General features: G+C 74.5%; 89 protein-coding genes and 1 riboswitch (2 of these 90 cut by a window edge). Of the genes, 48 read left to right on the top strand and 41 right to left on the bottom strand.

Annotation, left to right across the window (positions count from 1 at the left end; all coding sequences use genetic code 11):
- The 3 genes from ACIO9K_RS02175 to ACIO9K_RS02165 form a co-directional block, all read right to left on the bottom strand.
- Positions 1-1512, bottom strand: partial view of a ricin-type beta-trefoil lectin domain protein gene (locus tag ACIO9K_RS02175; RefSeq protein ID WP_400326190.1) — the beginning only. Its footprint begins 6900 nt before the window's first position; 1512 of the gene's 8412 nt are visible here — the first part of the coding sequence; the start codon lies at positions 1510-1512; the stop codon falls past the left edge of the window.
- Between the two features lie 426 nt (positions 1513-1938).
- Positions 1939-2790, bottom strand: a complete 852-nt coding sequence (locus tag ACIO9K_RS02170; RefSeq protein ID WP_400326187.1) for a hypothetical protein — start codon at positions 2788-2790, stop codon at positions 1939-1941.
- A gap of 4 nt (positions 2791-2794) precedes the next feature.
- Entirely contained in the window at positions 2795-3412 is a 618-nt protein-coding gene (locus ACIO9K_RS02165; protein ID WP_363624418.1) for a papain-like cysteine protease family protein, read from the bottom strand.
- Between the two features lie 451 nt (positions 3413-3863).
- On the opposite strand from ACIO9K_RS02165, the gene ACIO9K_RS02160 reads away from it, so the two are divergent.
- On the top strand, positions 3864-4823 hold the full coding sequence (locus ACIO9K_RS02160) for a helix-turn-helix transcriptional regulator (RefSeq protein ID WP_363624420.1): 960 nt from the start codon (positions 3864-3866) through the stop codon (positions 4821-4823).
- Between the two features lie 48 nt (positions 4824-4871).
- Here the strand turns inward: ACIO9K_RS02160 and ACIO9K_RS02155 are convergent, their stop codons facing one another.
- Entirely contained in the window at positions 4872-8093 is a 3222-nt protein-coding gene (locus tag ACIO9K_RS02155) for an EAL domain-containing protein (protein ID WP_400326182.1), read from the bottom strand.
- Positions 8094-8253: 160 nt separating this feature from the next.
- Here ACIO9K_RS02155 and ACIO9K_RS02150 point away from each other — a divergent pair, with 160 nt between their 5' ends.
- The 5 genes from ACIO9K_RS02150 (at position 8254) to ACIO9K_RS02130 (ending at position 16706) form a co-directional block, all read left to right on the top strand.
- Positions 8254-11736 (top strand): amino acid adenylation domain-containing protein, encoded by a 3483-nt coding sequence (locus tag ACIO9K_RS02150; protein ID WP_400326180.1) that lies wholly within the window; start codon positions 8254-8256, stop codon positions 11734-11736.
- Positions 11733-12488: a leucyl/phenylalanyl-tRNA--protein transferase gene (locus tag ACIO9K_RS02145; protein ID WP_400326178.1), complete on the top strand. Its 756-nt coding sequence runs from the start codon at positions 11733-11735 to the stop codon at positions 12486-12488. The genes ACIO9K_RS02150 and ACIO9K_RS02145 overlap by 4 nt, the downstream gene beginning before the upstream one ends.
- A gap of 67 nt (positions 12489-12555) precedes the next feature.
- The gene (locus ACIO9K_RS02140; protein ID WP_400326175.1) at positions 12556-14088 is read left to right on the top strand and encodes a hypothetical protein; all 1533 of its coding nucleotides are present in this window, start codon (positions 12556-12558) and stop codon (positions 14086-14088) included.
- A 208-nt stretch (positions 14089-14296) separates the two neighbouring features.
- A complete protein-coding gene (locus ACIO9K_RS02135; RefSeq protein ID WP_400326168.1) occupies positions 14297-15871 on the top strand; it encodes an alpha/beta hydrolase in 1575 nt (524 codons plus the stop codon).
- Between the two features lie 73 nt (positions 15872-15944).
- Positions 15945-16706: a serine hydrolase gene (locus ACIO9K_RS02130; RefSeq protein WP_363627620.1), complete on the top strand. Its 762-nt coding sequence runs from the start codon at positions 15945-15947 to the stop codon at positions 16704-16706.
- Positions 16707-16787: 81 nt separating this feature from the next.
- Here the strand turns inward: ACIO9K_RS02130 and ACIO9K_RS02125 are convergent, their stop codons facing one another.
- The 6 genes from ACIO9K_RS02125 to ACIO9K_RS02100 all read right to left on the bottom strand — a co-directional run bounded on the left by ACIO9K_RS02125 (position 16788) and on the right by ACIO9K_RS02100 (position 23471).
- Positions 16788-17921, bottom strand: a complete 1134-nt coding sequence (locus ACIO9K_RS02125) for an FAD-dependent monooxygenase (RefSeq protein ID WP_400326165.1) — start codon at positions 17919-17921, stop codon at positions 16788-16790.
- Between the two features lie 39 nt (positions 17922-17960).
- Positions 17961-18563 (bottom strand): ATP/GTP-binding protein, encoded by a 603-nt coding sequence (locus tag ACIO9K_RS02120; protein WP_363579619.1) that lies wholly within the window; start codon positions 18561-18563, stop codon positions 17961-17963.
- A gap of 3 nt (positions 18564-18566) precedes the next feature.
- Positions 18567-19031: a DUF742 domain-containing protein gene (locus ACIO9K_RS02115; protein WP_400326161.1), complete on the bottom strand. Its 465-nt coding sequence runs from the start codon at positions 19029-19031 to the stop codon at positions 18567-18569.
- Positions 19032-19036: 5 nt separating this feature from the next.
- Positions 19037-19492, bottom strand: coding sequence for a roadblock/LC7 domain-containing protein (locus ACIO9K_RS02110; RefSeq protein WP_363579618.1), 456 nt, complete (start codon positions 19490-19492; stop codon positions 19037-19039).
- The gene (locus ACIO9K_RS02105; protein WP_400326157.1) at positions 19489-22509 is read right to left on the bottom strand and encodes a nitrate- and nitrite sensing domain-containing protein; all 3021 of its coding nucleotides are present in this window, start codon (positions 22507-22509) and stop codon (positions 19489-19491) included. Before ACIO9K_RS02105 ends, ACIO9K_RS02110 begins: the two co-directional genes overlap by 4 nt.
- A gap of 269 nt (positions 22510-22778) precedes the next feature.
- Positions 22779-23471 (bottom strand): FCD domain-containing protein, encoded by a 693-nt coding sequence (locus ACIO9K_RS02100; RefSeq protein ID WP_363624436.1) that lies wholly within the window; start codon positions 23469-23471, stop codon positions 22779-22781.
- Positions 23472-23652: 181 nt separating this feature from the next.
- On the opposite strand from ACIO9K_RS02100, the gene ACIO9K_RS02095 reads away from it, so the two are divergent.
- Positions 23653-25401 (top strand): 2-isopropylmalate synthase, encoded by a 1749-nt coding sequence (locus ACIO9K_RS02095; RefSeq protein ID WP_400326153.1) that lies wholly within the window; start codon positions 23653-23655, stop codon positions 25399-25401.
- A gap of 100 nt (positions 25402-25501) precedes the next feature.
- Here ACIO9K_RS02095 and ACIO9K_RS02090 read toward each other — a convergent pair whose 3' ends face one another.
- The 5 genes from ACIO9K_RS02090 to ACIO9K_RS02070 form a co-directional block, all read right to left on the bottom strand.
- Complete coding sequence (locus ACIO9K_RS02090; protein WP_400326150.1) at positions 25502-26281, bottom strand: VOC family protein; 780 nt, start codon at positions 26279-26281, stop codon at positions 25502-25504.
- 279 nt (positions 26282-26560) lie between these two features.
- On the bottom strand, positions 26561-27709 hold the full coding sequence (locus ACIO9K_RS02085) for an epoxide hydrolase family protein (RefSeq protein ID WP_363624441.1): 1149 nt from the start codon (positions 27707-27709) through the stop codon (positions 26561-26563).
- A gap of 29 nt (positions 27710-27738) precedes the next feature.
- A complete protein-coding gene (locus ACIO9K_RS02080) occupies positions 27739-28326 on the bottom strand; it encodes a TetR/AcrR family transcriptional regulator (RefSeq protein WP_400326147.1) in 588 nt (195 codons plus the stop codon).
- A 110-nt stretch (positions 28327-28436) separates the two neighbouring features.
- Positions 28437-28874 carry a GNAT family N-acetyltransferase gene (locus ACIO9K_RS02075; protein WP_363624444.1) on the bottom strand — a complete coding sequence of 146 codons (438 nt, stop codon included), beginning with the start codon at positions 28872-28874 and terminating at the stop codon, positions 28437-28439.
- A gap of 82 nt (positions 28875-28956) precedes the next feature.
- A complete protein-coding gene (locus ACIO9K_RS02070) occupies positions 28957-29343 on the bottom strand; it encodes a nuclear transport factor 2 family protein (protein WP_363624446.1) in 387 nt (128 codons plus the stop codon).
- Between the two features lie 321 nt (positions 29344-29664).
- Between ACIO9K_RS02070 and ACIO9K_RS02065 the strand changes: the two genes are divergently transcribed.
- The 4 genes from ACIO9K_RS02065 (at position 29665) to ACIO9K_RS02050 (ending at position 33101) form a co-directional block, all read left to right on the top strand.
- Entirely contained in the window at positions 29665-30183 is a 519-nt protein-coding gene (locus ACIO9K_RS02065) for a DUF3592 domain-containing protein (protein WP_400326143.1), read from the top strand.
- A 127-nt stretch (positions 30184-30310) separates the two neighbouring features.
- Complete coding sequence (locus ACIO9K_RS02060; protein ID WP_400326140.1) at positions 30311-30742, top strand: Rrf2 family transcriptional regulator; 432 nt, start codon at positions 30311-30313, stop codon at positions 30740-30742.
- An 84-nt stretch (positions 30743-30826) separates the two neighbouring features.
- The gene (locus tag ACIO9K_RS02055; RefSeq protein ID WP_363624450.1) at positions 30827-31564 is read left to right on the top strand and encodes an SDR family oxidoreductase; all 738 of its coding nucleotides are present in this window, start codon (positions 30827-30829) and stop codon (positions 31562-31564) included.
- Between the two features lie 121 nt (positions 31565-31685).
- Positions 31686-33101 carry an IS1380 family transposase gene (locus tag ACIO9K_RS02050; RefSeq protein ID WP_400326136.1) on the top strand — a complete coding sequence of 472 codons (1416 nt, stop codon included), beginning with the start codon at positions 31686-31688 and terminating at the stop codon, positions 33099-33101.
- Between the two features lie 251 nt (positions 33102-33352).
- Here the strand turns inward: ACIO9K_RS02050 and ACIO9K_RS02045 are convergent, their stop codons facing one another.
- The 3 genes from ACIO9K_RS02045 to ACIO9K_RS02035 all read right to left on the bottom strand — a co-directional run bounded on the left by ACIO9K_RS02045 (position 33353) and on the right by ACIO9K_RS02035 (position 36326).
- Positions 33353-34459 carry a serine hydrolase domain-containing protein gene (locus tag ACIO9K_RS02045; protein ID WP_400326643.1) on the bottom strand — a complete coding sequence of 369 codons (1107 nt, stop codon included), beginning with the start codon at positions 34457-34459 and terminating at the stop codon, positions 33353-33355.
- A 392-nt stretch (positions 34460-34851) separates the two neighbouring features.
- Entirely contained in the window at positions 34852-35796 is a 945-nt protein-coding gene (locus tag ACIO9K_RS02040) for a hypothetical protein (RefSeq protein WP_363616424.1), read from the bottom strand.
- Complete coding sequence (locus ACIO9K_RS02035) at positions 35793-36326, bottom strand: SigE family RNA polymerase sigma factor (RefSeq protein WP_363579599.1); 534 nt, start codon at positions 36324-36326, stop codon at positions 35793-35795. Before ACIO9K_RS02035 ends, ACIO9K_RS02040 begins: the two co-directional genes overlap by 4 nt.
- Before the next feature lie 105 nt (positions 36327-36431).
- Here ACIO9K_RS02035 and ACIO9K_RS02030 point away from each other — a divergent pair, with 105 nt between their 5' ends.
- Positions 36432-37193 carry an alpha/beta fold hydrolase gene (locus ACIO9K_RS02030; RefSeq protein WP_400326133.1) on the top strand — a complete coding sequence of 254 codons (762 nt, stop codon included), beginning with the start codon at positions 36432-36434 and terminating at the stop codon, positions 37191-37193.
- Positions 37194-37213: 20 nt separating this feature from the next.
- Here ACIO9K_RS02030 and ACIO9K_RS02025 read toward each other — a convergent pair whose 3' ends face one another.
- The gene (locus tag ACIO9K_RS02025; protein WP_400326130.1) at positions 37214-37870 is read right to left on the bottom strand and encodes a MarR family winged helix-turn-helix transcriptional regulator; all 657 of its coding nucleotides are present in this window, start codon (positions 37868-37870) and stop codon (positions 37214-37216) included.
- On the bottom strand, positions 37867-39615 hold the full coding sequence (locus ACIO9K_RS02020; RefSeq protein WP_363616430.1) for an MFS transporter: 1749 nt from the start codon (positions 39613-39615) through the stop codon (positions 37867-37869). The genes ACIO9K_RS02025 and ACIO9K_RS02020 overlap by 4 nt, the downstream gene beginning before the upstream one ends.
- A gap of 705 nt (positions 39616-40320) precedes the next feature.
- On the opposite strand from ACIO9K_RS02020, the gene ACIO9K_RS02015 reads away from it, so the two are divergent.
- The 10 genes from ACIO9K_RS02015 (at position 40321) to ACIO9K_RS01970 (ending at position 49052) form a co-directional block, all read left to right on the top strand.
- Positions 40321-41292 (top strand): urea transporter, encoded by a 972-nt coding sequence (locus ACIO9K_RS02015; protein WP_363616432.1) that lies wholly within the window; start codon positions 40321-40323, stop codon positions 41290-41292.
- 90 nt (positions 41293-41382) lie between these two features.
- Positions 41383-41688, top strand: a complete 306-nt coding sequence (locus ACIO9K_RS02010; protein ID WP_063349823.1) for an urease subunit gamma — start codon at positions 41383-41385, stop codon at positions 41686-41688.
- 3 nt (positions 41689-41691) lie between these two features.
- Entirely contained in the window at positions 41692-42558 is an 867-nt protein-coding gene (locus ACIO9K_RS02005; RefSeq protein WP_400326125.1) for a sirohydrochlorin chelatase, read from the top strand.
- A gap of 24 nt (positions 42559-42582) precedes the next feature.
- The gene (locus ACIO9K_RS02000) at positions 42583-42981 is read left to right on the top strand and encodes an urease subunit beta (protein WP_350887002.1); all 399 of its coding nucleotides are present in this window, start codon (positions 42583-42585) and stop codon (positions 42979-42981) included.
- Positions 42981-44705 (top strand): urease subunit alpha, encoded by a 1725-nt coding sequence (gene ureC, locus ACIO9K_RS01995; protein WP_400326122.1) that lies wholly within the window; start codon positions 42981-42983, stop codon positions 44703-44705. Before ACIO9K_RS02000 ends, ureC begins: the two co-directional genes overlap by 1 nt.
- Positions 44702-45442: an urease accessory protein UreF gene (locus ACIO9K_RS01990; protein WP_400326119.1), complete on the top strand. Its 741-nt coding sequence runs from the start codon at positions 44702-44704 to the stop codon at positions 45440-45442. Before ureC ends, ACIO9K_RS01990 begins: the two co-directional genes overlap by 4 nt.
- A gap of 97 nt (positions 45443-45539) precedes the next feature.
- The gene (gene ureG / locus ACIO9K_RS01985) at positions 45540-46160 is read left to right on the top strand and encodes an urease accessory protein UreG (protein ID WP_063349828.1); all 621 of its coding nucleotides are present in this window, start codon (positions 45540-45542) and stop codon (positions 46158-46160) included.
- Positions 46157-47131 (top strand): urease accessory protein UreD, encoded by a 975-nt coding sequence (locus ACIO9K_RS01980; RefSeq protein WP_400326116.1) that lies wholly within the window; start codon positions 46157-46159, stop codon positions 47129-47131. Before ureG ends, ACIO9K_RS01980 begins: the two co-directional genes overlap by 4 nt.
- A gap of 316 nt (positions 47132-47447) precedes the next feature.
- Positions 47448-47984: a hypothetical protein gene (locus tag ACIO9K_RS01975; protein ID WP_400326113.1), complete on the top strand. Its 537-nt coding sequence runs from the start codon at positions 47448-47450 to the stop codon at positions 47982-47984.
- A gap of 162 nt (positions 47985-48146) precedes the next feature.
- Complete coding sequence (locus tag ACIO9K_RS01970) at positions 48147-49052, top strand: class I SAM-dependent methyltransferase (RefSeq protein ID WP_363579591.1); 906 nt, start codon at positions 48147-48149, stop codon at positions 49050-49052.
- Between the two features lie 24 nt (positions 49053-49076).
- Here ACIO9K_RS01970 and ACIO9K_RS01965 read toward each other — a convergent pair whose 3' ends face one another.
- The 5 genes from ACIO9K_RS01965 to ACIO9K_RS01945 form a co-directional block, all read right to left on the bottom strand.
- Positions 49077-50234, bottom strand: coding sequence for an NAD(P)-dependent alcohol dehydrogenase (locus ACIO9K_RS01965; protein ID WP_363616440.1), 1158 nt, complete (start codon positions 50232-50234; stop codon positions 49077-49079).
- A gap of 21 nt (positions 50235-50255) precedes the next feature.
- Entirely contained in the window at positions 50256-51659 is a 1404-nt protein-coding gene (locus tag ACIO9K_RS01960) for an aldehyde dehydrogenase family protein (protein ID WP_400326109.1), read from the bottom strand.
- A gap of 8 nt (positions 51660-51667) precedes the next feature.
- Entirely contained in the window at positions 51668-52423 is a 756-nt protein-coding gene (locus tag ACIO9K_RS01955) for a (5-formylfuran-3-yl)methyl phosphate synthase (protein WP_363579672.1), read from the bottom strand.
- Between the two features lie 247 nt (positions 52424-52670).
- The gene (locus ACIO9K_RS01950; protein ID WP_400326106.1) at positions 52671-53126 is read right to left on the bottom strand and encodes a protein-tyrosine phosphatase family protein; all 456 of its coding nucleotides are present in this window, start codon (positions 53124-53126) and stop codon (positions 52671-52673) included.
- 13 nt (positions 53127-53139) lie between these two features.
- Entirely contained in the window at positions 53140-54570 is a 1431-nt protein-coding gene (locus ACIO9K_RS01945; protein WP_400326103.1) for a LuxR C-terminal-related transcriptional regulator, read from the bottom strand.
- A gap of 147 nt (positions 54571-54717) precedes the next feature.
- On the opposite strand from ACIO9K_RS01945, the gene ACIO9K_RS01940 reads away from it, so the two are divergent.
- Both ACIO9K_RS01940 and ACIO9K_RS01935 read left to right on the top strand, forming a co-directional pair.
- A complete protein-coding gene (locus ACIO9K_RS01940; RefSeq protein ID WP_363616448.1) occupies positions 54718-55647 on the top strand; it encodes an NADP-dependent oxidoreductase in 930 nt (309 codons plus the stop codon).
- Positions 55648-55753: 106 nt separating this feature from the next.
- Positions 55754-56542, top strand: a complete 789-nt coding sequence (locus ACIO9K_RS01935; RefSeq protein WP_363579585.1) for an SDR family NAD(P)-dependent oxidoreductase — start codon at positions 55754-55756, stop codon at positions 56540-56542.
- Positions 56543-56618: 76 nt separating this feature from the next.
- On the opposite strand, the gene ACIO9K_RS01930 is transcribed toward ACIO9K_RS01935, so the two are convergent.
- The 3 genes from ACIO9K_RS01930 to ACIO9K_RS01920 all read right to left on the bottom strand — a co-directional run bounded on the left by ACIO9K_RS01930 (position 56619) and on the right by ACIO9K_RS01920 (position 59580).
- On the bottom strand, positions 56619-57800 hold the full coding sequence (locus ACIO9K_RS01930) for a PP2C family protein-serine/threonine phosphatase (protein WP_363616450.1): 1182 nt from the start codon (positions 57798-57800) through the stop codon (positions 56619-56621).
- Positions 57801-57893: 93 nt separating this feature from the next.
- A complete protein-coding gene (locus ACIO9K_RS01925; protein WP_063349838.1) occupies positions 57894-58316 on the bottom strand; it encodes a MarR family winged helix-turn-helix transcriptional regulator in 423 nt (140 codons plus the stop codon).
- A 31-nt stretch (positions 58317-58347) separates the two neighbouring features.
- A complete protein-coding gene (locus ACIO9K_RS01920; RefSeq protein WP_363616452.1) occupies positions 58348-59580 on the bottom strand; it encodes a M48 family metalloprotease in 1233 nt (410 codons plus the stop codon).
- A gap of 310 nt (positions 59581-59890) precedes the next feature.
- Between ACIO9K_RS01920 and ACIO9K_RS01915 the strand changes: the two genes are divergently transcribed.
- The 7 genes from ACIO9K_RS01915 to ACIO9K_RS01885 all read left to right on the top strand — a co-directional run bounded on the left by ACIO9K_RS01915 (position 59891) and on the right by ACIO9K_RS01885 (position 66982).
- On the top strand, positions 59891-61111 hold the full coding sequence (locus ACIO9K_RS01915; RefSeq protein WP_363616454.1) for a CapA family protein: 1221 nt from the start codon (positions 59891-59893) through the stop codon (positions 61109-61111).
- A 286-nt stretch (positions 61112-61397) separates the two neighbouring features.
- The gene (locus tag ACIO9K_RS01910) at positions 61398-62183 is read left to right on the top strand and encodes a 2,3-dihydro-2,3-dihydroxybenzoate dehydrogenase (protein ID WP_363616456.1); all 786 of its coding nucleotides are present in this window, start codon (positions 61398-61400) and stop codon (positions 62181-62183) included.
- Between the two features lie 289 nt (positions 62184-62472).
- Positions 62473-63624, top strand: a complete 1152-nt coding sequence (gene dhbC / locus ACIO9K_RS01905) for an isochorismate synthase DhbC (protein WP_363616996.1) — start codon at positions 62473-62475, stop codon at positions 63622-63624.
- Between the two features lie 41 nt (positions 63625-63665).
- The gene (locus ACIO9K_RS01900) at positions 63666-65336 is read left to right on the top strand and encodes a (2,3-dihydroxybenzoyl)adenylate synthase (protein WP_400326639.1); all 1671 of its coding nucleotides are present in this window, start codon (positions 63666-63668) and stop codon (positions 65334-65336) included.
- A 13-nt stretch (positions 65337-65349) separates the two neighbouring features.
- Entirely contained in the window at positions 65350-65991 is a 642-nt protein-coding gene (locus ACIO9K_RS01895) for an isochorismatase family protein (protein WP_363616460.1), read from the top strand.
- 5 nt (positions 65992-65996) lie between these two features.
- Positions 65997-66221, top strand: coding sequence for a phosphopantetheine-binding protein (locus ACIO9K_RS01890; RefSeq protein WP_063349844.1), 225 nt, complete (start codon positions 65997-65999; stop codon positions 66219-66221).
- Positions 66221-66982 carry an AMP-binding protein gene (locus ACIO9K_RS01885; protein WP_400326095.1) on the top strand — a complete coding sequence of 254 codons (762 nt, stop codon included), beginning with the start codon at positions 66221-66223 and terminating at the stop codon, positions 66980-66982. Before ACIO9K_RS01890 ends, ACIO9K_RS01885 begins: the two co-directional genes overlap by 1 nt.
- 145 nt (positions 66983-67127) lie before the next feature.
- Here ACIO9K_RS01885 and ACIO9K_RS01880 read toward each other — a convergent pair whose 3' ends face one another.
- Positions 67128-68252 (bottom strand): amidohydrolase, encoded by a 1125-nt coding sequence (locus ACIO9K_RS01880; protein ID WP_363627599.1) that lies wholly within the window; start codon positions 68250-68252, stop codon positions 67128-67130.
- A 124-nt stretch (positions 68253-68376) separates the two neighbouring features.
- On the opposite strand from ACIO9K_RS01880, the gene ACIO9K_RS01875 reads away from it, so the two are divergent.
- The 3 genes from ACIO9K_RS01875 to ACIO9K_RS01865 are packed head-to-tail and all read left to right on the top strand — an operon-like array spanning position 68377 to position 77238.
- A complete protein-coding gene (locus tag ACIO9K_RS01875) occupies positions 68377-75663 on the top strand; it encodes an amino acid adenylation domain-containing protein (RefSeq protein WP_400326091.1) in 7287 nt (2428 codons plus the stop codon).
- Positions 75656-75841 (top strand): MbtH family protein, encoded by a 186-nt coding sequence (locus tag ACIO9K_RS01870; protein WP_063349847.1) that lies wholly within the window; start codon positions 75656-75658, stop codon positions 75839-75841. Before ACIO9K_RS01875 ends, ACIO9K_RS01870 begins: the two co-directional genes overlap by 8 nt.
- Positions 75838-77238 carry a DHA2 family efflux MFS transporter permease subunit gene (locus tag ACIO9K_RS01865; protein WP_400326088.1) on the top strand — a complete coding sequence of 467 codons (1401 nt, stop codon included), beginning with the start codon at positions 75838-75840 and terminating at the stop codon, positions 77236-77238. Before ACIO9K_RS01870 ends, ACIO9K_RS01865 begins: the two co-directional genes overlap by 4 nt.
- Before the next feature lie 65 nt (positions 77239-77303).
- Here the strand turns inward: ACIO9K_RS01865 and ACIO9K_RS01860 are convergent, their stop codons facing one another.
- The 3 genes from ACIO9K_RS01860 to fhuB all read right to left on the bottom strand — a co-directional run bounded on the left by ACIO9K_RS01860 (position 77304) and on the right by fhuB (position 81598).
- A complete protein-coding gene (locus ACIO9K_RS01860) occupies positions 77304-78158 on the bottom strand; it encodes an MBL fold metallo-hydrolase (RefSeq protein WP_400326085.1) in 855 nt (284 codons plus the stop codon).
- Between the two features lie 12 nt (positions 78159-78170).
- A riboswitch (guanidine-III (ykkC-III) riboswitch) is annotated at positions 78171-78231 on the bottom strand.
- A gap of 64 nt (positions 78232-78295) precedes the next feature.
- The gene (gene fes / locus ACIO9K_RS01855; protein WP_363616471.1) at positions 78296-79411 is read right to left on the bottom strand and encodes an enterochelin esterase; all 1116 of its coding nucleotides are present in this window, start codon (positions 79409-79411) and stop codon (positions 78296-78298) included.
- Positions 79412-79432: 21 nt separating this feature from the next.
- Positions 79433-81598 (bottom strand): Fe(3+)-hydroxamate ABC transporter permease FhuB, encoded by a 2166-nt coding sequence (gene fhuB / locus ACIO9K_RS01850; RefSeq protein WP_400326081.1) that lies wholly within the window; start codon positions 81596-81598, stop codon positions 79433-79435.
- A gap of 105 nt (positions 81599-81703) precedes the next feature.
- Between fhuB and ACIO9K_RS01845 the strand changes: the two genes are divergently transcribed.
- From ACIO9K_RS01845 to ACIO9K_RS01810, 8 genes are all read left to right on the top strand, one after another.
- Entirely contained in the window at positions 81704-82732 is a 1029-nt protein-coding gene (locus tag ACIO9K_RS01845; protein WP_363616475.1) for an iron-siderophore ABC transporter substrate-binding protein, read from the top strand.
- Positions 82733-82891: 159 nt separating this feature from the next.
- On the top strand, positions 82892-83677 hold the full coding sequence (locus ACIO9K_RS01840) for an ABC transporter ATP-binding protein (RefSeq protein ID WP_400326078.1): 786 nt from the start codon (positions 82892-82894) through the stop codon (positions 83675-83677).
- Positions 83678-83868: 191 nt separating this feature from the next.
- Positions 83869-84726, top strand: a complete 858-nt coding sequence (locus tag ACIO9K_RS01835; protein WP_400326075.1) for a DUF4132 domain-containing protein — start codon at positions 83869-83871, stop codon at positions 84724-84726.
- The gene (locus tag ACIO9K_RS01830; protein WP_400326072.1) at positions 84723-89897 is read left to right on the top strand and encodes a hypothetical protein; all 5175 of its coding nucleotides are present in this window, start codon (positions 84723-84725) and stop codon (positions 89895-89897) included. The genes ACIO9K_RS01835 and ACIO9K_RS01830 overlap by 4 nt, the downstream gene beginning before the upstream one ends.
- A complete protein-coding gene (locus ACIO9K_RS01825) occupies positions 89894-91093 on the top strand; it encodes an AAA family ATPase (protein ID WP_400326069.1) in 1200 nt (399 codons plus the stop codon). Before ACIO9K_RS01830 ends, ACIO9K_RS01825 begins: the two co-directional genes overlap by 4 nt.
- 4 nt (positions 91094-91097) lie before the next feature.
- Complete coding sequence (locus ACIO9K_RS01820) at positions 91098-94835, top strand: DUF5682 family protein (protein ID WP_400326066.1); 3738 nt, start codon at positions 91098-91100, stop codon at positions 94833-94835.
- The gene (locus ACIO9K_RS01815) at positions 94832-96769 is read left to right on the top strand and encodes a hypothetical protein (protein ID WP_400326063.1); all 1938 of its coding nucleotides are present in this window, start codon (positions 94832-94834) and stop codon (positions 96767-96769) included. Before ACIO9K_RS01820 ends, ACIO9K_RS01815 begins: the two co-directional genes overlap by 4 nt.
- Before the next feature lie 100 nt (positions 96770-96869).
- Entirely contained in the window at positions 96870-97349 is a 480-nt protein-coding gene (locus ACIO9K_RS01810; protein ID WP_363616485.1) for a MarR family transcriptional regulator, read from the top strand.
- A gap of 145 nt (positions 97350-97494) precedes the next feature.
- On the opposite strand, the gene ACIO9K_RS01805 is transcribed toward ACIO9K_RS01810, so the two are convergent.
- From ACIO9K_RS01805 to ACIO9K_RS01785, 5 genes are all read right to left on the bottom strand, one after another.
- Complete coding sequence (locus ACIO9K_RS01805) at positions 97495-98070, bottom strand: ATP/GTP-binding protein (RefSeq protein ID WP_363579559.1); 576 nt, start codon at positions 98068-98070, stop codon at positions 97495-97497.
- A gap of 53 nt (positions 98071-98123) precedes the next feature.
- The gene (locus ACIO9K_RS01800) at positions 98124-98504 is read right to left on the bottom strand and encodes a DUF742 domain-containing protein (protein WP_400326060.1); all 381 of its coding nucleotides are present in this window, start codon (positions 98502-98504) and stop codon (positions 98124-98126) included.
- Positions 98501-98932 (bottom strand): roadblock/LC7 domain-containing protein, encoded by a 432-nt coding sequence (locus tag ACIO9K_RS01795; protein WP_360205186.1) that lies wholly within the window; start codon positions 98930-98932, stop codon positions 98501-98503. Before ACIO9K_RS01795 ends, ACIO9K_RS01800 begins: the two co-directional genes overlap by 4 nt.
- Complete coding sequence (locus ACIO9K_RS01790; protein WP_400326056.1) at positions 98932-101070, bottom strand: ATP-binding protein; 2139 nt, start codon at positions 101068-101070, stop codon at positions 98932-98934. Before ACIO9K_RS01790 ends, ACIO9K_RS01795 begins: the two co-directional genes overlap by 1 nt.
- A 485-nt stretch (positions 101071-101555) precedes the next feature.
- A complete protein-coding gene (locus tag ACIO9K_RS01785) occupies positions 101556-102830 on the bottom strand; it encodes an acyl-CoA dehydrogenase family protein (protein WP_400326053.1) in 1275 nt (424 codons plus the stop codon).
- A gap of 420 nt (positions 102831-103250) precedes the next feature.
- Here ACIO9K_RS01785 and ACIO9K_RS01780 point away from each other — a divergent pair, with 420 nt between their 5' ends.
- From ACIO9K_RS01780 to ACIO9K_RS01770, 3 genes are all read left to right on the top strand, one after another.
- Positions 103251-104324 carry a GAF domain-containing protein gene (locus ACIO9K_RS01780; RefSeq protein ID WP_363579553.1) on the top strand — a complete coding sequence of 358 codons (1074 nt, stop codon included), beginning with the start codon at positions 103251-103253 and terminating at the stop codon, positions 104322-104324.
- A gap of 227 nt (positions 104325-104551) precedes the next feature.
- Positions 104552-106150, top strand: a complete 1599-nt coding sequence (locus tag ACIO9K_RS01775; RefSeq protein WP_400326636.1) for a lipase maturation factor family protein — start codon at positions 104552-104554, stop codon at positions 106148-106150.
- A gap of 205 nt (positions 106151-106355) precedes the next feature.
- Positions 106356-108509 carry a hypothetical protein gene (locus tag ACIO9K_RS01770; protein WP_400326050.1) on the top strand — a complete coding sequence of 718 codons (2154 nt, stop codon included), beginning with the start codon at positions 106356-106358 and terminating at the stop codon, positions 108507-108509.
- An 88-nt stretch (positions 108510-108597) separates the two neighbouring features.
- Here ACIO9K_RS01770 and ACIO9K_RS01765 read toward each other — a convergent pair whose 3' ends face one another.
- Together ACIO9K_RS01765 and ACIO9K_RS01760 are read right to left on the bottom strand one after the other, a co-directional pair.
- A complete protein-coding gene (locus tag ACIO9K_RS01765; RefSeq protein ID WP_363579549.1) occupies positions 108598-109626 on the bottom strand; it encodes a transglycosylase SLT domain-containing protein in 1029 nt (342 codons plus the stop codon).
- Positions 109627-109675: 49 nt separating this feature from the next.
- Positions 109676-110482, bottom strand: coding sequence for a helical backbone metal receptor (locus ACIO9K_RS01760; protein ID WP_400326046.1), 807 nt, complete (start codon positions 110480-110482; stop codon positions 109676-109678).
- A gap of 175 nt (positions 110483-110657) precedes the next feature.
- On the opposite strand from ACIO9K_RS01760, the gene ACIO9K_RS01755 reads away from it, so the two are divergent.
- From ACIO9K_RS01755 to ACIO9K_RS01745, 3 genes are read left to right on the top strand one after another with little or no spacing between them, the layout of a single operon-like run.
- On the top strand, positions 110658-111770 hold the full coding sequence (locus ACIO9K_RS01755; protein ID WP_363616495.1) for an ABC transporter substrate-binding protein: 1113 nt from the start codon (positions 110658-110660) through the stop codon (positions 111768-111770).
- A 3-nt stretch (positions 111771-111773) separates the two neighbouring features.
- Positions 111774-112862: an iron ABC transporter permease gene (locus ACIO9K_RS01750; RefSeq protein WP_363616497.1), complete on the top strand. Its 1089-nt coding sequence runs from the start codon at positions 111774-111776 to the stop codon at positions 112860-112862.
- A complete protein-coding gene (locus ACIO9K_RS01745; protein WP_363616499.1) occupies positions 112859-113746 on the top strand; it encodes an ABC transporter ATP-binding protein in 888 nt (295 codons plus the stop codon). Before ACIO9K_RS01750 ends, ACIO9K_RS01745 begins: the two co-directional genes overlap by 4 nt.
- Here the strand turns inward: ACIO9K_RS01745 and ACIO9K_RS01740 are convergent.
- The gene (locus ACIO9K_RS01740) at positions 113731-114753 is read right to left on the bottom strand and encodes an isocyanide synthase family protein (protein WP_363616501.1); all 1023 of its coding nucleotides are present in this window, start codon (positions 114751-114753) and stop codon (positions 113731-113733) included. The genes ACIO9K_RS01745 and ACIO9K_RS01740 overlap by 16 nt on opposite strands.
- A gap of 99 nt (positions 114754-114852) precedes the next feature.
- Positions 114853-115343, bottom strand: partial view of a cytochrome P450 gene (locus ACIO9K_RS01735; protein ID WP_400326041.1) — the final stretch only. It continues 880 nt past the right edge of the window; 491 of the gene's 1371 nt are visible here — the last part of the coding sequence; its start codon lies off the right edge, out of view; its stop codon occupies positions 114853-114855.

Raw genomic sequence — 115343 nt, 5'->3', positions numbered from 1 at the left:
GGCGTAGCAGTCGTGGGTGTCACCGTCGTTCGCCACGTCGTACGTGTCGTTCGAGGTGGCCCACTTGCGCTCCATCGCGGGCTGGTTGCCCCAGCGGGTCCACCAGGCCGCGCCGGGCGCGTTCCAGACCTCCCACTGCTTCGGGATGCAGGACGAGGAGTGATGGTTGGCGAGGTTGAGCGTGGCGCCCAGGATCTGCTTGCCGTTGAACGACCCGCCCGGGACGGTCAGGAACGACCGGGCCACGACCTTGCCGTCGTAGCTACCCAGCTTGAGGTCCGTCGACGAGGAGGCGTCGATGTTCTCGTTCGTCTGGACGTAGGTGTCGAAGGTCGTGCCGACGTCCACCACCGGGTCGACGGTGACCGGGAACTGGGTCTTCGGGTCGGCGAGGAAGGCGGCGTCCGGGGTGAACACCAGCTCGGTGTCCGCGCCCTGGCCGCGCACCTCCATCGTCACCGGGCCGCGGTTCAGGTGCTCCTGCGAGGCCGGGTCGACCGCGGCGTCCCACATGACGGGGGTCGGGATCTTGACCGTCGCCTTGCCGGTCGCCTTGTCGAGCAGCTGGATCGAACCGTCCTGCTGCGGCGAGATGGTGAGCCCGGTGGTGTCCAGCGGGAGCGTCACCGTGCCGGTCTGGGCGACGGCGGAGCGGTCCTTGACGATCAGGAACTGCTCGAAGCCGGTCCGGGTGGCTTCGAGGACCAGGTCGACACCGGGGCGGGCGTTGACGTAAGTCGCCTTGTTGCCCTCCAGCTTGGGCTTGGGCAGCTTGCCCAGCCAGCCGAACTTGACCTGCTGCTCGCCGGAGCCGATCCTGACCAGCTCGCGCTCGGCGGGGACCGGGGCCGGGGCGGACTGCGGGTCGGCGGCCGGGGCGGCGGCGCGGGCGCCGCTGCGGGAGGCCCGGTTCGCTTCGGCCGAAGCCGAGGCTGAGGCTGAGGCGGACGGAGACGACGACGGGGACGCGGAAGCGGGGGCCGTCGGTATCGCACTGGGCGACGTCGCCGGTGCCGTGGTCGGCGCAGTGGTGGCTGCGGCGCTCGGAGCCGTGGCCGGAGCAGTGGTCGGTGCGGTCGTCGATATCGCGGCGCCCGGCAGGCTGTCGCCGACCGTCACCCCGGCGTCGCCGCCCTCGAAGACCACCCCGCCCGGGTGCGCCTTCGGCGCCACCTTGCCGTCCGGGGTCTGCACCAGCGTGGTGTCGACGGGCACCCAGGCCTCGCCGACCTTCATCCGGATCGGGCCGGTGGAGCGGTCGGAGGTCAGCGTGCCGTCCGGGTTCGCCCACAGCGTGGTGAACTCCGTCCGGGCGTTGGTGACCTCGATTCGCCGCTTCTGCAGCCGGGCCGAGAGCAGCGCCGAAGCCTCGTCAGGTGCCTCGGTGGCGGGAGCGGCGGGCGGAGTGGCGGGTGTGGGCGCGGCGGCGGCCGGAGCGGCTGTCACCGCGTCCACCACCACGCCGGCCTGCACCAGCAGGCCGAGCGTCAGGAGCGCTGATACGGGGCGCATCCGACGCGTAGAGAAGGCCCCGCCCGCAAAAGCGGACGAGGCCCGAGACCGTCGTTTCATCAAAGACTCTCTCAAGAGATGTGCATTGTTTTGAATGGCTTGATCGAAGCCGAAGCACAATCTCTCACCCTCAGCTGACTCCCAGTGACCAATCAGGATGACGATTGCGTAACAGATCGCTTACGCTGAGGAGTCGTGAGAAATGGAGTCATTTCGATGACATAACCCCAGGTGGGGGAGGTGTCCGACATGCGAAGAGGGTCCCCAATCGCGTGCGCTAAAGGGCCCGAGGCGGTCGTGGAATTAATAAGTGACGTTCAGTCAATTGCTGTGCGGGCTTTCCACCACAACGCGCCGACGGCGGGACACCCGGAGGTGTCCCGCCGTCGGCGCCGTTCGCAGGATGGAAGCCGAGCGGCGGTGCCGTCAGGCGGTGCCGCGGCCCGCCCGGCGGCGGCGCAGCAGCGCCGTGCCGAGCCCGAGGGCGGCGAGGAGGGTGCCCGCGCCGGTGAGCAGGGCGGCGGTCGGGGTGGAGTCGCCGGCCGGCGCCGCGACGGGGGCCGTTCCCCGGTCGAAGCCGCCGAGCAGGTGCGCCTTGGCGTAGTCGGTGCCGGGCAGCTTGTCGGCGTACCGGTCGTGGACCACCTGCTGGTACTGGGCGAGGGTGATGCCCGCGTCGCCCACGGACCGGACCGCGTCCGGGTTGAGCGGCCGTACCTGGCCGTCGACCAGGGCGTACCAGGCCCGGATCTGCGGTTCCTCGAAGGCCACGGCGCCCCGGCCCAGTGCTGCCGCGGCGGCGGCGTGGTCGGTCTCGTCGCTGCCGGAGGCTATGTTGATCTCGGCCCAGGACCCGCTGGCGTGCGGGTCGGGGGCCGTCCACACCGAGGCCTTGCGGCCGTCGGCCGCGTCGGCCTCGGTCGCCATGAACGCGAACTTCGCGACCGGCGCCCCGACGGAGGCCGCCGCGACGAAGTCCGGGTTGAGGTAGTACACGGGGACGGTGTCGCCGACCACCCGGGCCGGGGCGGCGGCCTGCGCCTGGCGGGCGTCGGAGGAGCCCTGGCCGGAGCCGTGGGCGAAGAACCCACCGAGGGTCTGCACGACGGGGGCGGCCTTCGCCGCCGCGGCGGCCGCGGTGACGTCGGCCGCGGACGGGGCGGACGGGGCGCCGGCTGCCGTGGCCGGGGTGGCGGCGAGGGCGGGGGCGGCGGCGAGCAGTCCGCTGCCGGCCAGGGCGATGGCGGCGAGGGCGCGCGGGGCGCGGAAGTGCGTCATCGTGTCACGCCCCGATCCGGTACAGCGAGTCGTTCCAGTTGAACTGGCCGTTGTAGCCGGCGTAGTAGCTGTACGACGCCAGGTTGTAGCGGTTGCTGCTGGGCCACGGGTCGCCCCAGTAGATGGACTTGTTGCTCTGGTCGTAGCCGTAGATGACCTGGGCGTGCCCGCCGCCGGCCAGCCAGGAGATGCCGGTCTCGATCGGCCGGCCCGCGTTGATCTCGCTGACGATGGTGTTGAAGGACAGGGCGCCGGTTTCCTGGCCGGGGGACACCCCGAGGGCGGAGAGCGCGTTCTGCACCCAGGAGAGCTGGCCGGGCTGGTTGGGGCACTGGTACGAGGTGTCCTGGCCGTAGGCGAGGTCGCAGAACGAGTTCTGGTCGGTGCCGTGGCCGAGGAAGGTGGCGATGGTGTCGCCGGAGGCGGCCCAGCACCACTGGTCCTGCTCCTGCGTCTGCATGGAGATGTTGAGCCGGGAACTGGCGGCGAAGGTCTGGGAACTTCCGGCGGCGGCCTGGGGGGTGGCCGAGGCGGTGCCGGCGCCGGTGGTCACGACGGCGGCCAGCATGCACAGCGCGGCCAGTGCGGCGCGCAGGGACGACCCACGGATGGGTCCGCTCATGGGGGAACTCCTTCGTGCGGGGGCACGGGCGGCTCCGTGTGCACCCGGCGCCGCCCTGGGGTGTGCCTTGTGTGGGGGTGTGCTGTGTGGGGGTGTGCCGCGCGGCCGACGCGGCGGGCCCGGACCGGGGTTGCTAGGAAGAGTAGGCAGCCCGCCGGGCCTCTCCCAGACCCCCCGGAGGGGCGCGGGCGGTGCTGTGAACGGGGCTGTGAAGAGGGGCGGTGCGGCGGAGGTGCTGAGCCGCAGACGGGTGGCCGGGAGGGCGGCTCCCGGATATGGACGCGGCCGGGGTAAGCCGGTAATTTCACAGCGCGCCGCGTCCCCCGCACCGCGTCCCCGCGTACCGCGTCCCCCGCACCGTCGCCCTCCGTACCGCGTCCCCCGCACCGCCGCCGTGTCCCCTCGGCCCCACCGCCGCGTGCCGGCCGGGCCAGTAGCCCCGGGAGTCCCGATGGCCAGTCGTCAGGAACCGCCGCCCGGTGTTGCCCCGGAGAGCGCCGCCGTGCTGGCAGCGCTGCGGAGCGGGCCCTTCGGTCTCGCGCTGCGCACCGCGATCGAGGCCCGCGGGCTGCCGCTGGAGCGGCTGCGCAGCCGGCTGGCCGAGCGCGGACTGCGGATCGCCGTCACGACCCTGAGCTACTGGCAGCGCGGGCTGCGACGGCCGGAGCGCCCGGAGTCGTTACGGGTGGTGGCCGCGCTGGAGGAGATCCTCGGGCTGCCGACGCACGCGCTCACCGCCCTGCTGGGTGCGCCGCGGCCGCGCGGCGGGGCGGACCGCGACGGCGGCGGGCCGCGTCCGTACCCGCAGATGGTGCGCACCCCCGGTGATCTGGGCGGGCTGCTCGCGGATCTGGACAGCCCGGCGGCCGGGAAGCTCCAGGTGGTCACCGAGTGCGCGACGGTGACGGTCGGGCCGCATCGTGAACTGGCGGCGCTCAGTTCGATGGTGGCGGTCCGGGCCCGTCAGGACGGGGTCGACCGGGCGCTGCTGATCTACGACTGCGACGAGGGGGTGGACGAGGGGGCCGTCGAGATCGTGGCGGGGGACAGCTGCCGGCTGGGCCGGGTGCGCCGGGATCCGGTGGCCCGGGTGGTGCTCGCGGAGCTGCTGTTCGACCGCTCGCTGCACTGCTCCGAGACCCAGGTGTTCTCCTTCGAGGTGCGTCCTCACAGCGCGGCCGAGTGCTGCCGCTACCGCGCGGCCTTCCGCTTCCCGGCGGACCACTACGTCCTGCGGGTGCGCTTCGATCCGGGCGAACTCCCGGTGCAGTGCCAGTGGTTCACGGCGAGCGACTCGGAGGGTCCGGACGACAGCCTGGCCGACCTCACCCTGGACAGCCACCACCTGGCGCACGTGGTGGCGACCGCGCTGGGGCCCGGGGTCGCGGGCATCCGCTGGGCGTGGACCTGAGGCGCGGCCCTGAGGCGCGGCCCTGAGGTGCGGACCTGGGATCGGGGGTCAGGCCGGTTCGTGCGCGGTGTCGCTGACGAGGGCGCGGGCCTGCGGGGCGGTCATGGGGTGGGCGAAGAGGTAGCCCTGGCCGAGCGGGCAGCCCATGGCGGCGAGGAGGTCGCGCTGTTCGGGGTGTTCGATGCCTTCGGCGATGACCCGGACGCCGAGGGTGTCGGCGATGCGGGTGATGCCTTCGACGAGGGCGTACTGCTGCGGGGAGAGGCCGAGGCCGTCGATGAAGGACTTGTCGATCTTGAGGATGGAGATCGGGAACTCGCGCAGGTAGGAGAGCGAGGAGTAGCCGGTGCCGAAGTCGTCGATGGCGATGCCGACGCCGAGGTCGCCGAGGGTGGCCATGTCGGCGTGGACGCGGTCGTCGCGGCGCATCAGGACGGATTCGGTGAGTTCGAGGACGAGGGTGTGCGGGTCGATGCCGGAGCTGCGCAGGGCGCCGCGGACGACGTCGACGAAGCCGGCGTCGCGGAACTGGCGGGCGGAGACGTTGACGTTGACCCGCAGCGGGGGGAGGCCGGCGGCGGCGCGGTCGGCGGAGCTGGCGGCGTGCCAGGCGGCGGCCTCCTGGGCGGCGCGTTCCAGGACCCAGGCGCCGAGGGGGACGATCTGGCCGCTCTCCTCGGCGAGGGCGATGAACTCGTCGGGCAGCACCATGCCGCGCCGCTGGTGCGGCCAGCGGACGAGCGCCTCGAAGGCGACCAGGCCGCCGGTGCGCAGGTCGACGATCGGCTGGTAGTACAGCTGGAAGGAGGATTCGGCGATCGCCGCGTCCAGGTTCTCGTTCAGCTCGTGCCGCTCCACCAGCCCGGTCTGGAGGGCGGGTTGGTAGTGGCGCCACTGGCGGCGGCCGGCGGCCTTGGCGGAGTAGAGCGCGAGGTCGGCGTGGGTGAGCAGTTCGGCCGCGTCGACGCTGTCCTCGGTGGTGGCGACGCCGATGCTGGCCGTCACCCGGACGGCGCCCGCGCTCAGCTTGAACGGTTCTGCGAACGCCGCCAGTACGGTGTCCGCGATGGCGTCCACGTCGGCCGGGCGCAGCGCGTCCTCGACCAGGACGGCGAACTCGTCGCCGCCGAGCCGGGCGGCGGTGTCCGAGCTGCGCAGCGCGGTGGAGACCCGCAGCGAGACGGCGATCAGCAGTTCGTCGCCGACCGCGTGCCCCTGGGTGTCGTTGACCACCTTGAAGTCGTCGAGGTCGAGGAAGAGCACCCCGGTGACGGCGCCGCTGCGCTCGCCGCGGGACAGCGCGTGGCCGACCCGGTCCAGGAACAGCACCCGGTTGGCGAGGCCGGTGAGGGAGTCGTGGAAGGCCCGGTGGGTGAGTTCGCGCTCCATCTGGCGCTGCTCGGTCACGTCGCGCAGGGTGAGCACCAGGCCGCCGACCGTCGGGTCGGCGCGCAGGTCGTTGAAGCGGACCTCGGCCTCGATCGGGGTCCGGTCCTGCCGCAGCAGCCGCCAGTGCTCACGGGGCTGCTCGCGCAGCGGTTCGCGTGTCGGCGAGTGCGGAGGCGAGTGCGGCGGTTCGCGCGGCGGCGAGTGCTCCGGCGCGTGCGCCGGGGCGGCGTCCACCGGGCCGCGCATCCGGGCCAGCGCCCTGCCGACGGCCCGGCTGTCCTCGGGCGGGACGAGCTCGGTGAGCAGGGTGCCGTCCAGACTGGGGTAGCCGAGGACCCGTTCGGCGGAGGAGGAGGCGTAGCGGACGCCGTCGTCGGCGTCCAGGATCAGGATGACGTCGCTGGCGTTCTGCACCAGGGTGCGGAAGTACAGCTCGCTGTTGCGGCGGTTGACCTCCTGGCTCAGCATGACCCGTTCGACGGCCAGCGCGGCCTGCGCGGCCAGGATCTCCAGCGAGCCCCACAGGCTGGTGAGCTCCTGCGCGGTGCCGGTGACGATGAGCGCGCCGATCAGCGGGTCGCCGGAGGGGCGCTCGTCGAGGGTGAGCGGGCACAGCAGGGCGGAGGGCATGCCGTCGAGGCGGGCGGCGAGGTCGCTGCCGATGTCCTCGACGGGCAGCAGCCGGGTCTCCCGGTAGGCGGCGAGGGCGAGCGCCTCGTCGGAGTCGGTGACGGGGCCGAGGTGGTGCTGGGCGGCGCCGCGTTCGGCGTGCCGCACGTGCAGGACGCCGGCCTCGGTGACGGCGAGCAGGGCGACGTGCCCGGGCTCGGTGGGCATCAGGGTGGAGGCGGTGGCCTGGACGGCGTCCGCGACCTCCTCGACGGTGACGGCCGCGGTGAGTCTGGCGCCGGCCTCGCGCAGGGCCCGCTCGCGGGCGATCGCCTGCCGGCGGGCGACCACGACGACCGCCAGCCGGGCCAGCACCAGCAGGTACAGGAGGGCGGAGAAGGCGCCGATCACGCCCGCGTTGCTGGTGTTGCCGTTCAGCGACTCGATGATCAGGATCGCCGGGGCGATCAGCGAGGCCAGGGTGAGCAGGGCGAGGCGGCCGGCGCTCAGGTCGGGCTGCTGGGTGGGGACGGGTCTGGTCAGCTCGACCATGGACGGGTGCAGCGCGGCCGCGCCCCAGGCGGTGTAGAAGGCGGCCCAGCCGAAGTCGACGGGGGTGCCGATGTGCCAGTTGCCGTGCAACTGGATCAGCCCGTACAGGGTGTCCGAGACCAGCATGCCGACGGTGCCGACGGCGAGCAGTTGCAGCGCCCGGCTGTTGCCGCCGCGCGGGGTCAGCAGCCGCAGCAGCAGGGCGAGGACGACCACGTCGCCGAGCGGGTAGCCGATCGAGACGGCCTTCCGGAACCAGGAGAGGTCGGGGTTGCGGGCGTACGGGAGGATCAGGTAGATCCAGGCGAGCAGCGCCAGGCCCATGGTGAGGATCAGCGCGTCGAGCAGGCCGGCGCGGTCCTGACGGGCCGTGCGCCAGCGGATGAAGCCGAGCACGCCGGCCGCGTACAGCACGAACTCGGCCAGGTAGAAGCCGTCGGCGACGGACGGGAACGGGTTGTGCAGGTGCAGGAACTGGGTCTGGACGACCTGGACGACCTCGCCCGCGGTGAAGCTCAGGTTGGCGAGCGCCAGCACGTACCAGAACAGCGCGTGCGCGGGGCGGTTGAGACGGACGCCGGCCACGATGGCCGCGCTGCTGCCGAGTCCGACGCCCGTCCACCAGATGATCCGCTGCGAGGGGTTGAGGTAGTAGACGCCGGTGAACAGCACCATCCACAGCAGGTAACAGACCATCAGGCGTTGTCGCCGACGTGTCAACGGGGCTACCTCCTCCGCGACGCCACCCGGCCGGTGGGACGGGGGTGTTCGGGCGAGGACGGGTCTTGGCGGTCGCAGGGTCGTCTCGTCCCGGGCTGACGGGCACACGACGGCGTCGCGTCCGGTCGGGTTGCGGTCGGACGTTCGTCCTGTGCCCTGAGTGCGTATAGTCGGAAATGTCGCACCTCCCAGGAAACTGCCGCCACAGCACGAGGTCAAGCCGGTGGACGACGCAGCAGACAGCGCACAGGGCGTACGAACGGATGTGAACTCCGGGCGTCACGCCGTGGTTCGCAACGACAGCGGTCAGTACGCGATCTGGCCCGGAGACTTGACCGTGCCGGGTGGCTGGCACCTGGTGTACGGGCCGGCCGGCCGCGACGACTGCCGGGCCCACGTGGCCCGCGAATGGCGCCCGCCCCGGCTCGGCTTCCCCGGGCTCGGCTCCCCCGGGGAGCGCGGCCGCGGGCGGGCCGAGGGCGACGGCGGCACCGTGCCCGGACTGCTGCGCTCCCGCGCCGCGCAGCACCCGGACGCGGTCGCCGTCGTCGCCGACGACGCCACGCTGAGCTACCGCGAGCTGGACCGGCGCAGCGACCGCCTGGCCAGGGCGCTGCGGGCGCGCGGGGCCGGCCCCGAGCAGGTGGTGCCGGTCTGCCTCGAACGCGGCGCGGGCCTGGTCGTCGCCTGGCTCGGCGTGCTGAAGGCGGGCGCGGCGCTGCTGCCGCTGGATCCGGCGTACCCGGCGCGGCGGCTGGCCCGGCTGGTCGAGGACAGCGGGGCGCGGGTGGCGGTCACCGAGGGCGGGGCGCTGCCGGGCGTCGAGCCGGTGCCGGTGGACGCGGAGGACGGGCCGGACGGCGGCGGTGAGCCGGTCCTCGCCGGGTTAGGCGGCGCGGGCGGGCCCGACGGCGCGGGTGAGCCCGACGGCGCCGGGCCCGACGACCTCGCCTACCTGATCTACACCTCCGGCACCACCGGCACCCCCAAGGGCGTCCCCGTCACCCACCGCGCCCTGGTGTTCACCCTCGACCGGGTCGTCCACGCCTACGGCCTCGCCCCCGGCGAACGCGTCCTGCAACTCGCCGCGCTCGGCTTCGACACCGCACTGGAGCAGGTCTTCGCGACCCTGCTCGCCGGGGCCACCCTCGTCCTCGGCGGCGGCCGCACCTGGGCGCCCACCGAACTCGTCCACCGGATGCGCGGACTCGGCCTCGCCGTCGCCGACCTCACCCCCGCCTACTGGCACCACGTGCTCACGCTGCTCCCGCCCGGCGGGCCCGGCCCGGAGGGGCTGCGGCTGGTCGTCGTCGGCGGGGACGTCGTGCACGCCGACGACTGTCGCAGCTGCCTGGACCGGCTGCCCGGCGTCCGGCTGGTCAACGCCTACGGGGTCACCGAGGCCGCCGTCACCTCCACGCTCTGCGAGGTCACCCCCGCCCTGCTGGACGCCGCCGGCCCGGGCGGCCCGGCCGCGCCGGTGCCGATCGGCCGCCCGCTGCCCGGCGTGCGGGTGCACGTCCTGGACGCCCGGCTGTCCCCCGTACGGCCCGGCGAGAGGGGCGAGATCCACCTCGGCGGGCCCGGCCTCGCCCGGGGCTACTGGCGCGCCCCCGTGGCGACCGCCGAGGCCTTCGTCCCCGACCCGTACGCGCCGGTGCCCGGCGAGCGGATGTACCGCACCGGCGACGCCGGGCGCTGGCGGGCCGACGGGCAGCTGGAGATCCTCGGCCGCTTCGACGACCAGGTGAAGGTGCTCGGCCACCGCGTCGACCCCGCCGAGATCGAGGCCGCCCTCGCCGCCCACCCCGACGTCCGGCAGGCCCGCGTCGCCGCCGACGGCGACGACCCCGACGGGGGCCGCGCGCTCACCGCCTACTACACGCTCGCCGACCACGCCGACGCCGGTGCGGAAGCCGGGGTCCGCCGCGACCGGCTCCGCGCCTACCTGGCCGAACGACTGCCGGAGTACATGCTCCCGGCCGCCTTCGTGGCGCTGGACCGCATGCCGCTCACCCCGGCCGGAAAGGTCGACCGCCGCCGGCTGCCGCACGCCGAGCCGCGCACCCCGGGCCGGGCCGGCCCGGGCGGCACCGGGGCGGCGGGCGGCGGGGGAGCCGTCGAGGACGCCATCGGCCGGCTGTGGGCCGAACTGCTCGGCGTCGAGGAGGTCGGGCCCGCCGACGACTTCTTCGCCCTCGGCGGCAACTCCCTGCTGGCCATGGAGATGCTCGCCCGCGCCCGGATCGTGCTCGGCCTCGACGTCACCCGCGTCCGCGCCCTCACCCGCGCCCTGCTGCGCGACGCCACCCTGCGCGCCTTCGCGACCGCCGTCCAGGCCGCCCGCGCCGACGGAGCCGCGCGCACCGCCCGCGTCGACGGAACCGACCCCGGCTCCGGCTCCGGCTCCGGCTCCGGCTCCGGCTCCGGCGAGGCCGCCGTCGACTGGGCCGCCGAAGCCCGGCTCGCCCACCCCGTCCAGCAGTCCTGGAGCCCGGCGCCCAGCCGGGCCGAACCCGCCGAGATCCTGCTCACCGGCGCCACCGGCTTCTGCGGCGCCCACCTGCTGCATGCCCTGCTCGCCACCACCGGGGCCCGGATCCACTGCCTGGTCCGCGCCCCCGACGAGGAGCACGCGCTGGAACGCCTGCGCGCCGCCCAGCAGCGCTTCCTGCGCCACGACCTCACCGACAGCCGGGTGGTGCCCCTGGTCGGCGACCTCGCCGCACCCCGGCTAGGGCTGACGCAGCGTCAGTTCGACGGGCTGGCCGGGAGTCTGGACGCCGTCCACCACCTCGGCGGGCAGGTCAACTTCCTCTACCCGTACCACCAGCTGCGCGCGCCCAACGTCGGCGGCACCCGCGAGATCATCCGCCTCGCCGGGCACAGCCGGGGCGTACCCGTGCACTACCTGTCCACCCTCGCCGTGCTGGCCGGCTTCGGCGCGGCCGGCGTCCGCGAGGTCACCGAGCGGACCCCGCTCGCCCACCCCGACCGGCTCGGCGTCGGCTACGTCGAGAGCAAATGGGTCGCCGAACAGCTGCTGCACGAGGCGGCCGCCGCCGGTCTCCCGGTCACCGTGCTGCGCACCAACGACGTCACCGGGGACCTCGCCACCGGCGTGATGAACACCGGCACCGAGATCTGCGCGCTCATCGCGTACCTGGCGGACAGCGGCACCTGCCCGGACGTGCTGCTGCCGCTCGACTTCGTCCCGGCCGACCGCTTCGCGCGCGCCGTCGCCCACATCGCCGCCCACGCCCCCGCCGACGGCGAGGTCTACCACCTCACCTCGCCGCGCCCGGCCGATCTCGCCGATCTCGCCGAACGGCTCCGGGCCCGAGGCCACCCGATCGCCGAACTCCCTTACCGTGACTGGGTGCAGGGCCTGGTCCGGTTCGCTGCCGGGCACCCCGCCCACCCCATCACGCCGTTCGTCCCGCTGTTCGTCGACCGCGCTCCCGGGTCGGCGCTGTCGATCAGCGAGCTGTACTTCCGGCCCGTCTTCCCGCTGTTCGACCGCGCCAACACCGACGCCGCGCTCGCCGGCAGCGGCATCGACCTGCCCGCCGTGGACGCCGGCCTGCTCGACCACTACCTGGGGCGGCTGGCGGCGGAGGGCTTCCTCGGGCCGCCGGCGTGAGCCCCTTCGACGGGCTGGACGTCCAACGCGGGCCCGGGGACGGGCCGGTGGCGTTCGGCGCCGGCCTGGGCGCGTCGGACCTGCTGGCGGCGTACCGTCGCGGCCTGTTCCCGATGCCCGCGGCGGACGAGTACGCCGGCGCCTACAACGAGGCGCGCTACGAACAGGCCGTCGAGGCGGGCGAGGTGGCGCTGCTGCCCGGCGGGGACGACCCGTACGCGCTGGCCTGGTGGTCGCCCGACCCCCGGCCCGTCCTGCCGCCCGACGGTGTCCGGCTCGGCAGCCGCCTCGCCCGGCGGCTGCGCCACCGGCCGCAGTGGTGGACCAGCGCCGACCGGGCCTTCGGCGAGGTAGTGGCCCGCTGCGCCGAGGGCCGCCAACCGGCCTGGCTGACCGGCGAGTTGCGGTCCGCACTGGAGCGGCTGCATGCGCTCGGGGCCGCCCACAGCGGCGAGGTGTGGGAGGGCGAGGAGCTGATCGGCGGGGTGTTCGGCGTCGCCGCCGGGCCCGTCCTCAGCCTCGACTCGATGTTCCACCGCCGCCCCGACGCCGCCCGCGTCGCCGTCGCCGACCTCGGGGTGCGCTTCGGCGCGGCCGGCGGTCGGCTGCTCGACGTCCAGTGGGACGGTCCGCACATCCGCAGCCTCGGCGCCGAGCCGGTGCCCCGCTCCCGGTACCTGGCCGCGTTGGCGGCGGACGCCGCGGTCGGCCCGCTGCCGGGAGATCCGCTGCCCGTGGCCCGACTGGTCTGACCTGCGCCTTTTACCCTGCTTGGCCTGTCTTCGACAAACTTATTCCCCGTCAGTAACATGACGCCGCGTGTTCAAAAGCTCCATAGGCAGGGCCGTCGGCCCCGCCCTCCTCACCCTCGCCCTCGCCGGGGTCGCCGCCTGCGGGCCGACCACCTCCGGCACTCCGCAGGCCGCCGCCGGCACCACCGAAGCGGCCGTCACCACCGGCACGACCACGACCACGACCGCGTCCGCCGGCGGCGGCCAGGCCCCGACAGCCCCGGCCGCCGGCACCCCCCGCGCCCGGGCCGCCGCCGCCCCGACCACCGCCGCTGCCACCGCACGGCCGACCGGTGCCGCAGGTGCCGCCCCTGCGCCGGTCACCGCCGCACCGGTCGGCGACCGGCAGGCCGCCGTCGCCGCCCCCGCCAAGGACGGCGGCGCGGCCACCCCCGCCGGGCAGAACCTCCAGCTCACCGCGTACGACCCGGCGGGCGGCACGGCCGTCCTCTCGGCGCCGCCGGCCGCCGGGCCCACCGCGACCGCCGGCGCGACGCGGACCCCCGCCCCCGCCGTTCAGCCCGGGCAGCTCATCGCCAGCCCGCCCACCGCCGCCGCGCCCCAGGGCGCGCTGGTCGCCGTCACCGGCGTCCGCCCCGGCGCGGGTGCCAGCCTCAACCTGACCACCCGCCCCGCCACCCTCGCCGAACTCCTCGGCGGCACCGAGGCCGACGGCCAGGTGCCCGTCGACCCGCACGGCATCACCGTCACCCCGCTGGTCAAGGACCTTAAGGCCGTCGTCGGTGCGGACGGCGGCGGTGTGAAGGCCGACGCCTCCGGCACCCTGGAGGTCGACGTCAAGGCCCCCGTCCCGCTGCCCGACGGCGCGAGCGTGGACGCCTCCGGCTCCCTCCAACTGCACCCCGCCGTCCACTTCGCCTACCACGGCGCCGCCGCCGGCAGCCCGCGCACGGCCTCGATCGGCTTCGACCTCGGCGCCCACGCCCAGTGGAAGGTCACCGGCGACGTCGCGCGCAGCACCGGCGCCGCGCCCGTCCGGCTGCCCTTCGCCACGTTGCAGGCCAGCCCGGTGCTCACCGTCGCCGGACTGCCCGTCGTGGTCAACCTGAAGCTCACCTGCTACCTGGAGGTCGGCGCCGACGGCCAGGTCCACCTGGAGGCCGAACAGGAGGCCACCGGCACCTGGGCCGTCCGCGCCGACTACACCGGCGGCAAGGGCTGGACCCCGACCACCGACGCCGACACCAAGGTCTCCCCGGTCCGGGTGCGCCTCACCGGCAAGGCCGGGGTGCGGGCCGCGCTCGGCGCCGAGGTCTCCGTCGGCCTCTACGACACCGTCGGCGTCCAGACCACCGTCGCCCCCTACCTGTGGGCTCGGGCCGAGGGCTCGCTGACCGCCGACTCCTCCGGCAACCCGCCGCAGGCCCAAGGGAGTTGGTCGCTGTTCGGCGGCGTCGACCTGACCGGCTCGCTGCTCGCCCACCTCAAGGTCTTCGGCACCCCGGTCATCGAGGGCACGTACCCGCTGCCGCCGTTCCACCGCGAATGGCCCCTCGTGGCGGGCTCCGCGGCCCTGCCGTCCCCGCGCCCGAGCGGCTGACCCGGGCACGCTCCGGCCCCGGGGTCCGGTTACTGCCCGGGTGGTACGCCGGGCAGCGGGGCTACTGCTCCAGACGTACCGACAGTTCGTGTCCCAGGGCGATGATCCGGCGCCGGGTGCGCTGGAAGGCTGGCGCGCAGGAAGTCGGCCTGACCGACTTCCTGCGCATCCGCATCCGCACCCGCACCCGTCATCGTCAGGAGACCGCATGACCACCCCCAAGGCCCTGCGCCGCGTCGCGGCCGCGGGCCTCGCCCTCACCGCCTGCCTCGTCACGGCGCCCGCCGCCACGGCCGCCGCCGCCGAGCGTGACGGCGGCCCCGCGAGCGCCGGAGCCGGACTCGACCGCTACCACCACCAGCGCCTCGACTGGCGCAGCTGCGTCCTGGGCCCCGACGACGAGGTGGGCCGCGGCCTGGAGAGCGCGGGCGCGCGCTGCGCGGACGTGACCGTGCCGCTCGACTACAGCGACCCCAGGGGGCGGACGATCACCGTCGCGATCTCCCGGCTCAAGGCCACCGACACCCGGCACCGGATCGGCTCCCTCCTGCTCAACTTCGGCGGCCCCGGCGGGCCGGGCCTCGCCAACTCCGTACTCGTGCGCGGGGCGATGAAGGAGACCGGCGCCCGCTACGACGTGATCGGCATGGACCCGCGCTTCGTCGGCCGCAGCACCCCGCTGGACTGCGGCCTGTCCAACGGCCCCGTCCTGCCCTCGGCCGGCGCCGACCGGGCGGTCTTCGACCGCCAGACGGCGTGGGCCAGGAGCGTGGCCGACCGGTGCCGCGCCACCAACGGCTCGGTGCTGCCGCACGTCACGACCCGGAACACGGCCCGCGACCTGGACGTCGTCCGGGCCGCGCTCGGCGAACGGAAGATCTCCTACCTGGGCTACTCGTACGGCACCTACCTGGGCACGGCCTACACCCAGCTGTTCCCCGGCCGCTACGACCGGGTGGTCCTCGACGGGGCGATCGACCCGCGCGGCTACAACCCCCGGCTGATGCGGGGCACCGAGAACGAGCACGAGCGGGCGCTCGACGGCTGGGCCGACTGGGCGGCCGCGCACCACGCCGACTACGGCCTCGGCGACACCCGCGCGCAGGTGCGCGCCACGATCGACCGCGTCGTCGCGGCGGCCGAGCGGGAGCCGCTCACCGTCGGTACCGCCCCCGACGTCTTCCGGCTCGACGGCAGCCAGGTGCCCTCCCTGGTGTTCGCCGGGATCGCGAGCGACCTCGCCCCGGCGCGGGCGGGCCTCGCCGAGGAGCTGTCCGTGCTGGCCGGGGCCGCGGACGGGCGGCCCACCCGGGTGTCGCCCGGCTTCGCCGCCCTCCTGCGGGGGACGTTCACCAGCGCGGGTTCGGCCACCGGCAGCGTGCAGACCGCCATCCTGTGCGGGGACGTGGCCGCCCCGCGCGACCCGGAGCAGTACTGGCGCGACATCGAGCGCGGCCGGGCCGCCCACCCGCTGTTCAGCCCGATGACCGAGAACATCACCCCGTGCGCGTTCTGGGACGCGCCGCGCGAGGAGCCGACCCGGGTCCGGCGCGACACCGCGGCGCTGATCGTGGCCGCCAGCAACGACCCGCGCACCCCGTACCGGGGCAGTGTGGCCCTGCACGGCATGCTGCCCAGCTCCCGGCTGGTCACCCTCGAAGGCGCCTTCCAGCACACCAGCTTCGGCGTCTACGGCAACGCCTGCGTCGACGACTCGGTGAACACCTACCTGGCCACCGGCCGGCTGCCGGGCAAGGACCGCACCTGCGCCAAGCAGTCCTGAGCAGCCCTCAACAGTGCCGAGCAGCCGTGGGCAGCCCTTCCTGACCAGCCGAAGGCTGCCCTAGGCTGCGGCCATGCTCTCTGTGGTGGTGGCCCCCTGGGCGGGCGAGGCGGAGCCGGTGTTCGTGCGGGCGCCGGACGAACTGCACGATGCCGCGAGCACGATGAAGGTCGCGGTGTTGGCGGCGCTCGCCCGTGGCGGGGCGGATCTCGATGCCGAGGTGCCGGTGGTGAACCGGTTCGAGTCCGTGGTGGGCGGGGAGTTCGGCAACGATCCCGACTGGGACAGCGATCCGCTGCCGTGGGAGCTGCTGGGCACGCACGTGCCGCTGCGGCTGCTCGCCGAACGGATGATCACGCACTCCTCCAACCTGGCCACCAACCTGTGCCTGGCCCGGGTCGACCGGGCGGCGGTGGCCGAGGCGTGGCGGCGGGCCGGGGCGACGCGCAGCGCGAGCCCGCGCGGGATCGAGGACTACGCGGCGCGCGACGCCGGGGTGCACAACCTGGTGAGCGCGCGGGACCTGGTGCGGCTGCTGCACTCCCTGGGCGGGGAGCCGGAGTTGCTGGCGCTGCTGGAGCGCAACGCGTTCCGGGTGGACCTGGCGGCGGGCCTGCCGCCGGGCACCCGGATCGCCTTCAAGAACGGCTGGGTGCCCGGCGCCCGGCACAGCGTGGGCCTGGTCCACCCGCAGGACTGCCCGCCCTACCTGATCGCGGTCTGCTACACCGGCCCGCTGGCCTCGGGCGAGGACCGCACGGACCCGGCGGCCCGGCTGCTGGCCCGGGTCTCGGCGGCGGTGTGGCAGCGGCGGCACGAGCTCGCCGACGCGTGAGCTGCCGCGCGAGCCGACGCGAGACCTGGCCGGCCGCCCGCCCGCCTGCTGCGCGGCTTCGCGCAGCAGGCGGGACAGCGGTCAGTACGGCTGGACGAGCACGTGGGCGGCGCCGGGGATGCCGACCTTGAGGAGTTCGTCCTCCTCCGGGGTGGTGGGCGTGCCGGTCTCCTGCTTGAGGACGGCCCGGGAGAGCGACTGGACCCACATGGCGCGGGGCCGGCGGCGTTCCTCCCAGGCGGCGAGCGCGGCGGGGACGGCCTCGGCGGCGTCCAGGCTCTGGGCGAGGACGAGGGCGTCCTCGACGGCCATCGCGGCGCCCTGGGCGAGGTGCGGGGTGGAGGCGTGGGCGGCGTCGCCGGCGAGCGCGATCCGGCCGACGTGCCAGGGCTCCTCGACGCTGACCTGGGAGATCCGCGAGTAGACCACGGCGGACGGGTCGGTGACCTGGGCGAGGGCCTCGGCGATCGGGCCGCCGAAGCCGGCCAGGCGCTCGGCGAGCTGCTCGTGGGCGTGCCCGGGGTCGGGCCGGAAGTCCTCGGCCTCGGCGAACACCGAGCCCAGGTACATGAGGTCGTCGGTGATCGGGGTGAGCAGCGCCTTGGCCTTGAGGTTGCCGGTGGACATCACCACGCCCTGGACCTCGGGCGAACGCGGCAGGGTGACGCGCCAGTTGGCGAAGCCGGTGTACTCGGGCGCGTACTTCTCCCCGTAGAGGCGCTTGCGCAGCGGGGAGCCGATGCCGTCGAAGCCGACGACGAGGTCGTAGCGGCCGCGGTGCCCGTCGGTGAGGGTGGCGTCGACGCCGTCGGCGTCCTCGGCGAGGTCGGCGATGGTGGTGCCGAAGCGCAGGGTGGCGCCGGCCCGGGTGGCGGCGGTGGCGAGCACCTGGGCGAGGGCGGGGCGGGGGATGCCGTTGTTGGAGGGGGCGTCGCCCATCCGGGGCTGCGGGATCTTGGCGAGGGTGGCACCGGTCGGGTCGCAGATGGTCAGCACCTCCCACTCGAAGCCGGCGGCGAGGCAGTCGTCGAGGACGCCTATCTCGCGCATCACGTGGAGGGCGTTGGAGGGCTGGATGATGCCGACGCCGAGGGCTTCCAGCTGGTCGCGGAGTTCGGCGACGTCGACGTGGTGGCCGCGCTCGGCGAGGGCGGTGGCGAGGGTGAGCCCGCCGATGCCGCCGCCGTGGACGAGGACGCGCAGGGGTGAGGTCATGCGGTAGCTCCTGGGGAAGGGAGGTGGTTCAGCCGACGTTCAGCCGACGGGGGCGGCGGAGAGGTCCATCAGGTGGTCGACCAGGGCGAGCAGCAGGTCGCGTCCGAAGGCGCGTTCGCGGACGTCGCCGAGGAGCATCGGCACCTGCGGGTCCAGGTCGAGGGCGGCGCGGATCTCGTCGGGGGTGCGGGTGTTGTGGCTGTGGAAGCAGTTGATGGCGACGACGAAGGGGATGCCCCGGCTCTCGAAGAAGTCGATGGAGGCGAAGCTGGTGTCGAGCCGGCGGGTGTCGGCGATGACGATGCCGCCGAGGGCGCCGTTGACGAGGTCGTTCCACATGAACCAGAAGCGTTCCTGCCCGGGGGTGCCGAACAGGTAGACGACGAGGTCCGGGTTGACGGTGATCCGGCCGAAGTCGAGGGCGACGGTGGTGGTGTCCTTCTGGTCGACGCCGGACAGGTCGTCCACGCCGACGCTGGCCCGGGTCAGGTACTCCTCGGTGCGCAGCGGGGCGACCTCGCTGACGGAGCCGACGAGGGTGGTCTTGCCGACGCCGAAGCCGCCCGCGATGAGGATCTTGACGGCGGCCGGCGCGGTGGCGACGCCGGCGTCAGCGGCACTGCTGGGGTGGGGTGTTGCCATGGTTCAGAGTCTCCGGAGTCCTTCGCGAACGGCCGTGAGCAGGCCGAGGTCCACGCCTCCGGCGGCCCGGGCCACCGAGAGCGGTGCCCGGGCCCGCAGCAGGCCCTGGGCGACCAGGTCGCCCAGCAGGATCTTGGTGACCGAGACCGGGAGGTCCAGGCCGGCCGACACCTCGGCGACGGCGGCGGGCCGCCGGCAGTGGTCGAGGATCATCCGGTGCTCGGGCTGGAGGCCGCGGGCACCGGCGCGGCTGCCCCGCGCCAGGGCCCGGGCGGCCTCGTCCTCGACGGTGGTGAGCACGGTGATCAGGGTGAGGTCGTCGCGCTCGGGCGCGGTGCGGCCGCGGGTGATGGTGTACGGGCGCACCATGGCGCCCGACTCGTCCTCGGCGTCCTCGTCCGGCAGTTCGCTCCAGTGCGGGACCCCGCCGCGCTGCCCGCTCCCGTTTCCGCTCCCGTACGGGCCCACCGGTGTCAGCTCCGGTTCCGGGCGGCGAAGGCGTCGAAGCCGGCGGGGGAGGCGGCGCCGGCCTCGGCACGCACCGGGGTGGTCATCTTCTGGCCGACCTGCTGCACCAGGGTGTGCATGGCGACCGACATGACCTCGGCGTCGACCTCCTGGGAGGCGACGACGGCCAGGTGGGTGCCCCGGGCGGCGGCGATGATGAACAGCCAGCACTCGGCGAGTTCGACGATCACCTGGTGGACGGCCCCGCCGTCGAAGAGCTGGCCGACGCCGCGGGCCAGGCTCTGCTGGCCGGTGGCGACGGCGGCGAGGCGTTCGGCGTCGGCCCGTTCGATGGTGCGGGAGTGGCTGACGACCAGGCCGTCGTCGGAGAGCAGGACGGCGTTCCTGGTCCCGGGCACCGAGTCGACGAGTCCGTCCAGCAGCCAGTCCAGGTCCTGGTGGGTGGCGATCGTTCGGTTCATGACTGGTCATCCGTTCGTGTGGTTCGGGGGTCCGCGGCCGGCAGGGCCCAGGGGGAGGGGCCGGGCGCGGGCGTCGGGGAGCCGGCGGGGGCGGTGGGGGGAGCCGGTGGGGTCACGGCCCCGGGCAGCGGGTGCTCGCCGCTGTCCTGGGCGCGGGCGGCACGGGACTGGCGCTGGAAGGCGCCGATCGTCGCACCGGAACGCTTCGCCGGGCGCTGGAAGGGGCCGCCGGCGGGCTCGGTGGCCGGGGCGGCGGGTTCGGCGGCGGGCTCGGCCCACTGCGGGCGGGGCGCCGGCGGGACGCGCAGTTCGGCGGCCAGGCTGGCCTGCCGGACGCGCTGGGGCAGCGGGGGCTGCTCGGTCTCGCTGGGGCTGAGCGGCACCGCGGAGGCGTACTCGCGGCGCCGGCGCCGTTCGGCCAGCCGGTAGTGGTCGGCCGGGCGGTACTGCTCGTCGGCGTACGGGGCCTCGGCGTCGGTGACCCGGGCGTAGGCGATGTCCGGGTAGGCGGGCACGTCGTGCGAGGGCAGCTGGTCGACCGGGGCGTCGGCGGCCGGCGAGCTGTGCTCGATCGGCTGCTCGGCGTACGGGGCGGGGAACGGCGCGGGCTCGGCGGTGGGCGCGGCCTCGGGCTGGTGGACGTACTCGACGTGCCCGAAGGCCTGGACGGGGGCGGTCAGCGGGTCGTGCGGGAGCTGCTGGGTCTGCCCGGGCGGTTCCGCGTACCCGAGCGGTGCGACGTACCCGGGCTGCTCCACGTGCTGGACCTGCCCGAACGCCTCCACCGGGGGGAAGGATTCGGCCGCGGCGAAGGCCTCCACCGGTGGGAGGGGCTCCGCCGGCGCGAAGGACTCTCCCGGCGGGAAGGAGTCCACGGGCGCGACCGGCGGCCCCGCCGGCTCCGGCTCCGGGGCCTCGTTGGAGGCGGTGAGCAGCGCCTTGCGGGAGCGCCGCACGAGCGGGATCGGTTCGACGGGGGCGGCGTCGGGGAGTCCGGCGTCGCCGTCGATGACGAGCTCGTCGGGGACGAGCACGACGACCCGGGTGCCGCCGAAGGCGGACGGCCGGAACTCGATCTTGAGTCCGTTGTGCGCGGCCAGCCGGGCGATGACGTAGAAGCCGAGGCGGACGTCGTCCGCCCGGGCGAGCACGTCGGTGCGGGGCGGGCGGCTCATCAGTTCGTTGGCGGCGTCGTACTGCTCGGGGTCCATGCCGAGGCCGCGGTCCTCGATCTCGACGGCGAGTCCGCGGCCGACCATGGCGGCCCGGACCTCGACCGGGGTGGGTGGCTTGGAGAAGGTGGTGGCGTTCTCCATCAGCTCGGCGAGCACGTGCGCGACCGGGCCGACGGCCCGCTCGGACAGCCACGGGTGGCCCTCGACGTCGATCATGATCCGGCGGTAGTCCTGCACCTCGCCCTGCGCGGCGCGCAGCACGTCCAGCAGCGGGACGGGCTTGCGCCAGCGCCGCTGCGGCTGGCCGCCGGCCATGATGACGAGGTTCTCCTCGTAGCGGCGCAGGCGGGCGGTGAGGTGGTCGAGGTCGAACAGGCCCTCCAGGACCTCCGGGTCCTCGTGCTTGCGCTCCAGCTCGTCGAGCTTGCGCAGCTGGCGGCCGATCAGCAGCTGGGTGCGGCGGGCGATGCGCTGGAGCAGCCGCTCGAAGCCGCGGTGCTGCTCGGCCTGCTTGACGGCGGCCTCGACGGCGGAGGCGCGGGCCAGGTTGAGGGCCTGGCCGAGGCGGGCGAGTTCGTCGGTGCCGTTGCCGTGCGGGCCGGCGGTGATGGTGCGGCTGTCGGTCTCGACGTCGACCTGCTCGCCGCGGCCGAGGCGTTCGACGACCTCGGGGAGGGTGCGCTCCATCTCCTCGGCCTGGGTCTGGAGTTCCTTGATGCGCCGGCGCAGCGAGCGGCTGAGCCGCCAGGAGGCGATGATCACCGCGACGACGGTGATCAGGCCGATGACGGTGGTCAGGACGACCTTGGTGAGGAGGGAGAGGATGGTGCCCTTGCCGACGTCGACGATGGCGCTGGTGCGGGTCTCGATGGCCTTGACCAGCTGCGGGTTGAGCTGGTCGAGGGCCTGGCGCCACTGGTCCTGGGCGGCGGGGAGCTTGACGGTGCCGTTGGCCTCGGCGGCGGTGGGCTTGGTGAGCGACTGCTCGACGGCGGCCTTGGCCTGCCAGGCGGGGCTGTTCATCAGGTCGTGCCAGGCGGCGGCCTCGCCGTCCGGGATGTACGGGAGGACCTGGACGGTGAAGAGGTGTTCCTGCGCCCCGACGGCCTGCTGCACCTGCTGGTAGTCGGCGGCGGAGAGTCGCCCGGTGGGCCAGCCGCGGGCCAGGATGGCGTCCTCGCGGGCGAGCATCTCCTTGGCCCAGAAGGTGTTCACCAGGGTCTTGGAGACCCAGGTGACCTCGCCGGCGTCGACGCGGCTGAGTGCGGTGAACAGCCGCAGGTCGACGGCGATCAGGTCGGTGTAGTACGCGTAGAGGGCCTGCTGGTCGATCGAGCCGTGGTCGACGGCGGTGCGCTGCTCGGCGAGCTTGCCCATCGCCTGGCGGGCCTCGGTGACGGCGGTGCGGACCTCCTCGGGGGCGCTGTCGGCGGTCTCGCCGGAGAGGACCTGGAACTGGCGGACCGCGTCGTCGGTCTGCTGGCGCTGGCGGCGCAGCTGGTCGGTGTTGCCGCCGGGCCGGGCGAGCGCCTCGGCGCTGAGCCGGCGTTCTTCCTGGAGGCTGTAGTAGACGATGTTGGACGGCTGGCCGGCCTTCTGGGCGAGCAGGCCCTGGGCGGCCTGGCGCTGGAAGTCGAAGACGGTCTCGCCGCTGGTGACCGCCCACAGGGCGGCCAGGGCGATGCTGGGGACGACGGCGAGGACGAGCAGCGCCGTCCGCAGTGACAGGCGCGGACGCCTGCGGGGGGCCTTCGGCGTCGGGGGCCGCCGATTCGCACGCGCGCGCAGAGCAGTCTCCTTGGGGATGGCGGCCGGCCTGAGCGGGGCGGCCGTCCGGGGCACGGGCTTGACGAGGCGATACTAGTCATACCGTGTGATTGGAGTGAAAGTGCGTTCGCCGCCTGGGCCGTGGTCGCACACGCTCCGGACACAATGTCATCTGACGGTTGATCGTGCGTGCTCGAAGCATCCCAGTTCGGAGCGGGTTGACGAGGCGTCGGCCATCGGAGCGGCCGGCCGGGTGGCCGCCGTGTGAAAACTGTGTGTCCGCGCTCCGGATATTCGCCCGACCGGTCGGTCGGTGGCCCCGGTGCCCGCTCCGCCCGCTCCGCTCAGTCGGCCAGCAGGCGCGACCGGGTGGCCTCCAGCTCGGCCGCCAGCACCCGCCCGGCCTCCTCGGGATCGCCCCGGTGCAGTGCCCCGACGAGGTCCGCGTGCGACGCGTAGCCGTGGTTCGGGTCCCCGCTGCGCAGCCCCAGCACCCCCACCAGGTCCACCAGGTGCTCCCTCAGGACCGGCGCGAACTGGGCGAACAGGTCGTCCAGCACCGGATTGTGCGCGGCTGCCACCACGGCGGTGTGCAGTGCGATGTCGGCGTCCACGAAGGCCGCGTCGTCCGCGCCGCCCGCCGCCAGCCGGGTGGCCAGCGCCGTGTCCACGGCGGTGAGGTCCGTCTCCGTGCGGCGCGCGGCGGCCAGTCGGGCCGCCTGCACCTCGACCATGGTGCGCACCTCGTAGACGTGCGCCAGCTCCGCCCGGCGCAGCCGGGTCGGCCAGTCCAGGGCGGGCCGGTCCGCCGTCACGAACACGCCCGACCCCTGCCGGCTCTGCACCATCCCGGCGCCGGCCAGCGCGCGCAGCGCCTCCCGGACGGTCGAGCGGCCGACGCCCAGCTCCTTCGCCAGGGCGACCTCGCCCGGCAGCTTCCCGCCCACCGGCCAGTGTCCGGCGGTGATCTGCTCCTCCAGGCGTCGGGTGGCCTGGTCGACGAGGGGGGAGCGGTGGAGGGGGCCGAGCGGGGACATTCGCGTTCACCTGTCAGCTTGTCTGAGGACTTGGTTCGTGGTTAGTCTACCCGGCATGCAGCCGTGGAGTCTCCCTCTGGGTGGCCTTCTTCTTGGTGGCCGCAGCGGGGCGTGACCGGACCGGCACCCCGCTGCGGGGCGCCGTCCTGCCGGTCCACCGGTACCTCCGTAAGGACTCATCATGCGATTCCCGACCCTGCGTACCCCCGCCGGCCCCGTCCCGGTCACCGCGCCCGCCTGGAACCCGCAGCGCCCGGGTGCCATGCCCTCCCACCGCTACCGGCCCGCCCACGAGCGCGTGCACGTCCCCGCGCTGATGCGGCGCTGGCCCGGCCGACGGATCGACCACGCCCCGCTGTGGGTCCCCGTCGACCTGCGCGACGGCAACCAGGCACTGGCCGAACCCATGGACCCGGCACGCAAACAGCGGATGTTCGACCTGCTCCTGGCCATGGGCTTCAAGGAGATCGAGGTCGGCTACCCCTCCGCCAGCCGCACCGACTTCGACTTCGTCCGGCAACTGGCCACCGTGCCCGGCGCGGTGCCCGAGGACGTCACCGTCGTCGTCTTCACGGCGGCGCGCGCCGACCTGATCGACCGCACCTTCGAGGCCGTCGAAGGCCTGCCCCGCGTCGTCGTCCACCTCTACACCGCCACCGCCCCGCTCTGGCGCGAGGTCGTCCTCGGGCGCGACCGGCACGAACTGCGGGCGCTGATCACCGAGGCCGCCACCCACCTGGCACGGCGGGCCGACGGCCGGCCCGGGGTGCGCTTCCAGTTCTCGCCCGAGGTGTTCAACCTGACCGAACCGGACTACGTCCTGGAGGTCTGCAACGGACTCACCGAACTGTGGGACGCCGACCCCGACCGGCCCGTCGTCCACAACCTGCCCGCCACCGTCGAGATCGCCACCCCCAACGTCTACGCCGACCAGATCGAGTACCTGCACCGGCACCTGGAGCGCCGCGAGTCGGTGATCCTCTCCGTCCACCCGCACAACGACCGGGGGACGGGCGTCGCCTGCGCCGAACTGGCCGTGCTGGCCGGCGCGCAGCGGGTGGAGGGGTGCCTGTTCGGCAACGGCGAGCGGACGGGCAACGTCGACCTGGTGACGCTGGCGCTCAACCTGCACACCCAGGGCGTCGACCCGATGCTCGACTTCTCCGACCTCGACGAGATCCGCCGCACCGTCGAGCACTGCAACCGGCTGCCCGTGCACGAGCGCCACCCCTACGCGGGGGACCTGGTGCACACCGCCTTCTCCGGCACCCACCAGGACGCCATCAAGAAGGGCTTCGCCCACCACGCCAAGGTGGCGGCCGAGTCCGGCGTCCCGGCGCGCGAGGCGCCCTGGTCGGTGCCGTACCTGCCGATCGACCCGGCCGACCTCGGCCGCGACTACGAGGCGGTCATCCGGGTCAACAGCCAGTCCGGCAAGGGGGGCATCGCCTACCTGCTCCAGTCCGGGCACGGGCTGGAACTGCCGAGGCGGCTCCAGATCGAGTTCTCCCGGGTCGTGCAGGAGGCCACCGACGACAGCGGGCGGGAGGTGACGGCGGAGGGACTGTACGGGCTCTTCCGCGCGGAGTACCTGGACGCGGCGCCGGACTGGCCGTGGCAGGCCGGCGACGACTGGGCGGAGGTGGACGGCCGGCGCGGCGAGGGTGCCGGGCCGCTCGACGCGGTGGCCGACGCGCTGCGGGTCGACATCCTGCACTTCAGCGAGCACGCCGTCGGTGCGGGTGCGGGTGCGGGTGCGGGTGCGGGTGCGGGTGCGGGCGCTGGTGCCGGCTCCGGTACCGACGCGGTCGCCTACGTCGAGGCCCGGGTCGGGGGACAGGTGGTGTGGGGCGCCGGGCGGGACGGCTCGGTGCTCACGGCGGGCGTACGGGCGGTGCTCAGCGCCGTCGGCCGCGCGCAGCGGGGGTGACGGACGGGCCGCCGCCGGCCGTCGCGCCGGAGCGACCCGTACGGACGGGAGTTGTACGGAGACGGCCCACCGCGACACCGCGCGCGGTGGGCCGCGCCGCCTACATCGGTTTCGGTGCGATCACCGCGAACGGCGCGCCCTGCGGGTCGGTCACCACCGACATCCGGCCCGCCACCATGTCGAACGGCGGGGCGAGGACGGTGCCGCCGTGCTTGACCAGGGCGTCGACGGTGGAGTCGACGTCGTCCACCGCGAAGTACGTCAGCCAGTGCGCGGGCGTGCCGGGCGGGTCGTCGGCGAGCAGCGAGACCCCGCCGACGGCCCGGCCGCCGACCCGCAGCTCCCAGTACTGCTCGGCGCCCTGCGCCGGCTCGATCTCGATGCCGAACGCCTCGCCGTAGAAGGCGGTGGCGCCGGGCAGGTCGCTGGTGTGCAGCTCGTTCCAGATCAGCGCGCCACTCTCGTTGACGACCCGGGCGCCGAAGAACTCGCCCGGCTGCCAGACGCCGAACACCGCGCCCTGCGGGTCGGCGGCGATCAGCATCCGGCCGAGCTCGCCGACGTCCATCGCCGGGACGAGCAGGGTGCCGCCCGCGCCGACGATCGCGTCCTGGGTGGCCTGGGCGTCGGTGGTGGACAGGTAGCTGGTCCACACGGTCGGCGGGGTGGGCATCCCCTCCGGCGCCATCGCCGGGCCGATCCCGGCCGACGGCTTGCCGTTCAGCTCGCAGACCGCGTACCCGCCGTACTCGGCCGGGCCGACCTGCCCTTGCCAGCCCAACAGGTCGCGGTAGAAATCCAGTGCCGCCTGCTGGTCCTGCGCCATCAGATCGACCCAGCACGGGGTGCCGGTCGGGTACGGAGTGGTGACTTCGGGCATTCTCGCTCCTTCGGGTGAGGTCCTGCGTCGGTCACCCTCTCGTCGCGGACCGTGCGCCGCCACTCGACACGCTGTCACGACCCGGTGGCCGCCGCTCGGCGTCATCGGGCCGCCTGTTGCCCGCCCGCGCGTGGCAGTGCCAGTGGAGGCCGGGCCTGTCCGAGTCCCGGGTTGCGGCCGCGTCCCGAACGCCGGAGCAGATCTTCGAGAGCTACCTCTACGCCGGTACGTGCTGCACGCGACCGCCGATCCCGACGTCCCGACCAACCACGGCCGGCGTCACGCCAGGGCGCGGAAGAAGGTCCGGATGTCGGCCACCAGCAGGTCGGGCTGTTCCAGGGCGGCGAAGTGGCCGCCGTGGTCGAACTCCGTCCAGTGCACGATGTTGTCGATGCGTTCGGCGAAGGCGCGGACCGGCAGGGTGATGTCGTGGGGGAAGACGGCCATGCCGGTGGGGACGGTGGAGGGGGCGGCCTCGGTCCAGCCGTTGCGGGCCGACTCCTTGTACAGCCGCGCGGAGGAGCCGGCGGTGGCGGTCAGCCAGTACAGCATCACGTTGGTGAGGAGGTGGTCCCGGGGCACGGCACCTTCGGGAACGCCGCCGTCGCAGTCAGTCCATTCGCGGAACTTCTCGACGATCCAGGCGAGTTGGCCGACCGGTGAGTCGGTGAGCGCGTAGCCGACGGTGTGCGGGCGGGTCGCCTGGACGGCGGTGTAGCCGGAGGTTTCGGCCTGGTGGCGGGCCCAGGTGTCGAGCCGTTCGCGGTCGAGGGCGTCGAGGGTGGACGGGTCGCCGGTGGGGAAGGTGGGGGAGGTGTTGACGTGCACGCCGATGACCCGGGCGGGGGCGGCGAGGCCGAGTTCGCGGGAGATGCCGGAGCCCCAGTCGCCGCCCTGGGCGCCGTAGCGCGGGTAGCCGAGGCGGTCCATCAGTTCGGCCCAGGCGCGTGCCACACGCCGGTAGTCCCAGTCGAGTTGGCCGGTCGGTCCGGAGAAGCCGTAGCCCGGGATGGAGGGCGCGACCACGTGGAAGGCGTCGCGCGGGTCGCCGCCGTGGGCGCGGGGGTCGGTGAGCGGGCCCAGGATGTCCAGGAATTCGGCCACCGAGCCGGGCCAGCCGTGCGTGATGATCAGCGGGGTGGCGTCGGGTTCGGGTGAACGGACGTGCAGGAAGTGCACGTTGGCGCCGTCGAGGGTGGTGGTGTACTGCGGGAAGGTGTTGAGCCTGGCTTCGTGCGCGCGCCAGTCGTAGCCGGTCCGCCAGTACTCGGCCAGGTCCTGGAGGTAGTGGAGCGGGACGCCGTAGTCCCAGTCGGCGGCGGGCGGCGAGTCGGGCCAGCGGGTGCGGGCGAGGCGGTCGCGCAGGTCGTCGAGCTGGTGCTGTTCGACGGCGATGCGGTAGGGGCGGATGTCGGTTTCGGCGGTCATGGCGGGGCCTTTCGGAGCATGGGGTGGGGTCAGGCCGTCGGCAGGATGTGGGCGAGCAGGGCCGCTTCCAGGTCGCGCAGCGGGAAGGCCGGGTCCTCGGCGGAGAGGGTGAGGCCGCCGCGGATGCCGGCGAGGAGGAGCAGGCGGGCAGCGGCGGGGTCGGGGACGCGGCAGGCCGCCAGGGCTTCGTCCAGGGCCTGGAAGAGGTCGGCGGAGGCGAGGTCGGCGCCTGCGGCGACCAGGACGGCGCGGGCTTCGGGGTCGGCGAGCAGGGCGGAGACGGCCCGGCTCTCCTCGACCTCCTCGGGGGCGGCGTCCAGGCCCAGCAGGGCGGAGCGGACCAGGAGTTGCAGGGTGGCGGCGGGGCTGTCGGCCGGCTGGGCGGCGAGCGCCGCGCGGGTCCGTTCGCGCCAGCCGTCGGCGATGTCGATCAGCAGGCCGTCCTTGCTGCCGAAGTAGCGGGAGGGCAGTCCGTCGGCGACGCCGGCCCGGGTGGCGACCTGGCGCAGGGTGGTGGCGCGGTAGCCCTGTTCGGCCATGAGCAGGACGGCGGCGCGCCGGATCTTGGCGCGGGTCGCTTCGCGGACGGCCGCCGAGGCCTCAGGCGTGCGGGGCACGGGGGTGGTGTCCGATTTTTGGTTGAACCATTGTTCAATATAAACACACGGCAAAGGTCCGCGTCACGCCCGGCGCTGGCCCCGGGGAGTCGGAGGTGGCGGGGCAGCCGCTAGCCCAGTTCGTAGCGGACGATCTCGTCGGTCACGGTGGTCACGACGAAGCCGGTCTTCACCAGGACCCTTCCCGAAGCGGGGTTGCCGACGCGGTGCTCGGCGGTGACCCGTGGGGTGCGGTGGTGGGCGAGGAATCGGCGCACCGCTGTGGTGGCGTAGCCGTGGCCCCAGGCGTCCTCGCGCAGGATGTAGCTGAGACTGCCCGTGTGGCCGGTGATGCGGAGCCGGACGACGCCGATCAGGTCGTCGTGGACGTCGATGCCGAGGACGCGTGCGGTGCGCGGCCGGCGGGTGTCGGCCTCCCGGGCTTCGCGTACGTAGTCGTGGGCCTGGGCGGCGGTCATCTGGCCGAACCACAGGTCGGCGACCGACCTGCCGCTGTAGATGCGGCGGACGGCGTGGGCGTCGCCCGGCCGCAGCTCGCGCAGGTGCACCCTTCCTCCAAGTCGTGGCGCCGGTCCGGGACTTCGCCCGGTCGAACGGGAAGCCGACGGCAAGCCCCGGACCCTGGGTGGCTCAGGCGAAGATGAGGCGGAAGATCTGGTTGTGGACGAAGAAGCCGCCGGGCTGGCCGGGGATCGGCTGCAGGTTGAACGTCTCGGCGAACTGCAGGGGCTTGTCGAAGGCGTTGTCGATGACGAGGCTGCCCGTGACGGTGACCAGTACGCCGTTGCCTGGGGCGGGCTGTGCGTCGGTGGTGTTCACCTTGTGCTTGACCGTGGCCAGTTCGGGCGTCGTCAGCTTCGCGAGGATGTTCTGCTGCCCCTGGACCTGGGCGTTCTCCCAGGTGAGCATCGACTCGGGTCGGTAGAGGCTGTTGAGGTTCGAGCGACCCGAGATGCCGGAGTCGAAGGTGTTGTAGTAGTGGGGCACGAACGAGTTGGCAACGGCGTTGAAGTCCATGCGCGGAACGTACCAGTCCGCTCACAGCGGGTGTGTGCTGTTTGGCGGAACTGCCACCGGGGTGACCGGATCCCCTTATCCTGGCCGGCTCCTGACGAGCCCGGTGCCCGTGCCCGTCTCGGCTCTCCCACCGTGGGAGAGTCGACAGTGGGGCGCATGCGCGCCGATGAGGTCGATGAAGCGGTGCCGTTGAGCATCGGAGAGGTCGCGCGGCTGCGAGCGCCCTGCTGCCGGCGGCCGGTGTTCCGGCGCACCGCCGGTGTCGGTGGGTGCGGGTAGCGTGAGCGCACGTGGGGAGTTGGGCCGACACCGGGGGGACCGATGGAGAACGCGCCGGACCACGGCCGGACCGTGCGGAACGGTTCGCTCGCCATGATCGGCCTGGGGGTCCTGCTGTTCGTCCTCAGCCTGGTCTACCTGATACCGCACGACACGGGGGTGACGTCGGCTCTCCGCAGTCGCGGCGTTCACGTGCCGGCGGTCGTCACCGAGTGCACTGAGGTGAGCGCGCCGCAGGACAACCCGGCGGGCAACTCCCACTGTCGGGTGCGGTTCACGACCTCCGAGGGGGCGTCCGTCGAGACCCGGCTCGCCTACGTCACCGACACCGTCAAGGCCCGCGACACCGTGGCGGTGGTGTACGACCCCCGGCACACGGACGTCGCCGCCCTTGCTTCGAGCATCGGATTCTGGAACTCGCTGGGCCGGAACGCGCTCGATGTGGTCGCACTGGTGGCGTCCGTCGTCATGGCCCTGCTGGGCCTCGCGGTCCATCTCGCGTACCGCCGGCTCACCCGGGCTCGCAGACGGCCCACCGCTCTTCAGGCGGTGCGCCGTTGAGAGTGGCTGCTCCTGAACCGGACGAGTTCGCTGCGCCCGGCCAGTACCTCCTGCTCGACCCCACCGAGGCTTGCCGCCGGACGATGTAACTATTACAGTTACGACATGGAAAGGGGTGATGGGCGGCATGAGCGCGAACAGTAGGGTGACGGTCGCCGCGCACGCCCTGACCTGGATCGGGCTGTACCAGCGCCGTGGTCACGAGGTCGCCACCTCCGAGCAGATCGCGACGAGCGTCAACACCAACCCCGTGGTGATCCGCCGCCTGCTGGCCCAGCTGCGCAAGGCGGGCCTGGTCGACTCGCGAAGGGGTGCCGGGGCCGGCTGGACGCTGTCGCGGGACCTGTCGGCGATCACCCTGCTCGACGTCTACGGGGCGGTGGAGCCAGGGCCGATCTTCGCCCTGCACCCCGCCGCACCCGACCCCGAGTGCGTCGTGGGCCACGGCATCGCCCCGGTGATGGCCGCCGTCTACGACGGGATCGAGGCCACCCTCCGCCGGGAGCTGTCGGGAACCACGCTGGAGGATGTGCTGCGCGATGTACTGAAGGCCGCCTAGCCTCGGCCGTGGCAGTGCTTTCTGAGCCGGTTTTTGCGCCCAAAAATGTAACAAGAATAGTTACGTCAAGATTCGGAGAATCTCATGGGACAGCTGGACAACAAGACCGCCCTCGTCACCGGCGCCTCCACCGGCATCGGCCTGGCCATCGCCCGCCGCTTCGCCGCCGAGGGGGCGACCGTCTACCTCACCGGCCGCCGCGAGGCCGAACTGGCGGCCGCCGTCGAGCAGGTCGGCAGCCGGGGCATCGGCGTCCGGGGCGACGTGTCGAAGCTCGACGACCTCGACCGGCTCTTCGCCGAGATCACCGAACGCGGCGGCCGCCTCGACATCGTCGTGGCCAACGCAGGCCTCGGGGACTTCGGCCCGCTCGGCGAGATCACCGAGGAGGAGTACGACCGCACCACCTCCGTGAACCTCAAGGGCACGGTCTTCACCGTGCAGAAGGCGCTCCCGCTGCTGTCGGCCGGCGCCTCGGTGATCCTGCTGTCGTCCAGCGCGGCCCTGCGCGGCGTCCCGGGCCTGGGCGTCTACGCCGCGACCAAGGCCGCGATCCGCAGCCTCGCCCGCACCTGGGCCACCGAACTCGCCGGTCGCGGCATCCGGGTCAACGCCCTCACCCCGGGCCCGGTCACGACCCCCGGCGCCGACGAGCTGCGGGCCGCGTCCCCCCAGGTCGATCAGGCCGTCGCCACGACCCCGCTCGGTCGCGTCGGCCGACCCGAGGAGGTCGCCGCCACCGCCCTCTACCTGGCCGGGGACCAGAGCTCCTTCACCACCGGCGCGGAACTGCTCGTCGACGGCGGCCTCACGCAGCTCTAGCCTGCGCGTTTCATCCGGGGTCGCGTCCGGATCATGATCGGAAAAGCGAAAGTGCCTTCTGAGCTGCAACGATGAGGCTTGTCTAAGGTCCCAGTCGTTCCAGCAGGAAGGCACTTTCTGCGTGCACACTACCCGGTCACGGCCCAAGCTCGTCGTCAGCGCCGACGGGCAGGGGGTGGTCAATCACGCCGGCTCGCGCCTGCTCGCGGATCTGGCCGACGCCACCTCGCTGACCAGCGCCTTCAGCGGTGCCCTGCACCGGTTGCGGCCGCGCGGGACCGGGCATGATCCCGGCCGCGTCGCGGTGGACCTGGCGGTGATGCTCGCCGACGGAGGCGAGGCGATCGCCGATCTGGCCGTGCTGCGCGACCAGCGCGACGTGTTCGGCCCCGTCGCCTCCGCCCCGACCGCCTGGCGAGTGCTGGCCGGTATCGACGCCGCCGCCCTGAACGCACTGCGGGCAGCCAGGGCCAGGACCCGCGAGGTCGCCTGGCTGCAAGCGGACGAGACCGGCCACCCCATACCCCCATCACATGCCGGAGGGCGTGAACTACCGGGCCTGGTCCTGGATATCGACGCCACCCTGGTCACCTGCCACTCCGAGAAGGAACAGTCCGCCGCCACCTACAAACGCGGCTTCGGCTACCACCCGATGCTCTGCTTCCTGGACAACACCGGTGAGGCCCTCGCGGGCGTCCTGCGGCCGGGCAACGCCGGGGCGAACACCGCAGCCGACCACATCACCGTCCTCGACCAGGCCCTCTCGCAGATTCCCGACGCCCACCGACACGGCACCCCGGTCCTCATCCGCGCCGACAGCGCGGGCAGCGCGGGCAGCGCGAAAGCCTTCCTCGCCCACCTACGCGCCCTGCGACAACGCGGGATCCAGACCACCTTCTCCGTCGGGCACGCCGTCACCGAACAGGTCCGCAAGGCCATCAGAGTCCTGCCCGGCCAGGTCTGGCATCCCGCACTGGAGCAGGACGGGGCCCTTCGTGCCGGCGCCGAGGTCGCTGAGCTGTCCGGCCTGGTCGACCTCACCGGATACCCGGACGGCACCCGCATCATCGTCCGCCGCGAGCGTCCCCATCCGGGCGCCCAGTTGTCGCTGTTCGACCAGGACGAAGGCATGCGCCACCAGGTCTTCCTCACCGATACGCCCCTCGCCGGCGGCGGTTCGATCCAGTACCTGGAGGTCCGCCACCGGGCTCACGCCCGGGTCGAGGACCACATCCGCTGCGGCAAGACCACCGGCTTCGGCCGCTTCCCCTCCCGCCACTTCGCCATCAACCAGGCCTGGCTGGAACTCTCCCTGACCGCGATCGACCTGCTGGCCTGGACGCGAACCCTGCTGCTGGACGGCGAGCTGGCCACCGCTGAGCCCAAGAAGCTCCGCTACCGCCTTCTGCACGCTGCCGCCCGGATCACGCGCGGAGCCCGCCGCCTACGCCTACGGATCGCCGCCACCTGGCCCTGGCGTCACGAACTGACCGCGGCGTTCAGCCGCCTGGTGGCACTACCCCGACCGGCCACCTGACAGACGAAGCCGCCCCTGACCACCAACGACCCAGGACCCAGGAGCACCCGGCCATCGCGCCGGGCCCTCGGCATGCCCAACATCCGACGGCAGCTCCGCGACCTTCGACACAGGGATCACCCCAGATCAGCCGACGCGAACCGAAACACGGAGGCTAGGGCTGTTCCGTCTCGGCACGGAACCTGAGCGGGGTGGAAAGGCGGAGTGGGAAGTCGGCCCAGCCGACTTCCCACTCCCTCACCGGACTTCGGTCAGCGGCACAGGGCCGTGTCCACGACGTTCTCGACGTGCTCCGAGCCGGCGGCGTCCGGCGGGACGGTGGTCACCGCGATGTTGACGGCGCGGCCGTCGTCCGTCGCCCCGCCCCGGGTCTCGTAGCCGGGGATGTCGCCGCCGTGGCCCCAGTACACGCCGCCGCAGGACAGCGGCCGGCTGATGAGCCCCAGGCCGTAGGCGGCGCCGCTGTCGCCGATGGGGACGGTGGTGCGCATCTGGGCGAGCTGGGCCGGTTGCAGGAGGCGGCCGCCGAGGAGGGCGGTGAAGAACTGGTTGATGTCGGAGTTGGTGGAGATCATCTGGCCCGCCGCCCCGCCCGCGGAGGGGTCCAGCTCGGTGAAGTCGATCAGGTGCCCGTCGGTCGCGTCCTTGAGGTAGCCCTGGGGGTGGGCCTCGCGGATGGTCCGGTCGCCCTGGGCGGGGTAGTAGGTGTGCCGCAGGCCGAGGGGCTTGATGATGCGCTGGTCGATCTGTTCGGCGATGGGGCGGCCGGTGACCTTCTGGACGACCAGGCCGGCGAGCACGTAGTTGGTGCTGCTGTACTTGAAGCTCGCCCCCGGGGCGAAGTCGGCCTTGTGCTGGAAGGCGATGTCCAGCAGGTCGCGCGGCTCGAAGTACCGGTGCTGGATGGAGGGTTCGTCGATGTAGCCCTCGTAGTCCGGGAGCCCGCTGGTGTGCTGGAGGAGCTGGCGGACCGTGATGTGGCGACCGTCGATGCCGTCGCCGCGGACCAGGCCGGGGAGGTAGGACTCGACGGGCTCGTCGAGCCCGATCTTCCCCTCGCCGACCAGCTGCAGCACGACCACCGCGGTGAACGTCTTGGTGTTGCTGCCGATCCGCACCTGGCCGTCGACCGGCACCTTCGCGCGGGTGGTGACGTCGCCGACCCCCGCGGTGTAGGTGCGGGTGCGGCCGTCACGGCCCTGGACGCCGGCCAGCGCGGCGGGCAGGCCGTCGTCACGGACCAGCGCGTTCAGCCCCTGCTGGACGGCGTCCGGGCGGGGGGCGGCGGCTGCCGTGGACGGTGCCAGGGCGGTGCCCGCGGTCATGACGCCGACGGCCACCGCGGCCGCCGCCGCCACGACGACCCCGCGCCGACCGGCCTGCGGGCGCCGGGAGGAGAGCCGGGACGAACGCCGGGAAGAAGGCCGGGAGGAAAGCGGCTGCCACATCTGCTCACGCACGAGTCAACTCCGGTGCAATCAAGGGGAGGCCGGGAAGTCCTCCCCGGGTGTGATCGCCAGTCTGCTCGGGCGGCTCGTCGATGACCTCCCCCGACCGGGGGAGCACTTTCTCCCACGTTTCCGCGATGCGCACCGACCGCCCCGCACGCCGACCGCCCGCACGCCGACGCGGGGCCGGCCCGACGGGGGTGCGGGCCGGCCCCGCGGGCCTGGTCGGGCGGTCGTGATCAGCCCGGTCGTGATCGGCCGGTCGTGTTCAGCCGGTCGTGTTCAGCCGGTCGCGCCGACCGCTACTCGGTCAGCATCTTCACGCCGGCGTCCGGCAGCTTGGCGCCGTTCTTGTCGAAGAACTGCCACGACGTCACCTTCTTGCCCGGCTGCTCGGGGACCACCAGCCGCTGGTACGGGGAGTCCCCGACGGCCTTCAGCCACGGCTCCATGACCGATCCGTCCGACCAGGTCACCAGGACCTTGCCGACGTCCGGGCCGAGGGCCATCACGGCGAGCTTGATCGGGAGCGGACCGGGCGTGCCGGCCTTGTCCCGGGCGCCCAGCAGGCCGCCGCTGAACGTGTCGGCCATCCCCGTGGGGACGTGGCCCGGCGCCGGGTAGCTGCCCGCGTTGTCGTACGGCTGGCGCACCCCGTCCAGGGTGACGTAGTCGTTCACGACGTCCTCGTTGGGCTGCCAGTACTGCTGGACGTATTCCTCCGTCGGCTTGTCGAGCGAGGAGTCGACGGCGTGGCGCTCCTCCCAGACGGCCACCGCCTGCTCGTACGCCCGCTCCTTCGGGGCGACCGGCCAGAGCGCCGTCCAGAGCTTCCACGTCTTGCCGTCGGGGGTGTTGCCCTGGGCCAGCGTCACCCGGACCGGGGTGAACGGGTCCCGCTCGGCCGTCGCCGTGCCGGACGGCTGGGCGGCCGGACCGCCCCCGGTGCCGCCGCCGGGACCGCCGTTGGCCGGGACGAGCGACTGGGTGCCGCTGCTCGCGGGGGAACTGTGCAGACCCGCCATCGTCCCGCCGCCCAGCACCACCACGGAGGCCAGCGCGAGCGCGCCGATCACCGACCGGCGACGGCGCCGGATCCGGCGGCCGCCCGCCATGATGTCCGCCATCGGCGCCGGGCCGACCTTGGCCCCGGCCGCCACCTCAGCCAGGCCGAGCCCGACCCACACGTCGCCGTCGTCGCCCGCCGCGCCCATGCCGACCGTCCCGCCGTTGCCGCCCGCGCTCATACCGCACCTCCGATGCTCGTCATGCCCTTGATTTCCTTCAGCGCTGCGGCCCCCCGCAGTCTCGCGATCCCCTTGGCCGCGTGGCTGCGCACGGCTCCGGCCGAGCAGCCCATCGCCTCGGCGGCCTGACTGTCGCTCAGGTCCTCCCAGTACCGCAGCACCACGGCCTCGCGCTGGCGGGCCGGCAGGGCGGCCAGCGCCGTCATCAGCGCGCCGCGCTGGTCGGAGCGGGCGTAGCAGTCCTCCGCTCCGGCCTCGTCCGGCACCGCGTACACCAGCAGCTCCGGCGCGCGGCGGCGCCAGCGGCGGGCGTGTTCGTTCACCAGGATCCGCCGCACGTAGCTGTGCGGATCGCCGGCCCGTCGCACCTTCGCCCAGGCCGCGCAGGCCTTCTCCGCCGCGGACTGCACCAGGTCCTCGGCCGCGTACTGCTCCCCGGCCAACAGGTACGCCGTCCGCAGCAGCCGTGGCCAGGCCCCGACGATGAACGCCTGGAACTCCTCGTCCCGGTCGGTCTTCGTGCCTCCCATGAGCACCTCCTCACCCACCTAGAGCCCGGAAACGGCCCAAAGCGCTTACTCCCGCCGATCACCAAACCGGTTGGCGTCCCCCGGGGGCGTCGATACGATCCGCGGATGATCCTCTCCCACGACGTATCTCATGACCTGCCGGGCAACCGCCCCACCGTGGTGCTGCTGCACTCGTCCGTGTGCGACCGGAGGATGTGGGACCCGCAGTGGCAGGGGCTGGTCGACGCGGGCTACCGGGTGATCCGGGGCGACTTCCGGGCCTTCGGCGACACGCCGCCGGCCGACGCCCCGTACAGCGACGCGCAGGACGTGCTGGCGCTCCTCGACCACCTGGGCGTCGAGAGCGCCGCGCTGATCGGCGCCTCGTACGGGGGGAAGGTCGCCATGGACGTGGCGGCGCTGCGCCCCGGGGCCGTCACCGCGCTGGCCCTGCTCTGCTCCGGGGCGTCCGGGCACGTCGCCGGTGACGCCTTGATGGCCTTCGCCGCGCGGGAGCGGGAACTCCTCGCGACCGGGGACGTGGAGGGCGCCGTCGAGCTCAACGTCGAGAGCTGGCTGGGCCCGGAGGCGGGCGACGAGGCCCGCGAACTCGTCCGCCGGATGCAGCGGCGCGCCTTCGAGGTGCAGGCGGACGCCGAGGTCGGCCCCACCGACGACGAAGCGGACCTCTCCCGGATCACGGTGCCCTGCCTGGTCGTGACCGGCGGCCACGACCTGGACGACTTCCGGCAGATCGCCGACTCCTTGGCGACCCGGATCCCCGGCGCCCGCCGGCTCGAACTGCCCTGGGCCGGCCACTTCCCCGGCCTGGAGCGGCCCGAGGAGACCTTCGAGTTGCTCACCGGATTCCTCCGCGAGACGGCGTAGGCGCCCCGAGCAGCGCTGCCTCAGCCGGCGGAGCCGCGCCGGCCGGGCCGGGGCGGGTCTGGGCAGGCCGGGTCGGGGGAGGACGGATCGGGACAGGCTTGGCCGGGGCAGGCCGCGTCGGGATCGTCCAGCAGCAGCTCCAACAGCGGTACGGCCGCCTCCAGTCGGCGGCACTGCTGCGGGGTGAGCCGCGTGCTGCGGCGGGCCAGCAGAGCGGAGCGCTCCCGGCGGATCCGGGTGATCGCCGCCAGGCCGGCCGGGGTGAGTTCGAGCAGCTGGGAGCGGCCGTCCAGCGGGTCGGGGGTCTTGGCGATCAGGCCGTCGGCGGTCAGCGGGGCGATCGTACGGAGCACGGACGGCACGGCCACCCCCTCCCGCGCGGCGAGTTCGCCGAGCCGCAGCGGGCCGTGCACCTCCACCCGGGCCAGGGCGGAGAGTTGGGCGACGGTGAGGTCCTGGCCGCCGGAGGCGCGGGCCATCTGCCGGTTGAGCCGGCCGATCGCCAGCCGCAGCCGGACGAGGGCCTCGGCGGAGAGACCGGCCCCGGCTCCGCTGTGGCTCCCGGCCCCGGTGTCGGCCCCGGCATCGGCATCGGGGTCGGTCACGGTGTCGGCGTCAGTCACGGCGTCAGTCACGGCGTCGGTGTCGGCGTCGGTCGCGGCATCGCGCGCGGTCATGGCCTGCGGGCCTTTCCGTGCGGTGCGGGCCGGCTCTCGCCGGGCCGTCCGGCGGCCTCGCCCGCGCCCGGCCGGGGGCGGCGGGGGCGCCGCGGCCCGGTCCGCTCGCGCACCAGCGAGGCCGCCGCGGCGACCAGCGACATGGCGATCGCCAGCCAGAACACCACGACCAGGCCGTCGTGGAAGGGGCCCGAGATCAGTTGCGGGAAGAACTCCCGGCCGGTCAGCGTCCGGGCGTTGGCCGCCGGGAGCATGCCGAGCACGTGCGGGCCCAGCAGCTGCTGGATCGGGTTGTACCCGAGGAACGCGGCGAAGAGCGTGCCGACCGGTGGCAGCGAGGCGATGGTGTGCGCGTCGGCGGCGGGCACGCCCTGCGCGGTCAGCCCGGCGGTGAGGGTGTGCGGCAGCGAGCCGGCCAGGCCGGCCACCATCAGGGAGAAGAAGACGCCGATCGAGAGCACCATGCCGGCATTCTGGAAGGTGGCCCGCATGCCGGAGGCGGCGCCGCGGGCCTCGGCCGGCACGCTCGACATGATCAGCGAGGTGTTGGGGGCCGCGAACAGGCCGCCGCCCAGGCCGTTGAGGAACACCAGGACGGCGAACCACGGGTAGCCGAAGTCGGTGGGCAGGAGCAGCAGTCCGGCGAAGGACAGGGCCATCACCACCAGCCCGCCGGAGGCGAACAGCCGGGCCCCGGCCCGGTCGGAGAGGTAGCCCGAGACCGGCCCGGCAGCCAGGAAGCCGACGGTCAGCGGGACGAGGTAGATGCCCGCCCACAGCGGGGTGTCGGCGTAGTCGTAGCCGTGCAGCGGCAGCCAGATGCCCTGGAGCCAGATGATCAGCATGAACTGGAGGCCGCCGCGGGCGATCGAGCCCAGCAGGGTGGCCGCGTTGCCGCCGGCGAAGACCGGGTCGCGGAACAGGGCCAGCGGGAACATCGGCTCGGCGACCCTGGACTCGACCAGGCAGAAGGCGATCAGCAGTGCCACACCGCCGAACAGCCCGCCCAGCACCCAGGGGCTGGTCCAGCCCATGGTGTGGCCGCCGTAGGGCTGGATGCCGTAGGTGATCGCGGCGAGCAGGGCGGTCAGGCCGACGGCGAAGGTGACGTTGCCCCACCAGTCGATCCGGGCGGGCCGCCGTACGCCGGTCTCGCGCAGCGACCGGTAGGCCCAGACCGTGCCGAGGATGCCGATCGGCACGTTGACCCAGAAGATCGACCGCCAGTTCCACTCGGCCAGCAGCCCGCCCAGCACCAGGCCGATGAAGGAGCCGGCGATGCCCGCGACGATGTTCACCCCCAGTGCCATGCCGCGCCGGTGGGCGGGGAACGCGTCGGTGATGATCGCGGCCGAGTTGGCCATCAGCATCGAGCCGCCGATCGCCTGCACCACCCGCCAGCCGATCAGCCACAGCGCGCCCGGCCCGCCGTGCAGCGGGTCGAGGGAGAGGGCCACCGAGGTGAGGGTGAAGATCAGGAAGCCGGCGTTGTAGATCCGCACCCGGCCGTGGATGTCGCCCAGCCTGCCGAGGGTGACCACCAGGACGGCGGTGACCAGCATGTAGCCCATCAGCATCCACAACAGGTAGCTGACGTTGCCGGGTTGGAGCGGGTCCAGGCCGATGCCGTTGAAGATCGCGGGGAGGGAGATCAGGACGATCGAGGCGTTGATGGTGGCGATCAGGGTGCCGAGCGTGGTGTTGGAGAGTGCGACCCACTTGTACCGCGGATGGTCCGCCGCCACGGCCCCGCGGACCGTGCGGACGCGCCTGCCTCTGCCGATGTTCGGGATCTTCGTCGCCACCGCTGCCCCCAGGTGAGTGGCAGGCCGGGGGCCGCCAGTCGGAGAGTACTTCGATAGCTTTCGCTAACTAACGATAGTCCGACCATCCTGCTGCCGATAGCCCGCAGGCATCCCGGGGCCGCCGCTAGCCACCGACCGCCGGCCACCGACCGTCGGTGGCCGGCGGCCGGCGGCCGGCGGCCCGCTCCCGCGCGGCCGGGGCCCGAAGGCCGGCTCGTACGCACAGGCTCACGTCCGGCGGCCCCTGCTTTCCGACGCGGCGCATACACATTTCCGCCACATTCCTGCTGTGCTGCGCCGCCCTTTCGTGGCGCCGGATGTCCGAATTGCCTGACCGGGGCGGCTTCGTGTCGAATTCCTTGACATGACCACCTTCTCATTTTCGTCTGCCACAAGTAAAACTTCGCAAAGAATGGTTCTCCGCAGGGGGGTCGCTGACCTGCGCAATCAACATATTGTTGCAGCTCAGAGGCCTGATGATCACCCTTCGCCATACGGGTGTAACCGGTCGTGTCCGCGCCGACCGGCATTCCGCAGGAGTACGGTTCCGGAGGAATCGCCGGGCGTGCTCGCGAGTAAAGTCGAGCAGCCTTGCGGGACTATTCGCCATGCCGTGGAAAGACGTACCGGGAATTGGTGCGAAGTATGGGTCAGAAAAAGGGTGAGCCGGGGGCCTCGGAGGCCGCCCGCCCGATATCCCTCAAGTTAGCCGTCGAAGTCCTGCGCGGCGTCGCGCAGGTGGACTTCATGCCGTCCGCCGTCTGCGGCCTGTTCTTCGTGGCCGCACTCTTCGCGGCCGGCTGGCGCTACGGCGTCTACGGCCTGCTCGGCAGCGCCGTCGGCACCGCCGTCGCGTACGGCCTGCGGTTGGCGCGCGACGCCGTCGAGGCCGGGCTGCACGGTTACAACGGCTGCCTCGTGGCGCTGGGGTGCGCGGTGTTCCTCGGCCCCGACCACCCCGCCACCGTCGCGGCGGCCGCCCTCGGCGCCGTCGTCGCCGTGGTGGTCACCGCGGGCCTCGGCGCGGTGCTCGACACCTGGAAACTGCCCGCGCTCACCGCGCCGTTCTGCCTGGTCGCCACCGCGACGACGGCCGCGGCGCCCGGCTTCCGCCACCTGTGGCACGGCACCGGCGCCCCGACCGCCCTGGCCGGGCCGGCCGCCGGCCCGACCGGGCTGACCTGGGACCAGCTGTGGCACGGGTTCTTCGCCAACATCGGCCAGATCTTCTTCATGCCCCAGTGGTACGTCGGCCTGCTGTTCCTGGCCGGAATCTTCGCGGCCAGCCGCCCGGCCGGCCTGCTGGCCTGCGCGGGCAGCGCGACCGGCCTGCTCACCGCCTGGGCGCTCGGCGCGCCCGCCGACGCCGTCGGCCAGGGGCTGCTCGGGTACAGCGGGGTGCTCGTCGCGATGGCGCTGTGCGGCGTGTTCGTCGCCCCCGGCGGATGGAGCGCGGCCTACGCCGTCCTCGGCGCGGCCGTCGCCACCGTCCTGACCCCGGCGCTGGCCGCCGCCACCGCGCCGTTCGGCGGCCACGCCTTCACCTGGCCGTTCGTCCTGACCACCATGCTGTTCCTGGCGGCGGTGCCGGCCATTCCCCGGCTGCGCAGGGTCTGACCGGGTTTCGGTAGTCCGAATTCCCGCTCGTGACAGGCGTGTTCATTCGGAGTTCCTGCGGAGTTCCCTCGGAAAGGAAGAGTGATTCCCGTGAATCTCGCCCCGCGTGAGATGGACAAGCTGTACATCTACGTCGTGGCCGATCTGGCCCGCAAACGCCGCGACCGCGGTGTGAAACTGAACTACAGCGAGGCCTGCGCGCTGATCAGCGAGGCGATCATGGAGGGCGCCCGGGACGGGCGCACCGTCGCCGAGTGCATGGAGATCGGCAAGCAGGTCGTCAGCGGCGAGGACGTCATGCCCGGCGTCCGCGAGATGCTGCCGCTGCTCCAGGTCGAGGCCGCGTTCCTGGACGGCACCAAGCTGGTCTCCTGCCACGACCCGGTGGGTGCCTGAGCCATGACCGTACGTCAGGCGGAAGCGGCGACCGGTCCGACGCCGGCGCCGACCTCGGCCCCGCCGCCCGCCGCCACGGTGGTGCTGGCCGGCGGGCACGAGAGCGACGGCGGCCGGGACCTGGCCGCCCTGGTGGAGCGCGAGCCCGCCGTCCACGCCGCGGCCGCCGCCGGCCGGGCGCTCGGCGAGGCCGTCCGCTCGGCGCTGGCCGCCACCGACGGCCCGGTGTGCGTCGTCCCGATGACGCTGGGCCGCGACCCGAAGCTGGTGGCCGACACCGCCCGGGCGCTGCGCTGGCTGGCAGCAGGGGAGGGGCGCGGACGACTCGCCCTGACCGGGGCGTTCGGCGGCAAGGACCACCTCGTCGGCTGGCTGCGGGCCGCGGCCTCCGCCGCCCCCGGGCCCGACGGCGCCGTGCTGGTCACCGCCCCGGCGGCCGGCCCGTTCGAGGACGCGGACCTGTTCCGGATCGCCAGGCTGGTCCGCCAGTACGGCCACCACCGCTGGGTCGAGGTGGCCTTCGCGGGCGGCGACCCCGACCTGGCCGAAGGCGCCGAACGCTGCCGGCTGCTCGGCGCCCGCGAAGTGACGGCCGTACCGGCCTCGTTCGGACCGGCGCTGCGCACCGGACTGCCCGGGGTGCGGGACGGCGGGCCGCTGCTGCGGCCGTCCGCGATCGCCGGAGTCGTCGCGGCCCGCACCGCGGCGGCCCTGCACCTGCTCGGCCACGGCGAGGACGGCATCCTGGCCGGCCTCGACGCCGAGCACGGGCACGGCTACGCCCACAGCCACGGCCCCGGCGGGGACCACTCGCACGGCCACGGCCACGGTGCCGCCGACGGACACACCCACGGCCACACACATCACTGAACCGACAGAGAGGAAGGGCCCGCCATGTCTGGTGGCGCCACGTACCTGTACGGCGACGACCCGGTGGAGATCAACGCCGGTCGCGCCCAGGTCACCATCACGGTCAGCAACACCGGCGACCGGGCGATCCAGGTCGGCTCGCACTACCACTTCTTCGAGGTCAACCGCGCCCTCGACTTCGACCGCAACGCCGCCTACGGCAAGCACCTGGACATCCCGGCCGGCACCGCCGTCCGCTTCGAGCCGGGCGACACCAAGGACGTCACGCTCGCCGAGTTCGGCGGCCACGGCCGCCTGATCGGTTTCAGCAACCTCGTCGACGGCGGCATCAGGTCGGCCGACACCCGCGCCCGGGCGATCGACCGGGCGATCGCCCTCGGGTTCAAGGGCACCAACCTCGACCACAAGGAAGGCGACCGCTGATGGCCACGCTGTCCCGCAAGCAGTACACCGATCTCTTCGGGCCCACGGTCGGTGACCGCTTCCACCTCGCCGACACCAACCTCGTCGTCGAGATCGAGAAGGACTTCAACCAGGGCCACTACGGCGACGAGGCCGTCTACGGCGGCGGCAAGGGCATCCGCGACGGCATGGCCCAGGACCCGGCCGCCACCTCCGCCCAGGGCGCGCTGGACCTGGTGATCACCAACGTCGTCGTGATGGACGCCGTCCTCGGCGTGGTCAAGGGCGACATCGGCGTCAAGGACGGCTTCATCACCGCCGTCGGCAAGGCCGGCAACCCGCACACCCAGAGCGGCGTGCACCCCCAGCTGGTCATCGGCCCCGGCACCGAGGTGATCTCCGGCGAGCACCTGATCGCCACCGCCGGCGGCATCGACACCCACATCCACTTCATCGCCCCGCAGCAGGTGCAGGAGGCGCTGAGCAACGGCATCACCACCCTCATCGGCGGCGGCACCGGCCCCTCCGACGGGACCAACGGCACCACCTGCACCCCCGGCCCGTGGAACATCCACCGGATGTACCAGGCGGTCGAGGGCCTCCCGGTCAACGTCGGACTCCTCGGCAAGGGCAACGGCTCGCTGCCCGGCGCCCTGCGCGAGCAGGTCGAGGCCGGCGTCTGCGGCCTCAAGGTGCACGAGGACTGGGGCAGCACCCCCGCCGCCATCGACAGCGCGCTCGGCGTCGCCGACGAGTACGACGTCCAGGTGGCCATCCACACGGACACCCTCAACGAGGGCGGCTTCTTCGAGGACACCCTCTCCGCCATCGACGGCCGCACCATCCACACCTTCCACACCGAGGGCGCGGGCGGCGGCCACGCCCCCGACATCATGCGGATCGCCGGCGAGCCCAACGTCCTGCCGTCCTCCACCAACCCCACGCTGCCCTACACCGTCAACTCGGTCGACGAGCTGCTGGACATGGTGATGGTCTGCCACCACCTCAGCCACGACATCCCCGAGGACGTCTCCTTCGCCGACTCCCGGGTCCGCGCCGAGACGATCGCCGCCGAGACCGTCCTGCACGACGAGGGCGTCATCTCGATCTTCTCCTCGGACTCGCAGGCGATGGGCCGGATCGGGGAGTCCTTCACCCGCGCCTTCCAGACCGCCCACCACTGCAAGGACCAGCGCGGCAAGCTCGACGGCGACACCGAGCGCAACGACAACTTCCGCGTCCTGCGCTACCTCGCCAAGCTCACCATCAACCCGGCCATCGCCTCCGGCACCGCCGACCACATCGGCTCGCTGGAGAGCGGCAAGCTCGCCGACATCGTGCTCTGGCCGATCAACTCCTTCGGCGCCAAGCCCAAGATGGTCATCAAGGGCGGCGTCATCAACTGGGCGCTGATGGGCGACCCGAACGCATCGCTGCCCACCCCGCAGCCGGTCTACTACCGCCCGATGTACGGCGCGCTGGGCCGGGCCAAGCAGGCCACCCGGGTCTCCTTCATGTCGCAGGCCGCCATCGACCTCGGCGTCCCGGCCCGACTCGGGCTGGACAGCCGGGTCCTGCCCGTGCGGCGCTGCCGCTCGGTCGGCAAGCAGCACATGGTCCGCAACGACGCGCTGCCGAAGATCGCCGTCGACCCGGAGACCTACAAGGTCACCCTGGACGGCGAGCCGGCCACCATCGAGCCCGCCCGCGAACTCCCGCTCAACCACCTGTTCTACCTCGCGTGAGCGGCTCCCCAGGGCCCGGTTCGTCGGGGCCCGGCTCTCCCGGGCTCGGGGGAGGCCTGGACGCCCTGCTGGTCAGCCTCCAGCTGACCGACTCCGCCTTCCCCAGCGGCTTCTACACCCTCTCGCACGGCCTGGAGGGCTACGCACAGGCCAAGGCCGTCACCCCGGACACCATGCCCGACCTGCTCACCGACCTGCTGCGCCACTCGGTCGGCCCCGGCGACGCCACCGCGCTCGCCCTCGCCCACGGCGCCGCCCGGGCCGGCGACTGGGGCCTGCTGGTCGACGTGGACCAGCGGCTGCACGCCACCAAACTCAACCGCGAGCTGCGCCTGGCCTCCACCCGGACCGGGCGCCAACTCCTCGACATCGCCCGGGAGTCGATCGGCGGCGAACCGCTGGACCGGTACGCCGAACTGGTCGCCGCCAAGCAGGCCCCCGGCTCCCAGCCGGTGGCCGCCGGAGTCGCCTACGCCTCCGCCGCCGTGCCCGTCGACCAGGCCGTCGCCAGCGACCTGTTCGCCTTCTGCACCAGCTTCGTCGGTGCCGCCCTGCGGCTGCGGCTGACCGACCACCGCAAGGCGCAGGTGGTGCTGCGGGCCGCGGCGCCGGTGATCGAGGAGACCGTACGGGCCGCCCTCACCCGGGAGTTGGAGGACCTGGGCGGGTGCGTGCCGGTCGCGGACGCGATGTCCGGGCGGCACGAACGGGCCGAGGCCCGGCTGTTCGCCAGCTGAACCGCGTCCGGGAGGTGCGGGCGGGCGCCGGAGTGTCGCAGCTCCCGTTCCTCCCGGACGCAGAACCAACGTCACACCGCATCAGAAGGAGACAGCAATGACCGAGAACGTGCTCCGCGTGGGCATCGGCGGGCCGGTCGGCTCCGGCAAGACGGCGCTCATCGAGGCCCTCGTCCCGGTGCTGATCGCCAACGGCCACCGCCCGGCGGTCATCACCAACGACATCTACACCCAGGAGGACGCGCAGCACGTGCGTCGCACCCTGGCCGGCGTCCTCGACCCCGAGCGGGTCGTCGGCGTCGAGACCGGCGCCTGCCCGCACACCGCCGTCCGGGACGACCCGACGATGAACCTCGCGGCCGGCGCCGAGATGCTGGAGCGCTTCCCCGACGTCGACACGCTGCTGTTCGAGTCCGGTGGCGACAACCTCACGCTGACCTTCAGCCCCGTCCTGGTCGACCTCTTCCTCTTCGTCCTGGACACCGCCGAGGGCGAGAAGATGCCCCGCAAGCGCGGCCCGGGCATCACCGAGTCCGACCTGCTGGTCATCAACAAGATCGACATCGCCCAGTACGTCCGCGCGGACCTCGGCATCATGGAGTCCGACGCCCACCGCGTCCGCGAGGGCGGGCCGGTCGTGCTCACCAACTGCCTCACCGGGCACGGGCTGGACGAGATCGCCACCTTCCTGGAGACCTTCCGCAAGGTCCCGGCATGACCGTCACGGTGGCCGCGGGGGAAGCGGCTGCGGGGGAGGCCGCCGTGCCCCGGCTCGATCCGCGGCACTACGAGCCGGCCCGCGTCCCGTATGCCGTCCGCCGGTACGCCGGGACGCCCGACACTCTGGGTGTCGGGCGCCCCGGCAAGGTCGGCCTGCTGGAGCTGGCCTTCGAACGGATCGGCGAACGCACCGAACTCACCGGCCACTACCAGAAGTCGCCGCTGCAGATCATGCGCCCGCTCTACTTCGACCCGGCCCGCCCGGACCTCGCCGTCACCTTCCTGATGTCCACCGGCGGCGGCATCCTCCAGGCCGACCGGCTCCGCACCGACCTGCGCTGCGGCGCCGACACCGCGACCCACCTCACCACCCAGGCGGCCACCAAGGTCTACCGTATGGAGTTCGACTACGCGACGCAGCTGGTCAACCTGGACGCCGGCCCCCGCGCCTACGTCGAGTACCTGCCCGAGCCCGTCATCCCCTTCGTCGATTCCCGGCTCTACCAGCGCACCGTCCTCACCGTCGACCCCACCGCCACCGTGCTGGCCGGCGAGACCGTCCTCGCCGGCCGCCTCGCCCGGGGCGAGCGCAACGCCTACCAGGTGTTCGCCTCCGACCTCGAAGTGCGGCGCCCCGACGGCCAGTTGATCGCCCTCGACACCGTCCGGCTGGAGCCCCCGGAGGCCGGCGTGACCGGCCCGGCGGTCCTGGCCGGCCACGACGTCATGGCCAGCCTCTACGTCGTCACGCCACTCGCCCCCGCCGTGCAGGTCGCCGACACCCTGCACGAGGCCCTGGCCGGCAGCGGCCTGCTCCACGGCGTCAGCGTCCTCCCGCACGACAGCGGCGCCTGGCTCCGCCTGCTCGGCTCCGACACCCGCGCCTGCGCCGCCGCCCAGCGCACCGCCTGGGACGCCGTCCGCCGGCTCCTCATCGGCGCCCCGGCTCCGGCCCTGCGCAAGACCTGACCCCGCTCCGTACCTCCCCGCACCTCCCCGCACCTCCCCGAAGCGACCCGCACCTCCCCGAAGCGCCCCGGCGCCTCGGGGAGGGGGCGCGAGGGGGCGAGGGCGGCCCCGGATGCAGCCGGACCGGCCTGGTCGCAGCATGGAACCGGAGGTTCTCATGCACCGACCCACGTCCGGACCTTCCCCGCCCGACCCCGCATCCGGCGGCCCGGCATCCGGCGCGGCAACCGATCCCGCCCCCGCCGCCGCCCCCGGTCCGGCGCCGGGACGCCAGGGCCGGGGCGGTCTGCGGTCCGGCTCAGTCTTCCTCTCGTTCGTGCCGTGGATCGTGTTCGACGTCATCGCCGGGCCGAGCACCTGGAAACTGGCGGCCCTGACGGCGCTGGTCGCCGCGCTCGTCCTCGCCGTACCGGACGCGCGCCATCATGCGCTCAAGGTGCTCGGCATCGTCGGCGTGGCCTTCTTCGCCGTGCTGTGCGTGCTGGGCCTGGCGCTCGACCGGCACGGCCTGATCTGGCTGGAGACCTACGCGCAGGTGCTGTCCAACGGTGTGCTCGCGGTGGTGGCCCTGGGGTCGCTGGCGTTCACACCGTTCACCGAGCAGTACGCCCGGGAGTCCACGCCGCCGGAGGTCTGGGGTACGCCGCGGTTCCAGCGCACCAACCGGTTGCTGACCGCGCTCTGGGGCGCGGTCTTCCTGATCACCGCGCTCCTGCGGCTGGCGGCCCCGCACGTCGGCTCGGCGAAGGACTGGCTGACCTGGGTCATCCCGGTGATCCTGCTGGTGCTGGCGTTCCGGATCACCCGCTGGTACCCCGAGCACGTGCGCGAACAGGCCCGGCGCGGTCGGTGAACAGCACACCCGGGGGGCGTCCGGGCGCCGCGGCGGCGGGATTCACCCGGTCGGGTGGATCCGGTGGGACCGCTCCCGGACGGGCGAGGGCCGGCTGGATAGTGAGGAGGCAGTCGCATTCCTCGCTGTTCGCGTTCTCAACTCGCTTCAAGGGGAGGACACATGGTCGGTACGGCGCACCGGAGCACCGGTGTGGAGGGGGTGGAGGGCGGTGTCGGTCTGACGGCCCTCCTGGTCGCCGCGGCGCGCGCGATCGAGACCCACCGGCACGACACCCTGGCGCAGGACGTCTACGCGGAGCACTTCGTGCTCGCCGCGCCGGCGTCCGCGGGCTGGCCGGTCCGGATGCACCAGGTGCCGGACGGGGACGCGAACCCGCTGTGGGGGCGGTTCGCGCGCTACTTCGGTCTGCGGACGAGGGTCCTCGACGACTTCCTGCTCCGGTCGGTGCACGCGGGCGCCCGCCAAGTGGTCCTGCTCGGCGCCGGGTTGGACACGCGGGCGTTCCGGCTCGACTGGCCTCCCGGCTGCACGGTCTTCGAGGTCGACCGGGAGGGCGTACTGGCCTTCAAGCACGGGGTGCTCGGAGGGCTGTCGGCCTCCCCGAAGGCGGCGCGCGTACCGGTCGTCGCCGACCTGTGCGCCGACTGGGCCGGAGCGCTGACCGAGGCCGGCTTCGACGCGGCCGTACCGAGCGTCTGGCTGGCGGAGGGGTTGCTCTTCTACCTGCCCAACGGTGTCGAGACGCAACTCATCGACACGGTCGACCGGTTGAGCGCGGGCGGCAGTGCCATGGCGTACGAGGTCAAGCTGGAGAAGAGCCTGCTGGAGTACCGCGAGAGCCCGCTCTACACCTCGACGAAACACCAGATCGGCATCGACCTGCTCGATCTGTTCGACGGAGAGCCGCGGCCCGACTCCGCGGGCGCCCTGGCCGGCAAGGGCTGGATCACCTCGGTCCACACCCCCTTCGACTTCACCCACCAGCACGGCCGCGGCCCCCTGCCCGAGCCGAACGACGCGCTGGAGGGCAACCGCTGGGTGTTCGCGCACAAGCCCCGGGTGTAGGTGCAGGGAAGCGGAGCGCCTCGCTCAGCGGGCGCTCCGCTCCGGGACCAGGACGGGTTTGACCACCCGGCCCGCGTCGCAGTCGCGTTCGGCCTCGTTGATGGCGGCGAGCGGGTACCGGCGGATCAGCTGGTCGAAGGGGAACCGCCCGGCCTGCCACAGCCGGGTCAGCCGGGGGATCAGCAGCGCCGGCACCGCGTCGCCCTCGCAGATGTGCGAGATCCGCCGGCCCCGGTCCAGTGTCCCCGGATCGAGCGACAGCGCGGTGCGGAGCCGGGCCACCAGCCCGAGGTGGCCGGTCGGGCGCAGGGCCCGGAGCGCCTCGTTGATCAGCGGGGCGGAGGCCGTGGTGTCCAGCGCGTACTGGGCGCCGCCGTCGGTCAGCCGCTGGATCCGCTCGGCCAGGCCGGGCCGGGGGACAAGGTCGGGCGGGGAGGCCAGGTCGGGCCCGGAGGCGTGGTCGGCCGGTCCGGCGCGCAGCGGGATCGCGCCGAACCGCTCGGCGAGGTTCAGCCGTTCGGTGTACCGGTCGACGGCCACGGTCACCGCCCCGGCGGCCGTGGCCGCCATCACCGCGGCCAGGCCCACCGCCCCCGCGCCGAGGACCACGACGGTGTCGCCGGGGCCGGCGCCGAAGGAGTTGAACACCGCCCCGGCACCGGTCAGGAAGCCGCAGCCGAGGGGCCCGAGCAGGTCGACGGGCAGCGAGCGGTCGACCCGGACGGCGTTGCGCGCCGGAACCATCGCGTACTCGGCGAACGAGGACTGGCCGAACCACCGGGGGGCCAGCTCGCCCCCGGTCGCGTCGGTGAACCGCGCCGCGTCCTCCTCGCGCCCGCCGAAGAGGTTGAGCGCGGCGAAGGAGTCGCAGTAGGCGGGGGCCGCACCCAGGCAGTTCCGGCAGTGTCCGCACGAGTCGAAGCTCAGCACGACGTGGTCGCCGACGCTCAGCCCGGTGCCCGGGCCGCCGGTCTCCACCACGACCCCGGCCCCCTCGTGCCCGAGCACCGCAGGCAACGGCGAGCGGCCCGCCGAACGCCGGACCGCGAGGTCGGTGCGGCACATCCCGCAGCCCGCGATCCGCACCAGCACCTCGCCGTCGGCCGGCCCCCCGTTCAGGACCACCTCCTCGACGGCGAACCCGCCCTCGTACGAGCGCAGTACCGCCGCGTCGAACCTCATCGTCACGCCTCCTCCGGATCGTCAAGCCTCCTCAGGCCGGTGCACGACGAACGGCCTGAGGTTCCCGTAGAGCCCCCACGGCCCGCCCGCGACGCCGACACCGCTGTCCTTGACGCCCGCGAAGGGCTGGGCGAGGGACAGCTCGGCGTGGTGGTTGATCCACGCCGTCCCGCACTCCAGCCGGTCGGCCACCGCCTCGGCCCGGTCGAGGTCCGTCCCCCACACCGAGCCGCCCAGCCCGAAGCCGGTGTCGTTGGCCGCCTCGACGGCCTCGTCGACGCTCCGGTACGGCAGCACCGGCAGGACCGGGCCGAACTGCTCCTCCGTCACCACCGGACTGTCGGAGGGGACGTCGGTCAGCACCGTCGGGGCGAAGAAGTAGCCCGGCCGGTCCAGCCGGTGGCCACCGGCCGCGGCCCGGGCGCCGTCCGCCAGGGCCCGGGCCGTGTAGCGCTCGACCCTGGCCAGCTGGGGGGCGTTGTTGACCGGCCCCAGCTGGGTGCCCGGGTCGAGTCCGGCGCCGACGACGACGCTCTTCGCCCGCTCCGCGAGGGCCTCGACCACGTGGGCGTGGAGCCGGGCCGGGGCGTAGACGCGCTTGACCGCCATGCAGACCTGCCCGCAGTTGCGGAACGCCGCCCAGAACAGCCGGTCCGCGATCCGGTCCACCTCCACGTCGTCCAGCAGGACGGCGGCGTCGTTGCCGCCCAGCTCCAGGGTGACCCGGGCGAGCGAGACGGCCGCGCCCGCCGCGACGGCCCGTCCGGTGGGGACCGAGCCGGTGAAGGTCACGTGGCGGATCCCCGGGTGGGAGGCGAGCCGGGCGCCGAGGGGTTCGCGGCCGGTGACGATCGTCAGGACGCCCTCGGGGAGGGCGGTGGCGAGGACGGACCCCAGCAGCCGGGTGGCGAGGGGGGTGAACGGGGAGGGCTTGAGCACCATCGTGTTGCCCGCGGCGAGCGCGGGCGCGAACTTCGCCGCCGCGAGCTGGAGCGGGAAGTTCCACGGGACGATCGCGGCGACCGGCCCCAGCGGCCGCCAGCGGATCTCGCTGCGCACCGGACGGCCGTCCGCGATCGGCTGGGGCCCGGGGGCCAGGTCGGCGAAGTAGCGCAGGCGGGCCGCCGTCCGGGCGACCTCGGCGGCCGACTCGGCCAGGGGTTTGCCCTGTTCCCGGGTGAGCAGCGGGGCGAGGTCGGCTCCGGCCGCCTCCACGGCGTCGGCTGCCGCGCGCAACGCGGCGGCGCGGGCGGCGGGGTCGGCCCGCCAGCCGCGCCAGGCCTCGTGGGCCCGGCCGACGACGGCGTCCAGCGCGTCCGGCTGCTGGTCGGGGGCCTCGGCGAAGGCCTCGCCCGTCGCCGGGTCGACGACGGCGAAGCGCCCGCCGCCGGGCCCGGGCGGGTGGCCGGGCCGGCTCGCCGGCATGCCGGCGGTCAACTCGCGGCGGTGACGACGGCCGCGTGGTCCCGGGCGTGCCGGTCCATCTCCGCCCGGAAGTCGGCCACCAGCTGCGGCCGGATCCTTCCGGCGGTGCGGTCGCCGCCCTCGCAGACGGCCCCGCGCACTCCCACGATGTCCGTGCCGATACGGGTCAGCGTGCCGAGGTCCGCCGCCTTGACGCTGCCCGCGAGCGCGGCGAGCAGATCGGCTTCGTGGGCCAGCCGGACGAACTCCGCGCAGACCTCGGGCGGAACGTGGTCGAACAGCCTGGTCCCGTCCTTGATCGCGGTGTCGAGCATGGCCGCGTCGGAGCCGGAGCGACGGGCGATGTCGGGCAAGGCGAGCGGGTTGACGCAGCCGATCCGGTGGGCGTCGGCGTAGCCCGAGGCGACGACGAACGCGTCCGGCCGGTAGTCCTTCACGGCCCGGACGACCCCTCGCATGACGTCGACGGCCTGTTCGGGCGTCGTGCACCCGTAGAGGCCGACCTTGATGTACGTGGCGCCGGAGACGGCCGCGCCGAGCGCGGCCTGGGCCACCGTGCCGGGCTTGTACGGGACGTCCCCCACGGTGGCGGACAACGGCTTGTCCGCCGGGACGGCGTCACGGATCTCCCTGATGACCCACGGGAAGTTCGCGCCGAGCGAGCCCTCGTCCGGCTTCTTGACGTCGACGATGTCGAGGTGCTCCGCCGCCTTCGCGCAGTCGAGGGCCTCCTCGACGCCGTCCGGGGAGATGAGCAGCAACAACGTGGGCTCCTTCCACCGCAGGTCCACCGGCCGGGGGCAGGTGCGCGGAGTCGTCTGGATCACGTGCGGTCCGCTCATCATTCCTTCGGCCCGTGACCCCCGGTAGGGCGCGCGGAGCCCGAACGGGTCACTGCCGTGGCGCGATCACCCCCCGACGCGCCGGACACGCCAGTTCGAACCCGTCGCACACGGGCGCGGTCGGGTCGCCGGGGTCGGGATTCCTGCTCCTGGCCGCCGGGACGGCCGTTCAGGCCCACCGCTCCACGAAGCGGCGCTGCCAGGGCGTCTCCACCGCGTGCCGGTCGTAGTGCTCCCGGACGTACGCGACGGCCTCGGCGGCCGGGACGCCGTCCAGGATCGCGACGCAGGCGAGGGCGGTGCCGGTGCGGCCGTGGCCGCCGGCGCAGGCGAGTTCGACGCGTTCGGTCGCCGACCGCCGCCAGACCTCGCGGAAGGCGTCGGCCGCGTCCGCCCGGTCGGCGGGGAGCCGGAAGTCGGGCCAGTGCACCCAACGGCCCTGCCACGGGAGCGGCTTGGGCGGGCGGCCCAGCAGGTAGAGCCCGAAGGAGGGGTGCGGGCCGGGCGCCGGCGGGCGGCTGAGGCCGCGCCCGCGCAGCAGCCGCCCGGAGGGCAGGCGCAGCACGCCGGGGGCGGCCGGGTCCCAGGGCGCGGTCGGCCCGGTGGTCTCGGTGGTCTCGGTCATCTCGCGGTTCTCCTCAGGACGCCACGTGCAGGGCCGGGGTGCCCGGCATCCCGGCCCGGTGGGCCAGGGCCGCCGCCTCGCCGCGCGAGGAGACGCCGAGCTTGGCCAGGATGTTGGCGACGTGGAACTTCACCGTCGACTCGCTGATGTGCAGCGCCGCGGCGATGTCCCGGTTGCGCCGGCCCTGGGCCAGTTGGTCGAGCACTTCCAGCTCGCGCGGCTGGAGACCGTCCAACGGGTCGGTGGCGCGCGGTTGTTCGGGCAGGCCGAGCGGCAGGTCGACGCTCACCGTGGTGCCCCAGCCGGGGACGGCCTCGATGGCGCAGCGCCCGCCGAGGGCGGCGATCCGGTCGGCGGTGCGGTGGACGGCCAGCGCGTCGGCGGCCAGCAGGCCGGGGCCGTCGTCCCGGACCACCGCCCGCAGCGTGTCGCCGGTGAACCGCCAGCTCACGTGCAGCCTGGTCACGGCGTCCTGCTCCAGCATCACGAGGACGGCCGCCCGGACGGCGTCCCGGGCGGCGTGCGCGGTGTCCGCCGGCACGGACCGGCCTGCCTCCGCCGGCGGCGCGACGTCCAGCCGCACCCGGGTGTGCCGCAGCAGCGGGCGCAACTGCTGGTCGAGCCGGGCGAACGCGGCGTCGGCGGGCTCCTCGCTGAGCGCCCGGTCCAGGTCGGCGCCCCGGCGAAGGTCGAGCAGCGCCGTCACGGCCAGTTCGGTGGCGGCGCGGCGCGCGGTGGCGTCGTCCAGCGCGGCGGAGCGCAGCGGCGCGAGGATCGCGGTGAGCGCCGCGCCGTGGGAGCCGGTGAACTCGGCGATCGCCCGGGCGCGGGCATTGGCGGAGGCCCGGGAGGCCACCGCGTGGGTGGGGCCGGCGTCGGTGGCGCGGTGGTGCGAGTGGGTGGTGACCAAGTCCCACAGCTGCTGGAGGACGGCGAGCGCCCCGGCCGCCACCGGGTCGGCGCCGCCGTCCCGGACCAGCACCAGCACCGCGGTGGTGGCGTCCGACGCCGACGCCGTGACCACCACGACGGACCTCGCCCGCCCGGCCAGCTGCGCCTCGCCCTGCCAGGCCCGGCCGTCGGCCGTCGCCGAGGTGGTCGTCTCGGCCAGTTTGGCGAGCTCCAGGCCGCTGACGGCGGCGGTCAGCTCGGGTGGGCCGAAGGCGAGCGTGGGGGAATAGGTGCAGATGCCGCTGAGCTGGGCGATCGCCACGTGCGGGACGAGGGTGGCGACCACCTCGGAGAGCCGGTCCATCAGGTGCGGCCGGGGGGTGCGCAGCACCTCGACGGCCCGCGCCAGCGCCTCCTCGGGGCGGCCCCAGTGCTGCCGCCACCGCTCGTCCGCGCCGTTCCCGTTCCCGTTCCCGTGGTCCAGGTCCCTGCCGTCCACGTCCTCGCCCGTCTCGTTGCGCACACCCTTGCCAACGCCGATGCCGTCGCCCATACCGGCCAGCCTAGCCCGGGCGCCGCGGTGGCAGCCTGGCCGTTCGGACAGGTGGAACCATCCGAAAGGCGGGCCTGGCGACCACCCCGGACGATCCAGGATGGAGCCGTCGGAAGAAACAACTCACCGAACCCGCAAGGACATTCCATGACCAAGGCGATCGCCTTCTCCGAGTACGGCGGCGTGGACGTGCTGCGCCCGACCGACGTCGAGCTGCCCGCCCCGGGCGCCGGCCAGGTGCGGGTCGCGGTCCGCACGGTGGGCGTCAACCCGCTGGACCACAAGGTGCGCAGCGGCTCGATGGTGGCGGCCTTCCCGGTCTCCTTCCCGCATGTCGGTGGCTACGAGCTGGCCGGTGCGGTGGAGGCCGTCGGCCCGGACGTGACCGCGTGGGCGCCCGGCGACGAGGTGTTCGGCGCCGTCATGGGCGGCGCGTACGCCGAACAGGCGCTCGTGGACGCCGACCTGCTGGCCCGCAAGCCCGCCTCGCTGAGCTGGGAGGAGGCCGCGGCGATCCCGGTGGCGGCCGAGACCGCCGAGCGGGTGCTCGGCGTCCTGGGCGTGCGGGCCGGCGAGACGCTGCTGGTGCACGGCGCGGCCGGCGGGGTCGGCACCCTGCTGCTGCAACTGGCCCGGGCGCGCGGGATCACCGTGGTCGGCACCGCCGGCGAGGCCAACCACGGCTACCTGCGCGAGCTGGGCGCGATCCCGGTGGCCTACGGCGACGGCCTGGCGGACCGGGTGCGGGCCGCCGCCCCGGGCGGGGTGGACCGGGCGCTGGACGCGGCGGGCAAGGGCGGGGTGCTGCCGCTCTCCATCGAGCTGACCGGCTCCGCGGACCGGGTGGTGACGATCGTCGACTTCGCCGGCTCCGCCGAGTACGGCGTCCGCTTCAGCGGCGGGGCGGAGGGCGTCGAGTCCTACCACCAGCGCGCCTACGCCGCCGTGCTGGCGCTGCACGAGGCGGGCACCCTGCGGCTGCCGCTGCACCAGGTGCTGCCGCTGGCGGAGGCGGCCGAGGCGCACCGGCTCAGCGAGCACGGGCACCTGCGCGGCAAGATCGTGCTCACGGTCTGAGCCACGGCTGCCGGGGTCCTCGACGACCCCGGCAGCCGGCCCGGTGCACTGGTCAACTGGTCCATGCACCGGGCTTCCTGGCGCGGAATCGGTAGAGTCCGGTGGCATGGTGACTGAGAACGCATCAGGGGTGTCGGCGGGCCGCCTGGCCGGGCGGTCCTGCGTGGTGACGGGTGCGGCCAACGGCATCGGCCGGGCCGTCGCCGAACGCTTCGTGCGCGAGGGCGCGTCGGTGGTCGGCACCGACATCGACGTCGAGGGCCTGCGCCGGCTGGCCGACCGCTTCCCGCACGCCGTCAGCACGGTGGTCGGCGACGTGGCCAGCGACGAGGACGCCCGCCGGATGGTCGACGCCGCCGTCGAACGGCACGGCCGCCTCGACGTCCTGGTGGCCAACGCCGGGGTGATCCCGCTCATGGAGGTCACCGAGGCCACCGCCGAGGAGTGGGACCAGGTCATGGCCGTCGACGGCCGCGGCATGTTCCTCACCTGCAAGTACGGCATCCAGGCGATGGCCGCCCAGGAACGGCCGGGTGGGGCGATCGTCTGCGTCTCCTCCATCTCCGGCGAGGCCGGCCAGCGCGGCCAGGCGGTCTACGGGCCCGCCAAGTTCGTCGCCTCCGGCCTCACCCGGCACCTCGCCGTCGAATGGGCCGACCGCGGCATCCGGATCAACGCCGTCGCCCCCGGCACCATCGCCACCGACCGCGTCGCCCGCCTGTACGACGAACCCGGCGGGACGGAGTACCTCGCCGCGATCGAGAAGCGCCACCCGATGGGCCGCCTCGGGGCCCCGGCGGAGGTCGCGGCGGCCGTCCTGTTCCTCGCCTCCGACGACGCCTCCTTCATCACCGGCGCGGTGCTGCCCGTCGACGGCGGCTACCTCGCGCAGTAGCCGTCAGCCCCCGGTGTTCGCGACAGGGGAGCCAGGGGAGCCGGGCGAGCCGGGGGAGCCGGGGGAGCCAGGGGAGCTAGGGAAGCCGGGGGAGCCGCTCGACGATGACCATCGCCGCGTCGTCGTCCAGCCGGCCGCCGACGTGGGCGAGCAGGTCGCGGCGCAGGTGGTGGAGCAGGGCGGTCGGGCGTTCGTCCTGCCAGGCGGTGACGCGGTCGGTGAGCGGGTAGAAGCGCCGGCCGGCGTCGCGGGCCTCGATCACGCCGTCGGTGTAGATCAGCAGCCGGTCTCCGGGGTGGAACGGGAAGGTCTCCACCTCGTACCGGGCCGGGGCGAGCTCGCCCAGGCCCAGCGGCGGCGCCGGGTGGCGGGCGGCCAGCGTGGTGATGCCGTCGGGGCGCAGCAGCAGCGGGGGCGGGTGACCGCAGTCGATCAGCCGGACGGCCGTGCCGTCGTCGGGGATGTCGAGCAGGACGGCGGTGATGAAGGACTCGCCGCTGTCCTCCGGCGGGGCCGCCTCGTCCGGGTCCTCGCCGCTCAGGCGGCGCCGGCGGGCCTGCTCGCCGAGCTGGGCGAGGTCCCAGCAGACGCTGCCGTCCAGGTAGGCGGCGAGCCCGGGCAGGTCGGTGTGCAGGTGGGCGGCGGCGCGGAAGGCGCCGAGCAGCAGGGCCGCGTCGCCGAGCGAGGACAGGCCCTTGCCGCGGACGTCGCCGACCAGCAGCCGGGTGCCGGTGGCGGTGCGGGCGGCCGCGTACAGGTCGCCGCCGACCTGTGCCTCGGCCTCGGCGGCGAGGTAGACGGAGGCCAGGTGCAGCGGCCCGATCCGGTCCGGCAGCGGGCGCAGCAGGACCCGCTGGGCGGCCTCGGACACCGAGCGGACCTGGGCCAGCTCGCGTTCGTACCGTTCGCGCAGCGCCCGCAGTCCGATGATCAGGGCGGAGACGACGACCTGCGCGCCCAGCTGGGTCTCGATGTTGGCGCTGGTGAGGCCGTCCCGGGTGATGCCGATGACGGTGAGCGCGGCGAGGGCCAGCAGGGCGACGCCGGCGGTGGCCCGGGCGCCGGCGTAGGAGGCGGTGAGCGCGGGGGCGACGATCAGCAGCGGGCCGAGGTGGATCTGCGCGGGGGAGAGGATGTCGACGACGGTGATCACGACGATCAGCGCGAGCGACAGCGCCGTCAGCGCGCGGCGGTCGGGCCGCCGGGGGCGGCGGCGGTCGCGGGGCTGCGGGTCACGGGGACGCTGCCGGAGTGGCACCTTTCCTCTGTACACCGTCGGGGCGGTGGGGCGCACCCCGGGCGCTCCTCGGGTGCACCCCGGAGACCCCCGGGCGCACCCCGTACAGGGGTCTCAGCCCTCTTCGCCGTAGCGGGCCAGGTAGGCGGCGAAGCGGGCGACGTCCTCGTCGGACCAGTCGGTGAAGCGGGCGGTGAAGGCCAGCCGGCGCTGCTCGTTGGCGTCCTGCAGCAGGGCGAGCCCGGCCTCGGTGGCGCGCAGGATCTGGCCGCGCTGGTCGTCCGGGTCGGCCTCGCGCCGCAGCAGGCCGAGCTTCTCCAGGGCGGTGACCTGGCGGCTGACGGTCGACTTGTCGAGCATGAAGTGGGCGGCCACGTCGGCGGCCCGGCAGCCGCCGCGCTCGGTGATCAGGTCGAGGATGCTGTAGGTGACCAGGGAGAGGTCGGGGTGCAGCTGGGAGGCCTTGTGCCGGGCGCGCCGGGCGAAGGCGGTCAGCTCGCGCTGGATGGCGTCGATGGACGACTGGCGGCCGGGCACGGGCGTTCCTACCTCCTCGATATTTGTTGCACTATACAACGGATTCCCCCGGGTTCGCGCGCCGCTCCGGGCCTCCCTGTCCCTGAGTGGCCTGCCAGGCGCGGGCGGCGGCAATCCGGCGGGTCGCACTCGGGTGAGTGGCGAACAGTAGCTCAAGCGCCCTCGGCGGGTCGACATCGGAGACGTTCGCCAAAGCCAGTCTGCGTTGCATCGCGACGAACTGCTCGGCGTCCGACGTCAGTTCGAGCGCGTGCCGGTCCGCCCTGGCCTCGATCCGGCGGCTCACCGCGCACTGGGCCGGCCCCGACAGCGCCCCCAGCAGCGCCGCGCACGCCGCCAGCAGCGGCAGCGCCCGCGGATCGGCCGCATCCGCCGCCCCCGCCGCCGACAGCAGCGGCCGCCAGGAGCCCAGCACCCCCAGCACGGCCACCGCCGCGGCCGCGCCCACCGCGCCCAGCAAGGTGCCGAACGGCACGTCCCGGTGCTTCACGTGGCCCAGCTCGTGCGCCACCACCAGTTCCACCTCGCGCGGCGTGGCCGTCGACAGCAGCGTGTCGTACGCGACGATCCGGCGGGTCGCGCCCAGCCCCGACACGTACGCGTTGAGCGCGGTGGTCCGCCGCGAGGCGTCCGCCACCAGGACGTCCCGCACCCGTACGCCGTCCCGCTCGGCCAGCGCCAGCAGGGCGCTGCGCAGCGGGCCCGGCGGCATCGGAGTGAAGCGGTTGAAGACCGGCTCGATCAGCAGCGGGTGCAGGAAGGACAGCGCCGCCGTCAGCACCGCCGCCGCGCCCGCCGCCGGCAGCCACCAGTGCCGCGGCGACCAGGCGGTCAGCGCGAACAGCCCGAGCGCGAGCGGAAGGACCAGCACGAGGGCCAGCCCCAGGCCGCGCAGCGCGTCCACCGCCCAGCCGGCCCAGCCCTGCGTCACCAGCCCGTACCGGGCCCGGACCACCCGCAGCCGGGCGCCGAACGGCAGCTGCAACGCCTGGCCGAGCACCACCAGGGCCGCCGCTCCCGCCAGCACCCCGGCCGTCCGGGAGCCGCCGAACCAGCCGCCGACGGCCGAGACCAGGCCGGCCCCGGCCGGGGTCAGGCCGAGCAGCAGGGTGAGCGCCAGGCCCGCCAGCCGGCCGCCCAGTGCCCAGGGAAGCTGGGCGCGGCGCAGCGCGCGGCCACGGGCGCGCTCGGCGGGGGTGAAGTCGGCTGGTGGGCGGCCGGTGGGGGCGGGGCCGGCGGAGGCGGTGGTATCGGTGTCGTCCATGGGGTGGGTGCGGCTCCGGGCTCTGGTGGACGGGGGCGGTTCAGCATCTCCTACCGCGCCGGGGCGGCGCTCAGTCCTCGGCGCCCGGTGCTCCAGCCTTTGGTGTCCGGCTGTGGGGGTCCGGCCGTGGGTGTTCGGCGGCTGGTGGCCGGACGCGGGTGTTCGGGGGCTGGTGGCCGGCCGTGGGTGTTCGGAGGTGGGTGTCCGGCCCGCCGGTGTTGTGCTCGGAATGTTGCGGAACCGAGGCGGATGGGTGCGGAACCCGTGCCGTAGGCTGACCGCTTCTGGATCGACCCGGGGGGAACCACTCATGCGCCGTGCCGCGGCCGTCGTCGCGCTGTTCGTCGGCCTGACCGCCGTCGCCGCCTGCGGGCCCGACGACCCCGCCCCGGCGCCGGCCGCCGCGCCCGGCTCGACCGCGGCCTCCTCGGGTGGGGCGGCGGGCGCGTCCACCAGCCCGGGTGCGACGCCGTCCGGAACCGCCGCCGGGAAGAACGCCGCGCCCCGGCCCGACGGCAGCATCACCGTCGCGTTCGCCGGAGACGTCCACTTCGAGGGCCGCACCGAGGCCCGGCTCGCCGTCCAGCCGCCGGAGCAGGCCCTCGGCCCGCTCTCCCGGACGCTCGCCGACGCCGACCTGTCCGTCCTCAACCTGGAGACGGCGATCACCGGGCGCGGCGCCCCCGAGCCGAAGACCTACACCTTTCGCACCTCGCCCAAGGCGCTCTCGGCGCTCAAGGATTCCGGCGTCGACGTCGTCTCCATGGCCAACAACCACGCCGTCGACTTCGGCGCCGACGGCCTCACTGACACCCTTGCCGCCAAGGACTCCTCGCCGATCCCGGTCGTCGGCGTCGGCCGCAACGCCAAGGAGGCGTACGCCCCGTACGTCACCACCGTGCGCGGTGTGAAGGTCGCCGTCGTCGCCGCCAGCCAGGTCGAGGACCTGACCAACCAGAAGTGGCGGGCCGGTGCCAACAAGCCGGGAATCGCCTCCGCGCTGGACGTCCCCGCGCTGGTCAAGGCGGTCGAGGCGGCCAAGCAGCAGGCGCCCGTCGTCCTCGTCTACCTGCACTGGGGCGACGAGGGCAAGGCCTGCCCCACCGGCCCGCAGACCGCCATCGCCAAGAAGCTCGCCACCGCCGGCGCCACCGCCGTGGTCGGCACCCACGCCCACACCATGGTCGGCTCGGGCATGCTCGGCAACACGTACATCGGCTACGGCTTCGGCAACTTCCTCTGGTACGGCACCTCCAACTACGCCTTCTCCAACGAGACCGGCGTCACCACCCTCACCCTCACCCGCGACGGCAAGGTCACCGGCGAGGCCTTCGCCCCGGCGACCATCGACGACAAGGGCGTCCCCGTCCCGGCCACCGGCGCCACCGCCGAGGCGGCCCGCAAGCGCCGCGACGCCCTCCGGGGCTGCACCGGCCTCGCCCCGGCCCCGGCGGCTCCGTCGGCTCCGGCTCCGTCGGCTCCGGCGACGGGCGCGACGGGCGCGACGGGCTCTGCGGGCGCGACGGGCTGATCCGCCTCCGGGGGCGCGTGGCCCTCTCGTGAGTGACCGGGAGCCGTCCTCAGCTCCCGGTCGCCGTCCGGCAGTTCGCCGCCCTCCAGCCGCCGCGGCACCGCGGCCGTGGGGGGTTCGGTCCATGGTCTCGGCGAGACGAAACGTCTCGTGCCGGTGCGCCCGGAAACGGCGGCGATCGGACCGGAGTCGAGGGGGTGGCGGCGAGTTGACGACTGCACAGGGCATCGGCGCAGCCGAACATATGTGTTAGGTTAGGCTTACCTAATATTGCTGGTCGGAGGGGATGTCCGTGCAAAAGTCCGAATTCGCCGGTGCCGTCGCGATGGTCACCGGGGCCGGGCAGGGCATCGGTGCGGCCGTGGCCCGGGCGCTCGTCGCCGAGGGTGCCGTCGTCGCCGCGGTGGACCGCAACCCCGGCCCGCTCGCCGCCCTCGCGGCGGAGTCGCCCGCCGTGCACCCGTACGTCCTGGACGTCGCCGACGGCCGGGCGGTGGACGACACGGTCGACCTGATCGAGCGCCAACTCGGGCCGATCGCCGCGCTGGTGAACGTCGCCGGGATCCTGCGCACCGCACCCGTCGTCGAACTCACCGACCAGGACTGGGCGGAGACCTTCGCGGTCAACACCACCGGCGTCTTCCACACCGGCCGCGCGGTCGGCCGCCGGATGGCCGGCCGCGGCCGCGGCGCGGTGGTCACCGTCGGCTCCAACGCCGCCGGGGTGCCGCGCGCCGGCATGGCCGCGTACGCGGCGTCCAAGGCGGCGGCCACCATGTTCACCCGCTGCCTCGGGCTGGAACTCGCCCGCTCCGGCGTGCGGTGCAACATCGTCTCGCCCGGCTCGACCGACACCGGGATGCAGCGCGCGCTCTGGGGCGAGGACGCCGAGGCCGCCGAACGGCGGGTCATCGACGGCGACTTGGGCGCCTGGCGGGTCGGCATCCCGCTCGGGCGGATCGCCGCACCCGCCGACATCGCCGAGGCGGTGGTCTTCCTGGCCTCCGACCGGGCCCGGCACATCACCATGCACGACCTCTACGTCGACGGCGGCGCGACCCTGCGCGCCTGAACGCCCTCGCCGTCCCCACGCCTTCCTCGCCGCTTCCCTCCGCTCCCCTCCGCGCCCCGGGCAACCCCCGGGCGTCGGCCATGCCCTGACCTCCTTCCCTGACCTTCCTCCCCGACCTTCCTCCCCGACGTCCAGACCGTCCAGACCGTCCCAGACTGGAGACTTCACGGTGACCACGGTGCACCACGCCCCCGCCGGGGGTGTCGTCGAGCACGCCGCCCCCGCCCCCGCTGCCCCGGCCCCCGCCGGGCCCGCCGACGCTTCCGCCCCGGCCCCCGACCACGCCGTCATCGGCGCGGCCAGCGGCCTGCTCGGCCAGTACCGGGCCGCGGCCGACGAGGCGTTCTTCGCCTCGCCGACCCGCACCCTGCTCACCGCCGGGGTGCACGCCCGGGTCCCGCAGGACGGGCGCCCGCTGCCCGTCCGGGTCGCCGCGACGCTGGCCGAGGCCCGTCGTGCCGGGGTCGAACGGCCGCTGGTGGTCGGCGCGGTGGCGTTCGACCACGACAGCCGGGTCGAACTCGCCGTCCCCGAGAGAGTCCGCAGAGCCGGGGCGCTGCGCGACGACCCGCTGATCGCGCTGCCCGCGCCGCCGGCCGAGCAGGTCGACTGGCAGGTGCGTCCGATCCCCGAGCCGGCCGCGTACGGCGCGGGCGTCGCGGCGGCCGTCGAGCGGTTGCGCGGTGGCGAGTTGAGCAAGGTCGTGCTGGCCCGCACGCTGGAGCTGAGCGCCGACCGCCCGCTGGACCTGCCCGCGATCCTCCAGCGGCTCGGCCGCCGTGACCCGGGCGGCTACACCTTCGCCGTCCCCGCCGGCGGCGGGCGGACGCTGATCGGGGCCAGCCCCGAACTCCTGCTCTCCCGGCGCGGAACGGCCGTCCTGGCCAACCCGCTGGCCGGTTCGGTGCCGCGCAGCGCCGACCTCGGCGAGGACGTCCGGCGCGCCGCCGCGCTGTTGGAATCGCCCAAGGACCTGCACGAGCACGCCGTCGTGGTGGACGCGATCCGCGCCGCGCTGGCGCCGTACTGCCGCACCCTGGACGTGCCGGCGCGGCCGACCCTGGTGCGCACCGCCGCGATGTGGCACCTGGCCACCACCATCACCGGCGAACTGGCCGATCCGGCGGTCTCCGCCCTGGAGTTGGCCACCGCCCTGCACCCGACCCCGGCGGTCTGCGGCACGCCGACGGCCGTCGCCCGGCGGGTGATCGGCGAGGTCGAGCCCTTCGACCGGGGCCTGTACACCGGCATGGTCGGCTGGGGTGACGCGGACGGCGACGGCGAGTGGGTGGTCACCATCCGCTGCGCGGAGGCGGACGAGCGGACCCTGCGGGTGTACGCCGGTGCGGGCGTCGTCGACCGGTCCCGGCCCGAGGACGAACTCGCCGAGACCAGTGCCAAGTTCCGCACCTTCCTGGACGCCGCGGGGGTGTCGCAGTGACGGCGACGGAGAGCTTTCCGACGCAGGGCCAGTCCGCCGTTGTGGACCGGGCCTCCGCTCAGGAGTCCGCCTTCACCCCGTACCCCGCCGAGTTCGCCGAGCGCTACCGGGCCGCCGGGTACTGGCGCGGCGAGACCTTCGGGCGAATGCTGCGCGAGCGCGCCGCCGCGCACGGCGAGCGGATCGCGATCGTGGACCCGGCGGGGGAGGGGCGGCGCTGGACGTACGCCGAACTCGACCGCCGCGCCGACCGGATGGCCGCCGGGATGCTCGCCCGGGGGATCGGGCGCGGCGACCGCGTGGTGGTCCAACTTCCCAACGTGGCCGAGTTCTTCGAGGTGGTCTTCGCGCTGTTCCGGATCGGCGCGCTGCCGGTCTTCGCGCTGCCCGCCCACCGCGCCACCGAGATCGGCTACTTCTGCTCCTTCACCGGGGCGGCCGGCTACGTCGTCGCGGCCGTCGACAACGGCTTCGACTACCGCGAACTGGCCTCCCGGGTCAAGGCGGAGAGCCCGGCGCTGCGGCTGGTCCTGGTGGCCGGGGACGACCCGGGCGAGCACCTCCGGCTGGCGGACGTGCCCTGCGACGGGCCCGGGCCGTCCGAGGAACCGGAGCCCGGGAGCGTCGCCTTCCTCCAGCTCTCCGGCGGCAGCACCGGCGTGCCCAAGCTGATCCCGCGCACCCACGACGACTACATCTACTCGCTGCGCGGCTCGGTCGAGCTGTGCGCGCTCGACGAGGACAGCGTCTACCTGTGCGCGCTGCCCGCCGCCCACAACTTCCCTCTCAGCTCGCCCGGTTCGCTCGGCACGCTGTACGCGGGCGGCCGGGTGGTGCTGTGCCCGCGCCCCAACCCGGAGACGGCCTTCCCGCTGATCGAGCGCGAGGGCGTGACCATCACCGGGCTGGTGCCGCCGCTGGCCCTGCTCTGGCTGGACGCCGCCGAGCGCGACGCGGGCGGCCCCGGCGCGGGGGACCTGGACAGCCTGGAGGTGCTGCTGGTCGGCGGTGCCAAGTTCAGCGCCGAGGCTGCCCGGAGGGTGGGCCCCGTGCTCGGCTGCACGCTCCAGCAGGTGTTCGGGATGGCGGAGGGACTGGTCAACTACACCCGCCTGGACGACCCGGAGGAGCTGATCACCACCACCCAGGGCCGGCCGATCTCCCCGGACGACGAGGTCCGGGTGGTCGACGACCAGGACCAGGACCTGCCCGACGGCGCCACCGGCCACCTGCTCACCCGCGGCCCGTACACCATCCGCGGCTACTGGAACGCGCCCGAGCACAACGCCAACTCCTTCACGGCCGACGGTTTCTACCGCACCGGCGACCTCGTCCGCCGCACCCCGACCGGCCACCTGGTGGTCGAGGGCCGGGCCAAGGACCAGATCAACCGGGGCGGCGAGAAGGTCGCCGCCGAGGAGATCGAGAACCACCTGCTCGCCCACCCCGCCGTGCACGACGCGGCGGTGGTGTCGATGCCCGACCCCTACCTCGGCGAACGCACCTGCGCCTACGTCGTCCTGCGTACCGAGCATCGCGAACAGCCGCCGAAGAGCATCGAGTTGAAGCGCTTCGTACGGCAGCGCGGACTGGCCGAGTACAAGGTGCCGGACCGGGTCGAGTTCGTCGACGCCTTCCCCGCCACCGGGATCGGCAAGGTCAGCAAGAAGGACCTGCGCGCCGCCATCGCGGCCGCACTCCCTACTCACTGAAGGAAAGACCACCGTGGGCCTGCCCCGCATTCCCTCCTATCCCCTGCCCGCCGCCACCGAACTGCCCGCCAACCGGGTCGAGTGGACGGTCGACCCGGACCGCGCCGTGCTGCTGGTGCACGACCTGCAGAACCACTTCCTGGACGCCTTCGACGCCGCCGCCGCGCCGGTGCCCGAACTCCTCGGGAACGTCGGCCGGTTGGCCGAGGCGGCGCGCGCCCACGGCATACCGGTGCTCTACTCGGCCCAGCCCGGCGGGCAGAGCCCGGCCGAACGCGGCCTCCAGCAGGACTTCTGGGGCCCGGGCATCCCGGACGACCCTCGCGCGACGGCGATCGCCGACGCCGTCGCCCCCGCACCGGGCGACACGCTGCTCACCAAGTGGAAGTACAGCGCCTTCGTGCGCACCGATCTGGACCGGCTGCTGCGCGAACAGGGCCGGGACCAGCTGGTGATCACCGGCGTGTACGCGCACATCGGGGTGCAGGCCACCGCCTGCGACGCCTGGATGCGCGACCTGCCGGCCTTCGTGGTGGCCGACGCGGTCGCCGACTTCGGCCCGGACGAGCACCGCGCGGCGCTGTCCTGGGTGGCCGGCCGCTGCGGGCAGGTCACCACCACCGACGCCGTCCTCGCGATGCTGGAAGGGAAGTGACGGGCATGGCCTTCACCGTGGAGCGGATCCGGGCCGAGGTCGCCGACCTGCTCGGCGAGGACCCGGCGGACGTCCCGCTGGACGAGAACCTGGCCGACTGGGGCCTGGACTCGGTCCGGCTGATGGCGCTCGCCGAGCGCTGGCGGGCCGAGGGCGCCGAGGTGGCGTTCGTGCAACTGGCCGAGCGCCCGGCCGTCGAGGCCTGGGCCGCACTGCTCGGCGCGGCCTGATGGAGACGGTGCTGCTGGAGGCCCCCGGGCCGCAGGCGCCCCCGCGCACGGACCGGGCGGCGAAGTACCCGCCGACCACCGTCGTGGGGCCGGTCGAGGCGCAGGCCGCCCGGACCCCGGACGCCCCCGCCGTGCTGCTCGCGGGCGGCGCGGTCGTCACGTACCGGGACCTGAACGCCGCGGCCAACCGGCTGGCGCGCGCCCTGGCCGCGCGCGGCGCCCGGCCGGGGGCGGTGGTCGGCCTGGCGCCGGCCCGCCACCCGGCGCAGCTGCTGACCGCGCTGCTCGCGGTGGCCAAGTCCGGCGCGGCGTACCTGCCGCTGGACCCGGCGGACGCGCCCGGGCGCCGGGAGCGGCTGCTCGCGGAGACCGCGCCGGTCTGCGTGCTGGGGGAGGGGGTGCCGGAGGCGCTGGCCGGGCTGGACGTGGACGGCGAGCTGGCCACCGACCCGCCCCGGGCGCTCACGCCGCAGCACCTGCTCTGCGTCGGGTACGGCCCGGGCGGGCGACCGGACGCCGTCCGGCTCACCCACGCCGAGGCCGACCGCCGGGTGCGCGAGCTCCAGGCGGCCCACCCGCTCGGCCCGGGTGACCGGGTGCTGCAACTGGGCCTGCCGCTCTGGGAGTTCCTCTGGCCGCTGCGGACCGGCGCCGCCGTGGTGCTGGCCGACCCGCAGCGGCCGGGCGAGGTCGGGGAGTTGGTGAGGGAGCTGGGCGTCACGGCGGTGCGGGCGTCGTCGGCGGCGCTGTTGGGCGGCTGACGGGGGCGGGGCGAGGGCGGCGAACAGATGACAACGTTCGGTGAACAACTTTCAGATAACAGATGATGAAATCTGTTATCTGAAAGTTGTCATCTGTCAGTCGTCAGTCGTCGATCGGCGGCCGTCGGTCGGCACGCGTCGGCTGTCAGGCGTGTGCCGCCAGGTCGGCCGCCGTCCAGGCCATGGCGACCGCGCCGTCGAGCACCGCCCGGTCGGCCTCCGCCCCCACCGCGGCCTCGGCGAACGCGGCCTCGTGCGGGGCGCAGGCACCACCGGTGATGTCCAGCACCGGGTGGATGGCGGGCACGGCGTGGGAGACGTTCCCCATGTCGGTGCACGCGAACGGCCCGCTCTCGACCGGCTCCGGCCGGCCGAGCGCCGCCGCGTTGGCCCGCCAGAGGGCGAGCAGGGCGGGGTCGGAGCGCATGTCCAGGTAGTCCGGTTCGGGCCGGTCGAGCGTCACCTCGCAACCGGTGGCGAGCGCCCCGGCCCGGAAGCAGTCCTCGACCCGGGCCCGCAACTGCGCGAGGTCCTCGGCCGCCGAGGCGCGGATCTCGTACTCCGCGCTCGCGCTGTCGGGGATCAGGTTGGGCGCGGTGCCGGCGGCGGTGGTGATGCCGTGCACCCGCCACTGCGGCGGCAGGTGCTGGCGCAGCAGCCCGAGGGCGACCTGGGCGACGGTGAGGGCGTCGGCGGCGTTGCGGCCCTGGTGCGGGTTGAGGCTCGGGTGGGCGGCGCGGCCGGTGTAGCGGACGGAGAGGGTGCCGAGCGCGAAGGAGCGGAAGTCGGCGACCTCGACCGGGCAGGGGTGCACCATCATCGCCGCGTCCACGCCGTCGAAGGCGCCCGCCTCCAACAGGAGCGCCTTTCCGGCTCCGCGTTCTTCGGCCGGCGCGCCGATCACCCGTACGGTGAGACCGAGTTGGTCGGCGTACGGGGCGAGTCCGAGTGCCGCGCCGAGGCCGGCGGCGGCGATCAGGTTGTGCCCGCAGGCGTGCCCGAGGCCGGGCAGCGCGTCGTACTCGCAGACGAGTGCGACGGTGACCGGCCCGCTGCCGAGGCTCGCGGTGAACGCGGTGTCCAGTCCGTGCGCGGGCGCGGTGACGGCGTAGCCGTGGGCGCGCAGGAGTTCGGCGCACCAGGCGGCCGCGCGGTGCTCCTCGAACGCGGTCTCGGGGTGGGCGTGGATGCGGTGGCTGAGCGCGAGCAGTTCCGCGCGGTGCGCGTGGACGCGTTCGCGGACGGCCTGTTTGGTCGCGGTCAGGGGCATGGGTGGCGCCTCCGTGATGTCAGGGCCCCCGCGCTGGGGGGCCGTTGACCAGATCATATGAAGTTAGATTAGGCTAACCTAACTAGGCGTTTCGTTCGCCGGACCCCGAGGAGCACCCCGAACCATGCCTGCCGTCGAAACCCAGGCCGTCGATGTCCCGCTGCTCGCCGCCCAGGCCGCCATCTGGTACGCGCAGTCACTCGACCCCGACAGCCCGGTCTACAACACCGGCGACGCCGTCGAGATCACCGGCCCGCTCGACGAGGCCCGGTTCGAGGACGCGCTGCGGCAGGCGGTCGACGAGGCCGAGGCACTGAGCGCCGTCGTCGTCACCGGCCCGGACGGCACGCCCCGCCAGCAGCCGCGCCCCGGCCGCCGCTGGCCGTTGCACCACCTCGACCTGCGCGCCGCGCACGACCCGGCCGCCGAGGCCGAGGCCTGGATGCGCGCCGACCTCGCCCGCCCGGCCGACCTCGCCGAGGGCCCGCTATTCACCCACGCGCTGATCCGCCTCGCCGACGACCGGTACCAGTGGTACCGGCGGATCCACCATCTCGCCGTCGACGCCTACGCGTTGAACCTCCTCGGCGAGCGCCTCGCCGAGCTGTACACCGCGCACGCCACCGGCACCGAGCCCGCCGCACGCCCGTTCGCCACCCTCGCCGAGGTCGCCGCCGAGGAGGCCGCCTACCGGGACGGCGAGGAGTACCCGGCCGACCGCGCCTACTGGGCCGACCGCCTGGCCGGAGCCGACACCCCGGCGACCCTGCCGGGCAGCCCGGCGCCCGCGCCGTCCGCAACCCCGGCCCAGGCCCCCCTGCGCCTCACCGCCGAGCTGCCCGCCGGCACCCGCGACCGGCTGGAGCGCGCCGCCGCCACCGCCCGCGCCACCTGGGCCGAACTGCTCCTCGCCGCCACCGCCGGCTACCTGCACCGCCTGGCCGGCACCGAGGACGTCGTGCTCGGCCTGCCGCTCGCCAACCGCCGCGGACCGGCCGCCCTGCGCACCCCCGTCGCCGCCGCCAACGTCCTCCCGCTGCGCCTGGCCGTCCGCCCCGCCGACAGCGCCGAGGCGCTGCTGCGCCGGGTGGTCCGCGAACTGCGCGCCGTCCGCCGCCACCAGCGCTACCCGCTGGAGGACCTGCGCCGCGACCTCGGGCTGACCGGCGAGCGGCGCGCCCTGTTCGGCCCGATGGTCAACATCAAGGCCTTCGAGGGCGATCTCGACCTGGCCGGCCTGCCCGGCGTCGTCCGCAACCTCGCCGCCGGGCCCGTCGACGACCTCGCCGTCGGCGTCTCGCCCGCCCCCGACGGCGCGCTGCGCCTCGTCCTGGACGCCGACCCCGCCCGCCACGACGCCGCCTCACTCGCGGCCCACCGCGACGGGCTGCTGCGCTACCTCGACGCCCTCGCCGACCTGCTGCTCACCGCCCCGCAGACGCCCATCGCCCGGATCGACCTGCTCGACCCGGACGGCCTGCGCCGCGCCACCGCCGGCCGCGCGGAGCCGCCGCTCGACCGGACGCTGCCCGAGCTGTTCGCCGCGCAGGCCGCCCGCACCCCGGCCGCCGTCGCCGTCCGCAGCGGCAAAGTCGCCCTCACCTTCGCCGAGTTGGACGCCGCCGCCAACCGCCTCGGCCACCGCCTGAACGCCCTCGGCGTGCGCGCCGGTGCGCCCGTCGCGCTCGCCCTGCCGCGCGGCGTGGACACCCTGATCGCGATGCTCGGCGTGCTCAAGGCCGGCGGCGCCTGCGTCTCCCTCGACCTCGCGCACCCCCGGCAGCGCCTGGCCGCCGTCCTGGACGACGCCCGCCCGGTCTGCGCGGTCGGCACCGCCGAGGCCCTCGCCCAACTGGACCTGCCGGCCGGCCTGCCCGCCGTGCTGCCCGGGGACGCGGACGCCGAGCCCGCCACCGCACCCCCGGCCCCCCGGCCCCACCACGCCGCCTACGTGCTGCACACCTCCGGCTCCACCGGCCGCCCCAAGGGCGTCGTCGTCACCCACGCCTCGCTGGCCAACCTGTACGCGGGCCACGGCGAGGACCACATCGCCCCGGCCGTGCGCCGCACCGGCCGCGAGCGCCTGCGCGTCGCGCACAGCGCCTCGTTCGCCTTCGACGCCTCCTGGGACCCGGTGCTGTGGATGGTCCACGGCCACGAGCTGCACCTGCTCGACGACGCCACCTACCGCGACCCGGCCGCCCTGGCCGGCCACCTGCACCGGGAACGCGTCGACTACCTCGACGTCACCCCCTCCTACCTCGAAGTCCTGCTCTCCGAAGGCATCCTGGACGAGGAGTGGCACCGCCCGGCGGTCATCGCGGTCGGCGGCGAGGCCACCCCGCCCGCCCTCTGGCAGCGCCTCACCGCCGCACCCGGCCTGCACCCGATCGACCTCTACGGCCCGACCGAGACCACCGTCGACGCCTACGCCTGGACGCCCGGCCCGGACGGCGCCCCGGTCGGCCGGGTGGTGCGCGGCTCCCGCGCCTACGTCCTCGACGGCTCGCTGCGCCCCGCGCCCGACGGCGTCGCCGGCGAACTGTACGTCGCCGGGGCGTGCCTGGCCCGCGGCTACCTCGGCCGCCCCGACCTCACCGCCGAACGCTTCCTCGCCGACCCGTTCGGCCCGCCCGGCGACCGGATGTACCGCACCGGCGACCTCGCCCGCCGCCGACCGGACGGCACCCTGGAATTCCTCGGCCGCGCCGACGACCAGGTGAAGATCCGCGGCTTCCGGATCGAGCCCGGCGAGATCGCCGCCGTCCTCGCCCAACTGCCGGGCGTCGCCCAGGCCGTGGTGATCGCCCGCTCCGGTCCGCAGGGCAAGCGGCTGCTCGGCTACGTCGTGCCCGAGGTGCTCTCCGAGGCGGCTCCCGAGGCAGCCTCCGAAGCGGTTTCCGAGGCGGTCTCCGAGTCCGAGGCCAAGCCGGAGGACAGCGCCGAACCCGCCCCCGCCCCCCGCGTCGCCCTCGACCCGGCCGCGCTGCGGGCCGCCCTCGCCGCCCGGCTGCCCGGACACATGGTCCCGGCCGCCGTCCTGGTCCTCGACGAACTGCCGCGCACCGCCCACGACAAGCTCGACCACCGCGCCCTGCCCGAGCCGGCCGCCGCCGAGCCCGGCACGGCCCCGGCCACGCCGCAGGAGGAACTGGTCTGCGGGTTGTTCGCCGACGTCCTCGACCTGCCGCAGGCGCCCGGGCGGGACACCTCCTTCTTCGACCTCGGCGGCCACTCGCTGCTGGCCGGCCGCCTCGCGGCCCGGCTGCGCGAGACCTTCGCCGCCGCCGTCGGGTTCGCCGACGTCTTCCGCCACCCGACCCCGGCCGCTCTCGCCGCCCTGCTCGACGCGCACCCCGGCGGCGAGCCCGAGACCCGCCCCGCGCTGGTGCCCGTGCCGCGCACCGACCGGATGCCGCTGTCACCCGCCCAGCGCGGCCTGTGGTTCCTGCACCGGCTCCAGGGCCCCAGCCCCACCTACAACATCCCGCTCGCCCTCACCCTCACCGGCCCGCTCGACCGGACCGCCCTCACCCTCGCCCTCGGCGACCTCGCCGCCCGGCACGAGGTGCTGCGCACGGTCTACGGCGAGGAGCCGGACGGCACGCCGTACCAGCGGGTGCTGCCCGCCGAGCCCGTCGAACTGCACGACGGCACCGAGCTCGCCGAAGCCGTGCGGCACGCCTTCGACCTCACCGGCCGGCCGCCGCTGCGCGCCACCCTGTTCACCCACGGCCCGGCCGAACACACCCTGCTCCTGCTGCTCCACCACATCGCGAGCGACGGCGCCTCCACCACCCCGCTGGTCCGCGACCTGTCCGCCGCCTACACCGCCAGGCTGGCCGGCCGCGCACCGGAACTCCCGGCGCCCGCCGTGCAGTTCGCCGACCACACGGCCTGGCAGCGGCAGCTGCTCGGCACCGCCGAGGCGCCCAGCCCGCTCGCCGCGCGGCAGTCGGAGTACTGGCGCACCGCCCTGGCCGGCCTGCCCGACCAGCTGGAACTGCCCACCGACCGCCCGCGCCCCGCCGTCGCCGGCCACCACGGCGCCACCGTGCCCTTCACCCTCGACGCCGAGGCCCACGCCGCCCTCGCCGCGCTCGCCCGGGCGGCCGGCGGCACCGTCTTCATGGCCGTCCAGGCCGGACTCGCCGCCCTGCTCACCCGGCACGGCTGCGGCACCGACATCCCCGTCGGCACCCCGGTCGCCGGCCGCGACGACCCCGAGACCGCTGACCTGGTCGGCTACTTCGTCAACTCCGTGGTCCTGCGCACCGACACCTCGGGCGACCCGACCTTCCGCGAGCTGCTCGGCAAGGTCAGAGGCACCGTCCTCGCCGCCCACGAGCACGCCGACCTGCCCTTCGACCGTCTGGTCGAGGAGCTCAACCCGCCGCGCTCCCTCGCCCGCCACCCGCTGTTCCAGGTGATGCTCGCCTGGCAGAGCCGCCCCGACGAGCCCCACCCGCTGGGCGGCGGCCTCACCGCCCGGATCGCCGCCGTCCCCAGCGGCACCGCCAAGTTCGACCTCACCCTCAACGCGGGCGAGCTCCCCGACGGCGGCATCGGCGGCTTCCTGGAGTACCGCACCGACCTCTTCGACGCCGCCACCGTCGAAGGGCTCGCCACCCGCCTCGCCCGGCTGCTCGCCGCCGCCGCCACCGCCCCCGACACCGCGATCGGCCGGCTCCCGCTGATCGGCGAGGAGGAGCGGCTGCGCGCCCTCGTCGAGTGGAACGGCACCCCGTACACGTCGGCCCCGCACACGTCGGCCCCGGACGCCACCCTGGCCGGGCTGTTCGAGGCCGCCGCCGCCGCCAACCCGCGGGCCGTCGCCGTCAGTTGCGGTGACGATCAGCTCGACTACACCGAACTCGCCGCCCGCGCCGACCGCTTGGCCCGGCTGCTGGCCGCCAACGGCATCGGCCCCGGCACCATCGTCGCCCTCGCCCTGCCGCGCTCGCTCGAACTCGTCGTCGCCCTCCTCGCGGTGGCCAAGTCCGGCGCCGCCTACCTGCCGCTCGACCCCGACTACCCGGCCGACCGCCTCGCCTACATGCTGGCCGACGCCGCCCCCGCCGCCCTGCTCACCGACCGCGCCACCGCGCCCCGGCTGCCCGCCCACCAGGTGCCCCAACTGCTCGTCGACGGACCGGAGTCGGCCACCCACCCGGCCACCCCGCTGGCCCAGCACGAGCGCACCCGCCCGCTGCGCGCCGAGGACACCGCCTACGTCATCTACACCTCCGGCTCCACCGGCCGGCCCAAGGGCGTCCCCGTCACCCACCACAACGTGGTCCGGCTGTTCAGCTCCACCGACCACTGGTTCGGCTTCGGCGCCGACGACGTCTGGACCCTCTTCCACTCCTACGCCTTCGACTTCTCCGTCTGGGAGCTGTGGGGGGCCCTGCTGCACGGCGGACGCCTGGTCGTCGTCCCGCACCTGGTCAGCCGCGACCCGGCGGCCTTCCTCGACCTGCTCGCCCGCGAACGCGTCACCGTGCTCAACCAGACCCCGTCCGCCTTCTACCAGCTCAGCGCCGCCGACCGGGACCGCCCCGGATCCGAACTCGCCCTGCGCTACGTGGTGTTCGGCGGCGAGGCGCTCGAACTGGCCCGGCTCGACGACTGGTACGCCCGCCACCCGGAGGACGCGCCCACCCTGGTCAACATGTACGGCATCACCGAGACCACCGTGCACGTCTCCTACATCGCCCTCGACCGGGCCACCGCCGCCGCCGGAAGCAGCAGCACCATCGGCGTCAACATCCCCGACCTGCGGGTCTACGTCCTGGACCAGCACCTCCAGCCCGTCCCGCCCGGCGTCACCGGCGAGATGTACGTCGCCGGGGCCGGCCTGGCCCGCGGCTACCTCGGCCGCCCCGACCTCACCGCCGGACGCTTCGTCGCCGACCCGTACGCCGAACTGTTCGGCGAACGGGGCACCCGGATGTACCGCTCCGGCGACCTCGCCCGCCGCCGCGCCGACGGCGTCCTGGAGTACTTCGGCCGCGCCGACCAGCAGGTGAAGCTGCGCGGCTTCCGGATCGAACTCGGTGAGATCGAGGCCGTGCTGGCCGCCCACCAGGGCGTCGCCGACGCCGCCGTGGTCGTCCGCGAGGACGCCCCGGGCGACAAGCGACTGGTCGGCTACGCGGTCACCACGGCGAGCCCCGAGGACCCGAGCGCCGTCGCCGCCCCCACCCCCGAGGACCTGCGCGCCCACGCCGCCGCCGAACTGCCCGCCCACATGGTGCCCTCCGCCGTCGTCCTGCTCGACCGGCTGCCGCTCACCGCCAACGGCAAGCTCGACCGCCGCGCCCTGCCCGCCCCCGACGCGCCCGCCACCGGCGCCGGACGCCCGCCGCGCACCCCGCGCGAACAGCAGCTGTGCGAACTCTTCGCCGAGGTGCTGGGCGTCGCGGCGGTCGGCGTCGACGACGACTTCTTCGCCCTCGGCGGCCACTCGCTGCTGGTCGTCCGCCTCGCCGGGCGGATCCGCGAACTGCTCGGCCTGGACGTCGGCATCGGCACCCTGTTCCAGTCGCCCACCGTCGCCGCCCTCGACACGGCCCTGGCGGCCGGCTCGCAGAGCGCCGACGCGCTGGACGTCCTGCTCCCGCTGCGGCCCGCCGCGCCCGGACGCCGTACCCCGCTGTTCGCCGTCCACCCCGCCGGCGGCCTCAGCTGGTGCTACACCGGCCTGATCCGCCACCTGCCCGCCGACCTGCCGATCTACGGCCTCCAGGCCCAGGGCGTCGGCGCGGCCACGGCGGCCCGGCCCCTGCCGCAGACTCTGGACGAGCTGGCCGCGCACTACGTCGACCGGCTGTGCGAGGTCCAGCCCGAGGGCCCGTACCGGCTGCTCGGCTGGTCCACCGGCGGGATCATCGCGCACGCCGTCGCCGTCCGGCTCCAGGACCTCGGCCACGCGGTCGAGTTGCTCGCGATCCTGGACGCCTACCCCGCCGAGGGCTTCCGCGACCTGCCCGTCCCCGACCAGGCCGAGGCGCTGGAGGCGCTGCTCACCATGGGCGGCTACGGCCCCGAGGACCTCGCCGGGCGGCCACTCGAACTCGCCGCCGTCACCGAGCTGCTGCGCCGCGAGGGCAGCCCGCTCGCCGGACTCGACGACGCCACCGTGGCCGCCCTCAACCGGATCTACCTCAACACCAACCACCTCGTCCGCGGCCACGACCACCGCCCCTTCGACGGCGACGTGCTGTTCTTCCGCGCCACCGTCGACACCATCGACGAGACCCTGGTGCCCGAACTCTGGACCCCGTACGTGTCCGGCCGCATCGACAACACCGACGTCGCCTGCTCGCACAAGGACATGACCCTGCCCGCCCCGATCGCGCACATCGCCCGCGTGATCACCGACCACCTGGAGAAGTCCTCCGATGAGTGACGCCCCCGCCAACCCCTTCGACGGCGACGGCGAGTTCCTCGCCCTCGTCAACGACCAGGGCCAGCACTCGCTCTGGCCGGCCTTCGCCGCCGTCCCGGCCGGCTGGAACGTCTCCCACGGCCCGTGCGAGCGCGCCGACGCCGTGCAGTGGATCACCGCCCACTGGACCGACCTGTGACCCCTCCGGCCGTCGAGGCCGCCCCGGCGCGCCCCCTGCTCGCGGGGCGCGCCGCGGTGGTCGTGGTCTACACCGCCGCGATGTGCATGAACGGCCTGGACTCGACCATCGTCAACCCCGCGCTGTTCACCATCGCCGAGGACTTCGGGCGGCCCGTCTCGGCCGCCAACGCCGTCGAGACGGCCTTCCTGGTCGGCCTCGCCGTCGGCCTGCCGGTGGCGGGCTGGCTCGGCGACCGGTTCGGCGTGAAACGGGTCTTCCTCGGCTCCCTGGCCGGGTTCACCCTCGCCTCCGCCCTGTGCGCCGCCGCCCCCGGCCTCGGCTCGCTCGCCGCCGCGCGGGCCGTCCAGGGCGTGGCCGGCGGGCTGCTCACCCCGGTCGGGATGACCCTGCTGTTCCGGGCCTTCGCCCCGCACGAGCGGGCCGGCCTGAGCCGGATCCTGATCGTCCCGACCGCCCTGATGCCCGCCCTCGGCCCGCCGCTCGGCGGCCTCCTGACCGAACACCTCTCCTGGCACTGGCTGTTCCTGGTCAACGTGCCGATCGGGGTCGCGGCCGTCGTGACCGGGCTCATCGGCCTGCGCGCGGCGGACGAGCCCCCGGCCGGGCGCTTCGACACCGCCGGCTTCCTGCTCGCCACGCCCGGCCTCGGACTGCTCACCTACGCGCTCGGCTTCGGCCCGGCGCACGGCTGGTCCTCGCCGGGAGTGGCGCTCAGCGGCGTGGCCGGTCTCCTCCTGCTCGGCATCGCCGTGCGCCACCAACTCCGCGCCGCCGAACCGCTGGTGGACCTGCGGCAGCTCGCCGACCGCACCTTCGGCACCGCCACCTGGCTGGCCCTGCTCACCTCGGCCGGCCTGATGGGCGCCCTGTTCGTCCTCCCGCTGCTCTACCAGGCCGCCCTCGGGGCCTCGGCCCTCGACGCCGGGCTGAGCGTCTTCCCCGAGGCGATCGGCCTGATGGCCGCCTCCCAGGTGGTGGACCGCCTGCTGCCCCGGTTCGGCCCCCGCCGCCTCGCGCTGCCCGCGCTGCTGCTCGCCGCACTCGTCCTGGCCACCCTCGGCTTCGCCGAGAACCCCTGGGCCGTAAGGGCGTTGATGTTCGCGGTCGGGCTCGTCCTGGGCACCGCCGTGCTCACCGTCCAGATCGCCGGCTTCGCCGACGTCCCCGGGCCCGCGATGGGCCGCGCCATGGGCCTGTTCACCATCGTCCGCACCCTCGGCGGCGCCCTCGGCATCGCCGCCACCGCCGCCCTCATCGGTGCCCTGGACACCGGCGGCGGCTCACCCGGCCCCTACCGCTTGGCCCTCCTGCTCACCGCCGCGCTGGTCGCCGCCGGCACCCTCCTCACCACCCGCCTCCCCCGGGAGGCGCCGGGACCACCCCCCGCCGACTGAACAGCCACGCCGCACCCCGCGATCGCGGGGTGCGGCGTCAGTTCGGTGGACGCGGCCTTCCGGGCTCAGGCGCTCGGCCAGAGGATCAGGTCGGGCAGGGCGTGCCGGCGCGGCCGGTCGCCGAGGTCGGCGAGTGCGGTGCGGATGGCCCGGAGGTGTCCGACGGTCAGCTGCAGGGGAGGCTCGTCGGGCTGGTGGGTCGTGCGGATGGGGTAGTCGACGCCGGGGGTGCGGGTCATCTCGATGTGGCAGCCGAGCAGGTGCGTCACCGGGCGGCGTTCGGCGAAGTCGATCAGCCGGTCGACGGTGCGGGTGAAGGCCGGCCAGTCGTCGATGTAGAGGCGGCCCGGGTAGACGGTGTCGCCGGTGAGCAGCAGGCCCGTCCACGGGTCGTAGTAGGTGACGGCCGCCGGGTGGTGGCCCGGGGTGGCCAGGCATTCGAGCACCCGGCCGCCGCCCAGGTCCACCCGCGCGACGGCGTCCGGGTCCTGGTCGAAGCCGAAGTACGGCCAGGCCGTGGCCGGGTCGGCGCCGACCAGGGTCGTCGCGGACCGGTCGGCGAACTGCCCGTCGCCCGCGACGTGGTCGCCGTGCGGGTGGGTGTGCAGGACGAGCAGTCCGTAGCCGTCGCGGGGGTGGTCGGCGAGCCACCGGTCGATGAGTCCGTCGACCACGGTGCGCAGCGGGAAGTACGCGGCGGAGGCGGTGGCCCCGGTGTCGATCAGGACCGCCCGCTCGCCCCCGAACAGCAGGAACAGGAACGGCGCCTCGTAGTCGACCGCCTTGTTCTGCCGCAGGATGACGGTGTGCTCGTCGTACGCGTGGACCTGGATGTCCGGGTCCGTGTTGTGCTTCGCGGACGGGGACCCGTGGATCCACCGCACGTCGAGCGGACGGGCGATCGGGGCACCGGCGGCCATGACGTCTCCCTCGGTGCGTCGTCTTGGCGGGCCGGGTACGGCGCACATCTCGTCCGGGGCGGTCACCGGCGCGCCGCCACCGGGACGCTAGCACGCCCCCGTCGCGGCGCGCCGGTCCGCCGACCCGGTGGGGACCGTCAGGCACCCCCGAGCAGGTGCGCCAGCCCGTCCGCCAGCCCGCCGCGCCAACAGGCGTAGTCGTGGCCGCCGTTGAACTCGCGGTACGCGAGGTCGTAGCCGCGGGCGGTGAGGACGTCGCGCAGGTGGCGGTTCTGCGGGAGCAGCATCCACTCCTGGAGGCCGACCTCGACGTAGAACCGGGCCTCCCGCCTTTGCTCGCGGGCGAATTGGCGGGTCAGCCACTCACTGCCCTCGTCGAACTCGGTCTCGTCCGGCCACCAGAAGGAACCGGACTGGCAGAGCGCGCCGCCGAAGCGGTCGGGGCGCCGGAACGCGGCGAAGGCGGCGGTGAGGCCGCCCGCGCTCTGGCCGGCGATCACGGTGGCGGCCGGGTCGGTGGTGGTGCCGAACTCCGCCGCCGCCCAGGGGAGGAGGCGGTCGGCGAGGAGGTCGACGAAGGCCGGGTTGCAGCTGAGGTCGTCGGGTCGGCAGGGGCCCATGGTGTGGACGAGCAGGGCGACGGTGGGCGGGATGGCGCCGTCCGCCGCCAGGTTGTCGAGGGTGTCGCCGACCGACAGCACCTCGCCCCACATCTCGCCGTCCAGCAGCACGGCCACCGCGAACGGCCCGCCACCGGCGGAAGGCCCGCCCCCGGCGGGGAGGTGGACGTCCACCCGCCGCCCGGCCACCTCGTGGGCCACCGTCCGCCCGCGCGGCACGCCGTCGCGCCGCCGGACGTACGGCTGGGCGGGGGCGTCGGGCAGGCTGAGCACGGACGACGGGTGGCGCCCGTCGCGGGCGGGCAGCCGGGGGGCTGCGTCGTGCGGGTCGGGGCGGGCGTGGTCGAGGACGCGCAGCCAGTCCGCCCGGGCGGTGCCGGGGGCGTCCCCCCGGAACGGGTACAGCTGGTAGGACGCCCGGTGGTCGGCGCGCAGCCGGTAGGTGATCGACCAGCGGCCGTCGTCGCGGCGGGTCATCAGGTGCGGGGAGAGGTCGCCGTCGTGCCGGTCCTTGTCGGTGACGGTGTGCAGGAGGGCGAGCACGCCGTCGCACGACGCGTCCTCGTGCACGAAGGTGACCAGGCGGTAGGCGGGGTCGGCCGGATCGGGCTCGACGAGGGGAAGGGTTTCCATCTGCGGTACTCCTCGGGGAGGTTAAGCGGGGGTGCCCTTGCGGCCGAGCAGCACCCAGAGCAGGAAGGGGCCGCCGAGGACGGTGGTGACGATGCCGACCGGGATCTCCACCCCGCCGATCAGCACCCGCCCCACGGTGTCGGCGAGCACGACGAGGACGGCGCCGGTCAGTGCCGAGCCGAGGACCGGCACGCGCGCCGGCCCGGCCAGCCGTCCGGCGATCACGGGCGCGGCCAGCGCGACGAAGCCGACCGGCCCGCACACGCCGACGGCCAGCCCGGCCAGCGCGACGGCCAGCAGCAGGCAGCCGAGCCGGACCCGGCCCGGGTCGACGCCCAGCGAGGCGGCCACGCTGTCGTCGAAGCGCAGCACCGCCAGCCGCCGGGCCACCGCCAGCGCGAGCGGTACGAGCACGGCCAGCCCGATCAGGACCGGGGTGGCGACGGCGTAGTCCCGCCCGTTGAGACTTCCGGAGGTCCAGACGTACAGCGAACCGGCCGAGTTGAGCGAGCGGCGGGCGAGCGCGACCTGGATGACGGCCGAGGCGAGCGCGGACATCGCGAGGCCGACGACCAGCACCCGGTAGCCCTGCGCGCCGAGCCCGCCGGAGACCAGGGTGACGACCAGGACGGCGGCCAGCGCGCCGAGCGGGCCGGCCCACCAGGCGCCGAAGGTGCCGGAGACGGTGGCGGAGATCAGGACGGCGGCGGTGGCACCGTCGTTGACGCCGAGCAGTTCGGGGGTGGCGAGGCGGTTGCGGGCGAGGGTCTGGGTGAGGCAGCCGGCCAGGCCGAGGGCGGCGCCGGCGGCGAGCCCGGCGACGATCCGGCCGAGCCGGAACTTCTGCACCAGCAGCACGTCCAGCCGGTCGCCGTAGCCGAACACGGCCTGGAGGGTGCGGCCGAGGCCGAGTTCGCTCTGCCCGGCGTGGGCGGACACGACGACGACGGCGAGCAGCGCCGCGGCCAGGGCGAGCGAGGCGAGCAGCGCCCGGCGGGGGAGCAGCAGCGACCAGGCGCCGCGCCGCAGCACCAGGTCGGGTTTCGGCGCGGGCGGCTCGGACCGCCGGACGGGGGCGGGCTCGGCCGGGTCGGCCATGCCGAGCGCGGCGGTCCGGCGGGAGCGGACGATCGCGATCAGCGCGGGGGCGCCGACCAGGGAGACGATCACCGACACCGGCGCCTCGAACGGGCGGGCCACCACCCGGGCCAGCACATCGGCCCCGGTGAGCACGGCGGCACCGAACAGACCTGCGAGCACGGTGAGTTGCCCGACCCTGGGGCCGGCGACGGCCCGCGCCAGGAACCCGGCGAGCAGGCCGAGGAAGGAGATCGGGCCGGCCAGCGCGACGGCCGAGGCGGTCAGCAGGGTGACGGCGAAGGCGACCGCGGCCCGGGTGGCGCCGGGCCGGTGGCCGAGACCGCGGGCGAGGTCGTCGCCGAGCGCGAGCGCGGTGAGCGGCCGGGTGGCGAGCAGGGCGAGCAGGAAGCCCACGCCGAGCACCGGGGCGAGCTGGCGCAGCGTCGTCCAGCCCTCCACCCCGGCCAGCGAGCCGAGTACCCACACCCGGTACCGGTCGTACGCCTCGGGAGAGTTGACGATCAGCACGCCGGTGAGCCCGCCGAAGGTGGCGCCGACCGCCGAGCCGCCGAGCACCAGCCGCATCGGGGACCCGCCCCGGGCACCCGCGATGAGCAGCACCAGCGTGCTGGCGAGCACGGCGCCGCCGAAGGCGAAGGCCAGGTACCCGTACGAGGTCTGGATGCCGAGCACGGCGATGCCGAGCACGACCCCCAACGAGGCGCCGGCGTTGACGCCGAGCAGTCCGGTCTCGGCGAGCGGGTTGCGGGTGACGGACTGCAACTGCGCCCCGGCGACCCCGAGCGCGGCGCCGACCAGCAGGGCGGTGGCCGTGCGGGGCAGGCGCAGGTCGCCGACGACGAGGGCGAGCCGGCCGTCCGCGCGGGCGCCGTGGCGGTCCAGCAGGTAGTCCAGCACCCGCCCGGGGCCGACCTCCCCGGCGCCGACGGACAGCGAGAGCGCGGCGAGGGCGAGCAGGACCGCGACCGCGACGAGGGCGATCGGCCAGGCGGCCCGGCGGCCGTCCCCGCGCGGTGGCGTCGGCGGCGGCGGGGCGTCCGGCTCGGTGCGGGACTCCCCGGGGGCGCCCACTTGCGACAATGTCATAAGGTAAGGCTAACCTAATGAGCGCATCGTCCTGTGGGCACCGTCACCGTGCCGGGTCGCCCGGACGCCGCCCAACCCCCGTACCACCGCTGCCCGGAGGCACCCATGCCGTTCGCCCAGAGCCCGCTCCACCCCGTCCGCCGCCGCGCGGCCCGGGCGCTGGCCGTCACCGGGGCGGCCGCCCTCCTGCTCGCCGGGTGCGGCTCCTCCGGGTCCTCCTCCGGATCCTCGGGCTCCGCGGGCGGCTCCTCCGCCGCCGCCGGCAGCCCGGCGGCGGACGCGGCCGGCGGCAAGCGCACCGTCAAGGACGCGACCGGCAAGGCCGTCGAGATCCCCGCCGCGCCCCAGCGGATCGTCACCCTCACCCAGGAGGACCTCGACGCGGTGCTCGCCCTCGGCGTCAAGCCCGTCGGCATCACCAACGGCCAGGGGCTCAACGAGCCGCCCGCCTACCTCAAGGACAAGGTCCAGGGCGTCCCGGTGGTCGGCAACCTGCTGCAGCCCGTGATGGACAAGGTCATCGCCGCCAAGCCCGACCTCATCCTGGCCGGCGACATGCAGGACGAGCAGATGCTCAAGCAGCTGCGCGAGATCACCCCCGCCACCCTCGTCACCATGGCGCCCACCGACGACTGGAAGCTCGCCTTCCGCGGCATCGGAAACGCCGTCAACAAGCTCGACCAGACCAACAAGGTGATCGCCGACTACGAGGCCAAGGCGGCCAAGGCCGGTGGCGACCTCGGCAAGAACAAGGGCGCGGCCGTCTCCATCGTCCGCTGGAACCCGACCGGGCCGAGCTGGATGGAGAAGAAGCAGTTCGCCAGCGGCGTCGCCCTCGACATGGGCCTCACCCGCCCGGCCGCGCAGGACAAGGACGGCAACGCGCACAGCCCGGCGCTCAGCCTGGAGAAGCTCGCCGAGATCGACGGCGACTGGCTGTTCCTGTCCACCCTCACCGACGACGGCAAGACCGCGCTCAAGGACGTCCAGTCCAAGCCCGCCTACCAGGAGCTGGGCGCGGTGAAGAACAAGCACGCCGTCACCGTGGACGGTTCGGTTTGGTCCACCCGCGGCGGGCCGCTCGCGGCCGACGTGGTCATCGGCGACATCGGCAAGGCGCTCGCCGCCTCCTGACCGGTCCGCGTTCGGGCCCGTGTCCGCGCTCGGGCCCTGTCCGGGGTCGTGCCTGCGTTCGGGCCCTGTTCGGGCCCGTGTCCGCGCTCGGGCTCGTACCCGGTCGGCCGGCACCTTGCCCGGCCGGCCCGCAGCCCCCTCCAACCGAAGGAACCCCCGATGGAGTTGACGATCCAGGGCCTCACCGCCGGCTACGGCCCCGGCCGCCCGGTGCTCGCCGGCGTCGACCTCACCGTCCCGGCCGGCCGGGTGGTGGCCGTCGTCGGCCCGAACGGCTGCGGCAAGTCCACCCTGCTGCGGGCCGTCGCCCGGCTGCACCGGCCGGACGGCGGGCGGGTGCTGGTCGGCGGCGAGGACGTCTGGCGGCTGCGGCCGCGCCAGGCCGCGCACCGGGTCGCGCTGCTCCCGCAGAGCCCGCAGGCCCCCGAGGCGGTCACCGTCGCCGGACTCGTCCGCTACGGCCGCCACCCGCACCAGGGGCTCTTCCGCCAGTGGTCGGCCGACGACGAGCGGCTCACCGCCGGGGCGCTGCGCGCCACCGGCGTCGAGGAACTCTCCGACCGTCGGCTGGACCGCCTCTCCGGCGGCCAGCGGCAGCGCTGCTGGCTCGCCATGGTGCTCGCCCAGGACGCGCCCGTCGTGCTGCTCGACGAACCCACCAGCGCGCTCGACCTCGGGCACGCCGTCGAGGTGCTGGAACTGGTCCGCGAGGTCGCCGCCGGCGGGCGGACGGTCGTCATGGTGCTGCACGACCTCGCGGCGGCGGCCCGCTACGCCGACCTGGTCGTCGCCCTGCGCGACGGTTCGGTGGTGGCCTGCGGCCCGCCCCGCGAGGTGGTCGACGCACCGCTCGTGCGCGCGCTGTACGACATCGACAGCGACGTGCTCGCCGCCCCCGGGGACGGCGCGCCGGTGATCGTTCCCCGTGCGGCGCCGGTGCGTTGACGATGCGTCAGGCATGACCTGGCGCGCGACGGGAGGCGGGTGGAGGGGCAGGCGGCGTGCCGTCTGCCCCGTTCACTCGTTCGACGGGTTTGCGCCCAGGAAGCCGCGGAGCGGCCTCTCCGGCTGCCGCTTTGTCAGTGGGCCTCGCTACGTTCCTCGCATCGCTGACCGGCAGGTGGGAGGAGACGTCCGTGGCATGGGTGGAAACAGGCGCGGGAGGGTACCGCGTCGCGCTCGACGGGGAGGGCAAGGTGGTCTGCCGCAACGCGGCGGGCCGCGAGCTGAAGTCCCTGCCGTCGAAGCTCGGTGACGATCCGGTGGTCGTCCAGCTGAGGCAGCTCACCGAGTGGCTGGCCGCGCACGAGCGGCGCTGCCAGGAGGACGTCGAGCGGTGGATGGTGCGCTCGCTGCCGGTGCCCGCCGCCGTGCTGACCGCGGTCTGGGCGGACGAGGCCTGGCAGGCCGTCCTGCGCGACCTGGTGGTCACCGGCTCGGACGGCGCCGTCGCCGGCTTCCTGCGCGGTGCGGACGCCGAGCGCGGGATCGGCCTGGTGGACCTGGACGGCGACACCGTCCGGCTCACCGGCGGAGAGATCCTGATACCCCACCCCGTGCTGCTCCCGGACCTCGACGACCTGCGCGAGTTCGCCGTCGAGCTCGGCGTCTCCCAGCGAGTGCCGCAGCTCTACCGGGAGGTCTGGCACCGGCCGGACGAACTGCCGGCCGGCACCGAGGTCACCACCTACGCCGGCGGCCGCTACCGGGAGCTGCGCGAGCTGCTCGGACGCTGCGCCCGGCTCGGCCACCGGGTGCGCGGCGGCTCCGCCGTCCAGCCCGTGGTGGAGGCGGGGCGCACCGTCGAGGCCCGCGTCTGGGTGGGCGACTACTACGAGTACGACGCCTGCGAGACGGGTGCGCTCAGCTGGGCGGGCCCGGACGGCCGGGTGCTGCCGCTCGCCGAGGTCGGCCCGATCGCCTGGTCCGAGGGCATGCGGATGGCCGCCGCACTGTACGCAGGCCGCACCATCGAAGGGGAGGACGCCGCATGACCGCCACCGGACTCGACCAGAGGGCCGTTCAGGACGCCGACCGGGCGGCCGCCCAGGACACCGGGCCGCACGAGCGGCTGCTCGACGCGGGGGCCGTGCTCCCGCCCGGCACCCTGCCCGGCGCCGGCCGCCCCGACAGCGCCGCCGACGTGCTCACCGCCCGTGCCTACACCCACCCCGTGCTCGACGGGCGCCGGATCGTCCGGCTGGTCCCCGGTGCGCTCGGACCGGCCGAGGACCTCGCCGTCGACTTCCTCGGGCTCGTCCCCGACGGCGCGCCCGCCGAGGTCGGCCAGGTCCGCCAGGAGGCGCTCGGCTTCCCCGCCTGGGCGCTGGTCCACGACCCGGCCAACGGGCACCACGCGCTCGCCCTGGTCAAGGAGATGGAACGGCTCTCCCGCCAGGCCCGGTCCAAGCCCGGCACCGCCAAGGACGGGTTCGAGGCGCTGGCCGCCCGTCTCGGCCGCGCCGTGCCGCACTTCCTGCCCACCTTCTGCGAGGAGGTCGGCCGGATCTTCCTCGCCCACGGCAACCAGACCTACGCCGCCAGCTACTTCGGCAAGGCCCGCGAGGCCGAGCGCACCTACCGCCTGACGGTCGACGAGGAGCGGCTGCGCGCCGTCTTCCTGGAGTTCGCCCTGGCCGGCGCGCTCACCGTCAAGTCCCTGCGCCAGTACGTCAAGGAGCTCGCCGGACGGCTCGACGCGCTGACCGCCTGGCAGCGCTTCCGCCAGCTGTGCACCGAGCGCTCCGCCGCCGGCATGGCCCCCTACGCCGGGGTCGCCGAGGACGCCCGCGCGCTGATCAAGGCCGCCGGGCTGGACCGCGCCGAGCACGAACAGGCGCTGCTCGCCGAACTGCTGGCCGCCCCGGGCGTCAACCGGGCGCCCGGCGCGTTCTGGAAGTCCTGGCACGGTTCCCTGACCGAACTCGGCCGGCGCGACCCGGCGGTCCGGGCCCGGCTGCTGGAGCTGATGCCCGACCCGGCCGGCACCGACGCCGCCCTGAACGACACCACCTGGCTCGGCCTGCTCGCCGAGACCGGGGCCGAGCAGCTGCTCACCGGCCCGCGCCCCGAGGGCGCCGAGGGCTCCGAGCCTGCCGCAGCGTGGCTCCGGCGCTGGTGCCACCACCTCGGGCGCGGCTGGCGCTCCCGGCCCAGCTGCGCCGCCACCGTCGCCCTGGCCGGCCGGATGGCCGAGCGGCTGCGGGCCGACGGAGTCCCGGTGGACCTGTACACCGACGTCCGCCGCAGCCAGACCCAACTCGACCTGCTGGACCAGCTGCTCGCCCACGGCGTGCCCGTCGCCGACCCGTCGGCCACCCACCGGTTCGACCTCAAGGACTGGGTCGATCAGTGCGGCGCCGACAGCACCGGCCTCGCGGCCGTCGCCGCCGACCCGCGCTTCCGGCCCGCCCTGCGCGCCGCGACCGCGCCCGCCTGGGACACCGCCGTCAAGCGGCAGGTGCCCGCCCTGCCGCTGCTGCGCCGCCTGTTCGAGGAGTGGGCCGAACTCCGGGCCGACGAGCTGACCGCCGCCCGCGGCCTGGCCGGCGCCGCCGACCTGGTGCAGTCGCTGAGCCCGTACCGCACCGCCGTGCGGGCCGTCGCCCCGGCCGCCGCCGAGCGGATCGCCGCCCTCGACGTCACCGCCCTGCTCGCCGGGGCGCTCGGCGTCGGCATCCTCGACGAACTCGGCTGGCCCGCCCTGGAAGAGGCCCTGGCCAAGCTCGCCGACCCGACCGACCCGACCGACCCGACCGACCCCGCCAAGCCCGTGGACCCTGCGGACCCCGACTCCGCCGGGCCGGACTCGGAGTCGCCCGACACCCCCGGCCTCAACGGCGGGCGCCTCACCGGCCTGATCGTCGAGGACGCCTGGCCGCACCTGATCCTCGCCCGCCACGACCAGGCCGTCGTGGTCGGCCCGCAGGGCGTCCTGCTGGAGCACACCCTGCGCCTGCCCCCGGCGAAGGAACGCTGGAACCAGCCCCGGCTGCGCTTCGTCGACGGCGAACTCCTCGTCGCCTGGTACCAGGACGGAAAGCAGCACGCCTACTGGTCCAGCCGGCCCGGCGAGGTCATCGAACTCACCGGCGAGACCATCGCCGGCTACTACTACGGCGACCGGGATCCTGAGCCCCCCTCCCTCCCGCTGCCCGGCGGCGGCCGCACCACCGGCGAACGCCCGCTGCACCCCGGCGACACCCGGATGCCCGGCGAACACCGGGTCCTCGGCGACGGCACCGGCCACTGGACGCTGCGCTACGGCCAGGACGGCGCCGTCCTGCGCGAACTCGACCCGCACACCGGCGCCCTCGGTCGCGCCGCCGAACCACCGGTGATCGCCGCCACCGCGGCCGCAGGCTGGCTGCCCGCTGCTCGCGCCCGACTGCTGCCGCTCCAGCCTGGCCTGGAGCAGACGCCGCTCGGCACCGACGGCACCGTGCTCGGCAGCTGGGTCCGGATCGACCCCGGCCGCGCCGTCACCACCACGACCGCCGACGGACAGGCCATCGTCCTGCCGATCACCGACGGCCACCCGGACCACGTCCCGGTCGGCCGCCTCACCCTCCCCGGCCAGGCCCGACCGGTCGTCACCGAGGCGCAGCGCGGCGGCCTCGCCCTCACCCTGCCCGACCTGGCCACGGACACCGACCGCACCGCCGACCTGCGCCCCTGCCGCCCGGGGGACTTCGCCGCCGCCGGCACCGGGCTCGTCCCCCCGCTCGACCACTGGCACGCCCTGCGGCCCCGCGACGAGGCAGGCTCCCGCGTCCTGCGTGGCGTCGACACCGAGCAGGCCGCCCGCCTGATCGACGCCGCCTGGCCGACCGACAGCCGGCCCGCGCCCGAGGAGGAGCAGCGCTGGATCACCGTCCAGGGCGTCCGGCGCCCGCTCGCCCGCTCCGGTGGCGCCCGCCGCGCCCTGCCCGTTCAGGCGGTCGGCACCGTCCTGCCCGGCATCAGCCACCCGCTGCTGCTCGCCGGGGTCGCCGGGCTCGCCCGCACCGCCGCCGACCTGCTCGACCGGACCGCACGGTTCGTCCCGCAGCCGGAGGCCGAGAAGCCGTCCAAGGCCGAGGCCGCCGAGTACCGGCCCGAGCACGGCCGTGACCACGAACTGCGCGAGGCCGTCACCACCCTCCTGCCCGACGTCGCCTGCTTCGGCCCCAACTGGGGCGACGGAGACCGGTGGCGGGTGCTCACCAACCTGCGCGCCGTCACCGCCGTCCTGGCCGACCCGCCGACCGCCACCGGCGAGGGCTGGAGCACCCCGGCCACCGTCACCCTGCAACACGGCGACACCCACCACGGCTGGCTCCACCTGCTCGGCCGTCTCGACACCCTCGCCTACGCGGTGGCCGCCCCGCTCACCGAACCGGCCCACCGCGCCAGCCTCGTGCTGCTCCTCGGCGAACTGACCGAGGGAGTGCTCGCCGACCGCGGCGCCGCCCTGCGCGAGATCGTCCTCGGCGAACCCGCCGACCGCGCCGACCGCCGCCGGCCCGCCGTCCCCCGCGAGGGGCAGGTGCTGCGCCACGGCGACCGCACCGTCGTCATCCTCGGCCACCGTCGGCACCACGAGGGCACGGAGCAGTGGTACGCCGTCGACCACGACCCGAGCGGCGCGTTCGGCCCCGTCGCCCACTTCACCACCGTCAAGGAACGCGGCACCGAGGAGCGGGTCGACGCCGCCTGGATCGCCGCGCTCCGGCAGGCGGCCGTGCTGCACGGCGGCGCCCCCTGGCAGCCCGCCCGTGCCGTCGCCTTCGGCGGGCTCACCGGGATCGGTGCCGCCCGCGCCGCCCTGCTGCTCAGCCCGCCGCCCGGGCTCTTCCAGTGGCACAGCGCCGTCCTGCCCGCCGACCGCCTCGCCGAGTACGGCCTCAAGTCCACCGAGGCCAAGGCCGCCCGGGACTGGCTGCGCGGTCGCGACCGGACCACCCTCGCCGACGTCTGGGGCGCCCTGCTGCCCGCCGACCCGAAGACCCTCTGGACGGAGGGCCCCGACGTCGACGCCGGCGCCGCCGCCTGGATCCGGCACTTCGGCCGGCTGGTCACCCTCCCCGAGGCCGCCCAGGCCACCGTCACGGGCGCGCGGATCGAACACATCGAGGCTGTGCTCAACCTCGCACAGACCCCCTGGCTGACCGGCACCACGGCCTTCCGGCTCAGCGACGACGGCGGGTCCACCCCCCAGCTGCTCGCCGAGGACCAGAGCGCCGCACCCGCCTCCGGCGACCTCGGCCACGCCGTCGACGCCCTGCGCTGGCTCGCCTACCACCTGCCCGCCGACAGCCCGCTGCGCCCGCTGCTGCCCGCGGCCGCCGCCGCGCTGCGAAGCCGCCTCGCCGACCCCGACCTGCTGCTCGACTTCCACCTCGTCCACACCACCAAGGGCGCCTCGATGTCGGCCGTCCTGCGCACCCACTTCGGCCTGCCGGCCGCGGGCGGAGTCGACCCGAACGGACTGGTCGACTGCGGCCCGGCCCTCGTCCTGACGCCCTACCACGGCGAGTACGAGCGGGTCTGGCTGCGCCCGGCCGGGCTCACCGGCCCCGAGGACCCGGTGCTCGAACTGCTCGGCGGGCTGGGCGCCAGCTACTGGCTGGAAACCGAGCGGGGCGCCATCGAGGCCGTCCTGCGCGGCGAAGTGGAGCGTCTGGCGGCCGCCGCCGCCGGCCCCGCCGCCGCGGCCGGTGACGCCGCGGCCTGGCTACAGCACCCGCAGCTCACCGTCCCCGACCTGGTCGCCGAGGCGGCCCGGGCCCACGGCCTCGGCGAGGACGCCGCGGTGCTCTACCTCCAACTGCTGGCCCTGCCCGACCCCACCGACCGCAACATCGCCCGCTGGACGGGCTGGAAGCCGGCCAGGCTCAAGCGCGCCCGCGCCGAACTCGCCGCCACCGACCTGGTACTGGAGGCCAAGCGGGCCCGGGCCGGCCGCACCCTCTTCCTGCCCGGCGGCTGGCAGGAGGCCAAGGCCCCCGCCCTGCCCGCCGAGACCTGGAAGGCCGCGCTCTACGAACTGCCCACCCACCGCGTCTCGCTGCCCTACCTGCCCGTCCCGGAGCTGTTCGCCCGGGCCTGGCAGCGGACCCTCGACGGCGACGCCCCCGGCTACGAAGAGCTCCAGACCAGCAAGCGCAGGAAGGCCCGCCGATGAGCGCCACGCCGACGAACAGCACACCGACCAACAGCACACCGACGGGCAGCACACCGGTGAGTGCCGACGCCGCCCCCGCGAGCCGGCAGATCATCCCGCCCGAGGAGAAACACGCCGCCGAACTGGAGTTCCTGGCCGCGTACGACACCGGCCCGCGCCCGCCCGGCTGGCGGCTCACCCCGCGCGCCGTCGTCACCTTCGTCATGGGCAGCGACGGCGAGAAGCTCAAGGCCGGCCGCCGCGGCCTCGCCATCGAGCAGAAGTTCGTCGGCGAGCGCGCCCTCGTCGAACGCTGCGTCGTCACCCTCGCCGGGGAGCGCGGCCTGCTGCTCGTCGGCGAGCCCGGCACCGCCAAGTCCATGCTCTCCGAACTGCTCGCCGCCGCCGTCTGCGGCACCAGCGCGCTCACCGTCCAGGGCACCGCCGGCACCACCGAGGACCAGCTCAAGTACGGCTGGAACTACGCCCTCCTGCTCGCCAAGGGGCCCAGCCGGGACGCCCTGGTGCCCTCCCCGGTGCTCACCGCGATGACCGTCGGGGCGGTGGCCCGCGTCGAGGAGGTGACCCGCTGCCTGCCCGAGGTGCAGGACGCGCTGGTCTCCCTGCTCTCCGAACGGCGGGTCGCCGTCCCCGAGTTGGCCGGCACCCCGGACGGACAGCTGCACGCCGCCGCCGGTTTCACCCTGATCGCCACCGCCAACCTGAGGGACAAGGGCGTCAGCGAGATGTCCGCGGCGCTCAAGCGGCGGTTCAACTTCGAGACGGTCGGCCCGATCGCCAGCCTCGCCGCCGAGGTCGAACTCGTCCGCCGGCAGTCGACCGTCGCCGTCGCCCGGGCCGGAGCCACCTACGCGGTGGACGATGCCGTCCTGGAGGCCCTCGTCACCGCCTTCCGCGACCTGCGCACAGGCCGCTCCACCGAAGGCTGGGACGTCGAGCGCCCGTCCACCGTGATGAGCACCGCGGAAGCCGTCTCGGTCGCCACCGCGCTCGGTGTCACCGCCGCCTACCTGCCCGACGGCGGCGACCTGCTCGGCCGCCTCCCCGGCCAGCTCATCGGCGTCGTGCGCAAGGACGACCCGGCCGACGCCGCCCGGCTGCTCGGCTACTGGGACGGACCGGTCCGCCGGCGCGCCGAACAGGGCGCCGGCACCTGGCGCACCCTGTGGGACCTTCGCTCGGCCCTGGAGGCATGAGGCGATGACCAGCACGGTGACGCCCGCCCCGGCCAGCCCTGATCGCCAGGCCGGCCGCGACCACCAGGACGGCCCCGCCCGTCCGTTCGGTCCTGACCACCTGGACGGCTTGGACGGCTTGGGCGGCTTGGGCGACCCGCGCCAGGCCGTCCGGGCCGCGGCCGACCAGCTGGCGGCCTCCGGCACCGGCCGGCCCGGGCCCTACCTGATCGGCGTGCGGCACCATGCGCCGTCGCTCAGCGCGGTCCTCCCCGCGCTGCTCAACGCCGCCAAGCCCGAGGTGGTGCTGGTCGAGCTCCCCGCCGAGTTCCAGCCCTGGCTCGGCTGGCTGGCGGACGAGGCCACTCAGGCCCCCGTCGCCCTCGCGGCCGCCCCGGCCGGCCGCGAGGGCGGTCGGGGCACCGCGGCCGATTCCGGCCCCGGCCGGCTCGCCTTCTACCCGTTCGCCGACTTCTCCCCGGAGCTGGTCGCCCTGCGCTGGGCCCGGCGCAACGGCGTCGAGACGCTCGCCTGCGACCTCCCGCTCGCCCACCGCACCACGCTCCGCGGGGAACGACAGCCCGTCGCCGACGCCCCGGGCACCCCCGGCGTCGCCGACGCGCTGCGCCACCGCCTCACCGGGCGCGCCTTTGACGACGACCTGTGGGACCGCCTCGTCGAGACCGCAGCCCCCGGCTCCACCCCCGACGCCGTCCGGCGCGCCGCCCTGCTGGTCGGCTGGGCGCTGCGCCGCGACGCCGAGACCGGCTCCGGCGTCGACCCGTACGACCTGCGGCGCGAAGCCTGGATGCGGGCCCGGATCCAGGCCGCGGCGGCCGACGGGCGCCGGGTCGCCGTCGTCGTCGGTGCCTTCCACGCGCCCGCCCTGCTCGACGGGCCCGCCGCCACCGAGGAACCGCCGCACCCGGACGACCTCGGGCACGCCCTCTCCCTGATCCCCTACACGTACCCGCTGCTCGACGCCCGCTCTGGCTATCCGGCGGGCATCCGCGATCCCGAGTGGCAGCACACCGTCCTCGACGCCGGCGGCGACCCCGACCGCCTCACCCGGGCACTCACCACCACCGCCGTCCGGATCTGCGAGGCACTGCGCAGCCAGGACCACCCCTCCGGCCCGGCCGACGCCCGCGAGATCGTCCGCCTCGCCGGAGACCTCGCCCGCCTGCGCGGCCACGCGGCCCCCGGCCGCGGCGAACTCGTCGAAGCCGTCCAGACCGTCCTCGCCCAAGGCGAACCCCTCGGCCGCGGCCGGGCCGTCGCCCGGGCGCTCGAACGCGTCCTGGTCGGCACCCGAACCGGCCGCGCCACCCCCGCGGCCCCGCGCAGCGGGCTCGCCCCCGCCGTCGAAACCCTCCTCGCCGACCTCGGCCTCCCCGGCCCCGCCGACCCCGAGCCCCGCGAACTCCGCCTCGACCCGCTGCGCACCCCCCTCGACCGCCGCCGCGAGATCCTCCTCCACCGCCTCACCACCTGCGGGGTCCCCTACGCCGACCCCGTCACCACCACCGGCGCGGGCGGCACCGAAACCATCGGCACGCGCTGGAGCCTCCACTGGACCCCGGCCACTGCCGCGATGCTCACCGTCGCGGGCACCCGAGGCGTCACTCCCGCGCAGGCCGCCGAAGGCACCCTGCGCGAACGCCTCCGCCGAGAACAGCAGGCCGACGGTCCCACCGCCCGCGAGGTCCTCCAAGGCCTCACCGACGCGGCCGCCTGCGGCCTCCCGGCCCTCGCCGACACCCGCCTCACCCAACTCGCCGCCGTCCTCCCGTCCTCCGGCACCCTCCCCGAACTCCTCGACGCCCTGGCCCTCCTCGACCGCCTCGCCGCCGGCCACCTCCCGGGATACCCCTCACCCGACACCCCCGACGGCTCCGACGGCTCCGCACCCTTGCCCGATGCACCCGATGCGTGCGGGTCGTCGGCCGTGCGGGCGGGGCGGTTGGGGGCGGTGGGCGAGGTGTTGACCGTGGCAGCCGTACGGCAGTTGGAGGGGCTGGGCGGGTCGGACGATCCGGCGGATGCGCGGGCGCTGGTGGAGCTGGCGCGGCGGGCGGACCTGGACGGCGGGTTGCGGCTGGGGCACGTGCTGGCCGAACTTGCGGACCGGGGGAGTCCGTTGGTGCGAGGTGCGGCCGGAGCGGTGCGGGTGCTGGTGGGCCGGGAGCGGGCGGAGGTGCTGGGCGGGCGGGCGGCTTCGTGGGTGGACGGGGCGACCGGTCCGGAGGCCCGGCACGCGCTCGGTCGGGGGCTGGTCGGCCTGCTGACGGCGGCGGAGGGGCTGTTCGCCGCCGCGCCGGAGGCGCTGGAGCCCGTGCTGGAGCGGATCACCTCGCTGCCCGACGCCGCCTTCCTGGACCGGCTGCCGGCGCTGCGCGGCGGCTTCGACACGCTCAGTCCGGCCGCCCGGGACCGGTTGCTGGTCCTGGTCGAGGAACGCCTGGGCACCCGGCTCGCGAGCCTGCCCGAGGACGTCCCACCGGCGGTGGTGGCCGGCTGGGTCCGCGCGGATCTGGCCGCCCGCGCGGCGCTGGCCCGGCGCGGCCTGCTGCCGGCGCCCGGGGACGACCCGGTGCCCGAGCCTCCGCACCACGTCGACCCTCTCCCTTCCGCACCCGTCGCCACGCGGCACGCCCTCGCCCCGGCCGAGCGCTGGCGGCTGCTCCTCGGCCGCCCCGGCAGCGGTGGCCTGAACGGGCGTTGCGCCCGACTCGCCACCGCCCTGGACGAGTTGTACGGCAGCGGGCGAGGCGAGGGCTCCGGCCCGGGCCTGGACGGGCGGTCCGGGCGAGGAGGCCGCGAGGCGCCCTTCCCGGGGGTGCGGGAGTGGGCCGAGGAACTGTCGGCGCTGTTCGGGCCGGGCGTCCGGGAGGAGGTGCTGGCGGCCGCCGTGGCGCAGGGCCGGACGGACGTCCTGGAGGCGATCGAGCCGGGCGCCGTCCGCCCGTCGGTCGACTTGCTGCGCACGGTGCTGGAGCATGCGGGCGGCCTGCCGGAGGCGAGGGTGGCGCGGCTGCGTCCGCTGGTGCGGCGTCTGGTGGACGAGCTGACGAGCGCGTTGGCGACCAGGCTGCGTCCGGCGCTGACCGGGATCAGCGTGCCGCGTCCGACGCGTCGGCCGGGTGGCGGACTGGACCTGGACCGGACCATTCGCGCCAATCTCGCCACGGCCCGCCCGTCGGGGGACGGCGGCACACTCATCGTGCCCGAGCGCCCGGTGTTCCGGACCAGGGCCCGGCAGTCGGCCGACTGGCGGCTGATCCTGGTCGTGGACGTCTCCGGGTCGATGGAGGCGTCGACGGTCTGGGCGGCGCTGACGGCGTCGATCCTGGCCGGAGTGCCTTCGCTCAGCACCCACTTCGTGGCGTTCTCCACCGAGATCGTCGACCTGACCGAGCGGGTGGAGGATCCGCTGAGTGTGCTGCTGGAGGTGCGGATCGGTGGTGGCACCAGCATCGCGGGCGGCCTGCGGTACGCGCGGAAGCTGGTGACGGTGCCGTCCCGGACGCTGGTCGTGGTGGTCAGCGACTTCGAGGAGGGCGGTCCGGTGGGCGGCCTGCTGGCCCAGACCCGGGCACTGGTGGATTCCGGTGTGCACCTGCTCGGCTGCGCGGCGCTGGACGACACGGGGACGGCCCGCTATTCGAAGGCGGTCGCGGGCCAGCTGGTCGCGGCCGGCATGCCCGTGGCGGCGTTGAGCCCGCTGGAACTGGCCCGCTGGGTGGGGGAGAAGGTGCGATGAGTGTGACGGAGCGGACGAGCGGCTGGCCGGTGGTCCGGCCGGAGGTGGTCGCGGAGGTGGTGGCCGGGTTGAGCGCCCGGTTGCAGAAGCGGCTGGACGGCGCGGCGGCGAAGCTGGCGGAGCGGCCGGTGATCCGTTGCGGTGACGAGTGGCGGGTGGAGGTGGATGAGGAGACGGCGCTCGTGCTGCACGCCCCGGGCGCGGTGGTCGCGGATGCGGCCGACGTGCGCTGCGGCTGCCTGCTGGCCCCGGCCTGCGTGCACCGGGCCGCTGCGGTCACGCTCTGCCCGTTGGCCGAACTGGCCGAGCTGGCCGAGGAGACCGAGGAGGTCACGCCGACCGAGGTCGCCCCAGCGTCCTCGGAGGAGGCGCAGCCCGAGGCCGGGCCCACCCCGGTGGAGGTGGCGGCGGCCCGCCACCTCCACCGGGCCGGGTGTGCCGTGCTGGCCGCCGGGGTGAGCGGCGCGGGGGCGGTCGCGCAGGCCGAGCTGCTGCGGGCGGCCCACCGGGCGCGGCTGGCGGGGTTGTACCGCCCGGCCGCGGCGGCGGTCGCGGTGGTGACGAGGGTGCGCGCGGCCCGGTCCGGGGCGCCGGACCACCGGCTGGCGGACCTGGTGGCCGGTCTGCGTGAGCTGCTGGACCTGACCACCGCTCTGAGCACCGGCTGCGGCCCGGTCGCCGAGCTGCGCGGCACCGCTCGCCAGGCGTACGGCGAGGAGGGCGGGTTGCGGCTGTACGGGCTGTTCGCCGAGCCGGTGCTGACGGCCACGCATGCGGGAGTGGTGAGTTGGGCGGTGGACGCCGGGGGGCGGCTCAGCACGGTGGCCGAGGTGATGCCGCACGGTGACGTGGCGGCCGCGGCCCCGCAGGCGGTCGGTGCGGGCAACCGGACGGTCCGGCTGGGGGAGGCCCCGCTCAGCCACCGGGAGTTCAGCCGTGCCGGGCTGGCCGTCCAGGGCGCCACCCGGTCCGCCGCCGGGCGGCTGGGCGCGGGTGCTTCCGTCCGGGCGGTTCGGGCGGCGGGCGCGGCGTGGACGGCGGAGCCGGTGGCCGCGCTCTGGGCCGAACCGGCGGCCGCCCAGGTGGCGCGGGCGCTCGCGGCGGAGCCGCTGCCGTACGAGGGCCGTCCGGCCGGGAGCGACCTGCTGTTCCTGGACGTGACTCTGCTGGGCCCGGCTCCGGCCGGCCCGGGCGGGGCGCCGAGGCTGCTGGCGCGCTGCGAGGGCGGTGCCGACGGTGCCGACGGCGGCTTGGTGGTCGGTCTGTGCACGGGGCACGAGCACCCGGGGCTGGCCTTCCGGGCGAACCTCGCACTGCTCGCCACCGCGCCCGGCCTGCGGCTGCGGGTGATCGGCCGTCTGGAGCGATCGGACCGGCCAGAGCTTCGCCTGCTCGCGATCGGCACACCCCCGGAGCCCTCGACGGTCCCCGAGGTCCCCGGCCTTCCCTCGCTCGCCGTCCCCGCGGACCGGGCCGACCGGGTCAATCTCGGCCTCGAACGCCTCCAGACCGCGGACCTCCGGACCGCCGACCTCCGGACCGCCGCACCCGCCGATGCCGGGCCCGGCTTCCCGGCCGGTCTCCCGAGCGAGGCCCCGTACGGTCCACCCGTCCACGTGCTCGGCCGCCGGGTCGAGCAGGCGGTCACCACCGGGCGCCACGCCCTGGCCCCGAGCGCGGCCACGGCGGCCGCCGACGGGAGCCTGCTGCGCGCCGCCGGGCTGGTGACGGCCGCCGAGCTCCTGGACGCCCTGCGGGCCGCCGCGGCCGACCGGCGCCGCGACGTGTTCGGCCGGGTGGTCCCGGACGACCACGACGCCTTTGCCGGGTCCTGGCTGGCGGCCGCCTGCTACGCGGAGGAGCTGGCCGCCGCGCTCTGCGCCGCCGCCTGGGCCGGGGAGCCCGTTCTGGACCGGCATCAGGGGGAGGTATAAGCAAAAGTATTTGCATAGACAGCTAATCCGCGTCGGCTGGCATACTTGTCGCAGGGAAGACGTCGCGAGACGTGCAGGGACGTGGAAGGGAAGGCGAGCTATGGGTATCCGCGACGACGCGGCCGAGGTCCGGGCCCGTGGCTGGCGGACTCTCGCCGCGCTGCACGGGCTGATCGACGCGGCGCTGGAGAAGGCGCTGCAGGCGGAGCACCGGCTCTCGGTGGTCGAGTACACGGTGCTGGACGCCCTGTCGCGGCAGGACGGGTGGCACATGCGGATGCAGCAGCTGGCCCGCGCCGCGGCGCTGAGCAGCAGCGCGACGACCCGCCTGGTGACCAGGCTGGAGGACCGTGGGCTGCTCAGCCGCTACCTCTGCGCCGACGACCGGCGCGGGATCTACACCGAGCTGACGCCGGAGGGCCGCGCCCTGCTGACGGCCGCCCGCCCGGTGCACGACGCCACCCTGGAGGCGACGCTGGCGCAGTCCGCCGAGGTGCCGGAGCTGGCACCGCTGGTCCACGCGCTCTCCGGACTCGACGACCCGGCCGGGCTCACCGGCCGCACTCCGTCCAACGCCTGAACCCTGGCCAACGCCTGAACCCCGTCCAACGCCTGAACCCCGTCCAACGCCTGAACCCCGGCCCTGACCTGGCCCCCGACCCCGACCCCGACATCAAGGTCGGCGCCGGCCCCGGCAAGCCGGCAAGCCCGTGCGGACCGGACGCTCAACGCCGCCCGGCGGACAGGGCGTTGCGGTGCACCTGGTCGAGCAAGGCGAGCAGCAGCTCCTTGCTGGACGCCCGTTCCCGCACGTCGCAGAGCACGATCGGGACCTCGGGGTCGAGGTCGAGGGCGCGCCGGACGTCCTCGGGGCTGGCGTCGCGGCGGCCGTGGAAGCAGTTGACGCCGATCGCGAACGGGATGCCGCGCTGCTCGAAGAAGTCCACGGCGGCGAAGCTGGATTCGAGCCGCCGGGTGTCGGCGAGGACGATCGCCCCGAGGGCGCCGAGCGCGAGGTCGTCCCACATGAACCAGAACCGGAACTGGCCGGGTGTGCCGAACAGGTAGAGCACCAGGTCCTCGCGGACGGTGATCCGGCCGAAGTCCATCGCCACGGTGGTGGTGGACTTGCCCTGGACGCCGTCGAGGCTGTCGACCCCGATGCTGGCGCGGGTCATCCGCTCCTCGGTCTGCAGCGGTTCGATCTCGCTGACCGAGCCGACCATGGTGGTCTTGCCGACGCCGAAGCCGCCGGCGACGAGGATCTTGACCGCGCCCGGCACCAGGCTCTGGGTCGTCAATTCGGGTCTCCTGGAGTGGGACTGAGAGGTGCGGGGCGGTCGGGTCCGCAGGGTCAGAGCCGGCGGACGCCCTCGATCACGGCCTGGATCAGCGAGATGTCCGGCGCCTCGGCGAGCTGGACCGGGGCGCGGGTGAGGATCAGCCGGGCCTCGGCGAGGTCGTCGAGCAGCACCTTGACGACGCTGACCGGCAGGTCGAGGGTGGCCGCGATCTCGGCCACGGCCAGCGGGCGTTCGCGGCACAGGTCGAGGATCGCGGCCGGTTCGGGCGTGAGCCGGCTGGTGTCGGTGCTCGGGTCGGAGGTGACCACCAGGGTGATCAGCGCGAATCCGTCACGGACCGGGCCGGTGCGCCCGTTGGTGATCGCGTAGGGGCGGACCAGATGGCCTGCGTCCTTGTCGTAGAACCAGGCCTCGTCGGCGTCGGCGGTCACGCACCGCCGCCCGCGCCGGCCTGGCCTGCGTCGCTGCGCGGCGCCGCGGTGAGGTACTGGCCGACCTGCTTGACCAGCATGTTGATCTCGTAGGCCATCAGCCCGGCGTCCACCTGCTCGCTGGTGAGGACGGCGAGCCGGGCGCCCTGCCCGGCGGTGGTGACGAACAGGAACAGCTGGTCCATCTCGACCACGGTCTGCCGGACCCGGCCGCCGTTGAAGCGGTGGCCGGCGCCGCGGGCGAGGCTCTGCAGGCCGGAGGCGACGGCGGAGAGGTGTTCGGCGTCGGCCCGGTCGAGACCCTGGGACATGCCGACCAGCAGGCCGTCCTCGGAGAGGACGATGGCGTGCCGGGTCTCGGGTACCCGCGCCACCAGCTGGTCCAGCAGCCAGTTGAGGTCGCGCTGGGTGTCGGTGTGCTGCGTCATCACTGCTGTTCCTTGGCTTCCTGAACGGCGGAGGCTTCCCGGGCGGCGGAAGGTGCGGCCGGGAAGTTGGGCGCGGCGGGCGCCTGGCGGGCGGTGGGGATGGTCGGCGCGTCGGGGTCGGCCGCGCGGGCGGTCCGGGTGCCGCGCTGGATGGCGGCCATGGTGGTGCGGGAGCGCTGTGGCGACGGGTCGTCGGCCCTGGCGGCCCCGGTTTCTCCGGTGGCCCCGGTGGCTCCGTGCCAGGGCCCGGCCTGGGTCGGCGGGCCGACCACGGGGGGCGGCATGGCGCCGGGAGCGTGGGCCTCGCGGAGCTGTTCGGCGAGGCTGGCGTTGCGGACCCGCTGCGGCAGGACCCGCGGGGTGCGCAGTTCGCCGTCCGGTCCGTGGTGCAACTGTTCCTCCTGGGCGCGTTCGTGCGCGGGCGCAGGGGGCTCGGCGGTGGCACCGTAGAAGGGCCCGGCCGTGGTCCCGGCCGTGGTTCCGGCCGGCACGTCCGCAGCACGGCCGTCGGCCGACGGCTCACCGGGCGAACTGTCGGACGGGACCTCGTACGGGCGCGGGAGAACGGGCCGGGGGACGACCACGGCCCCGGGCAGGCCGGGTATCTCGGCACCGACCGGCAGACCGCCGTTGGCCGGGCCGGGGGCGGCTCCCCCGGCCGGGCCGCCCTCCAGGGGGTACTGGGCGAGCAGTTCGCCGATGATCACACCGCTGCCACCCGCACCGGGCACGCCAGGAGCTCCGGGAACACCAGGCACGCCGGGGAAACCAGGCGCCACCAGGCCGCCGGCGACACCACCAGCCCCGGGCCCGCCGGGCCCGCCGGGCGCACCCGGCTCGGCCCCGGGCGCCGGAGCGCCCGGTCCGGTGCCGATCAGCCCGCCGAGCGCGCCGGTCAGCCCCCCGTCCGGACTGCCGGGGTCGTTGCCGCCCGCCGCCCGCAGGGGCTCGGGGACGGGGGTCCGGGTGACCCGCGCGCCGGACGGCAGCCCGGCCATGGCGGCCGGCTGTTCGGCCTGCTCCAGCAGCACCGACGGCACCAGCACCACGGCCCGGGTGCCGCCGTAGGGCGAGGGCCGCAGGGTGACCTGGATGTCGTGCCGGGCGGCCAGCCGTGCGACGACGAACAGGCCGAGGCGCAGGTCGTCGCCGAGGGCGGAGACGTCCAGCTCGGGCGGGTTGGCCAGGTAGTCGTTGAGCCGCTCGTACTCGTCCTCGCCCATGCCGAGGCCGCGGTCCTCGACCTCGACCGCCAGGCCCTTGGGGACTTCCTGCGCGGAGACCTGCACCTGGGTGTACGGCGGGGAGAAGGTGGTGCCGTTCTCGATGAGTTCGGCGATCAGGTGGATGACGTCGGCGACGGCCTGTCCGCTGAGTGAGGCGCGCGGCACGCCCTGGACGACGACGCGGGCGTAGTTCTCGGTCTCGGAGACGGCACTGCGCAGCACGTTGACCATGGGCACGGCGTTGCGCCAGCGCCGGGCGGGCAGGGCGCCGCCGAGGATGACGAGGTTCTCGGCGTTGCGCCGCATCCGGGTGGCGAGGTGGTCGACCGCGAACAGTTCGCGCAGCAGCTCGGGTTCCTCGTGCTCGCGTTCCAGGGCGTCGAGCATGCTGATCTGCCGGTGGATCAGGATCTGGGTGCGGCGGGCGATGTTGAGGAAGACCTTCTTCGTCCCCTCGCGGCCCTGGGCCTGGTGGATGATGGCGGCGACGGCTGCCTGGCGGACGGCGGCGAGGCCGTCGGAGGTCTGCTGGACCTCGTCGCCGGTCCGGCGGGACGGCGACCAGGCGGGCGGTGTGGGCACGGGCTCCCCGGCGCGCAGCCGTCCGACGACCTCGGGGATCTCGTCCTGGGCGAGCGCGAGGGTGTCGGCGCGCAGTGCGCCGAGGCGGGCGGACAGGGTTCGCGCGGTCCGGATGCCGTGGACCAGGCTGATCAGCAGGACCAGGGCGACGACGGCGCTTCCGGCGATCACGGCGGTGCGGTGTTCGGCGCCGCGCAGCAGGTAGGCGGCGTAGCCCCAGGCGGCGGCTAGGCCCAGGCTGGGGACCAGGACGAGGGCGAGGAGCGAGCTGCGGAGCGAGCCGGACCGGCCGGCGCGGTGGGCCGTGCGGGGGGCCGATATGCCTGGCATCTGATTCCTTGGTGCAGGGCCGAGTCGCTGGGCCGAACGGCTGGTCGGCCTGAACGAGGTCCGGCCGGGGCTTCAGGGCGCCACGGCCGGGGTGGCCGGACGGGGTGACGCGGTGTCATCGCCCGGGCGGGGGTGCAGCACGGCCGCCGACGGCAGGAACGGTATCAGTCCCAAGTGCCCTCATCGCAACATCAACTGACGATATGTGGACGGGTGATGGCGATGGCGGAGGCGCCCGGAAGGAGTGTCCGCCGGCGGAACGTCGCAGCTCACGTCGGCCGCGGGCGGCGCTTGGACGGTGCGCGGACGACTCTCCGGGGGCCGGGAGAACCTCCCGGAGAGTCGTCAGGAACAGGTCAATTCACCGCCGCGCCGAACGTTCGCCCTCGTCCGACAGCCCGGTCCGACAGCCCGGTCCGCCGGTGCGCAGGTCCGTCGGTCGGTCGGTGTACAGGTCCGCCGGTCCGTCGGTGCGCAGCGCCGGTTCAGCCCGCCAGCGGTATCGGTACCACCTGCCCGCCGCCGATGGCCTGAAGCTCCACGGCGGCCTCCCGCTGGGACAGTTCGGTCCACGCCCAGCTCGCCAGGTCGGACAGCTCCGCCGACCACTGCTTGCCGTAGGTGCCGCAGGCGACCTGGCCGAGCCGCAGCCGCTGGACGTCCGAGGTCCCGGCCGGCGGGTAGACGTGGGTGGCGTCGCGCAGGTAGCGCTCGATGCTGAACTCGGTTTGCAGGCCCCGGGCGGCGTGGATCTCCATGGCGTTGCGCGCGGAGTCCAGCGCGTACTCGGTGTTGATGAGTTTGGCGTTCATCAGCTCGGCATCGCAGGCCTTGCCGTGGTCGAGCAGGTGCGAGGCGTGGTAGGCGGCCAGCTTGGCGGTCATCAGCCTGGACTGCATCTCGCCGAGCTTCAGCGCGATGTTGGGCAGGCGGCTGATCGGCTTGCCGTAGAGCACCCGCTCCTCGGCGAAGCGCGCGGTGTCCTCGACGATCGCGGTGTGGATCCCGAGCGCGACGGCGGCGAGGTTGAGCCGGCCGTAGAGGGTGGAGGAGGAGTAGGCGACGTCCAGGCCCTGGCCCTCCAGGCCCAGCCGGTTGCCGACGGGGATGCGGCAGTCCTCGAAGACGATCTCGCCGAAGCTGAAGCCGTGCAGGCCGCTCTGCGAGCCGAGTTCGCCGACGCGGAAGCCGGGGCGCTCGCTCTCGACCAGGAACGCGGACAGGCCCCTGCTGCCCTCGCCGGTGCGGAGGACCACGCCGTGCACGTCGCCGATGTGGGAGTTGCCGACGAACCACTTGCGGCCGTTGAGCACGTACTGGTCGCCCTCGCGGCGGGCGGTGCCGGACATGCCGAGCACGTGGCCGCCGCACTCCGGCTCCGTGACGGCGATGGTCGGCAGCGACTCGCCGGAGGCGAACCTCGGCAGCCACTTGCGCCGCTGGACGTCCGAGCCGAAGTGGATGACCTTGGCGACACCGAGCTGTGAGGCCTGTGCCACCGCGCCCATGGCGCCGCTGACCCGGGCGAGTTCCTCCACGATGACGGTCTTGGCGAGGTGTCCCAGCCCCAGTCCGCCGAATTCGCGCGGAATGGTCACCCCGATCCAGCCCCGCCGGGCGATCTCCCGCGACAGTTCGAACTCGACGGTCCGTTCGGCCTCCATTCGGGCCACGTGCGGGCGTACCTCCTTCTCCGCGAACTCCCGGACCTCCGCTCGGAGACTCTCGTGGCGCTCGTCGGTGAAGTAGTCCATCGCCATGCTGGGGTCCTCTCGTGTCAGTGGATGTGCCGTGCCTCCGTCCGTGCTGTCGAAGTCGCTCCAGCCGCTCCCCGGGGATGAGTGGGGGTTCGAGGTGGTGGCGGCCGACTGCCCCGTCGCAATCGGTGCATGCGGAACTCGGGGCGGCTTCCCAGGGGTTGGGAATGCCGCCCGTGTCTTCGGCAGGGCTCATTGTCGTATGGGCCTCCTGTGCTGACCCAGAGTCGATCTTGAATTGGCGGAAATCGGCCCGTCCTTACGCTGAGGAGTTTTGCCATGGCTCTGAGTGGGAAGTGATCTTGACCCGCCGCGGCAACCTGCTGAGCGGCCGCTCACATGCGGCTTTGACTGTCCATCAGCAACGGCGATGAGCCGGACCGGGAGCACCGAACCGCCCGGATGTCTGATTACATGTGCGCCATGACTGATGTGATGAGCACTCAAGGCCAGTTCCCGGGTGCCGCCGGGGAGTCCGAGCGGACCCGCAGGCTGCGCAGCCTTGGTCTCAACGAACCGTCCGCGGACGAGGCCTTCGACCGCTTCGCCCACCTGGCTGCCAGCATCACCCGCGCTCCCATCGCGATGGTCAACTTCATCAACGACGAGCGCCAGATGTTCCGGGGGCTCTACATTCCGCCAAACTCGAACGACGTCGCGGTCGACGACGGCGCTTCCTGGGCCGATCGGGGCATCGCCTTCGACCTGCCCACCCGTCAGATGCCGCTGAGTCACGGTTTCTGCCCGCACGTCGTCGCCCAGCGCTCCCCCCTCGCGCTCGACGACATCCTCGCCTACCCCCGGTTCTCCGGGAACCCGGTCGTCGACGAACTGGGCGTGCGCGCCTACCTCGGCGCCCCGCTCGTCGACGACACCAACACCGTCATCGGCACCGTCTGCGTCCTCGACCGGGAACCCCGGCAGTGGGGGCGCGAGCGGCTGCGCGACATCCAGCACCTCGCCGAGGCGCTGCTCTCCGAGATCCGGCTGCGCGACAACCTGCTCGCCCAGCAGCAGGAGATGTTCGCCGCCTTCGACGGCTCCCCGTTCCCCATCATGCTGACCGACGGCCCCGGTCAGGAGATCCGCTACGCCAACGCCCAGCACGCCGACACCTTCGGCGCCCCGGTGGCGTACGGCGCGATCGGCCTGGCCTACCCGCAGCTCGGCGCCGCCGGCCTCCAGCAGGCCATCGTCGAGGCCTACCACACCGGGCGCAGCACCGTCCTCAACGACGTCCGGATCCAGTCAGGCCGCCCCGACGCCCAGCGCGGCCAGCAGGTCTTCAGCTTCACCTGCACCCCGTTGCGGGCCGCGCGCACCGGCCAGGTCAACGGTGTCCTCACCGTCGGCATGGACGTCACCGCGCAGTCCCGCACGGAGGAGGAACTCGGCACGCTGGCCGCCCTGCTGGTCGACCGGCTCCAACAGAACGGCGCCACCCCCGTCGGCCGCCCGGGCATCGCCGGGGAGTCCGGACTCGTCCTGCCGAACTGAGCCGCCGACCCGCCGTCCGCGTGCGGCGTCGCCGTCCCGATCCGCACCACCGCCCGCCGATCCGCACCACCGCGCACCACCCACCACCGTGGCGGGGCGCCTCTCACCCCCGAGGAGAGGCTCCCCGCCACGGTGCCGTCCGGGTGCGGGCCCGAGCGGGTGAACCGTCCCCGCCCGCACCCCGGCCGCGTCCCGCCCGGCGGCCGCCGATGGTAGGCATGGGCCGCATGGACTGGTTCGCCGCCCCCGACCACTGGCTGAGCCGACTGCTCGTCCAACGCCTGCTCGCCGGCCTCTACCTGATCGGATTCCTCGCCGCCGCCGCACAGTTCCGCGCCCTCATCGGCAGCGACGGCATGCTGCCGGTGCCCCGCTTCACCGCCCGGGTCCCGTTCCGCCACGCGCCCGGACTGTTCCACCTCCACTACAGCGACCGCTTCTTCGCCGCCGTCGCCTGGAGCGGCGCCGCGCTCGCCGCCGCCGTGACCGCCGGACTCGGTGACGCCGTCCCGCTCTGGGCGTCCGTCCTGCTGTGGGCGGTGCTCTGGGGGCTCTACCTCTCGATCGTCAACGTCGGACAGACCTGGTACTCCTTCGGCTGGGAGTCGCTGCTGCTCGAAGCCGGCTTCCTCGCCGCCTTCCTCGGCAACGCCGACACCGCGCCGCCCACCCTGGTGCTCTGGCTGATGCGCTGGCTGGTCTTCCGGGTCGAGTTCGGCGCCGGACTGATCAAACTGCGCGGTGACCGCTGCTGGCGCGACCTCACCTGCCTGCGCTACCACCACGAGACCCAGCCCATGCCCGGGCCGCTCAGCTGGTTCTTCCACCACCTGCCCGACCCGCTGCACCGCGTCGAGGTCGCCGCCAACCACTTCGTCCAACTCGTCGTCCCCGTCGGACTCCTCCTCCCGCAGCCGGTCGCGAGCTACGCCGCCTGCGCCGTCGTCGCCACCCAGCTGTGGCTGATCGCCTCGGGCAACTTCGCCTGGCTCAACTGGCTCACGATCACGCTCGCCCTCGCCGCCGTCGACCCGGCCCGCGTCGGACTGCCCGTCCACGCCCGCGTCCACCCCGCCGCGCCCGTCTGGTTCGAGGCGCTGGTGATCGCCCTGACCGCGGCCGTCGCCGTCCTGAGCTACTGGCCGGTCCGCAACCTCGTCTCCCGCCGCCAGGCCATGAACCGCTCCTTCAACCGGCTGCACCTCGTCAACACCTACGGCGCCTTCGGCAGCATCAGCCGCATCCGCCAGGAGGTCGTCGTCGAAGGCACCGACGAACCGACCCTCACCCCGCACACCGTCTGGCACGAGTACGGCTTCAAGGGCAAACCCGGCGACGTGCGCCGTCTCCCGCGCCAGTACGCCCCCTACCACCTGCGGCTCGACTGGCTGATGTGGTTCGCCGGCATCTCACCCGCCTACGCCCGCCCCTGGTTCCTGCCCTTCGTCGCGCGCCTGCTCGCCGGCGATCCCGCCACGCTCCGCCTGCTGCGCCACAACCCCTTTCCCGGCACCCCGCCGACCCACGTCCGGGCGACCCTCTACCTCTACCGGTTCACCAGTTGGCGCGAACTGCGGGAAACCGGCGCATGGTGGCACCGCACCGCGCTCCACGAGTACCTCGCGCCGGTCGACCTCGCCTCCCTCGGCCGCGCCGGATACCGCCCACCCCTCGGCCGACGGCTCCGCGCCGTCCCGCTGGACCGGCCGCGGCGGCCCGGGGCCCGCCCGGGGGCCCCGCCCGCCCGGCCCGCCCGGCCCGACGGCCACGGGCCCCAGTACCCGTCCGGCCCAACGTCGCACCACCCGTGCGGCCCTCCCGGGTAGCGGCCAGGCGGGGGGTATGGCACACGACACCGGCCCGTCGGGCGGTGGGTGCGTGCAAGGCTCGAACGGGCACCCGTATTCTGGGCGTCCACAACCGGCGGCCCGCCCGCGCGCCCCCCAGCCCCGCCCCCGGGGCACCCCGCGCAACCGGTCCGCCGCCCCCTCGCCGCCAGCCCCGCCGTCGTCGCCCAGAACCGGACCTCACATGACAGTGCTTCACTCGCGCAACGCCGACGCAGCCGACCCGGCGGACGTCGCCGACGCCGCAGACGTCAAGGACCCCCAGGACGCCAAGGCCACCACGGCGGAGACCGACCTCCGCGAGGACCTCGGCCGCTACGCCGAACTCGGGGCCTTCACCCTCACCGCCGACACCCACGCCTGGTACGCGGCCGTCGACACCGTCGCCACCCCCGAGGACGCCCGGGCCGGCTCCACCGCCCTCGCCGAACTGCGTGGCCGCGACCTCCGCCAGACCTGGGACGCCGTCACCGTCCTCGCCGCCGACGCCAAGCTCGACGAACCCGACACCGTCGCCAAGGCCGCACTCCTCGTCGAGATGCTCCAGCGCGTCCACCGCACCTCCGCCACCCTCACCACCGCCGCCTACGACGCCGACCTCGGCGCCCTCGCCGCCGCCACCGCGGACGGCACCTGGCGCCGCGAGAACGGCGTCAAGCTCTCCTGGCTGCGCGCCCGCTCCCTGCGCAAGCAGGCCACGGCCCTCGCCGCCGACCGCCGCATCCGCCGCGAGGACCTGCACGAGGCACTCGCCTCCGCCGAGGTCGAGCGCCGCGCCTGGGCCGCCCTCGCCCCCGCCGGCACCCTGCCGGTCGTCCCCGCCGACGGCGCCCTGGTCGAGCGGACCGCCCAGGCCTTCGAGGCGATCAACACCGGACTGCGCGGCCTCGCCCGGCTGCTCCCCGACCACGACCTCGACGGGCTGGCCTTCGCCGAGCTCGTCGACCTCGTCGAGCGGCTCGCCGCGGACGAGGGCACGCTCTACCGCCTGCCCACCATCCGCGGGCTGCGCACCACCCTGGAGGAAGCCGGCCTCGGCGACCTGCTCACCGAACTCGCCGCCGCCCGGGCCGACCGCCGCGCCGCCGAAGCCGCGTTCGCCGCCCGCCAGGCCCTGGCCGGCGGCCAGCGTGATGGGCTCGCGGGGGAGGGCAGCGCCGTCGAGGTTCCGGCTTCGGTTCCGGTTCCGGCTTCGGTCGAGGAGACGGTGACCGACGCGGACGCGGAAGCGGAAGCAGACTCGGGCGAGGCTGAGGCCGTGGTCGAGACGGCCGAGGCAGCCGAGGAGGAGGTGACGGAGGAAGCCCCGTCCGCTGTCGTGGTCTCCCTCCCGGCACCGTCCCCGGCCGCCGACGACCTCGTGGCCGCCGCGACCGCCGCCCTGGCGGAGGCCGCGGAAACCACGGAGGCCGAGGCCGCCGTCGAGGTTTCCGCTGTCGAGGCCGTGGCCGACGCCAAGACCGAGGTCGAGCTTGCGGAGGAAGCTCCGCTCCTGGAGGACACGCCCGTCGTCGAGCCGGAGACGATCGAGCCGGCTGCGGAGCCTGAGACGGTTGCCGAGGTCGACGCGGTCGAGGTTCCCGTGGCCGAGGTCGAGGCCGTCGAGGAGGCGCCCGCCGTCGCCGTTGCGGAGCTGGTGGCCGAGGTCGAGGAAGCTGCGGAGCCTGAGACGGTTGCCGAGGTCGACGCGGTCGAGGTTCCCGTGGCCGAGGTCGAGCCGGTTGCTGAGCCCGCCGCTGTCGTGGAGCCGGTGGTCGAGGCTGAGCCGGTTGCTGAGCCTGCCGTTGTCGTAAAGCCGGTGGTCGAGGCTGAGGCCGTCGAGGACGCGCCCGCCGCTGTCGTCGTGGAGTCGGTTGAAGCGACCGAGGCCATTGAGGACGTGCAGCCGGTGGCTGAGGCCGAGGCCGTCGAGGAGGCGCCTGCTGTCGCCGTTGCGGAGCCGGTGGCTGAGGTGGAGTCGGCTGCGGAGCCCGAGACGGTCGCCGAGGTCGAGGTGGTCGAGGTTCCCGTGGCAGAGGCCGACGAGCCGGTGGCCGAGGTCGAGCCGGTTGCTGAGCCCGCCGCCGTTGCGGAGCCGGTGGCCGAGGTCGTCGAGGTCGTCGAGCCCGCGCCCGTCGCCGCCGGCCGGCCCGAGAAGCCGGACTTCACGCCCGGCCGGCCCGTGACCGCCTACTCGGCCGACGAGCTGCTCGCCGTCGTCCGGTGGGTGGACGGTGACGGTGTGAAGCGTACGGAGGAGGAACTGCTGCGGGCGGCGATGAAGGAGCTGGGCTTCGCCCGCCTCGGGCCGCGGATCAAGGAGGCGCTGGGCGCCGCCGTCACCGCCGCGCGGGGCTGACGTACCAGCGGGGAACAACGGCGAAGGGCCCGGGACGCGAGATCGCGTTCCGGGCCCTTCCGCCGTCCCGCTCGGGTTCGGGGGTTTGTCAGCCGGTCTTGGTCCACGGCTGGCCGGTCATCAGCGCCTTGACGTTGGCCACGTACCCCGGGTTGGGGATGACCAGGCTGCCGACGACCTGGCCGGTGGCCGGGTCGGTGACGGTGTTGTAGTGCACGTTGCCCGCCCCGGCGTTGTACGCGGAGATGACGAGGTCGAGCAGCGGCGTCTTGCCGGTGGCCGGGTCGGGGGAGAGGTCGTACTTGCCGTCGAAGGAGGAGTCGCCGTAGTAGGCGACCAGCCAGTCGAGCAGCTGGGTGCCGAGCTGGACGTTCCCGGGGAGGGTCTTCGCGTCGGAGGTGGTGCCGAACTTGCTGTTCATCCAGCTGATCGTGTTCGGCATGATCTGCATGGTGCCGATCCCGCCGTCGCAGGCGAGGATGCCGGACTGCCAGCCGCTCTCCTGCCAGGCGATCGCCTTGACCAGGTTGACGGGCAGCGGCGGGAGCTTGTCGGTGCCGCCGCTGCTGAGGTTGAGCGTGCGGGCCTGGCCGGCGGCGGTGGCGAGGGCCGCGCCGACGGCCTCCTTGGGCTCGTCGGGCTGGGGCTTGCTGGGCTGGCAGCTGCTCTGCAGCGGCGGGACGTGCGGGGTCGGCGGCGCGGGCGGCGGCGGGGGAGCGACCGGGCCGGGCTTGGCGACGGGCACGGGGGCCACGACGGCGGGCTTGGCGACCGGGGGCGGTGTGGTGGGAGCGGCGGGCGGGCTGCTCGGGGCGCCGGGCTTGGTGGCGGTCGGGGCCGGGGTGGTCGGGGCGGGCTTGCTGGACTTGCTCGCGGACGGGTTCGGGCTGTGGGAGGCGCTGGCCGTCGGGGAGGCGGTCGGCGTCGGGGTGGCGGTCGCGGACGGGCTCGCACTCGGCGTCTCGGTCGGCGTCCCGGTGGCGGCGACCGCCGTGGTGTCCGGCGCGCTGTTCTGGTGGTTGTCGGCGTGCTTGGTGCCGCAGCCGGCCAGGACGGCCGTCGAGACTGCTGCGGCCGACACCATGACCAGTGCTCTCCGGGATGCGCTGACTGCCACTGTGGTTCCCCCCACTCGTCACCGGCGGTCCCGGTGAGTGGCGGTCATCCTACGATGTGCCGTTCGAGCCCCGTACGAACGGGTGGTTCAACGCGTGCGCGAGGACCGTCGGCGCCGTCACCAGGGACGGTCCGTACCAGGTCAGGTGGCGTCCGCTGACCAGCGCCGCCGGGACGCCGGGGAACGCCTCGGGGCCGTCCTGTGCCGTGAAGCGGTACGGCTCGTCCGGGAGGACCACCAACCCGGGTCGGCAGGCGAGCAGTTCGGGCAGCGGGATGGCGGGGTAGCGCTCGGCGTGCCCGGCGTGGACGAGCCGGAGGCCGAGGTGGCGCAGCAGGTCCCCGGCGAAGGTGTCGCGGCCCAGAACCATCCACGGGCGGCGCCAGACCGGAACGATCGCCCGCGGGCCGTCCGGCGGGAGCCGGACCCGGGCCCACGCTGCCTCGGCCCGGTCCAGCCAGTCCGGGCGCGGGAGCGCGCAGGCGGCGGTGAGCAGCCGGTCGAGCGAGCGGAACGCGTCGTCCAGGGTGCGGATGTCGGTGACCCAGACCGGCAGGCCGGCCGCCCGCAGCGCGTCCAGGTCGGGGCGCCGGTTCTCCTCGTCGTTGGCGAGGACGAGGTCCGGGGCGAGGGCGAGGATGCCCGGCACGTCCGGGTTCTTGGTGCCGCCGATCCTGGTGACCGCCAGGTCGGCCGGATGGCTGCACCAGTCGGTGGCGCCGACCAGCAGCCCGGGTGCGGTGGCGGCGACCGCCTCGGTCAGTGACGGCACCAACGACACCACCCGGCGCGGCGGGCGCGGGCCGAACCGGACGGGGAGGTCGAGATCGTCCCGCAGGACGGTGGGATCGGCCATCCGGCCACCCTACGCCGGGGGTTCGCGGACGGGCGGCGAACGGGCAGCGGCCGGCGGGTGAACGGGAGCCGGGCGGTGCGGAAATCCCCGGGAACCCCCCGGACGGTCCGGCCGACTACCTGGTCCGGGTTCGCAGGACGGGCCCCGAGCACGATCACCGACCAGGAGAATTGTCATGCGCCCTCGCGTTGTCTGCGGAATCGCGGCCGCCGTCGCCCTGTTCGCCACGGCCTGCGGAAGCGGCGCCGGAAACGGCGCCGCAAACGGCGGCGGGGGAGGCGGAGAGCGCGGCGCGGCCGGCGCCGCCCAGACCGCCCCGGCCGGCGGCTACCCCGTCAAGGTGGCCGACTGCGCGGACCGCGAGTCCACCATCGCCAAGGCCCCCGCCAAGATCGTCACCAGCAACGCCGCCGCCCTGGAGATACTGCTCCAACTCGGCGCGGGCGACCGGGTGATCGGCACCGGCTTCCCGCCCGGCAAGGGCACTCTCCCGCCGGCCCTGGCCGAACAGGGCGCCAAGGTGCCGGTGCTCGGCGACAAGGCCATCCCCAAGGAGAAGCTGCTCGGCTCCGGCGCCGACCTGTACGTCGACACCTTCGGCGCGATGCCGATGATGGGCGGCGGCGCCACCGGGCCCAGCGAGGAGGAGTTCGCGGCGGCCGGCATCCAGCACGTCTACCTCCTCTCGACCGCCTGCGCCGGCACCCCCAAGGCCGCCAAGGCGCCGCGCACCGACCTGTCCGGGGTCGAGAACGACATCCGCCGCCTCGGCGCGGTCACCGGCACGGCCGCCCGTGCGGAGGAACTCGTCACCGGGATGGAGAAGCAGATCGGCGAGGTGCGCACCGCCCTCGCCGGCGTCGCGGAGGCGCAGCGGCCCGGCTACTTCGTCTTCGACTTCGACGCCGGCACCAAGCAGCCGGTGGCGGTCTGCGGCCGGCAGGTCGCCAACGCGGTGATCACCCAGGCCGGCGCCCGCAACGTGTTCGCCGACTGCGACGCCGACTTCAAGCCCGGCTCCTGGGAGGACGTCGTCGCCAAGAACCCGGACTGGATCCAGCTCGCCGTCCGCAACCGGGGCAGCGAGGAGGCCACCCGCAAGGCCTTCGACGACGCCGAGGCGTTCCTGCGTGGCTTTCCCGCGACCCAGGGTCTGAAGGCCGTCCAGGAGGGCCACTTCGTGCGGCTCGGCTCCGAGGTCACCACCATCGCGGGCGTGCGCAACGCCGACGCCGTCCGGCAGATCGCCGCCACCGTCCACCCCGACCTCGTCAAGAACGGGCAGTAGCCGGTGACGTCGGCCGTCTCCGCCGAACGGCGCGACGAGCCCCGCCCGGCCCGCACCCTGCGGGCCGGGCCGCTGGCCGTCGCGCTGACCGCCGCCCTGGTGCTCGCGCTGACCGCCGCCGTGTCGTTCGGCGCGGTGGACATCCCGCCCGGCGAGGTCTGGTCGGTGGTCGCCCACCACCTCACCGGGCGGGCCCCCGAACCCGGCACCCGCGACCTCATCGTCTGGCAGCTGCGCGTCCCGCGCGCCCTGCTGGCGGCGATGGTCGGGGCCGGGCTCGGCCTGGTCGGCACGGCCGTGCAGGCCCTGGTCCGCAACCCGCTCGCCGACCCCTACCTGCTCGGCATCTCCTCCGGCGCCTCCCTCGGGGCGGTCGCCGCGATCGTCCTCGGCACCTCGCTCGGCCTCGACCTCGCCTTCGGCAGCGCGCTCGGCCTCACCGTCTCCCTGGCGGCCTTCGCCGGCGCGCTCGCCGCGTTCTCCCTGGTCTGGCTGGCGGCCCGGCGCGGCGGCGGCTTCTCCCCGCTGCGCCTGGTCCTCGCGGGCATCGCCATCGCCCAGTTCCTCGGCGGCATCACCAGCTACCTCGTCCTGCAGACCCGCGACGAGCAGCAGACCCGTGGCGTGCTGTTCTGGCTGATGGGCAGTCTCGGCGGCGCCGTATGGGCCCAACTCGCCGTCCCCGCCGTCGCGGTGGCGCTCGGATTGGCCCTGCTCCAGGCCCGTGCCCGCGGGCTCAACGCGATGCTCATGGGCGACGAGACGGCCGCCGGGCTCGGCGTGGACGTCACCCGGCTGCGCCGGGAGGTCTTCGTCGTCACCAGCGTGCTGACCGGCGTGCTGGTCGCGGTCTCCGGCGCGATCGGCTTCGTCGGACTGATGGTGCCGCACGTCTGCCGTCTGCTCGTCGGCGGCGACCACCGGCGCCTGCTGCCGCTGTCCGCGCTCACCGGCGCGCTGCTGCTGGTCGTGGTCGACACCGTGGCCCGCACCGCGCTGGACGGCCAGGAACTGCCGATCGGCGTGGTCACCGCCGTCCTCGGCGCCCCCACCCTGCTCTACCTGCTGGACCGACGACTGGAGCGCACGTGAGGATCGCCGTCGAGGACCTGAGCGTCACCCTGTCCGGGCGGGCGGTGGTGGCCGGCGTCCACCTGGTCGCCGAGGAGGGGGAGATCGCCGGCCTGGTCGGGCCCAACGGCAGCGGCAAGTCCAGCCTGCTGCGCACCGTCTACCGGCACCTGCGGCCCAGCGCCGGGCGGGTGCTGCTGGCCGGGCGCGACCTGGCCGGGCTGCGCCCCGCGCAGTCCGCCCGGCACATCGCCGCGCTGCCGCAGGAGCGGGGCGGGGACTTCGAGTTGAGCGTCCGCGAAGTGGTCGCGATGGGCCGAACCCCCTACAAGCGGTCGTTCGCCGCCGACGACGCCGAGGACCACCGGATCACCGCCGACGCGCTGGCACGCGTCGGCATGGCGGACGCCGCCGACCGCCGCTTCGCCCAACTGTCCGGGGGCGAACGGCAACGGGTGCTGCTGGCCCGCGCGCTCGCCCAGCAGCCCGACGTCCTGGTGCTGGACGAGCCGACGAACCACCTGGACGTCCGCCACCAGGTCGAACTCCTCGCCCTGCTGCGGGACCAGCGCCGCACCACCCTGGTCGCGCTGCACGACCTCAACGCCGCCGCCTCCGTCTGCGACCGGCTGCACGTCCTGCACCGCGGCGCCCTGGTGGCCTCCGGGGCGCCGCGCGAGGTGCTGACCGCGGAGCTGCTGGCCGAGGTTTTCGGCGTCCGGGCCGCGGTGGTGGAACACCCGCTCACCGGCGACCCGTTGATCGCCTTCGACCACCGCACGCCGGCCGTCCCGACCGCCCCGGCCCCGGTGGAGGGTGCCGGGGCCGGGGCGGACGCTGGTGGGGCGGGGGTCGAGGGGGTGCAGGCTGCCGAGGTGGGGCCCGCGCGTCAGAACGCCTCGTAGTGGCTCGGCCGGCCGTCGAGTTCGACCAGCCGGCCGCGCTGCGCGGCGTCCTCGCTGCGCAGCAACTCCCAGTCCCCGTCGGCACGGTGGAGTACCGATGAGTGCCAGGGCGTCATCCAGGCGTCGGCGGCCTCCAGTAGCCGGATGCCGAACTTCGGCGCGCCCGCCGGTTGCGGGTGGATGGAGAGCCGGACCGACCGGGGGTGCTGCTCGGCGATCAACTCGCCCCAGGCGCGGCTGCGCTGGATCACCCCGTACGCGCGGCGGCGGCAGTCGCGTTGCAGGGCGGAGCGGGTGCCGGTGAAGCCGACGGTGTCGTCGGTCAGGAAGCGGGTGATGCCGCGGTAGAGCCGCAGGGTCTCCTCGTCCGTCAGCACCAGCTCGCGCAACTCCTCGACGCTCGGCGCGTACTGGGCGTGCACCCGGGCGCGTTTGTCGTCGTACGGCAGGTCGCCGAGGACGTCCCGCAGGTCGAAGGTGGCGAGGTGGGAGAGGTCCTCGCGTGCGATCATCGCCGTCAACTCGTCGGAGTACTCGTCGATGTGGTCGTCGGGGACGTGGACAAGGTCGCCGAAGATGTGGCCGTCCGAGCAGATCAGGATCCGCGCGCCGGGCTCGTAGTACCCGCTGATCTCCGCGCAGAGCCCGTCGAGGAAGGTGAGCGACAGTCGCTCGCCCTCGTCGGGCAGGTGACTGAGCACCTTCGCGGGATTCGGTGACTTGCAGGGGAAGCCGGGCAGGGTGAACAGGATCGGGTCGCCGGCGGTGATGAAGTCCGTCAACTGGGCTATCTGGAACGGGAAATGCTCGGGCCTGGCGTCCAGCCCCGGGTCGGAGGCGCGGCGGTGCGGCAGCAGCAGGCCGAGGATCCGGGCGGCGAGCCGCGCGGCGGACTGCGGGTCGGACTGCGGGTCGGCGCCGCCCCCGGTGTTCGCGGGCTCGGGCGCGGGTGTGGGCCCGGGTGCGGTGTGGTGGTGGCGGGTGGAAACGGTGCCGGCGGGCGGCATGGTGGTCCTCCGTGGAAGGTGGTGCGGGCGTGGAGCGGACGCCGGGTGGACGTCGGCGGGCGGCCGAGAAGTGTTCGTGCGGTGGCCGAGGGCCCCGGCTCAGACCCGCCGGTCATAGCCGACGGGCAGCCGGTTGACCCCGCGCGCCAGGACGGCGGGGATCCAGGCGAGGGAGTCCAGGCCCTCGCCGGGGGCCTCGGACGGGCGCAGCCCGGGCAGCCGGGTGAGCAGGGTGGCGATGGCGGTCTGGAGTTCGGCCCGGGCCAGGGCGGCGCCGGGGCAGTAGTGGATGCCGTGGCCGAAGGCGAGATGGGCGTTGGGCGTGCGGTCGAGGTCGAGGCGGTCCGCGTCCGGGAACCGCGTCTCGTCCCGGTTGGCGGCACACAGCGAGACGATCACCGAGTCGCCGGCCGGGACGGTGGTCCCGAACAGGTCTCCGTCCTCGGCGAGGAAACGCCAGGTGGTGAGCTCGAACGCGGCGTCGTGGCGCAGCAGTTCCTCCACCGCGCGGGCCAGCAGGCCGGGGTCGTGGGCGGGCCCCTCGGAGAGGGAGCCGCGCAGCCGGGCGAGCTGGTCGGGGTGGCGCAGCA

It is taken from the genome of Kitasatospora sp. NPDC087271 (assembly GCF_044744605.1).
Taxonomy (GTDB): domain Bacteria; phylum Actinomycetota; class Actinomycetes; order Streptomycetales; family Streptomycetaceae; genus Kitasatospora.
The sequence above is the reverse complement of the archived record's forward strand: the minus strand, read 5'-3'. Positions and strand labels throughout refer to the sequence as shown.

What these genes read in the sequence shown, in the direction of transcription:
- ACIO9K_RS02170 (WP_400326187.1), bottom strand. Translation starts at nt 2,790, where the DNA reads ATGACGCACTTCCGCGCCCCGCGCGCCCTCGCCGCCATCGCCCTGGCC.
- ACIO9K_RS02165 (WP_363624418.1), bottom strand. Translation starts at nt 3,412, where the DNA reads ATGAGCGGACCCATCCGTGGGTCGTCCCTGCGCGCCGCACTGGCCGCG.
- ACIO9K_RS02160 (WP_363624420.1), top strand. Translation starts at nt 3,864, where the DNA reads ATGGCCAGTCGTCAGGAACCGCCGCCCGGTGTTGCCCCGGAGAGCGCC.
- ACIO9K_RS02135 (WP_400326168.1), top strand. Translation starts at nt 14,297, where the DNA reads ATGACCACCCCCAAGGCCCTGCGCCGCGTCGCGGCCGCGGGCCTCGCC.
- ACIO9K_RS02130 (WP_363627620.1), top strand. Translation starts at nt 15,945, where the DNA reads ATGCTCTCTGTGGTGGTGGCCCCCTGGGCGGGCGAGGCGGAGCCGGTG.
- ACIO9K_RS02125 (WP_400326165.1), bottom strand. Translation starts at nt 17,921, where the DNA reads ATGACCTCACCCCTGCGCGTCCTCGTCCACGGCGGCGGCATCGGCGGG.
- ACIO9K_RS02120 (WP_363579619.1), bottom strand. Translation starts at nt 18,563, where the DNA reads ATGGCAACACCCCACCCCAGCAGTGCCGCTGACGCCGGCGTCGCCACC.
- ACIO9K_RS02110 (WP_363579618.1), bottom strand. Translation starts at nt 19,492, where the DNA reads ATGAACCGAACGATCGCCACCCACCAGGACCTGGACTGGCTGCTGGAC.
- ACIO9K_RS02100 (WP_363624436.1), bottom strand. Translation starts at nt 23,471, where the DNA reads ATGTCCCCGCTCGGCCCCCTCCACCGCTCCCCCCTCGTCGACCAGGCC.
- ACIO9K_RS02095 (WP_400326153.1), top strand. Translation starts at nt 23,653, where the DNA reads ATGCGATTCCCGACCCTGCGTACCCCCGCCGGCCCCGTCCCGGTCACC.
- ACIO9K_RS02090 (WP_400326150.1), bottom strand. Translation starts at nt 26,281, where the DNA reads ATGCCCGAAGTCACCACTCCGTACCCGACCGGCACCCCGTGCTGGGTC.
- ACIO9K_RS02085 (WP_363624441.1), bottom strand. Translation starts at nt 27,709, where the DNA reads ATGACCGCCGAAACCGACATCCGCCCCTACCGCATCGCCGTCGAACAG.
- ACIO9K_RS02070 (WP_363624446.1), bottom strand. Translation starts at nt 29,343, where the DNA reads ATGGACTTCAACGCCGTTGCCAACTCGTTCGTGCCCCACTACTACAAC.
- ACIO9K_RS02065 (WP_400326143.1), top strand. Translation starts at nt 29,665, where the DNA reads ATGGAGAACGCGCCGGACCACGGCCGGACCGTGCGGAACGGTTCGCTC.
- ACIO9K_RS02060 (WP_400326140.1), top strand. Translation starts at nt 30,311, where the DNA reads ATGAGCGCGAACAGTAGGGTGACGGTCGCCGCGCACGCCCTGACCTGG.
- ACIO9K_RS02055 (WP_363624450.1), top strand. Translation starts at nt 30,827, where the DNA reads ATGGGACAGCTGGACAACAAGACCGCCCTCGTCACCGGCGCCTCCACC.
- ACIO9K_RS02040 (WP_363616424.1), bottom strand. Translation starts at nt 35,796, where the DNA reads ATGAGCGCGGGCGGCAACGGCGGGACGGTCGGCATGGGCGCGGCGGGC.
- ACIO9K_RS02035 (WP_363579599.1), bottom strand. Translation starts at nt 36,326, where the DNA reads ATGGGAGGCACGAAGACCGACCGGGACGAGGAGTTCCAGGCGTTCATC.
- ACIO9K_RS02030 (WP_400326133.1), top strand. Translation starts at nt 36,432, where the DNA reads ATGATCCTCTCCCACGACGTATCTCATGACCTGCCGGGCAACCGCCCC.
- ACIO9K_RS02025 (WP_400326130.1), bottom strand. Translation starts at nt 37,870, where the DNA reads ATGACCGCGCGCGATGCCGCGACCGACGCCGACACCGACGCCGTGACT.
- ACIO9K_RS02015 (WP_363616432.1), top strand. Translation starts at nt 40,321, where the DNA reads ATGGGTCAGAAAAAGGGTGAGCCGGGGGCCTCGGAGGCCGCCCGCCCG.
- ACIO9K_RS02005 (WP_400326125.1), top strand. Translation starts at nt 41,692, where the DNA reads ATGACCGTACGTCAGGCGGAAGCGGCGACCGGTCCGACGCCGGCGCCG.
- ACIO9K_RS02000 (WP_350887002.1), top strand. Translation starts at nt 42,583, where the DNA reads ATGTCTGGTGGCGCCACGTACCTGTACGGCGACGACCCGGTGGAGATC.
- ureC (WP_400326122.1), top strand. Translation starts at nt 42,981, where the DNA reads ATGGCCACGCTGTCCCGCAAGCAGTACACCGATCTCTTCGGGCCCACG.
- ureG (WP_063349828.1), top strand. Translation starts at nt 45,540, where the DNA reads ATGACCGAGAACGTGCTCCGCGTGGGCATCGGCGGGCCGGTCGGCTCC.
- ACIO9K_RS01980 (WP_400326116.1), top strand. Translation starts at nt 46,157, where the DNA reads ATGACCGTCACGGTGGCCGCGGGGGAAGCGGCTGCGGGGGAGGCCGCC.
- ACIO9K_RS01970 (WP_363579591.1), top strand. Translation starts at nt 48,147, where the DNA reads ATGGTCGGTACGGCGCACCGGAGCACCGGTGTGGAGGGGGTGGAGGGC.
- ACIO9K_RS01965 (WP_363616440.1), bottom strand. Translation starts at nt 50,234, where the DNA reads ATGAGGTTCGACGCGGCGGTACTGCGCTCGTACGAGGGCGGGTTCGCC.
- ACIO9K_RS01960 (WP_400326109.1), bottom strand. Translation starts at nt 51,659, where the DNA reads ATGCCGGCGAGCCGGCCCGGCCACCCGCCCGGGCCCGGCGGCGGGCGC.
- ACIO9K_RS01950 (WP_400326106.1), bottom strand. Translation starts at nt 53,126, where the DNA reads ATGACCGAGACCACCGAGACCACCGGGCCGACCGCGCCCTGGGACCCG.
- ACIO9K_RS01945 (WP_400326103.1), bottom strand. Translation starts at nt 54,570, where the DNA reads ATGGGCGACGGCATCGGCGTTGGCAAGGGTGTGCGCAACGAGACGGGC.
- ACIO9K_RS01940 (WP_363616448.1), top strand. Translation starts at nt 54,718, where the DNA reads ATGACCAAGGCGATCGCCTTCTCCGAGTACGGCGGCGTGGACGTGCTG.
- ACIO9K_RS01935 (WP_363579585.1), top strand. Translation starts at nt 55,754, where the DNA reads ATGGTGACTGAGAACGCATCAGGGGTGTCGGCGGGCCGCCTGGCCGGG.
- ACIO9K_RS01920 (WP_363616452.1), bottom strand. Translation starts at nt 59,580, where the DNA reads ATGGACGACACCGATACCACCGCCTCCGCCGGCCCCGCCCCCACCGGC.
- ACIO9K_RS01915 (WP_363616454.1), top strand. Translation starts at nt 59,891, where the DNA reads ATGCGCCGTGCCGCGGCCGTCGTCGCGCTGTTCGTCGGCCTGACCGCC.
- ACIO9K_RS01910 (WP_363616456.1), top strand. Translation starts at nt 61,398, where the DNA reads ATGTCCGTGCAAAAGTCCGAATTCGCCGGTGCCGTCGCGATGGTCACC.
- ACIO9K_RS01890 (WP_063349844.1), top strand. Translation starts at nt 65,997, where the DNA reads ATGGCCTTCACCGTGGAGCGGATCCGGGCCGAGGTCGCCGACCTGCTC.
- ACIO9K_RS01885 (WP_400326095.1), top strand. Translation starts at nt 66,221, where the DNA reads ATGGAGACGGTGCTGCTGGAGGCCCCCGGGCCGCAGGCGCCCCCGCGC.
- ACIO9K_RS01880 (WP_363627599.1), bottom strand. Translation starts at nt 68,252, where the DNA reads ATGCCCCTGACCGCGACCAAACAGGCCGTCCGCGAACGCGTCCACGCG.
- ACIO9K_RS01875 (WP_400326091.1), top strand. Translation starts at nt 68,377, where the DNA reads ATGCCTGCCGTCGAAACCCAGGCCGTCGATGTCCCGCTGCTCGCCGCC.
- ACIO9K_RS01870 (WP_063349847.1), top strand. Translation starts at nt 75,656, where the DNA reads ATGAGTGACGCCCCCGCCAACCCCTTCGACGGCGACGGCGAGTTCCTC.
- ACIO9K_RS01860 (WP_400326085.1), bottom strand. Translation starts at nt 78,158, where the DNA reads ATGGCCGCCGGTGCCCCGATCGCCCGTCCGCTCGACGTGCGGTGGATC.
- fes (WP_363616471.1), bottom strand. Translation starts at nt 79,411, where the DNA reads ATGGAAACCCTTCCCCTCGTCGAGCCCGATCCGGCCGACCCCGCCTAC.
- fhuB (WP_400326081.1), bottom strand. Translation starts at nt 81,598, where the DNA reads ATGACATTGTCGCAAGTGGGCGCCCCCGGGGAGTCCCGCACCGAGCCG.
- ACIO9K_RS01845 (WP_363616475.1), top strand. Translation starts at nt 81,704, where the DNA reads ATGCCGTTCGCCCAGAGCCCGCTCCACCCCGTCCGCCGCCGCGCGGCC.
- ACIO9K_RS01840 (WP_400326078.1), top strand. Translation starts at nt 82,892, where the DNA reads ATGGAGTTGACGATCCAGGGCCTCACCGCCGGCTACGGCCCCGGCCGC.
- ACIO9K_RS01830 (WP_400326072.1), top strand. Translation starts at nt 84,723, where the DNA reads ATGACCGCCACCGGACTCGACCAGAGGGCCGTTCAGGACGCCGACCGG.
- ACIO9K_RS01825 (WP_400326069.1), top strand. Translation starts at nt 89,894, where the DNA reads ATGAGCGCCACGCCGACGAACAGCACACCGACCAACAGCACACCGACG.
- ACIO9K_RS01820 (WP_400326066.1), top strand. Translation starts at nt 91,098, where the DNA reads ATGACCAGCACGGTGACGCCCGCCCCGGCCAGCCCTGATCGCCAGGCC.
- ACIO9K_RS01815 (WP_400326063.1), top strand. Translation starts at nt 94,832, where the DNA reads ATGAGTGTGACGGAGCGGACGAGCGGCTGGCCGGTGGTCCGGCCGGAG.
- ACIO9K_RS01810 (WP_363616485.1), top strand. Translation starts at nt 96,870, where the DNA reads ATGGGTATCCGCGACGACGCGGCCGAGGTCCGGGCCCGTGGCTGGCGG.
- ACIO9K_RS01795 (WP_360205186.1), bottom strand. Translation starts at nt 98,932, where the DNA reads ATGACGCAGCACACCGACACCCAGCGCGACCTCAACTGGCTGCTGGAC.
- ACIO9K_RS01790 (WP_400326056.1), bottom strand. Translation starts at nt 101,070, where the DNA reads ATGCCAGGCATATCGGCCCCCCGCACGGCCCACCGCGCCGGCCGGTCC.
- ACIO9K_RS01785 (WP_400326053.1), bottom strand. Translation starts at nt 102,830, where the DNA reads ATGGCGATGGACTACTTCACCGACGAGCGCCACGAGAGTCTCCGAGCG.
- ACIO9K_RS01780 (WP_363579553.1), top strand. Translation starts at nt 103,251, where the DNA reads ATGACTGATGTGATGAGCACTCAAGGCCAGTTCCCGGGTGCCGCCGGG.
- ACIO9K_RS01775 (WP_400326636.1), top strand. Translation starts at nt 104,552, where the DNA reads ATGGACTGGTTCGCCGCCCCCGACCACTGGCTGAGCCGACTGCTCGTC.
- ACIO9K_RS01770 (WP_400326050.1), top strand. Translation starts at nt 106,356, where the DNA reads ATGACAGTGCTTCACTCGCGCAACGCCGACGCAGCCGACCCGGCGGAC.
- ACIO9K_RS01760 (WP_400326046.1), bottom strand. Translation starts at nt 110,482, where the DNA reads ATGGCCGATCCCACCGTCCTGCGGGACGATCTCGACCTCCCCGTCCGG.
- ACIO9K_RS01755 (WP_363616495.1), top strand. Translation starts at nt 110,658, where the DNA reads ATGCGCCCTCGCGTTGTCTGCGGAATCGCGGCCGCCGTCGCCCTGTTC.
- ACIO9K_RS01740 (WP_363616501.1), bottom strand. Translation starts at nt 114,753, where the DNA reads ATGCCGCCCGCCGGCACCGTTTCCACCCGCCACCACCACACCGCACCC.